Annotated in this window: 102 protein-coding genes, 1 tRNA gene and 1 pseudogene (1 of these 104 running past the window's edge); 32 read left to right on the top strand and 72 right to left on the bottom strand. The window is 35.0% G+C overall.

Annotated elements, in window-relative coordinates; translation table 11 throughout:
• Positions 1-4: the end of a biopolymer transporter Tol gene (locus tag VHP32_07615; protein HEX2787757.1), read on the top strand. 3,101 nt of this gene lie to the left of the window's left edge; only the last 4 of its 3,105 coding nucleotides appear in the window; the start codon falls outside the window, past its left edge; the stop codon is at positions 2-4.
• Between the two features lie 69 nt (positions 5-73).
• Here the strand turns inward: VHP32_07615 and VHP32_07610 are convergent, their stop codons facing one another.
• Both VHP32_07610 and VHP32_07605 read right to left on the bottom strand, forming a co-directional pair.
• Positions 74-601 (bottom strand): HD domain-containing protein, encoded by a 528-nt coding sequence (locus VHP32_07610; GenBank protein ID HEX2787756.1) that lies wholly within the window; start codon positions 599-601, stop codon positions 74-76.
• A gap of 63 nt (positions 602-664) precedes the next feature.
• A complete protein-coding gene (locus VHP32_07605; protein ID HEX2787755.1) occupies positions 665-3,226 on the bottom strand; it encodes a T9SS type A sorting domain-containing protein in 2,562 nt (853 codons plus the stop codon).
• A gap of 171 nt (positions 3,227-3,397) precedes the next feature.
• Here VHP32_07605 and VHP32_07600 point away from each other — a divergent pair, with 171 nt between their 5' ends.
• From VHP32_07600 to VHP32_07585, 4 genes are read left to right on the top strand one after another with little or no spacing between them, the layout of a single operon-like run.
• Positions 3,398-4,099: a carbonic anhydrase family protein gene (locus VHP32_07600; protein HEX2787754.1), complete on the top strand. Its 702-nt coding sequence runs from the start codon at positions 3,398-3,400 to the stop codon at positions 4,097-4,099.
• Positions 4,100-4,126: 27 nt separating this feature from the next.
• Complete coding sequence (locus VHP32_07595) at positions 4,127-4,726, top strand: carbonic anhydrase (protein HEX2787753.1); 600 nt, start codon at positions 4,127-4,129, stop codon at positions 4,724-4,726.
• A 12-nt stretch (positions 4,727-4,738) separates the two neighbouring features.
• Complete coding sequence (locus VHP32_07590; protein HEX2787752.1) at positions 4,739-5,233, top strand: histidine phosphatase family protein; 495 nt, start codon at positions 4,739-4,741, stop codon at positions 5,231-5,233.
• A gap of 9 nt (positions 5,234-5,242) precedes the next feature.
• Positions 5,243-7,120 (top strand): hypothetical protein, encoded by a 1,878-nt coding sequence (locus VHP32_07585; GenBank protein ID HEX2787751.1) that lies wholly within the window; start codon positions 5,243-5,245, stop codon positions 7,118-7,120.
• On the opposite strand, the gene VHP32_07580 is transcribed toward VHP32_07585, so the two are convergent.
• Positions 7,117-8,802, bottom strand: a complete 1,686-nt coding sequence (locus tag VHP32_07580; protein HEX2787750.1) for a class I adenylate-forming enzyme family protein — start codon at positions 8,800-8,802, stop codon at positions 7,117-7,119. The genes VHP32_07585 and VHP32_07580 overlap by 4 nt on opposite strands.
• A gap of 114 nt (positions 8,803-8,916) precedes the next feature.
• On the opposite strand from VHP32_07580, the gene VHP32_07575 reads away from it, so the two are divergent.
• Entirely contained in the window at positions 8,917-10,623 is a 1,707-nt protein-coding gene (locus VHP32_07575; GenBank protein ID HEX2787749.1) for an ABC transporter substrate-binding protein, read from the top strand.
• 276 nt (positions 10,624-10,899) lie between these two features.
• Here VHP32_07575 and VHP32_07570 read toward each other — a convergent pair whose 3' ends face one another.
• The 3 genes from VHP32_07570 to dinB form a co-directional block, all read right to left on the bottom strand.
• Positions 10,900-11,148: a hypothetical protein gene (locus VHP32_07570; GenBank protein HEX2787748.1), complete on the bottom strand. Its 249-nt coding sequence runs from the start codon at positions 11,146-11,148 to the stop codon at positions 10,900-10,902.
• A gap of 51 nt (positions 11,149-11,199) precedes the next feature.
• Positions 11,200-12,081, bottom strand: a complete 882-nt coding sequence (locus VHP32_07565; GenBank protein HEX2787747.1) for a T9SS type A sorting domain-containing protein — start codon at positions 12,079-12,081, stop codon at positions 11,200-11,202.
• 128 nt (positions 12,082-12,209) lie between these two features.
• The gene (gene dinB, locus VHP32_07560) at positions 12,210-13,376 is read right to left on the bottom strand and encodes a DNA polymerase IV (GenBank protein ID HEX2787746.1); all 1,167 of its coding nucleotides are present in this window, start codon (positions 13,374-13,376) and stop codon (positions 12,210-12,212) included.
• Between the two features lie 176 nt (positions 13,377-13,552).
• Between dinB and VHP32_07555 the strand changes: the two genes are divergently transcribed.
• On the top strand, positions 13,553-14,308 hold the full coding sequence (locus VHP32_07555) for a hypothetical protein (GenBank protein ID HEX2787745.1): 756 nt from the start codon (positions 13,553-13,555) through the stop codon (positions 14,306-14,308).
• A 50-nt stretch (positions 14,309-14,358) separates the two neighbouring features.
• Here the strand turns inward: VHP32_07555 and ggt are convergent, their stop codons facing one another.
• From ggt to VHP32_07530, 5 genes are all read right to left on the bottom strand, one after another.
• Positions 14,359-16,062: a gamma-glutamyltransferase gene (ggt, locus tag VHP32_07550; protein ID HEX2787744.1), complete on the bottom strand. Its 1,704-nt coding sequence runs from the start codon at positions 16,060-16,062 to the stop codon at positions 14,359-14,361.
• A 103-nt stretch (positions 16,063-16,165) separates the two neighbouring features.
• On the bottom strand, positions 16,166-16,984 hold the full coding sequence (locus VHP32_07545; GenBank protein ID HEX2787743.1) for an NAD+ synthase: 819 nt from the start codon (positions 16,982-16,984) through the stop codon (positions 16,166-16,168).
• A gap of 4 nt (positions 16,985-16,988) precedes the next feature.
• Positions 16,989-17,231, bottom strand: a complete 243-nt coding sequence (locus VHP32_07540) for a type II toxin-antitoxin system HicA family toxin (GenBank protein HEX2787742.1) — start codon at positions 17,229-17,231, stop codon at positions 16,989-16,991.
• Positions 17,228-17,434 carry a 2-oxoisovalerate dehydrogenase gene (locus tag VHP32_07535; protein HEX2787741.1) on the bottom strand — a complete coding sequence of 69 codons (207 nt, stop codon included), beginning with the start codon at positions 17,432-17,434 and terminating at the stop codon, positions 17,228-17,230. The genes VHP32_07540 and VHP32_07535 overlap by 4 nt, the downstream gene beginning before the upstream one ends.
• Before the next feature lie 104 nt (positions 17,435-17,538).
• The gene (locus VHP32_07530) at positions 17,539-17,793 is read right to left on the bottom strand and encodes a hypothetical protein (protein HEX2787740.1); all 255 of its coding nucleotides are present in this window, start codon (positions 17,791-17,793) and stop codon (positions 17,539-17,541) included.
• Positions 17,794-18,111: 318 nt separating this feature from the next.
• Between VHP32_07530 and dsbD the strand changes: the two genes are divergently transcribed.
• From dsbD to VHP32_07510, 4 genes are read left to right on the top strand one after another with little or no spacing between them, the layout of a single operon-like run.
• The gene (gene dsbD, locus VHP32_07525) at positions 18,112-19,938 is read left to right on the top strand and encodes a protein-disulfide reductase DsbD (GenBank protein ID HEX2787739.1); all 1,827 of its coding nucleotides are present in this window, start codon (positions 18,112-18,114) and stop codon (positions 19,936-19,938) included.
• A gap of 3 nt (positions 19,939-19,941) precedes the next feature.
• Positions 19,942-20,685, top strand: coding sequence for a hypothetical protein (locus tag VHP32_07520; protein HEX2787738.1), 744 nt, complete (start codon positions 19,942-19,944; stop codon positions 20,683-20,685).
• A 2-nt stretch (positions 20,686-20,687) separates the two neighbouring features.
• Positions 20,688-21,425 carry a tRNA pseudouridine(38-40) synthase TruA gene (gene truA / locus VHP32_07515; GenBank protein HEX2787737.1) on the top strand — a complete coding sequence of 246 codons (738 nt, stop codon included), beginning with the start codon at positions 20,688-20,690 and terminating at the stop codon, positions 21,423-21,425.
• Between the two features lie 2 nt (positions 21,426-21,427).
• Positions 21,428-22,453 carry a hypothetical protein gene (locus VHP32_07510; protein HEX2787736.1) on the top strand — a complete coding sequence of 342 codons (1,026 nt, stop codon included), beginning with the start codon at positions 21,428-21,430 and terminating at the stop codon, positions 22,451-22,453.
• Here VHP32_07510 and ispE read toward each other — a convergent pair.
• The 7 genes from ispE to VHP32_07475 all read right to left on the bottom strand — a co-directional run bounded on the left by ispE (position 22,443) and on the right by VHP32_07475 (position 32,245).
• Positions 22,443-23,318, bottom strand: a complete 876-nt coding sequence (gene ispE, locus VHP32_07505; protein HEX2787735.1) for a 4-(cytidine 5'-diphospho)-2-C-methyl-D-erythritol kinase — start codon at positions 23,316-23,318, stop codon at positions 22,443-22,445. The two genes, VHP32_07510 and ispE, sit on opposite strands and share 11 nt — an antisense overlap.
• 256 nt (positions 23,319-23,574) lie before the next feature.
• Complete coding sequence (locus tag VHP32_07500; protein ID HEX2787734.1) at positions 23,575-24,579, bottom strand: beta-ketoacyl-ACP synthase III; 1,005 nt, start codon at positions 24,577-24,579, stop codon at positions 23,575-23,577.
• The gene (locus VHP32_07495; protein ID HEX2787733.1) at positions 24,569-27,097 is read right to left on the bottom strand and encodes an ATP-dependent Clp protease ATP-binding subunit; all 2,529 of its coding nucleotides are present in this window, start codon (positions 27,095-27,097) and stop codon (positions 24,569-24,571) included. Before VHP32_07495 ends, VHP32_07500 begins: the two co-directional genes overlap by 11 nt.
• Before the next feature lie 152 nt (positions 27,098-27,249).
• A complete protein-coding gene (locus VHP32_07490; GenBank protein HEX2787732.1) occupies positions 27,250-27,693 on the bottom strand; it encodes a BrxA/BrxB family bacilliredoxin in 444 nt (147 codons plus the stop codon).
• A gap of 171 nt (positions 27,694-27,864) precedes the next feature.
• Positions 27,865-28,698 (bottom strand): prolyl oligopeptidase family serine peptidase, encoded by an 834-nt coding sequence (locus tag VHP32_07485; GenBank protein ID HEX2787731.1) that lies wholly within the window; start codon positions 28,696-28,698, stop codon positions 27,865-27,867.
• Between the two features lie 12 nt (positions 28,699-28,710).
• A complete protein-coding gene (locus tag VHP32_07480; GenBank protein ID HEX2787730.1) occupies positions 28,711-28,938 on the bottom strand; it encodes a hypothetical protein in 228 nt (75 codons plus the stop codon).
• A 163-nt stretch (positions 28,939-29,101) separates the two neighbouring features.
• Positions 29,102-32,245 (bottom strand): T9SS type A sorting domain-containing protein, encoded by a 3,144-nt coding sequence (locus VHP32_07475; protein ID HEX2787729.1) that lies wholly within the window; start codon positions 32,243-32,245, stop codon positions 29,102-29,104.
• Between the two features lie 167 nt (positions 32,246-32,412).
• Between VHP32_07475 and VHP32_07470 the strand changes: the two genes are divergently transcribed.
• The 4 genes from VHP32_07470 (at position 32,413) to pdxH (ending at position 37,979) form a co-directional block, all read left to right on the top strand.
• Positions 32,413-33,408 (top strand): tRNA-dihydrouridine synthase, encoded by a 996-nt coding sequence (locus tag VHP32_07470; protein HEX2787728.1) that lies wholly within the window; start codon positions 32,413-32,415, stop codon positions 33,406-33,408.
• Between the two features lie 61 nt (positions 33,409-33,469).
• Positions 33,470-35,218 carry a glycoside hydrolase family 3 N-terminal domain-containing protein gene (locus tag VHP32_07465; GenBank protein HEX2787727.1) on the top strand — a complete coding sequence of 583 codons (1,749 nt, stop codon included), beginning with the start codon at positions 33,470-33,472 and terminating at the stop codon, positions 35,216-35,218.
• A 4-nt stretch (positions 35,219-35,222) separates the two neighbouring features.
• Positions 35,223-37,343 (top strand): FG-GAP-like repeat-containing protein, encoded by a 2,121-nt coding sequence (locus VHP32_07460; GenBank protein HEX2787726.1) that lies wholly within the window; start codon positions 35,223-35,225, stop codon positions 37,341-37,343.
• Positions 37,344-37,979: a pyridoxamine 5'-phosphate oxidase gene (gene pdxH, locus VHP32_07455; GenBank protein HEX2787725.1), complete on the top strand. Its 636-nt coding sequence runs from the start codon at positions 37,344-37,346 to the stop codon at positions 37,977-37,979.
• Between the two features lie 387 nt (positions 37,980-38,366).
• On the opposite strand, the gene VHP32_07450 is transcribed toward pdxH, so the two are convergent.
• The 4 genes from VHP32_07450 to queC all read right to left on the bottom strand — a co-directional run bounded on the left by VHP32_07450 (position 38,367) and on the right by queC (position 43,158).
• Positions 38,367-40,112 carry a phosphoenolpyruvate carboxykinase (GTP) gene (locus VHP32_07450; protein ID HEX2787724.1) on the bottom strand — a complete coding sequence of 582 codons (1,746 nt, stop codon included), beginning with the start codon at positions 40,110-40,112 and terminating at the stop codon, positions 38,367-38,369.
• Positions 40,113-40,217: 105 nt separating this feature from the next.
• Positions 40,218-41,321 carry an AI-2E family transporter gene (locus VHP32_07445; protein HEX2787723.1) on the bottom strand — a complete coding sequence of 368 codons (1,104 nt, stop codon included), beginning with the start codon at positions 41,319-41,321 and terminating at the stop codon, positions 40,218-40,220.
• A 31-nt stretch (positions 41,322-41,352) separates the two neighbouring features.
• Entirely contained in the window at positions 41,353-42,453 is a 1,101-nt protein-coding gene (locus VHP32_07440) for an AI-2E family transporter (protein ID HEX2787722.1), read from the bottom strand.
• A gap of 15 nt (positions 42,454-42,468) precedes the next feature.
• Positions 42,469-43,158, bottom strand: coding sequence for a 7-cyano-7-deazaguanine synthase QueC (queC, locus tag VHP32_07435; GenBank protein ID HEX2787721.1), 690 nt, complete (start codon positions 43,156-43,158; stop codon positions 42,469-42,471).
• Between the two features lie 175 nt (positions 43,159-43,333).
• Between queC and VHP32_07430 the strand changes: the two genes are divergently transcribed.
• The gene (locus tag VHP32_07430) at positions 43,334-43,936 is read left to right on the top strand and encodes a redoxin domain-containing protein (protein HEX2787720.1); all 603 of its coding nucleotides are present in this window, start codon (positions 43,334-43,336) and stop codon (positions 43,934-43,936) included.
• 97 nt (positions 43,937-44,033) lie between these two features.
• Here the strand turns inward: VHP32_07430 and VHP32_07425 are convergent, their stop codons facing one another.
• The 9 genes from VHP32_07425 to VHP32_07385 all read right to left on the bottom strand — a co-directional run bounded on the left by VHP32_07425 (position 44,034) and on the right by VHP32_07385 (position 50,534).
• The gene (locus VHP32_07425; protein HEX2787719.1) at positions 44,034-44,567 is read right to left on the bottom strand and encodes a GNAT family N-acetyltransferase; all 534 of its coding nucleotides are present in this window, start codon (positions 44,565-44,567) and stop codon (positions 44,034-44,036) included.
• Positions 44,560-45,501: a hypothetical protein gene (locus tag VHP32_07420; protein HEX2787718.1), complete on the bottom strand. Its 942-nt coding sequence runs from the start codon at positions 45,499-45,501 to the stop codon at positions 44,560-44,562. The genes VHP32_07425 and VHP32_07420 overlap by 8 nt, the downstream gene beginning before the upstream one ends.
• 23 nt (positions 45,502-45,524) lie before the next feature.
• A complete protein-coding gene (locus VHP32_07415; protein HEX2787717.1) occupies positions 45,525-46,199 on the bottom strand; it encodes a flavodoxin family protein in 675 nt (224 codons plus the stop codon).
• A gap of 83 nt (positions 46,200-46,282) precedes the next feature.
• Complete coding sequence (locus VHP32_07410; protein HEX2787716.1) at positions 46,283-46,714, bottom strand: DUF1801 domain-containing protein; 432 nt, start codon at positions 46,712-46,714, stop codon at positions 46,283-46,285.
• A 146-nt stretch (positions 46,715-46,860) separates the two neighbouring features.
• Positions 46,861-47,388: a GNAT family N-acetyltransferase gene (locus VHP32_07405; GenBank protein ID HEX2787715.1), complete on the bottom strand. Its 528-nt coding sequence runs from the start codon at positions 47,386-47,388 to the stop codon at positions 46,861-46,863.
• 127 nt (positions 47,389-47,515) lie between these two features.
• Entirely contained in the window at positions 47,516-48,196 is a 681-nt protein-coding gene (locus VHP32_07400) for a hypothetical protein (protein ID HEX2787714.1), read from the bottom strand.
• Between the two features lie 9 nt (positions 48,197-48,205).
• On the bottom strand, positions 48,206-48,922 hold the full coding sequence (locus tag VHP32_07395; GenBank protein ID HEX2787713.1) for a trypsin-like peptidase domain-containing protein: 717 nt from the start codon (positions 48,920-48,922) through the stop codon (positions 48,206-48,208).
• 211 nt (positions 48,923-49,133) lie between these two features.
• Entirely contained in the window at positions 49,134-49,946 is an 813-nt protein-coding gene (locus VHP32_07390) for a hypothetical protein (protein HEX2787712.1), read from the bottom strand.
• A 183-nt stretch (positions 49,947-50,129) separates the two neighbouring features.
• A complete protein-coding gene (locus tag VHP32_07385; GenBank protein HEX2787711.1) occupies positions 50,130-50,534 on the bottom strand; it encodes a DUF3052 domain-containing protein in 405 nt (134 codons plus the stop codon).
• 93 nt (positions 50,535-50,627) lie between these two features.
• Between VHP32_07385 and VHP32_07380 the strand changes: the two genes are divergently transcribed.
• Positions 50,628-51,131 (top strand): TlpA disulfide reductase family protein, encoded by a 504-nt coding sequence (locus VHP32_07380; protein ID HEX2787710.1) that lies wholly within the window; start codon positions 50,628-50,630, stop codon positions 51,129-51,131.
• Here VHP32_07380 and VHP32_07375 read toward each other — a convergent pair.
• From VHP32_07375 to queF, 4 genes are read right to left on the bottom strand one after another with little or no spacing between them, the layout of a single operon-like run.
• Complete coding sequence (locus VHP32_07375) at positions 51,128-51,919, bottom strand: hypothetical protein (GenBank protein HEX2787709.1); 792 nt, start codon at positions 51,917-51,919, stop codon at positions 51,128-51,130. The genes VHP32_07380 and VHP32_07375 overlap by 4 nt on opposite strands.
• 2 nt (positions 51,920-51,921) lie before the next feature.
• Positions 51,922-53,322, bottom strand: coding sequence for a class II fumarate hydratase (gene fumC, locus VHP32_07370; protein ID HEX2787708.1), 1,401 nt, complete (start codon positions 53,320-53,322; stop codon positions 51,922-51,924).
• Between the two features lie 18 nt (positions 53,323-53,340).
• Positions 53,341-54,300 (bottom strand): hypothetical protein, encoded by a 960-nt coding sequence (locus VHP32_07365; GenBank protein ID HEX2787707.1) that lies wholly within the window; start codon positions 54,298-54,300, stop codon positions 53,341-53,343.
• A gap of 3 nt (positions 54,301-54,303) precedes the next feature.
• Positions 54,304-54,687, bottom strand: coding sequence for a preQ(1) synthase (gene queF / locus VHP32_07360; GenBank protein ID HEX2787706.1), 384 nt, complete (start codon positions 54,685-54,687; stop codon positions 54,304-54,306).
• Between the two features lie 175 nt (positions 54,688-54,862).
• On the opposite strand from queF, the gene def reads away from it, so the two are divergent.
• The 9 genes and pseudogenes from def (at position 54,863) to VHP32_07315 (ending at position 64,058) form a co-directional block, all read left to right on the top strand.
• Complete coding sequence (def, locus tag VHP32_07355; GenBank protein HEX2787705.1) at positions 54,863-55,426, top strand: peptide deformylase; 564 nt, start codon at positions 54,863-54,865, stop codon at positions 55,424-55,426.
• A 7-nt stretch (positions 55,427-55,433) separates the two neighbouring features.
• Positions 55,434-56,360 carry a methionyl-tRNA formyltransferase gene (gene fmt, locus VHP32_07350; protein ID HEX2787704.1) on the top strand — a complete coding sequence of 309 codons (927 nt, stop codon included), beginning with the start codon at positions 55,434-55,436 and terminating at the stop codon, positions 56,358-56,360.
• A gap of 83 nt (positions 56,361-56,443) precedes the next feature.
• Positions 56,444-57,742: pseudogene (locus VHP32_07345) on the top strand (AAA family ATPase).
• On the top strand, positions 57,742-58,578 hold the full coding sequence (locus VHP32_07340) for a ParB N-terminal domain-containing protein (GenBank protein ID HEX2787703.1): 837 nt from the start codon (positions 57,742-57,744) through the stop codon (positions 58,576-58,578). The pseudogene VHP32_07345 and the gene VHP32_07340 overlap by 1 nt, the downstream one beginning before the upstream one ends.
• A gap of 12 nt (positions 58,579-58,590) precedes the next feature.
• Positions 58,591-59,862 (top strand): ABC transporter permease, encoded by a 1,272-nt coding sequence (locus VHP32_07335; protein HEX2787702.1) that lies wholly within the window; start codon positions 58,591-58,593, stop codon positions 59,860-59,862.
• A gap of 36 nt (positions 59,863-59,898) precedes the next feature.
• Positions 59,899-60,564, top strand: a complete 666-nt coding sequence (locus VHP32_07330) for an ABC transporter ATP-binding protein (protein HEX2787701.1) — start codon at positions 59,899-59,901, stop codon at positions 60,562-60,564.
• 78 nt (positions 60,565-60,642) lie between these two features.
• Complete coding sequence (gene pstB / locus VHP32_07325; protein ID HEX2787700.1) at positions 60,643-61,407, top strand: phosphate ABC transporter ATP-binding protein PstB; 765 nt, start codon at positions 60,643-60,645, stop codon at positions 61,405-61,407.
• A 22-nt stretch (positions 61,408-61,429) separates the two neighbouring features.
• A complete protein-coding gene (gene phoU, locus VHP32_07320) occupies positions 61,430-62,119 on the top strand; it encodes a phosphate signaling complex protein PhoU (GenBank protein ID HEX2787699.1) in 690 nt (229 codons plus the stop codon).
• 52 nt (positions 62,120-62,171) lie between these two features.
• Positions 62,172-64,058: a hypothetical protein gene (locus tag VHP32_07315; GenBank protein ID HEX2787698.1), complete on the top strand. Its 1,887-nt coding sequence runs from the start codon at positions 62,172-62,174 to the stop codon at positions 64,056-64,058.
• Here VHP32_07315 and VHP32_07310 read toward each other — a convergent pair.
• From VHP32_07310 to tig, 8 genes are read right to left on the bottom strand one after another with little or no spacing between them, the layout of a single operon-like run.
• A complete protein-coding gene (locus tag VHP32_07310; GenBank protein ID HEX2787697.1) occupies positions 64,033-65,109 on the bottom strand; it encodes a glycosyltransferase family 9 protein in 1,077 nt (358 codons plus the stop codon). The genes VHP32_07315 and VHP32_07310 overlap by 26 nt on opposite strands.
• Positions 65,110-65,111: 2 nt before the next feature.
• A complete protein-coding gene (locus VHP32_07305) occupies positions 65,112-66,044 on the bottom strand; it encodes a UbiA prenyltransferase family protein (protein HEX2787696.1) in 933 nt (310 codons plus the stop codon).
• A 5-nt stretch (positions 66,045-66,049) separates the two neighbouring features.
• A complete protein-coding gene (locus tag VHP32_07300; protein HEX2787695.1) occupies positions 66,050-66,940 on the bottom strand; it encodes a class I SAM-dependent methyltransferase in 891 nt (296 codons plus the stop codon).
• A gap of 7 nt (positions 66,941-66,947) precedes the next feature.
• Complete coding sequence (locus tag VHP32_07295; protein HEX2787694.1) at positions 66,948-67,643, bottom strand: HAD family hydrolase; 696 nt, start codon at positions 67,641-67,643, stop codon at positions 66,948-66,950.
• Positions 67,644-67,654: 11 nt separating this feature from the next.
• A complete protein-coding gene (locus VHP32_07290; protein HEX2787693.1) occupies positions 67,655-70,006 on the bottom strand; it encodes a YfhO family protein in 2,352 nt (783 codons plus the stop codon).
• A 5-nt stretch (positions 70,007-70,011) separates the two neighbouring features.
• Positions 70,012-72,663, bottom strand: coding sequence for a DUF2723 domain-containing protein (locus VHP32_07285; protein HEX2787692.1), 2,652 nt, complete (start codon positions 72,661-72,663; stop codon positions 70,012-70,014).
• A gap of 22 nt (positions 72,664-72,685) precedes the next feature.
• A complete protein-coding gene (locus tag VHP32_07280; protein ID HEX2787691.1) occupies positions 72,686-73,363 on the bottom strand; it encodes an ATP-dependent Clp protease proteolytic subunit in 678 nt (225 codons plus the stop codon).
• A gap of 30 nt (positions 73,364-73,393) precedes the next feature.
• Positions 73,394-74,686: a trigger factor gene (gene tig / locus VHP32_07275; GenBank protein HEX2787690.1), complete on the bottom strand. Its 1,293-nt coding sequence runs from the start codon at positions 74,684-74,686 to the stop codon at positions 73,394-73,396.
• A 189-nt stretch (positions 74,687-74,875) separates the two neighbouring features.
• Between tig and VHP32_07270 the strand changes: the two genes are divergently transcribed.
• Together VHP32_07270 and VHP32_07265 are read left to right on the top strand one after the other, a co-directional pair.
• Positions 74,876-76,096: a YCF48-related protein gene (locus tag VHP32_07270; GenBank protein ID HEX2787689.1), complete on the top strand. Its 1,221-nt coding sequence runs from the start codon at positions 74,876-74,878 to the stop codon at positions 76,094-76,096.
• A 126-nt stretch (positions 76,097-76,222) separates the two neighbouring features.
• A tRNA-Arg gene (locus VHP32_07265) sits at positions 76,223-76,294 on the top strand.
• 10 nt (positions 76,295-76,304) lie between these two features.
• On the opposite strand, the gene VHP32_07260 is transcribed toward VHP32_07265, so the two are convergent.
• From VHP32_07260 to VHP32_07245, 4 genes are all read right to left on the bottom strand, one after another.
• Positions 76,305-77,213, bottom strand: a complete 909-nt coding sequence (locus tag VHP32_07260; protein HEX2787688.1) for a serine protease — start codon at positions 77,211-77,213, stop codon at positions 76,305-76,307.
• Positions 77,214-77,290: 77 nt separating this feature from the next.
• The gene (gene priA, locus VHP32_07255; protein HEX2787687.1) at positions 77,291-79,816 is read right to left on the bottom strand and encodes a primosomal protein N'; all 2,526 of its coding nucleotides are present in this window, start codon (positions 79,814-79,816) and stop codon (positions 77,291-77,293) included.
• On the bottom strand, positions 79,816-81,321 hold the full coding sequence (locus tag VHP32_07250; protein ID HEX2787686.1) for a sodium:solute symporter: 1,506 nt from the start codon (positions 81,319-81,321) through the stop codon (positions 79,816-79,818). The genes priA and VHP32_07250 overlap by 1 nt, the downstream gene beginning before the upstream one ends.
• Complete coding sequence (locus VHP32_07245) at positions 81,302-82,174, bottom strand: MBL fold metallo-hydrolase (protein HEX2787685.1); 873 nt, start codon at positions 82,172-82,174, stop codon at positions 81,302-81,304. The genes VHP32_07250 and VHP32_07245 overlap by 20 nt, the downstream gene beginning before the upstream one ends.
• A 116-nt stretch (positions 82,175-82,290) precedes the next feature.
• Here VHP32_07245 and VHP32_07240 point away from each other — a divergent pair, with 116 nt between their 5' ends.
• Entirely contained in the window at positions 82,291-83,385 is a 1,095-nt protein-coding gene (locus tag VHP32_07240; protein ID HEX2787684.1) for a T9SS type A sorting domain-containing protein, read from the top strand.
• A gap of 94 nt (positions 83,386-83,479) precedes the next feature.
• On the opposite strand, the gene VHP32_07235 is transcribed toward VHP32_07240, so the two are convergent.
• A complete protein-coding gene (locus VHP32_07235; protein HEX2787683.1) occupies positions 83,480-84,238 on the bottom strand; it encodes an outer membrane beta-barrel protein in 759 nt (252 codons plus the stop codon).
• Positions 84,239-84,249: 11 nt separating this feature from the next.
• Positions 84,250-86,193: an ABC-F family ATP-binding cassette domain-containing protein gene (locus tag VHP32_07230; GenBank protein ID HEX2787682.1), complete on the bottom strand. Its 1,944-nt coding sequence runs from the start codon at positions 86,191-86,193 to the stop codon at positions 84,250-84,252.
• Positions 86,194-86,297: 104 nt separating this feature from the next.
• Here VHP32_07230 and VHP32_07225 point away from each other — a divergent pair, with 104 nt between their 5' ends.
• The gene (locus VHP32_07225; protein ID HEX2787681.1) at positions 86,298-87,890 is read left to right on the top strand and encodes an alpha/beta fold hydrolase; all 1,593 of its coding nucleotides are present in this window, start codon (positions 86,298-86,300) and stop codon (positions 87,888-87,890) included.
• Between the two features lie 265 nt (positions 87,891-88,155).
• Here the strand turns inward: VHP32_07225 and VHP32_07220 are convergent, their stop codons facing one another.
• From VHP32_07220 to VHP32_07130, 19 genes are all read right to left on the bottom strand, one after another.
• Entirely contained in the window at positions 88,156-90,243 is a 2,088-nt protein-coding gene (locus tag VHP32_07220) for an alpha/beta fold hydrolase (protein ID HEX2787680.1), read from the bottom strand.
• Positions 90,244-90,402: 159 nt separating this feature from the next.
• Positions 90,403-91,551, bottom strand: a complete 1,149-nt coding sequence (wecB, locus tag VHP32_07215; protein HEX2787679.1) for a UDP-N-acetylglucosamine 2-epimerase (non-hydrolyzing) — start codon at positions 91,549-91,551, stop codon at positions 90,403-90,405.
• Positions 91,552-91,715: 164 nt separating this feature from the next.
• The gene (locus VHP32_07210; protein HEX2787678.1) at positions 91,716-93,608 is read right to left on the bottom strand and encodes a glycosyltransferase family 2 protein; all 1,893 of its coding nucleotides are present in this window, start codon (positions 93,606-93,608) and stop codon (positions 91,716-91,718) included.
• Between the two features lie 16 nt (positions 93,609-93,624).
• Positions 93,625-95,073 (bottom strand): glycosyltransferase, encoded by a 1,449-nt coding sequence (locus VHP32_07205; GenBank protein ID HEX2787677.1) that lies wholly within the window; start codon positions 95,071-95,073, stop codon positions 93,625-93,627.
• 22 nt (positions 95,074-95,095) lie between these two features.
• Entirely contained in the window at positions 95,096-96,736 is a 1,641-nt protein-coding gene (locus tag VHP32_07200; protein HEX2787676.1) for a tetratricopeptide repeat protein, read from the bottom strand.
• A 140-nt stretch (positions 96,737-96,876) separates the two neighbouring features.
• Positions 96,877-97,773, bottom strand: a complete 897-nt coding sequence (locus VHP32_07195; GenBank protein ID HEX2787675.1) for a helical backbone metal receptor — start codon at positions 97,771-97,773, stop codon at positions 96,877-96,879.
• Between the two features lie 490 nt (positions 97,774-98,263).
• Complete coding sequence (locus tag VHP32_07190) at positions 98,264-98,707, bottom strand: VOC family protein (GenBank protein ID HEX2787674.1); 444 nt, start codon at positions 98,705-98,707, stop codon at positions 98,264-98,266.
• 79 nt (positions 98,708-98,786) lie between these two features.
• Positions 98,787-99,569 carry a CHAD domain-containing protein gene (locus VHP32_07185; GenBank protein HEX2787673.1) on the bottom strand — a complete coding sequence of 261 codons (783 nt, stop codon included), beginning with the start codon at positions 99,567-99,569 and terminating at the stop codon, positions 98,787-98,789.
• Between the two features lie 78 nt (positions 99,570-99,647).
• Positions 99,648-100,151: a GNAT family N-acetyltransferase gene (locus VHP32_07180; protein HEX2787672.1), complete on the bottom strand. Its 504-nt coding sequence runs from the start codon at positions 100,149-100,151 to the stop codon at positions 99,648-99,650.
• Between the two features lie 30 nt (positions 100,152-100,181).
• Positions 100,182-100,724, bottom strand: a complete 543-nt coding sequence (locus VHP32_07175; protein ID HEX2787671.1) for a hypothetical protein — start codon at positions 100,722-100,724, stop codon at positions 100,182-100,184.
• Between the two features lie 75 nt (positions 100,725-100,799).
• Positions 100,800-102,008, bottom strand: a complete 1,209-nt coding sequence (locus VHP32_07170; GenBank protein HEX2787670.1) for an amino acid permease — start codon at positions 102,006-102,008, stop codon at positions 100,800-100,802.
• 52 nt (positions 102,009-102,060) lie between these two features.
• On the bottom strand, positions 102,061-102,261 hold the full coding sequence (locus VHP32_07165) for a helix-turn-helix transcriptional regulator (GenBank protein ID HEX2787669.1): 201 nt from the start codon (positions 102,259-102,261) through the stop codon (positions 102,061-102,063).
• 4 nt (positions 102,262-102,265) lie between these two features.
• Complete coding sequence (locus VHP32_07160; GenBank protein HEX2787668.1) at positions 102,266-102,676, bottom strand: hypothetical protein; 411 nt, start codon at positions 102,674-102,676, stop codon at positions 102,266-102,268.
• A gap of 118 nt (positions 102,677-102,794) precedes the next feature.
• Positions 102,795-103,217: a response regulator gene (locus VHP32_07155; protein HEX2787667.1), complete on the bottom strand. Its 423-nt coding sequence runs from the start codon at positions 103,215-103,217 to the stop codon at positions 102,795-102,797.
• Positions 103,214-105,352, bottom strand: coding sequence for a PAS domain S-box protein (locus VHP32_07150; protein HEX2787666.1), 2,139 nt, complete (start codon positions 105,350-105,352; stop codon positions 103,214-103,216). The genes VHP32_07155 and VHP32_07150 overlap by 4 nt, the downstream gene beginning before the upstream one ends.
• An 11-nt stretch (positions 105,353-105,363) precedes the next feature.
• Positions 105,364-105,984 carry a redoxin domain-containing protein gene (locus VHP32_07145; protein ID HEX2787665.1) on the bottom strand — a complete coding sequence of 207 codons (621 nt, stop codon included), beginning with the start codon at positions 105,982-105,984 and terminating at the stop codon, positions 105,364-105,366.
• Positions 105,985-106,163: 179 nt separating this feature from the next.
• Entirely contained in the window at positions 106,164-106,838 is a 675-nt protein-coding gene (locus VHP32_07140; GenBank protein ID HEX2787664.1) for a hypothetical protein, read from the bottom strand.
• A gap of 10 nt (positions 106,839-106,848) precedes the next feature.
• A complete protein-coding gene (locus VHP32_07135) occupies positions 106,849-107,544 on the bottom strand; it encodes a hypothetical protein (GenBank protein HEX2787663.1) in 696 nt (231 codons plus the stop codon).
• A gap of 412 nt (positions 107,545-107,956) precedes the next feature.
• Positions 107,957-109,141 carry an asparagine synthetase B gene (locus VHP32_07130; protein HEX2787662.1) on the bottom strand — a complete coding sequence of 395 codons (1,185 nt, stop codon included), beginning with the start codon at positions 109,139-109,141 and terminating at the stop codon, positions 107,957-107,959.
• Positions 109,142-109,336: 195 nt separating this feature from the next.
• On the opposite strand from VHP32_07130, the gene tsaD reads away from it, so the two are divergent.
• Positions 109,337-110,356, top strand: coding sequence for a tRNA (adenosine(37)-N6)-threonylcarbamoyltransferase complex transferase subunit TsaD (gene tsaD, locus VHP32_07125; GenBank protein HEX2787661.1), 1,020 nt, complete (start codon positions 109,337-109,339; stop codon positions 110,354-110,356).
• Positions 110,357-110,368: 12 nt separating this feature from the next.
• Positions 110,369-111,019 carry a hypothetical protein gene (locus VHP32_07120; GenBank protein HEX2787660.1) on the top strand — a complete coding sequence of 217 codons (651 nt, stop codon included), beginning with the start codon at positions 110,369-110,371 and terminating at the stop codon, positions 111,017-111,019.
• A 269-nt stretch (positions 111,020-111,288) separates the two neighbouring features.
• Here VHP32_07120 and VHP32_07115 read toward each other — a convergent pair whose 3' ends face one another.
• From VHP32_07115 to VHP32_07100, 4 genes are all read right to left on the bottom strand, one after another.
• On the bottom strand, positions 111,289-112,128 hold the full coding sequence (locus tag VHP32_07115) for an NlpC/P60 family protein (GenBank protein HEX2787659.1): 840 nt from the start codon (positions 112,126-112,128) through the stop codon (positions 111,289-111,291).
• 142 nt (positions 112,129-112,270) lie between these two features.
• Positions 112,271-113,533, bottom strand: a complete 1,263-nt coding sequence (locus VHP32_07110) for a T9SS type A sorting domain-containing protein (GenBank protein ID HEX2787658.1) — start codon at positions 113,531-113,533, stop codon at positions 112,271-112,273.
• Positions 113,534-113,794: 261 nt separating this feature from the next.
• A complete protein-coding gene (locus VHP32_07105) occupies positions 113,795-115,111 on the bottom strand; it encodes a T9SS type A sorting domain-containing protein (protein ID HEX2787657.1) in 1,317 nt (438 codons plus the stop codon).
• A partial coding sequence (locus VHP32_07100) for a hypothetical protein (protein HEX2787656.1) occupies positions 115,108-115,343 on the bottom strand: 236 nt, incomplete at its 5' end. The genes VHP32_07105 and VHP32_07100, both read right to left, overlap by 4 nt.

Below are 115,343 nucleotides of genomic sequence, written 5' to 3'. Positions count from 1 at the left end.
TTAATTATTGACGCTGAACAACGCAGATTATTATGATTTGCTTATGATTCTCAATTAAAGCATAACTAAAAAATTAGTTATGCTTTTGTTTTTTATAGACTGAATTAAGCTCTTTATACAATAAAAAATCTTTCAATTCTTCTTTAGATATTTTTAAGAAATATGAAAGTTTGTCCAAAAGCAACTTCTTTGATTTCTTGTTCCTTTCAAATTGATAATAGTTGCTATTATCAAGCAAGTCTGCACATTTGACTGCCAGAGCGGGAAAACCTGCTTTCTTGGTTCTTATAAACATTTCAATATACTGTTCTTCTTTGTCTTTTATATAAGGGTTAAAAGAAACTGCCTCGACTAACCTTGCTATATCTTTATTAAAATTTTTTTGGATTTGTTTGGAAGTTACTTTTGAATCTTCGAGTAAGTCATGAAGAATTGCTGCAATAATTATTTCAGCATCTAAGTTTAGCTCGATTAAGCTATATGCGACTTTAAGACTGTGGAAAATAACCGGCTTCTTGTTGAAGCCGGTTATTGAATATTGCTTGACAAGAAATGAAATTGCTTTTTCGATTAAAGCAATTTCGGATTTGGTATAAGACATTTTTATTTTAACACACCCCGTCGCTTCGCGACACCCCTCTCAAGAGGGGAATTTTAATTATGCTTATTTCACCAACATCATCTTTTTTACTTCGGAGAAATCTCCTGCGGTTATTTTGTAATAATATACTCCGCTTGCAAGATTAAAAGCATTAAACTTAACTTCATAGCTTCCAGAAGTTCTGTTATCATTCAACAATTGCTTAATCAATTTTCCCGTTACATCATAAACAGAAATATTAACAAACGAGCTTTTTGGAATATCAAATTTTATAGTTGTCTCGGGATTGAAAGGATTAGGATAATTCTGATAAAGTGCATATGACTTCACCAGTTCATTTTCATTTCCAACTGAAACAGTTCCGTCGAGCATACTTCTTTCATAATTTCCGTTTCCGTGAGTAACCGCTCTTAATTTTCTGTTAGGACGGACAATGCTTAAATCATAAATGACACTGCTTTCAGTCATACCCGTCATAAAAGGAGACCAGGTAGTCCCGCCATTTGTTGAAGAATAAACCCCTAAATCATTTCCTGCATACAAAATATTAGAATATTGATGGTCAACTATAATTGCAGTGGTTGGAAGGTCGGGTAAGTTATTTGTTATATCAGCCCAGCTGTCTCCCCGATTGGTTGATTTGAAAATATGTCCCGTACCGAATCCCGAAAATACAGCATAAACAATCTGGTCATTTTGAGGGTCAACTGCTAAATCTGTCGGATACCTGTCGGGCAGAGTTCCTGTTACATTAACAAAAGTTGTTCCGCCGTTTGTGGTTCTGAAAATTTTGGCTCTTGAGCTTACCGGAGCTGTTGCGACAAACAAAACGTTCGGGTCAGTGAATGAAATTGCCATTGATAAGGAAGGATTACTTCCATCTGGGGCAACACCACCATTAGTCGCAGTCAAACTTGATGTTCCGCCGTTTGTTGATTTATAAATTATGTTTCTTCCGGCATACATGACATTTGAGTTGCTTGGAGCAAGTATATAAGGCGCAAGAAATCCTGTTGAATTTCCGCTACCGGGAATGCTGACTCCATTGAAAGACTGCCCTTTATTTGTGGAACGAAGCACATTCAGATTTTGTGAAGCCCCATAAACAATATTGTTATTCTGAAAGTTAACTGCGGTCATTGTTCCATCACCGCCAATGCATCTTATCCATGCAAGTTGTCCGTCATAAATTGCGGTTGCATTATCCTGCATTCCGCCCATGCTGAATAAGGAATCCATATTTGCTGAAGAAAAGCCATTATAAAACTGAGTTGTCTGGTAGCTTCCGTTGCATCCTTCAAAAGTTTCTCCTCCATCAGTTGATCTGAACACGCCGCCGTCATTGCCAAAATAAATTATATTCGGATTTGAAGGATGATACTCAATGCAGTGATGATCGGCATGTGAATACTGAGGAGGTCCTTCCGGTCCGCCGATTGGAGTTCTTCCGAAGTCCCATGAAGCCCAATCGGAGCGAATCTGAATCGTGCTTCCGCCATTTGTTGATTTATAAATATCTATTCCCGCGGCAAGAACTAAGTTTTGGTCAGTAGGATGAACTCCTACAAAATGCGAATACCATCCCTGATATGTTGCATAATCACCGGTGTTAACTATTGTCCATGTATCACCACGGTTTGTGGTTTTACAAAGCCAGGTTCCTGCACCTGTTGCTGAGCCATTTCCAATACTAACGTAAATTATTGCAGGGTTAGCTTTAAAAATTGAAAAAATAGCTTTTCCTCCCCATGTTGTCGGCAGACCGCTCGTCATTTTCTGAAACGAGCCTCCTGCATTTGTTGAACGGTATAAACCAACTCCGGGACTGTTCAAATTTCCGCATGCAAGATAAACATAATTTGTATCGCTATGATTTATTACTATGTCAGTTACCATCTTTGTAGTATCTATTAAAGTCCAGTTAGTTCCTCCGTTATAAGTTCTGTATGTACCTTCGCTCGTTCCTGCATAAACTGTATTTGGACGAAGGGGATTGATTCTGACAACCTGCACACCTCTTCGCTGGTTATAACTCCAGTCTAAAGATTTAGTCCAAGTTACACCATTATTTGTAGTTTTCAAAATTCCGATGCCATAGCTTCCCCGCGTTGTCCTTATAGTTAGTCCGCCGATTGAGTTTTGGTATCCATAAACCTCACCTGTTCCTATATACATTGTATTTGTATCTGAAGAATGCATTGCAATTGCGCCGACACCCAAAACAGGATGCCCGGTTGCTATTCTTTTCCATGCAACAACACCAACACCGCCGGTATATGATACCCACAAACCACCGCTTGCAGAACCGGCATAAATTGTGTTTGGACGAAGAGGATTGATTGCAAGTGCAAGCGTTCTTCCACCGATATTATGAGGACCGATTTCTCTCCAGTCATCAAGCCCGGTATTATCTAAGTCGGCGTTCATTATTTTGGAATATTCAAAGGCATCATAATATCCCTGTTCAGGTATTAACTTGTCAGGATATGCCCGCTGCATAGCCCATATATCGAGCGCTTGAAGCGCACCGGACTGCTTAATTTTTATGTTGCTCTTATTTGTTGAAACTGTAATTAATGCTGCAATTAATAAAATGGGGAAAACCAGGAAAATTAATTTCTTCATTTGTTAGGTTATATTGTGCTATAATTTATATCATAAAAAGATTTTTTAATACACCAATTTCAATAGAAAAAAACTTATTTATTGATTCTCAAAGTAATGTTTTTTAACCGTTGAAATTACTACCTTAAAGTTAATCCGACCTTTTTTTTATTAAATTAAACAAACAACAGTATGAAAACTATTATTATCCTAATTTTATTTTTTGGTTTTTTTTCTTTCGCCAATGCACAGGAAGATAAAATTTATCCTAACACAAAAGAATTTCAACAGTCAATAACTCCGGATATGGCTATTGAAATGCTTAAATATGGCAATCAGCTTTTTATAAATAATCTTAGTTCGAACCGCGAATATCACACTGCCGTTCAAGAAACTTCGCAAGGCCAATATCCCTGGGCTGTAGTTCACAGATGTATGGACTCCCGTGTTGCTCCTGAAATACTTTTTGATTTGAATATTGGTGATATTTTTACAACAGGTATTGCAGGAAACATATTGGATGTGGACGTAATCGGGAGTATGGAATATGGATGCGCAGTTGTTGGAACTAAACTGATTGTGGTAATGGGACACACTGAATGCGGAGCGGTAAAAGGAGCAATTGATAATGTCGTATTGGGAAACATAACCAATGTCGTTCAAAAAATTGACCCGGCTGTTAATACCGTTAAAGCGGTGACAAAAACCGGTGATTTAACCTCGAAAAATAAAAAGTTTGTAGATGACGTAGCAGTTCAAAACGTAAAAGACGTGATTCAAAGCATAAAAAACGGTAGCCAGATACTTACCGATTTAGAAGCAAGCGGACAAATAAAAATTGTCGGAGCAATGTATGACGTTCATACAGGTGAGGTAAAATTCTTAGATAATTAATTTATAAACTAACTGAAACTACTGTAAATGTTTTATCCAAAGACAAAAGAATTCCAAAAATCATTAACTCCTGATAAAGTGATTGAGATGCTGAAAGAAGGCAATCAAAGATTCATAACCAAAACAAATTCCGGACGCGAATATCATAATGAGATTATCGCGACTGCTCAAAATCCGGCTCCATGGGCAATAATCCACAGGTGCATGGATTCGCGTGTTTTGCCGGAAGTTATCTTTGATATAGGCGTCGGCGAAGTGTTTGTTACAGGCGTTGCCGGCAATATTATCAATGATGACATAACCGGAAGCATGGAATTTGCCTGCGAGGTTACGGGAGTAAAATTAATTTTAATATTGGGACATACAAAATGCATAGCTGTTGAATCTGCCATGAACAAGGTGGAGATGGGGAAAGTAACCGGGATCCTTGAAAAAATTTCCCCGGCGGTTGATGCTTCGAAAAATAAAAATGATTTAACAAGCATTACAGAGCTTAACATAAAAAACAGCATTGAGCATCTGAGAAACTCCAGCAGAATAATTTCAGATTTAGAAAAAGCCGGTGAAATAAAAATTGCAGGAGCAATGTATAATGTGGAATCCGGTATAGTAACATTCATCGATTAATAACTTACTTCAATTAAAACTTTAGTAATCATAAGACACGCAAAATCAAGCTGGGATAATTCCCAGCTTGATGATTACGAACGTCCTTTAAACAAGCGCGGTTTGAAGTCCGCGCCTGTTATGGCAAAAGTTCTTTCAAAACTTATTTCCAAACCGGACTTAATAATTTCAAGCTATGCTAAAAGAGCTTTAACTACTGCTGAATTTTTTGCTGAAGAATTTAACTACAGCAAGGATGAAATTCAGATTGAAGAACAGCTTTATATGTGCTCACCTCAGACGATTCTTGATTTATTAAAAAGCTTGAATAATAATTTAAACACGGTTCTTTTATTCGGGCATAATCCGGAGCTAACTTCGTTCTGCAATAAAATTAATAACCATTCCATAGATAACATGCCAACTTGCGCAATGTATGGAATTAAATTCGAGACAAACAGTTGGAACGAAATTGATTTTGGAAAAGGAAAATTTGGATTTTTCGAGTACCCTAAAAAACATTTATAATAAATAATTGTGAGTAAGAAACGATACATATCAAAAACCGAAGGCAAGTTTATTTTTTTCACAGAGATTTTGTTTCACATTAAGGACGAGAACACTTCCTTAGAGAAAAAATTGAAGTTTATAAAAATGTTTTCGGAAGAATTTGATGAATTTGTATTTGATAGAACATCAGGCAATAATAAATTAAAAAATTTCAGAAAACTTTATAAAAAATTAACAAAATTAGATGAAGAATTTTTAAGTATTTATAACGATGTTATTGTTCCTAATTTCAAAAAGCAGAATATTTTTGTTGAAGGTTTAAATCCGCTAAGTGAAAATCAACTCAAGCTAAGTAATGAATTTTTTGATAAAAATATTAAATCTGCCTTAATGCCATTTGCTATAAATGAAGACAGCATTCAATCCTTTTTCAAAGACGGTCAGAAATATTTTGTATTAAAAATTGAAAATACTAATGAAAATTCAATTAGTAATTATGAAAATCCGGAATCAGAGATTATAAATGAGGCAATTGAGAAAGATGAAAAAGTAAAGTATGATTATGTTTTGATAGAAATCCCTTCTTCTATTCCAAAATTTATTAATTTGTCTATTGAAGCTACAGAAATTATATCTACCGATGAAATAATTGAATCAAACATTCAAAAAATTCTGCCTGATAGAAAAATAAATGAAATTTATTCATTTACTTTGCGTTTAAATAGTGAAATCAATAACGAATGGATATTATTCTCCGGTAATAATAAACTGCCAAAAGAAATCCGTAAATTGTTCACAATAAAAAAGAGTAATGTATTTCCAGAGTTGTTTTATCCGAAAGTGATCGAGTTAATTTCGTTTTTAGGGAATAGATTTTCTTCACCGGAAGATGAAGTTAAAGCTTTAACTCATAATACATTGCTTGAATCTTCAAATATTTTTAAGACAGTATCCAAACATGATATTCTTTTTTATTTTCCATATCATTCAAATGAGAATATTATAAATCTATTTAAACAAATTTCAAACGACCCGTTTGTTACTGAAATTAAATTGACTCAATCACCGCTTACTCAAAATCCAAATATAATCGTTTCGTTAATAAATGCCGTAAAGAAAGGGAAACGTGTAATTATTTTTGCAGATGATGGTAGTGATGGAGATTTTTTGAATGATTTCAGAGAATCCGGAATAACCATAATTATAAACGCATCGGATTTAAAAATTGATACCGAAGCTGTTCTGATAAAACGACGCGAGAACGAGGGTGAAAAAAATTATATATATTTTTCAACAAAAAATTTCTCAGAAAAAAATAATTACGCAACTGATATGGGGTTACTAACTTCTGATGAAGTTCTTTCAATCGATTTAAATTATTTTTTCAATTTTCTTGAGCTTGGAACAAAAGGATTTGAATTTGATGAGCTGTTAGTTTCAAAGTTAAATATAAAAAAACGTTTATCAAGCTTAATTGAAAACGAAATCATGAATGCCGAGAATGGAAAAGATGCTTTTATCATGTTGAAATTGAACAAGTTAGAGGATAAAAAATTAATCGGTTTGATTTCAGATGCAAGCGCAGCAGGCGTTAAAATAAAATTACTGATTTCCGAAAGCTGTTTATTGGAAAACGAACACTGGTTAAATCAAAATATTCAGATTAAATATTTAATTAATACTGTCCATGAGCATTCAAGGATTTTTGTTTTTTACAATGACGGAGAACCGGTAATTTATATTTCTTCTATTGATTGGACTAAAGAAGATTTATCGGGAAAAAACGGATTGGCTTTTCCTGTGAAGCAAACAAACTTGAGAACGGCTCTTGTTGAAATTATTAATCTTTACAGCAAAAGCACTCAAACGGCAGTTTTTAATTATTTGAAAACTTTAGAAAGCTAACCTTTTTTATTTGAAAATTGCTGAGCTTTAAAATCCGAAAATAAATGTTTTACTTTGTTTCTTTGGTATTTCCCTGTTGATGTTACGGGAATGGATTCTGAAAACACAACTACTTTCGGAGCTTTATAATAAGGAAGTTTTGAATGGCATTCAGACATGATTTTATTTTTTATATCGGTGTCATTCATGTTCTTGAACTCTTCTTTTAACAACACAAGCGCACCGACTTCTTCACCGTACCAGTCATTTTCAAACCCCACTGCAATTCCTGACTGAACGCAATCTATCGATGAAAGCACTTCGTCGATTTCAAGCGGTGAAATATTCACTCCACCTCTTATGATAAGCTCCTTGATTCTACCCGTTATGAAAAAATATTTCTCTCCAAGGTCATCATATTTATAAAATCCCTCATCACCGCTTCTGAACCATTCGAATTCAAAAGTTTTTCTATTAACTTCATCGTTATCGAAATAATATTTCATAACATTATGTCCGCGGATTACGATTTCACCTTTTTCATTTTCTCCAAGCGAATTTCCCTTGTCATCCTGGATATCCATTTCATTGCAATCGATTGCCAGACCAATTGACGGAAAACCAAAATCATTCTGCCACTTCAAATGCTGGTCTTGTTCAAGATTTGCGGGAATAAAACAGGAATAACAAGTCGTCTCAGATAAGCCATATCCGTGAACAATACGCAAACCAAATTTATCTTCAAATTTTTTTGCAAGCTCGCATGTCAATGGACCTGCTCCACAGATAATATGTGAGAAATTTTTTAAATCATATTTTTTTGAGTCTTCATCTGAGTTTAGCATAAAAGCCAGCAATGTCGGAACAACACTGACAACTTTTACTTTTTCATCTGCAATGCGTTTCAAGAATGTGTCGGTCTGAAATTTCTGATTCAAAATCAATCTTGCACCTGCATACATTGAGGTCATTATGGTTACAACAGTTCCATTAACATGATGAATCGGAAGCACACACATCATTGTGTCGTTTTTAGAAATTCCGTGCCATTCGGCAATGTACTTTGCATCAACCATCAAATTGTATTGCGTAAGCACCACGCCTTTGGGGTTACCTGTCGTTCCTGATGTATAAACAATCATTGATTCGGTTTCTTTATCGAATTTATAATCAAGCTCAAGTGTTTTTGAAAATTTAGAATAATCAAAAAGGTTAAAACAAACCGTATCAAACTTTGAATGGTCAAGCAATGAAAGTTTCGGTAAATATTCATCGCGTGTAAATACAATTTTCGTGTTTGAGTTGTCAAAAATATATTGAACACGTTCGGACTCTTCACTTACATTTACAGGAACGATAACTGCGCCTATGCTACAGCACGCAAAATATAAAATAACCGTATCGGAATGATTGTGCGAAAAAGTTGCAATTCTGTCTTCTCTGCCAATTCCATTTTCCAGCAAATAATTTGCAATCTGAAATGCTCTTGAAATAAATTCTCCATAAGTGAATGAAGTTTTGTTTCCTTTGTCATCATAAAAAACAAGATGTTCATCGCTTGCTTGTTCTGTTAAACGCTCTTTTAAAAGCTGGCATATATTTTCATATTGAACCAGATAATCAGTCGCGGCGTATTCGCGCGTTCGATCTCGATTTATAAAATAATGTGCTTTTAAAATATCCAGCTTTGTCTTATCATCCATTGTTGTTCAGAAAATAAACTTAAAGTTTAGATTAAATTAGTTAATTTTGTAAAAATACAAATACATTTTAAAAATAGACAGACAGGAATGTCTGTCTTACTAAAATTAATGTTAATGAATAATTCTACCCGGTTAATTTTATTACTCATCGTATTTATTCTTCCCTCGGCGTTTTTTTCCTGCGGACAAAAAACCGATGACGGGAAAAAGATTTTTAATATGAATCTGCATCTCGGAATCGAAACGCTGGAACCTGTGCAATCGAATTCAAATCAATCAATTTTTGCACTGTCACTGATGATGGAAGGTCTTGTGCAATTTGACAGGAACAACCACATTGCTCCTTGCATCGCAAAAAGCTGGACAATTTCAGAAGACGGACTGACTTATACGTTTATATTAAGAGACGATGTTAATTTTCAGGATAATGAATGCTTCACTGCAAGCGCAGGTGAAGGAAGAAAAGTCATTGCGCAGGATTTTAAATACTGCCTCGAACGAGTTAATAATCCGAAAAATAAATCTCGAGGAATATGGGTATTCAGGGACAAGATAAAAGGCGCGGCTGAATATGTTGACTACCAATCAGGAAAGACCCAATCTCCCGTGCCTGTGAATGAAATTACGGGCATCAAAGCCATTAACGATTCCACACTTTCAATTGAACTTGTATCTCCTTTTGCGCCATTCTTAAGTTTGCTCACAATGTCCTATGCTTATGTTTATCCAAAAGAAGCAGTTGAATTTTATGGCGAAAGATTCGGGCAGCATCCTGTGGGAACAGGCGCATTTACTTTTGTGAGCTGGGAAATCGATAAAGAATTGAACGTCGAAAGAAATACAAATTACTGGGAAACCGACAGAACAGGAAAAATGCTTCCTTATCTTGACGGCGTGAAAATTACTTTCACACAGTCATCCGAAACTGAGTTTCTGGATTTTGTGAACGGTAAATATGATTATCACGAACCTTCAAGTGAAACTTATGACCAGCTTACTGATGACACGGGAAATCTTCTTGACCCGAAAAGCAGAAATTTTATAATGATAAAACAACCGTGGCTTCAGACTGTTTTTCTCGGAATGATGATAGACCCGAATTTGCCCGGAGGGAAAATGGGGCCCTTTGCAAACAATAAAAAACTTCGTCAGGCAATGAACTATGCGGTTGATAAAGAAAAAATCATAAGATTTGTTTTGAAGAACCGCGGGTATCATGCAATTCATGGAGCGATTCCGCGCGGAATGCCTGGATATGATACTTCTCTTGTGGCATATAAATACGACAAGCAAAAAGCATCTCAGCTTTTGAGTGAAGCAGGTTATCCAAATGGCAAAGGGCTTGATTTAACTTTGGTAACAGGCAATGATGAAATTCAAAAATCAATTGCTATTGCGATTCAGGAACAGTTGAAAGATGTCGGTGTGGAGATAAAGCTCGAGCAGATGCTTCAGGCATCGTTACTTTCAGACCAGGAACAGGGCAAGTTTCCTTTCTGGCGTGCAAGCTGGGGCGCGGATTATTACGACCCGGAGAACTTCATGGCGTTGTTTTATACTAAAAATATAACACCTAACGGTCCGAACCGTGTCGGCTACAGCAACCCTGTTACAGATGAGCTATATGAAAGAGCTTTGAAACTGACTGATATGAATGAGCGAATTAAAATTTATAACGAAATGCAGAAAATAATCGTGGAAGATGCCCCATGGCTGTTTTTATATTACAACGAACAGGTTTATCTTTTGCAAAAAGACATTGAGGGTTTTTATGTAAGCGGTTTGAACATTATGAATTTGAAATATACTGTGAAGAAGTGATCTTATTTTAAAGTAAATTTTTCGGAATCTTGACGTGTATCGAATAATGCCAAAATAATTATTTGATTTTTATTAATTCGGTAGAAAATTTTTGTGTAAGGTAAAATAAGCAATGACCTTATATCAGAATTTTTATCTATCGATTTTCCAATTTTAGGAAATACTTTTAATAATTCCAAAGATTTATTTAAACTCTCAATGAACTTTTGGAGTATTTTATCATTCCAGCTTTCTAATATAAAGTCGCAAATATAGGTGAGAGTATATTCGGATCGTTTAGTCCATTTTATTTCCAAAGTATTTCTTTAACCGTTCTTTGACCGTTTCATCTCCAATTAAATTTTCCTCTGAAAAACTTTCTTCATAAGAATTAAGAACATATTTTTTCTGACTTACCGAAAGGGTATCCCATAAATCGACTTCTTTTGAGGTCTTAAAAGCCCAATAAAATTGTTCTAACGATTCCTTATCATTGGAGTCATCAATAATTTCTTTAAATTTTGATTTTAATTCTGTGATGCTCATAAGTTAAATTTAAGAATGCACATATAGTTTTTCAATACTATTTATATAGTATCACTTTACCAACACCATTCTTCTCGTTTCTATAAACTCTCCTGTTGTAAGTGTGTAAAAATATATTCCGCTTGATAAATTTGAGGCGTTGAATGATGTTTGATACTCTCCAGCTTGCAAATTTTCATTTACGAGAGCTGCAATTTCTTTTCCGTTTATATCATAAACTTTCAGATTTACAAATCCAGATTTTGGAATGCTGAATTTAATGTTCGTCGCGGGATTAAATGGATTTGGATAGTTTTGTTTGAGCTCAAATTTATCAGGAATGGCATTTCCTATTTGTTTAATAATCGTCAGTGAAGTATCACCATATAAAATACCATTTACAATGCAGCCCGTTAAATATCCATAATAGCACGGACCTGCCTCACCTGAACAATATTTTGTTATGCCGAAATCTTTTGAGTAAGTTACCTTTTCAAATATAAGTCCGTCATGCTGAAATTCTTTATATTCCTTAGAAAGACCAAAAACTTCATTACTACCATTTGCAATACATTCTTTATGAACAAATACTCCAAAAGGACAATTTACTTTGTCATTAATGGATGAAGCTAAACTATCAATTATCCCCTCGTTTTGATACCCTGAACAATTGGTTCCTTGTCTGAAAACCAAAAAATTACTTGTTAAACTATCGTATCTAATCCAGTCGTAAACATAATTAAGAAAAAAATATTTTTTTCCGTTTATTACAGAATCTCTGGTTATAGTTTTTTTAAATTTATATGAAGGCCACGGAGACATATCAACATAATATGTCCACGTATTTCCAACGGCTAACGGGAAATATCTTGCAGAAGCAGTATCAAGAGAAAAAGATTCGGAAGAAGTAAGTAAAAGAATTAAAATAAAAACGGTTTTGGCGGAGGTTTTCATATATTTAATTTTTATAAAACTTCCTGATTTTATATTGAAAAGTCAATCCCTTGGTATTGGGATTCCCGCCTGGGCGGGAATGACTTCAACACTCCTCGTCGCTTCGCAATACCCCTCCAAAAGGAGAGTTACTCCATACTTTTTCCGAATTTTACGATGTCGAAGCTGTATTTTGAGCGAAGCTGGTCAAGTTTTGAGAAGAGTTTTTTTTCGCGTTCGATATCGATGAATAAATCTTCCTGAACATAATCACGTTCTTCGATTAACTCTGAAAATTTTATTCCAAGCAGACGGATTTTTCTTGCCGATGCCATTGCCATTTCAAGCAGTCTCATTGCATCTTCATAAAAATCATTCTCGAGGTTTGAGTAAACAGGACGGGTATAGCTTTTCTGGTTAACCTTGAAATCAGTATATTTAATCTTAACCGTTACTGTTTTAGCAAGAGTTTTTTCTTTGCGAAGCAGAAAACATGCACGCTCCATCAAGATGTTTAATTCTTTTCGCAAAAAAGTTAAATCATTCGTGTCGAAATCGAATGTAGTCTCTTTTGAAAGTGATTTTCTGTCATCATCATCAACATGCACTTCGCGGTGGTCAACACCGTTAGCAATGTTAATCAAAAAAGCTGCATAATCTCCTATTTCGTTTTCAAAAAACTCCCTGTCGTATTTTAAAACATCACCTATTTTTTTAATGTCATATTTATGAAGCTTAGCAAGCATTGCTTTTCCGACGCCGGGGATTCTTTCGACGGGAAGATTTGCAAGAAATTGTTTTTCCATTCCGGGTTCGATGTAAGTTACTCCGTTCGGTTTATTTACTTTCGATGCAATTTTTGAGAAAACTTTGCCCGAAGAAATTCCGATTGAGCAGGTTATATCGAGAGTATCTTTAATTTCATCTTTAATTTTATCAGCAAGAGCAACGGGGTCGTTGTTGTGCGAGTGCAAAACATTCGTTACATCAAGATATGCTTCATCGATGCTGATTGGCTGAATCATCGGAGTAAATTTATAAAAAATCTCCCGAACTTTTTTTGAATAAGTTGAATACAATCCACGTGTTCCACGGATAAAATTTGCATCAGGCACAAGCTGAATTGCCTTAGTAATCGCCATTGCAGTTTTCACACCACGCTGTCGGGCAAGATAGTTAGGACAAGCAACGATGCTTCTGACATCCTGCTTTGTTCCGCCGACAATAAGTGGCTTATCACGCAAAGACGGATTTATTGCCTCTTCACACGAAGCAAAAAAAGCATCCATATCGATATGAAAAATTACGCGGTTCAATTCTAGTTTGTCATCCTGAACGCAGTGAAGGATCCCCTGACAAAAAGAATGGGACTCTTCGCTTCGCTCAGAGTGACACTTTGGTTTGTGTGTTTATAATTGAATAAAAAATATTGTTTTTTATTCATATTATAAACGCATTCGTTTAGTCATCTTAATCTTAAAAAAAACCGAATTTGAACCAAGAATTCGATTTTTCCAAAATACTTCTGCACTTAGGGCTTAATGCGATTATCATTTTCGCCCATATTAAAATAAGCAAGATTACCTATTTTAAAACGCTTCATAGAAAATTCTGGCTTTCATTCTTTAGCGGTATATCGGTCGCATACGTTTTTGTTCATATTTTTCCGGAACTCGGAAAAGCGCAAGAGTATATTTATAATATGCAGTACAGTTTCATTCATCTGCTTGATTATCACGCTTATTTAATTTCACTTTCGGGATTTTTGCTGTTTTATGGAATGGAATATTACGCGAGAAAATCATACCGTGATAACATCAGAGAAAAAAAATCCGCCACTGTTGAAGATCACATATTCTGGGTGCATTCCCTGATAAATGTTTCTTTCAACTTTATGATAAGCTATCTGATTTTTGATGACGAGTTTCCTTCTTCATTGGGCTTAATTTTATTTTTTATCGCAATGCTTACCCACCTGATGATTATGGATTATGATTCTTATGATTACAACAAAGAATTATACCAAAGATACGGCAGATGGATTTATATATGCGCGAATTTAGCAGGATTATTTACTGCAGTAATTTTCGATGTTAGTGAATCTGTATTTTTAATTTTGTTTGCATTCCTGGGAGGCGGAATGATTCTGAATGTCATTAAAGAGGAATTGCCCGAAGATAAAAAAAGCAACTATGCAGGTTTTTTGATTGGTGCGTTGGTTTATTCCGCGGTTTTGATATTTATATAACACACCCCGTCGCTTCGCGACACCCCTCTCAAGAGGGGGTTTTTTATAATCTAATACCCTATTGCTTTTCCGTAGCCGCGGCGGTCAGAGTGTCCTGACATTTGTCCCTGCTCATTGAAAATTATCGCATCAATGCTTCCGTAATTTCTGAAATCATTTATTTTATATCCGCGTGCTTCAAGTTTTTTTCTTTCTTCATTTGTAAGTACACCGTTTTCAACCTGAATTTCATCGGGATACCACTGATGATGAAAACGCGGCTTATCAATCGCATCTTGCAGCGACATTCCAAAATCAATCACGTTGACGATATTAGTAAGAACCGATGTAATAATCCTTCCGCCGCCGGGCGAACCGGTTATCATAAACGGTTTTCCGTCTTTCAGAATAATCGTCGGTGTCATTGAACTAAGCATACGTTTGTTGGGCTCGATTGCATTAGCGTCGCTTCCAAGCAAGCCGTACATATTAGGAACTCCGGGCTTAGATACAAAGTCATCCATTTCATTATTCAGGAAAAACCCCGCGCCTTCGATGACAAGCTTGCTTCCGAAGTTATCATTTATTGTTGTCGTTACAGACACACAATTTCCCCATTGATCTGCAACCGAGTAGTGAGTCGTATTTTCTTTTTCTATTATTTTAATCTCGCCGTGCGAAACATTTACACTTTGTGAAGCATTCGTATTATCAAAATCTTTAAATCTTTCTTTTGCATAATCTTTTGAAATTAGTATCCTCATAGGCACGGGATAAAAATCCATATCCCCCATGTGTTTGCTTCTGTCTGCATAAACTCTGCGCATGGCTTCGGTCATTAAAGCAATTGATTCCGTATTACCATAACCCATACTTTTTAAATCATAATTTTCAAGAATGTTGAGAAGATATATCAAGCTCATTCCCCCGCTGCTCGGCGGTGCCATAGAAATAATTTCATAACCGCGATATGTTCCGGTGAGGACATTACGCTCGACGGCTTGGTAATTAATCAAATCCTGATGCGTTATGATGCCTTTTTCTTTTTTCATTTCGTTCACGATGCAGTCTGCAACGGAACCTTTATAAAAACCATCATTTCCCTGTTCTGAAATCAATCGTAAAGTATTTGCTAAATCTTTTTGAACCAGCAAATCACCTTCTTTAAACTTTCCGCCAAAAATTTTCATCGTTGATGGAAAAGTCCTGAACTCATTTTGATATTCATTTAATAAATCCGCGAATCTTTTGCTTATATGAAAACCGTTTTCTGCAAGTTCGATTGCATATTTCATAACATTCTGACGACCCATTGTGCCGTATTTTTCAAGAGCCATCAGCATTCCTGCAACAGAGCCGGGTACTCCTCCTGCAAGATGCCCTTTTGTACTGAGACCATTCACGATATTACCATTTGCATCGAGATACATATCGCGAAACGCATTTGCAGGAGCCTTCTCCCTGTAATCAATTGAGGTGTTATTCGCCGCGGCATTAGTTGGAGCCAAATGTATAACCATAAATCCCCCGCCGCCTATATTGCCTGCCTGCGGGTAAACTACTGCAAGAGCAAAACCGACACCGACGGCAGCATCAACTGCATTGCCCCCATTTTTGAGAATGTCTATTCCAACTTGTGAAGCAAGCTCATCAGCAGAACTGACGACGCCGTTTGAATACCAATCCTGCGCGGGAACATTAGTTTTGCAAGAAAGAAAAAAGACAATGATAAAAAAAGAAATTCTCTTGAATATATTTGATTGCCGGAATATCAATTTAAAATCATTTTAGACTGGATTCCAGCTTTCGCTGGAATGACAATTTTTATCTTATTATATAAACTTCATGAACCTTATAACTTTTAACTTTACAAACTAATTATGTATTCCAATCTCTATTGTATCTGAAATCGATGTTCATTGTGCGGTTGGAAACTTTTGCAATAACAGGAGGAACGCGCTTGAACTGATTTCTGATCACCATTTTATTTACTTTCTTAATAAATGCATTATCGAATCCAAGTTTTTTTATTTCCTCTTCGGATTTTCGTTCATCAACTTTCAGAAATAAATATTTATCAACTTTATCATAAGAAAAACCAAACTCACCCTCATCAGTTTGTCCTTCCCATAAGTCTGCTGAAGGTTTTTTATCAATAATCGGCTGAGGGATATGAAGATACTTTGCCAAATCAAACAGTTGTGTTTTATATAAATCACCAAGCGGGTTAATTGCATGTGCAGAATCACCCCAATGAGTCGAATAACCGAGCAAAATTTCTGTTTTATTGCTTGTTCCGATAACAAGTGCGTTTTCTTTTGCGGACATGTCATATAAAACAATCATTCGTGAGCGCGCCATTATGTTGCCTTTGCGTATGTTGGATATATCCGAGTCCTTAATAGTATTCAGATACCCGTCGACCATTCCTGTAATTTCGATTGTACGATGCGGAACATTCAAGTCTTTCACACAAAGCATTGCGTCATCTAAACTAGATTGACTGCTTGTTTTATAAGGCATTAATACTGCAAGAACATTTTCCGCGCCAAGGGCTTTTACGCTGAGATATAAAGATATGGCTGAATCAAGACCACCTGATAAACCGATGACTCCTTTTTTAAATCCCGTGCGGTGAACCTCATCTTTAATGAAATTTACCAATAATTTTTCAAGAATTTCGTTGTTGTATTTCATAAAATTAAAACAACATTTCCATAAGTTTTTCTTTTGAAATTTCAAAAAATATAGAAATATCTTTCAAAATATTATTTAGTGTGCCTAATTTGATTGGATTATGGTTCGGGATTGTTATGTTGTGAATTTTAGAATCTTTTTCATATCTCAGGGTAATGTGGCTCCCCTTTTGGCGTTCAATAGAATACCCGATATGTTCCAGACTTTTTATTAATTCCTTTGCCGAAACGTCGCGGGGAATTTTCATATTGCCAGGAATTCCTCTTTTACATAATGGAGTCTTATAATTTTAGGTGCATCTTGTTTTTCAAAATGACAATTTATAGCGTCTTTAATATTTTTTTTAAGCTCGTCTAAATTATCGCCTTCTGTAAAAATAGAATGACCTAAAGCTTTTGCAGTATATCCTTGTTCAGGATCGTCTTCAATTAAAAAGATTATTTCGTTCATAAATAAATATAGAATTTAAAAAAGTAAAATAATATTAAATTCGTACAAATAAAAAAGCCGACTATGAGCCGGCTTTTTAAATCAAAATGGAAATCAGTATTTACTTATTTTGAAACCTGATATACTATTTTTCTTATAGTATCGAATTGTAAATAAGGGAATAATTCCTGAATTTTATCTATTGCTTCACCTGCGCTCATTTCTCTTCTCATGTCTTTGTACATTTGTCTGATTTTATAATCTCTGATTGCCTTTTCATCAAGTAATTTATATTTCTTTAAAGTATTAAATACATCATCATCTATTAATTCTGACAACGGATTTTCGCTCTTTGATTTTGATTTCGTTGTTGGCTTCAAGTTTTACCTCTCCTTTTAGTTTATTATCCATAATATTCCGTTAATTTGCAGGGTTATTATGGACAGTTTGTTCCTTGTATAGAAAACTCTATATACAAAAATAACTCAAAAACAATACAAAAGTCAAGCGGTTATAATACTTAGGGGCTTAGGTTAAAGTAATTCTATAACTCCTTAACTTCGTTATTTTAAACGAAGTTAAGTAACTTTTAGTTTCCTAAATTTTTTATTTTAATAAAACTATTTATTAAAAATTGATTGGTTTTTATATTGAAATTGCAATATTCTGAATTTATTTTGGTATTCCAATTAATTTTGATGAAATTAACTTCCGTAAAATTATTATTTTATTTCCTTTTCTCCCCCATTTTATTGTTTGCACAAAATTCAGAATACGTTAATACAGAAGCATTCCTGAATAAGGCAGTCTATTCAACCAATGACACCGTTTCAATGGCTCTGAAGATGGTTATAAAGGAAAAATACCATATAAATTCTTATCAAGTCGCCGACCCGACTCTTATTAAAACCGCAATTTCCTCCGGCTCAAATGAATTTAAATTAATCGGGACTTACTTTCCGCCTGATAAAGAATATAAGTTTGAATTCAGTGATAATAAAATTAAGGTTTATGAAGGCACAGTTTATATTGGTTTAAAATTTACAGGTTCGGATTTAAAACCGGGAAGTTACGAGATTCCGATAAAAATAAATTATCAGGCATGTGATGATAAGCAATGTTATGCCCCCAAGACAATTAATTTTAATGTTCCTGTTAAGATTGAAGCAACTTCATCAGCAACTTTATCGAATGCTGATGTTTTCAAAAATGTAGATTTTACAAAGCCAACAGTTGCATCAGGCAATACTAACCAAACTCAACAGACACAGTTAACTGAAAATGAAAGAACGGGCAATGCTCCTGCAGAAGAAGATCAGATTTCCGATTTAATTGAAGAACAGGGAATGTTTGTTGCATTATTTTTTATTTTCGGATTCGGGCTTTTATTAAATCTAACACCTTGTGTTTATCCATTAATACCTGTAACAATCAGTTATTTCGGAGCTCAATCAAGCGGAAGCAAGGCGCAGAGTATTTTAATGGGTTTATTCTATGCTTTGGGAATGTCCATCACATATACCGCACTCGGAGTTTTTGCAGCTCTGACAGGTGGATTGCTTGGAACGGCTTTACAGAGTCCGATTGTGATTATAGGTATCGCAGTAGTATTTATTGCACTTGGAACAAGTATGTTTGGATTATTTGAAATTCGTGTTCCTCAAAAATTAGCCCTTGCAGGAAATAAGAACCGTTCCGGATTATTCGGTTCGTTAATTATGGGTTTATTGGTCGGATTTATAGCTGCTCCGTGTATAGGACCAATAGTATTAAGTCTACTTTTATATGTAGGAAAAACGGGAAGCCCTTTCATAGGATTTTTACTTTTCTTTGTACTATCAATGGGACTCGGATTTCCATATATTTTTCTCGCTGCATTCTCCAGTGCTCTTAATAAATTACCTCGTTCAGGTGAGTGGATGATTGGAGTAAAAATTATCTTTGGTTTAATTTTATTCGGAATGGCAATTAATACAATGTCTCCTATTATACCAAAAGATATTTATGCTTGGTTATATCCGGGTTATATTATCGCAGCAGGAGCTTATTTAATCTTAATCGACAGAAATGGTTTATCATCAAAAGTATATACAAATATTAAATATATCATTGCAATTGTTGCTATAATTTGGGGAACCTGGCAATTGAAACCTGCCGGTGCAACAGAGCATTTAAATTGGCAGGTTCTGAATTCATATTCTGCGATTGAAAGTTCCATCCAAACTGAACAGAAACCTGTTATGATTGATTTTTATGCGGATTGGTGTGCGCAATGTAAAGAACTTGATGAATATACTTATACTGATAAAGAGGTTATTGACTTGTCTAATTCTTTTAATAATATTAAAATTGATTTAACTACAGAGAACCCCGAGATTACCGAAAAGTTTGGGATTAAAGGTTTACCGGTAGTAATTTTTATGAATTCAAAAGGAGAAGAGCTTAGAGACCTCAGAATTACAGGATTTTTAAAACCGGAGGAGTTCATTAAGAAAATGAATTCAGCTCTGGAAAGGAACAAATAATTAATGAAATTTATTTCTTATGTTTTAGCATCGCTCATTCTTCTTTTGAATAGCGCATCCGCTCAAAATTCTGCCGATAAAAAAGCAGAATTAACTTACAAGTTTTTAAATCAGAACCAAACTTCAAACCAAAATTTTCAGGATAACTTAACCGACCTTCAGGCAACTTCAGAAAAATCTTCCGGTCTTGCAATGATAATGTCTCTTGTGCTACCGGGTGCCGGTCATTTTTACATCGACAGAATGGATGTTGGAAAATATTTTGTGGCAGGTGAAGCTGCATCATGGATTGGCTTTGCAGGGTTCAATATTTTTGGGGATGCAATTAGAAGTGATTCCCGCACCTATGCTCATCAAATTGCAGGTGCAAATAAAAATATCACTGACGATGAATATTACACAAACATCGGATTTTATATGAACATTTACGATTATAATAATGATAAGCTTGCAAGAGGAGAATATGACCAGTTATATGATGTAAATAAATTTTATTGGTACTGGAACACTGCTGAAGAACAAGGAAATTTTGAAACTCAGAGAAAGAAAAGCGAACGTATGTATAACAAACGCGTAATTTTCACTACTGCAATGATTGTTAACCGCATAACAAGCGCTATCAGCGCATTGATTCTTGCAAATCAGCAAAATTCACTGCTGAAAAATACACAGTTAAAATCAGAGTTAATAAAAGGCGCAGATAACAGAATAGACGGACTTAGCTTAAACTTTATTAAAAACTTTTAAGCTTGCATAATTATAAGCTTGTTATTGAATATGACGGCACTGACTATTTTGGCTGGCAAAGACAAAAAAACACAAACAAGACAATACAGGAGATTCTCGAAAGTTCTTTAAAAAAGATTTTTAAAAAAGATGTAACTTTAACAGGTTCAGGACGCACAGATACAGGCGTTCATGCCTTAAATCAGGTTGCGAATTTTAAAATCGATGCGAAGCTAAATAATTTAGACAAGATTCTATATTCTCTTAACTCAGTGATTCCTCCTGACATTTCGGTGAAATCGCTTGAAGAAGCAAAGGAAAGTTTTCATTCACGGCATGATGCAAAGAAGAGAGAATATGAGTACAGAATCTCGACAAGAAAAAGAGGATTGCAAAGCAGATATTATCACAGATTGATTTATGACATTGATGTTAATAAAATAAACCAAGTTTTACCTGAGCTATTAGGATATAAAAGTTTTCGTTCTTTGTGCAGAAATGCTTCCGATAAATATGATTTCAAATGTGAGATATTCAAAGTTTCAATGAAAGAATACAAATCCCGTCAGGAAATCATATTTAATATTACAGGAAGCAGGTTTTTACACTCAATGGTGCGTGCAATTGCAGGCATATTAATTGATATAGGACGAAACAAAATCTCAATAAATGAATTTAAAAGAAAATTTAAAAAGGGAGAAAAAATAAGCACAACTTATCTACCGCCTAATGGCTTATTTCTGAAAAAAATATACTACTAAAAATGAAATCAGCAATTTTATTAATATTTATCTTCCTTTTTACAAACAATTCTTTCTCTCAAGAAACGGAAAACACTAATCCGCTTAAACCCATTGAAGTTTCACACAGGGTTATGGATGAAAGATCTTCTTTTCAACCCGGAATTGTTGCAATAGTAGATGATAACCAATTTACATTCAAAGTCGACAAAGCTATTTATGATGAACATAATTTCAAAAAACTACATATCCTGAATTGGAATGATGAAGACTTTGGAAATGAAGAAACAATCAATGAACATAAAGCTGAGTTTCTACATAATTCATTTCATAACAAAATTTTAAATACAGGAAAAGAAAAATCCCCCGTTCTCGGCGCAATCATGTCAGGTATAATTCCGGGTTCAGGTGAAATTTATGCGCAGAGCTATATAAAAGGCGCAATTTTTGCCGTTGCTGAAGTTGGATTATGGCTCTTAAAAATTAATTTTGACAAAAAAGGCGACGACCAGACGATAAAATTTCAAAATTATGCCGATGCCCATTGGGACATATATAAATATGCTGCATGGCTGAAAGCTGAAAATTTTCCCGGCGCTCAAAATATAAATGAAACAGAACCTGATAGAGAAATTTTAAGACAACAAGTAAATGAAGTAGAAAGAGTAAATTTTTCACATACACTTCCGGAGTTCGGCGCTCAGCAATATTATGAGGTAATTGGGAAGTATAACAGTTTTTTTGCAGGATGGAGTTTTATTCCAAGTAATTCAATAACACGGAATAACTGGTTTGACTATGAATCAGTTGACGTAGATAATTATATGAGTGAACGTCAGCAGGCAAATAATTATTATGACAACGCTTCTCTGGCTGTAACGGGTGTTATAATAAATCACTTATTGAGTGCTGCAGATGCTGCGTGGACAGTTTCGATGTTTAATAATGATATAAAAGTTAAGACAGGAATGGAGTTCAAAAGTCTTTACTCTAACAACCACAACAGAAGAATGCTCGTTCCGTTCGGTAATCTGAGCATTACGTTTTAATCACATCATATTTCAATTTTCTAAACTTATCAAACGTTTCATTAATTTTCTCTTCCGGAACGTTTGATAAGTTTTCAAACAATCCATATACCGTTCCGCCGGTTCCGCTTAATGAAGCAAATACCGCTCCTGCCTTTAACAATTCATCTTTTATCTTTTTTATTTCAGGATAGCGTTTGAAGACAATTTTTTCAAAATCATTCTCAAAATACTCATGGTTTTCAGGATAAAACTTTTGAACTTTTGAAAGAAGTGAATCGTGAATTTCTCCCATCTGATAATTAAGTTCCTCAAAAGCCCATTTTGTTGAAACGTGAATGCCGGGATTTATAAGGACTATTTGATATGGCAATTTAAAGTTTTCAAGAAGCTTTATTTTCTCTCCACGACCTTCAGCATAACAAGGCAAAGCAAAAACAAAAAACGGAACATCACTCCCCGCCTGAAGAGCTATTTTTATTATTCTTTCATAATCATTTTCCAAATCAACAGCGAAATATTCAATTAAAAATCTCAGAACAGTTCCTGCATTTGAGCTTCCACCGCCAAGACCACCTCCGACGGGAATATTTTTTTCTATGTTAATGTGAATTTCATAACAATCGCGGATTTTATATTCAATAAAAAATGCCTCGATGATTCGATAACAAAAATTTTTTTTATCGGTTGGGACATACGGCTTGTTTGAGCTTATGAATACGGAATTCCTCGGTGTGTCTGTTTTTTCTATGCTGATTTTTATGTTATCACATAAATCTACCGGGTAGAAAATAGTCTCAAGGTCATGAAAACCGTCTTTTCGTTTGTTGATGATTTTCAAACCGACGTTTATTTTCGCCGGAGATTTAAGTTCTGTGAAGTTCATTTTACACTTCAAATCATTTTAGTTTATAAAAATTTTCACATTAAAAATGATTCTTGCTTGGATTCCCGCCTACGCAGGAATGACATCCTGTGGGATTCCTGCTATCGCAGAATGACAGAGGTACATACAAAAAAGGCAGAATAACTCTGCCTTTCGTTTTAAGAACAATTTATTTTTAAAATTACTCATTATTCATTACTCATTACTCATTATTCACTACTAATTGGTCATTGCAAATTGCTAATTGCACATTGAATTAGATGTCCCATTTAATCAAAATCGAACCCCAAGTGTATCCTGCGCCGAAGCTTGAAAGCACGATGTTGTCGCCTTTTTTTAGTTTGCCGTTTTGGTAATACTCAGCGATGCATGTCGGGATGGTTCCTGAAGTCGTGTTGCCGTATTTATTAATATTCACCATAACTTTGTCCATTCCAACACCCATTCTATCGGCAGTAGCTGTGATTATTCTCATATTTGCCTGATGAGGAACGAGATATGCAACATCTTCACCTTTAAGACCATTACGCTCCATAATTTCATATGAAACTTCAGCCATTCCTACAACTGCAGCTTTGAAAACCGTCTTGCCGTCCTGATACACATAATGCCAGTCGTTATCAACAGTTTCATGGCTTGCAGGATGAAGACTTCCGCCACCAAGCTGATATAAATACTTTCCGCCTGTTCCATCAACGTGCATGATTGAATCGATTATGCCTACAGATTTATCTTCAGTCGGCTCAAGCAGAACAGCGCCTGCAGCATCTCCGAATAAAATACAAGTATTCCTGTCCTTCATGTTCGCTATGGCAGTCATTTTATCTGCACCGACAACAAGAACTTTTTTATGAGTTCCGTTCATAACAAACTGAGCCGCGGTATTTAATGCAAAAATAAAACCCGAGCATGCCGCAAGAACATCGAAGCCCCATGCATTCTTAAAACCCATTTGCTCCTGAATGATACAGGCAGTAGACGGGTACATCATATCCGGGGTTACGGTTGCAACAACAATGAGGTCTATTTCTTCGGGAGAGATATTTTTTCCTTTGAGAGCGTCTTCAATTGCGCGGATAGCCATGTAAGATGTTGGCTGGTCTTTCTCCAGCCAACGTCTTTCTGTAATTCCTGTTCTTTCTCTTATCCATTTATCATTGGTATCGAGAAAAGATTCAAAATATTTATTATCAACTACCTTCGGAGGCACATAATATCCAACAGCAGAAATTCTCGCGTTGAATGGAGCTTTACTTGCCATCTGACTCCTTAGTTCCTGTTTCTTCAGTTATCGGTTCTACCGGTTTAATATCATTTCCATTCGTAATAAATATAAGCTCATCGGTTCCTTGCGGATACTGAACTTTAACATGGCTTCCCTCTTTCACAAGTCCTTTCAGAATTTCCTCGCTAAGCGGGTCTTCAAGATACTTCTGAACCGCTCTTCTCAAAGGTCTGGCACCGAAATTCGGGTCAAATCCTTTTTCTGCCAGGAATTCTTTTGCCTCGTTCGTTAGCTCAACTGTAATAAACTGCTCTTTCAATCTTGAAAGCAATTTATCGGTTTCAACATCAACGATTTTGATAATATCTTGTTTCTCAAGCTGCTTGAACGTAATCAAATCATCTATACGGTTTAAAAACTCAGGAGAGAAAACTCTTCTTACAGCTTCGTCAACCGAACTTTTCATTTTATCATACTTTGCCAAGTCTTTCTGCTCACCAAAACCAAAGACCTTATCAAGCTTAATATCCCTTGTTCCGACATTGGAGGTCATTATCAGAATTGTGTTTTTAAAGTCCACTCTTCTTCCAAGACCATCTGTCAAGATACCATCATCAAGAACCTGTAATAAAATATTGAAGGTATCAGGATGCGCTTTTTCTATTTCATCAAGCAAGACAACCGAATAAGGTTTTCTTCTGACTTTCTCAGTCAATTGACCGCCTTCTTCGTAACCAACATATCCCGGAGGAGCTCCGACAAGACGCGAGACATTGAACTTCTCCATATATTCACTCATATCTATTCTGATTAACGCATCTTCCGATTCAAACAAGAATTTTGCAAGCTGTTTTGCAAGTTCGGTTTTACCGACACCTGTAGGGCCTAAAAATACAAATGAACCGATAGGTCTTTTCGGGTCTTTTATTCCTGCGCGTGCTCTTCTGATTGCTTTTGAAATTTTTTCAATAGGTTCATCCTGTCCGATAATAACTTTCTTTAAGTAATCTTCCATATTAACAAGCTTGGATGATTCACTTTGAGCTATCTTATTTACAGGGACTCCGGTCATCATTGCGACAACGTCGGCTATATGCTGTTCGTTTACTTCGAAAAATTTTGTCTGTGACTGAATTTCAAGGTCAAGCTTCACCTGGTCGAGCTGTGAAAGCAGATTTTTTTCCTTATCACGCAATCTTGCAGCTTCTTCATAGTTCTGATTTTTAACAACCTGATTTTTTTCCTGACGGACTTTTTCAACATCCGCTTCGAGCTTTAAGACATCATCAGGAACTACTATATTTGCAAGATGAACTCTTGCGCCGGCTTCGTCCATTACATCTATAGCTTTATCAGGAAGGAATCTATCTGTTATATACCTATCACTTAACTTAACGGCTTCAACTATCGCTTTATCAGTAAATTTAACATTATGATGCTCTTCGTACTTAGATTTGATGTTCGTAAGAATCTGAATTGTCTCATCTACAGTAGGAGGGTCAACCATAATTTTCTGGAATCTTCTTTCCAAAGCACCATCTTTTTCAATATATTGTCTGTATTCATTCAATGTAGTTGCGCCAATGCACTGCAGGTCACCTCTTGCAAGAGCAGGCTTAAAGATATTTGAAGCATCAAGCGAACCGCTTGCACCTCCTGCACCTACAATTGTATGCAATTCATCTATGAATAAAATTACATCTTTAGCTTTTTCAAGCTCGTTCATCACAGCTTTCATTCTTTCTTCAAACTGTCCGCGGTATTTAGTTCCGGCTACTAAAGCTGCAAGGTCAAGAGTAACGACACGCTTTCCGTGAAGGACTCTCGATACCTGTTTATTCACAATCCTTAGAGCTAACCCTTCAGCGATTGCCGTTTTACCAACACCCGGCTCGCCAATCAACACAGGATTATTCTTTTTTCTGCGGCTGAGAACCTGTGCGACTCTTTCGATTTCTTTTTCTCTGCCGACTATCGGGTCAAGCTTGTTTTCAGTTGCGAGCTTTGTAAGGTCACGTCCGAAATTATCAAGAACAGGAGTTTTTGTTTTTTCCTGTTTACCTCCGCGCTCACCTGTTGTACCTTTGCCACCTGCAGGAGGTGTTGCAGAAGAAGGCTTACCGCTTAAAATATTCATCAATTCGTTTTTCACGACATCATAATTTATATTGAACTGATGTAAAATCTGGGCTGCAAGATTATCATCTTCTCTTAAAATGGAAAGAAGAAGATGTTCTGTTCCGATAACATCCGATTTAAATAATTTAGCTTCTAAATAAGTTATTTTTAAAACTTTTTCAGCTTGTTTAGTTAAAGGTATATTACCGACTGTCAAAGTACCGCCTGATTGTCTGACAGTCTCTTCAACAGCTTTCTTAATTTTACTTGCTTCAATACCAAGATTTTTGAATATTTTAACAGCAATTCCCTCTCCTTCCCGGATAATTCCGAGTAGCAAATGTTCCGTTCCTATATAATCGTGTCCTAACCTGATAGCCTCTTCCCTGCTTAATCTGATAACGTCCTGAACCCTATTTGAGAAATTACTATCCATATTGTTATAATTTGTTTAATTTATCAAAAAACTAACTTTTTAAAAAGTATTTAATTATTAACTACTATTTTACTACATTTTTATCCTAAATAAAAATGCCCCTTGCATATGAGGGGCACCGGACATCAAATTTTCTATTTATTTAACTATCGTTATCCCTCTGCAGGTTCCTTTTTTATATTTTCCTGCAAAATATTCTTAATTTTATCGGCAACAGCATAAGCATCGTTGTTTTCAATCTCCATTCTTTGAATCATTGCCTTTAGCTTTCCATCTTCAATTAATGCCATTTGAGGTGATGACGGCGGATAGCCCTCAAAGAAGTTTCTTGCTTCACTTACAGCATCTTTTTCCATTCCTGCAAATACGGTTACTAACCTGTCAGGCATTATATTGTTTTGTTTTGCCCAGTCCATTGCAAGCGCAAGACCCGGTCTTGCCTTTCCTGCTGCGCACCCGCAAACTGAATTTACAAATACAAATGCAGTGCCTTTTTTGTTTAATTCTTCGCGCACCTCGTTTGCAGAATACAATTCTTTAAAGCCAATGCTAACAGCTTCATCTCTCATCGGCTGCACCATTATAGGGTCGTACATTCCCTTACTCCTTTCGTTATTAGTATTATTAATATTTTGATTTACTATTTTGAACATTCTATTTATTTAACAAAATTTATTTTATTAAAGTTGTTTTAAAGGTGAAAGGTAAGGGGTTAAAGGTGAGAAGTAAAGAACTTTTCAACACTTCTAATCTTTAACCTTTCCCCTCTAACCAAGATACTTCCTAAACCATTCTTTTCTCAGCTTTACAGTTTCTTTTCTAAATTTTTTCAAATAATGGTCGCCGCCGTCCAGTAAGACAATCTCAATGTTTTTTACTTTGCCTTTCAGCTTTTCATACATTTCAGTTGAGTTTCTGACCTCAACGTCATCATCTTCAGTTCCGTGAATCATCAGAATCGCTGCATCAGTATTTATTTCATCAGCAAAGTAAAGCGGTGATTTTTCTTTCTTCCTTTGATTAAAAATTTCTTCACTTTCTGTCCCAAAAATTCTTCTGTATGTATCCTGCATCATTGCATGATCGACCAAATCGGTTAATCCGGAAATAATCACACAAGCTTTTACTCGGTCAGTCATCGTAAGAACTTTAAAGGTCATCATTCCCCCGCGGCTCCAGCCCTCCATTCCTATTTTAGAACTGTCGCATGCTTCCAAATCATCTGCAATATCAAAGAGCTTTATCACATCGGTAACATCTTTGCCGCCGAACTCATCTTTATCCCGATACATTGAAGCAAGCACTACATAACCCCAGCTTGCAATTTCTCCAAACATTCCTCGCGCAAGGAACTCATCTATATATCCTGATTTTCTGCTTCCGCCGCGATTCCAGATTACGAGCGGGTATTTTTTTGATAAATCCTTTGGGTAAGCTAAATAACCATCAATCTTTTCACCATCATTATCATATACAATTTTTTCGACAATTGTGTTATCAATAATTTCATCTCCCCATCCGCTTCGAATCATATTTCGATTTTTCTCGGGTAAGTCAATTACTTTTCGAGAAGATATAATATCAGAATCTACTTTAGACAATCAATAACTTCCTTATTCTTCGATAATCAATAAATTATAATAGCCGAGCTTTATGTCGAATTCCATTCCCTCTTTATAATGATAATGCTTTTCCATTTTAGAAGGAAGCGTGTTTTCGACTTTTACTTTTGCCCAGCAACCGCCGTCATGCTCAACTATACTTGCATCATAAATCTGCTCGCCGTTGTATTCAACTCTGTATTTTTTCCCTTTTTCGGGCTGTCCTGTTAAATATTTCATATGTAAAAATAAGAAATTTTTTAAACTTTAAATACGACTAATTTAGTCTTATTTCAGATAAAAAAAATGCCCGCGAAAAGCAGGCATTTTCTTCACAAATAAATATATACTAACTATTATTTTATCAACATTCCCGCAGAGCGGGACTGACAAAATGATTATATCATTTTATCAGCATCATCTTTTTAATGTCAGAGAATTCGTTAGATTCAAGCTTATAGAAATAAACGCCTGAAGCCATGTTCAGTCCGTTGAAATCAACTTCATAGAATCCCGGAGCCTTCATTTCATTTACCAAATTAGAAACAAGTCTTCCTGTAATATCATAAATCTTCAACGATACAAATCCTTGTTTAGGAATTGCAAAGTTTATCTTCGTTACAGGATTGAATGGATTCGGGAAGTTCTGTTTCAATTCATAAACTGTCGGAATTCCATTCGGGTCTTCGATATTAGTCGGTGTAATTTGGTCAACATAATCCAATGCGCCAAGTATCCATCTCCTTTGAGGTGAACCGCTTGCTCCACCGACTGCATTTTTAAGAGATTCAAAGTCAACTCCGAAAGTTGCGACATTGAAATTATTTGCCATTCTTCCTACACCATTGTAGTTGCCCGCTACTCTTGTAAATGCATATAAATATGATAAGCTTGGAACAGTTGATTTTGCAAGAACGTCAGGCCATGGACCTGAAGTACTGTCTTTTAATCCTGAGTTTACTCTATCACCCATTAATCCTTCAGGACCTGTGCTTCCTGTAGGTCTGTCAGAAACAAATGTCCATCCAAGTGTGTTTGAAACGAAATCAACATCAATATATGTTGAGCCGGTTCTTCCCCAGTGATAACCAACATCTTCAGCAAAAATAATCAACTTTGATTTTGTAGGAATTGAAGTTCCGCCTGAAGCAAGATATGTTTTTAAAGAATCTTTTACTCTGTTCGAAGCAACTGAAGTTCCTTCACCAAGAAGAATCACTTTTTTGTAACCTCTGAAAGAAATTCCGGTTGTAGCAGTGTTTCCGCCTCTGTTAAATAAATCATATGTAACGCCTCTTGAGTTAAGACCTGCTATGATTGAGTCTCTTGAAGTTCTGCAGTTCGCGACTGTTGAATCATAAAGAACCACTACATCGCCTTTTGCCTGTCTCTTAAGAGTTAAATTATATGTCTGGTTTGATGCCACGGAATCACCCGGATTTCTGAAAGCATAAACTCTATATTGTCCAACGATAGAATCACCCGGTGCAATTGATGCGAGAAGTCCGTCTAAAGTTGAATTGACTATCGAATAAGCAGTATCAAATCCGCCATTGTTCGACATAAAGCTCAATATTGGAGGACCTGTAAACGTTGGTGCATCAAAGAGAACTTTATAAGTAACACCTTCACCGGATTTTGACCAGTTAAAATTAATTGTTGAACTATTAAATACCGATGTAACTATAGTAGTATTATTTGCCGGAACTGCAAGATTAACCGGTGTATTATTCGGAACAGCTCTTCTCAATGTAATTGCGCGTGGTCCGTTAGCGGCTTTTAATGAATCATTTGCAGGAGGATTAGGTCTGAATCCCCATACATCCCACTGTCCAACTAATTGGCCACCCTGAGCAACGCCAAGTCCTGCAAGAATAACATCCAGCTGACCTGATGTAAGTGAAAGCGAATTGCTTCCTGATTGCTGTGTAATCAATCTTGGTGATGTGGTTGGTGAACCAAAAATCCATTTGTATGATGTTCCTGTTGCGGAAGTATCCCAGCCAAAATTGAATACGGTTGATGAACCCGGAAGTGACGAGTAAGTAGTTCCTGCCGCAGGACTTTGCAAGTTAAATGGATTTAGAGGATTGTTAGCTATAGTAACAGGAGCACTCCATAATTGGTATAAACCTGTGCTTCTGTCTGCCCATACAGGGAATAATTTTGAATTAGTTGAGGTAATACCGATATAGTCACCTTGATAACCGCCTGCTAATCCTGAAATCGGCATTGGTTTAAATCTATGGTCACTAACTTTGAAATCTGTAAATGTGCTTCCGCCATCTATTGAACGTGAAATATAAACATCGGTAGAATCACTAGGAGTTGCAAAACACTCTCTGTCATCATAATAAACAACGCTTACGCCGCCGAGGTTATCAACACAAACAGCCGGCATATATTGATATTTTCCATTATTCAATGGGTCTTGATTGACTCTAACGCCTGCAGACCAGTTAACTCCGCCGTTTGTTGACCTGTGTAAAACAATGTCAGGGTCTGTTCCTGCAGGTGATAAATTTCTTTCTGCAGCTACAATATATATCCATCCGTTTCTCGGACCACCGGTTCTGTCAACTGCAATTCTTGGAAAACCGCTGACACGGATACCCGATTTTGTAGAGAATGTTCCTCTGATACCATTCATATCATAGATATTCTCATTAACAGACCAGTTAACACCACCGTTTGTTGAAATACCAAACCCGGCAAAATCTTCTGTGAAAGGTGAACCGGAAATTGGAGCAGCCCAGCAAACATAAACTTGTCCGTTCGGACCTATACCAACGTCAGTACCTTGTGAATAGTGACCGGCAGGAGGAGTGTTTACCTGTGTATGAGTTGACCAGCTTACACCCCCATTTGACGTGAATGAAACTGCAACATAAGGATTAGAAACTGCAAACCAGCTCCAAGCACAATATGTTCTTCCATAATATGGTGAAGAAGGTGCATCATCAGAATTAGCAAAATTTTTATCTTGTGAACCTGTTCCGAGTGTAGCAGTGTTAGACCATGTTAAACCATTATTGGTTGAGTAATTTGCATACATACCTGAAGTAGTATAACCCAGATGTGTCATATGCAAAACGCCATTTTTATCGATTGCAGGACCCGGGTCACCACCATGATTTCCAATGGGTGCGCCGGTAAGTGTATCACTTCCAAACCAGGTAGTTCCGCCGTTTGTAGTAACATAAGTTCCTTCACTGATGAACAATGTTCCGGTTGTTGTCATATTGCAAGATGCCCACATAATATTTGGATTAGTAGGATGCTTTACAATTATAACTTCACTCTGATTTGTATTAGTTGTAGGGTGTGGACGAAAGTTTGGACCTACGACATATGGTCCGACAACTCTTGGTGTATTCGTAAAAGATATTATATCTTGAACTGTTGGTAAAACGGAATATTCCCCGTTAGGATAGACTTGCGTCATTCGAGGATCTGCATTCCATTTTTTATCATCGTTGGTTTTTTGCCCTGTAAAAATAATAAAGCCAATACCAGCAATGAGAGTTAGGAAGAAGAGCTTTCTCATTTGTATGTTTTAGTTAGGTTGTGAAAAAAATATTTGAGTAATAATATTAATTTTATATACGATAAACAAGCGTATATTATGTAATATTAACAACTTGTAGTGTTTTTCAAATTACCATACCAAGTTAAATAAATTACTATATTGGTAAAAATTGAGTATTTTTAATTATGAATTCTTTTCAGGAAATATTTAAAAATAAGCTGCTTTTGGCACCTATGGAGGATGTAACAGAACCTCCTTTCAGGTTAATTTGTCATCGCCTTGGAGCTGACATTGTCTACACAGAATTCATATCCTCTGAAGGTTTAATACGTGATGCAAGAAAGTGCCGTGAAAAGCTTTTCATTTATGAAGAAGAGCGACCTGTTGCAATCCAGATATTCGGCGGCAATGATGATGTTATGATTGAAGCGGCAAGAATTTCGGAGTCCGCAAAACCTGATTTCATAGATATTAACTGCGGATGCTGGGTGAAGGATGTTGCGCTGCGGGGCGCCGGCGCGGGATTATTGAAAGACTTGCCTAAGATGAAAAAGATTGCCGAATCAATTGTGAAGAATGTGAAACTTCCGGTTACGCTAAAAACACGATTAGGCTGGGATGAGAATTCAATTGTCATTGTTGATGTTGCAAAAATGCTTGAAGACATAGGAATACAAGCATTGACTGTTCATTGCAGATTGCGCGGACAAGGAAATAAAGGTAATGCTGACTGGAGCTGGGTGAAACGAATCAAAGACAGCGGAGTTGAAATGCCGATTATACTTAATGGCAATATTAAAACTCCTGAAGATGTAAAATTTGTTTTTGAAAATTTCAAACCTGACGCAGTTATGATTGGTCAGGCCGCGATGTTGAATCCGTTTATATTCAGGCAATCAAAATTTTATCTTGAACACGGCTATCACGAAGAAGAACCTCCGCTTGATGAGAAGGTTAATAAGTGCATAGAACATTTAAGATTGTGTGTTAAGCTCAAGGGTGAAAACTTAGGTGTCCGCGAGTTCAGAAAATATTATTCAGGGTATTTAAGAAACTTAAGAAACATAAATGCTTTCAGAATTGAACTTATGGGATATGATACATTTGCTCCGATTAAAGAAAGGTTAACCTGGCTGAAACAGGAATATAAAAATTCTGTTTTAGCTGTAAGTGAAGAATAGTTTAAATTTGAAAAGAATGGGATTCCCGCTTTTGTGGGAATGGCTTCAAAAAATTATATAGATGAAAAAAATATTATTACCGTTAGTTGTAATTGCTGTTGGATTTATATTTGTATTTAGCGCTTTCAAACCTGAAGACACTTATACATCTGCAACGTTAAAAACTTATGTTCCTTCTGTAACCGTTCAGAGAAAATTATCCGAAATGACTTTGCGTGAAAAGATTGCGCAGATGATTGTATCTTATTCTGACGGCTTTGAAATTTCCGAAAACTCAGGAGAATTCAAGAGAGTAAAAAAATTAATTCAGAATGAAAAAATCGGAGGGTTAATTTTTTTCAAAGGAAATTCTTTACAGGAAGCATCGTTAATAAATCAATTCCAGACATTATCGGAAACTCCTCTTCTCATATCGGCAGATTTTGAGCGCGGAACAGCAATGCGCTTGAATGACGGCAGTTTATTCCCGAGCAATATGGGTTTAGGCGCAACCAGAAATTCAGCGCTTGCATATCAAATGGGATTACAGATTGCAAAGGAATGCCGCGCAATAGGAGTACATCAAAATTATGCACCTGTTATGGATGTGAATAACAATCCGAACAATCCGATTATTAACGTTCGTTCATTCGGTGAAAATCCCGAACTTGTTTCACAAATGGGCGATGCAATGATAAAGGGCTTGCAGGCAGGAAATGTAATTGCAACAGCAAAACATTTTCCGGGACATGGTGATACGGATATAGATTCACATAGCGACTTGCCCGTATTGAATTTTGATATGACAAGGTTGAATTCAGTCGAGCTTATTCCATTTAAAAGCGCAATAAATACAGGAGTAAAGTCGGTTATGATTGCTCATTTGTCTTTCCCGGCAGTTGATAATACTCCATACCTTCCCTCTTCATTGTCAGAAAAGCTTGTTAATGAACTTCTAATTAACGAACTTGGTTTCAAAGGACTTGTTGTAACTGATGCATTGAACATGGCTGGTGTAACAAAACATTTTTCAACAAAGAAAGTTGCAACTTTATGTGTTGATGCAGGAATAGATTTGATTCTTATGCCCCAGGGAGAAACAGAAACAATTAACGCTATCGAAGCAGCAGTGAAAAATGGAAGTATTTCAGAACACAGAATAAATACTTCTGTTACAAAAATTCTTGAAGCAAAGGAATGGTTAGGGCTTTTTAACAATAAACTGGTTGACGAATCATTAATTCCTTCGGTTGTCAACTCAACTGAAGCAAAAAGCATTGCGCAAAAAATTGCAGATGAATCAATTACGCTTGTAACCGATAATGATAATTTGCTTCCGTTTAAAAATGTTTCGGATAAAAAAGCATTGGTTATTTCACTAAATAACGGGAACGAAACCGCAAATACACAATATTTTTTCAATAATTTTGTTGCTTATAACAAATTTGCAAGTTATGAAACTTATGACCTGACCGGCGATTTAAATAATAACAGTGAGATTTTAAATACTGCGAATTCTTATGATTACGTTATTGTTCCGATTTATGCAAAAGTAAAAATAAAAACAGGCACAGTGGGAATACCTGCATCACAGCTTAATTTAATTAATTCATTACTTGCAAACGGCAATAAAGTAATTGTGCTTTCAATGGGAAATCCTTATCTGATTCAGGGTTTTGAAAATGTAAACGCTTATGTTTGCGCATATGGAGATTCCGAAGCGTCAATCAATGCAACTTTAAAAACTTTATTCGGTGAAATCCCTTTCAAAGGGAAATTACCCGTATCAATTTCTTCCGTTTTCACTTACGGAACGGGAATACAAAAATAACCTGATGCCAAAGCATATATTAATTCTCATCTTATTTCTTATTTGTACATTTTACGCAGAAAATTCTCCGGCACAGGATTATTTACAAAAATTTTCAGGCATTCCTTTTACTGTTAATGGTCAGACTTCAATGGCTCCGTTTAATGGAGGTGTTGACAACGCACGCACGCAGTTTGTTGATATAAACAATGACGGCAAACCTGATTTATTTACCTATGACGTTGATACAACTTTAAATTTTTATCAGAACAACGGAACTACTTCAGTTCCGAAGTTTGATTTGGTAACGACGCGATATCAGAACCTTTCGATTAAATACTGGTTTGCTTTCGCCGATATGGATAATGACGGTGATTTTGATTTATTTGCCGGTGCTGAACCATCCATAATAAAATACTACCGTAATACAGGTACCAATACAAATCCTGTATATACTTTGATAATTTCCGAGCTTCGCACAAATTCTGACTCTACGATTTTCAGTGAATCAAATTCCGTTCCGACATTCTGCGATATCGATAATGACGGTGACAAAGATTTTTTTACCGGAACGGCTCTTGGAAGGATAACATTTTATGAAAATATCGGCACACCAACAAATTTTAATTTTAAATACATAACGGATTTTTGGCAGGAGCTTGAAATTATTTCACCGGTAGCAAAACCGTTTAAATTAATTAATGAAAATGATGGCGGCACAAGACACGGTGCAAACTCGATTCAATTCACTGATTTGGATGGCGATAATGATAATGATTTATTTTTTGGCGACCTTTATTCTAAGAGCATTTATTTTATAAAAAATTATGGGACACCATCGAATCCTGTGATGGCAGTTGCAGATTCGGCTTATCCAAGACCAAACCCTTATTATTCTTTTGGATTTAACTCAGTAAGATTTTGTGACTATGATGGAGACGGAGATAATGATTTGTTTGTACTCGGCTTATATTCCGCTCAGACATGGAAGAACATGGTGTATTATAAAAATGTCGGGACTCAGTTTAACCCTTCATTTCAATTCGTATCAAATAATTTCTTAAGTAATGTTGACGTCGGCAGCAACAGCAATATTGTTTTTGCAGATATTGATAATGACGGCAAGAAGGACTTATTTTCAGGAAGTGCCGAGCAAAGAATTGTTTATTTCAAAAATGCAGGCACTGCAGTCTCACCTGCTTTTACTTTAATGACGGATTCATTACCGATGAATATTTCTCCCGATAATTATTATATGGCTCCTTCGCTTGCCGATTTGGATAATGATGGCGACATGGATATGATTTTAGGAAGTTACATAACGGATTCAATCTGGTATTATAGAAATACGGGGAGCTCATCGAATTTTATTTTTACAAAAATTGCAGTTGGCAACACAATCGGTATAACCGGTGTAGGACAAAGCAGTGCCCCCACTATTGTTGACATAGATAATGACGGCGACTTTGATTTGTTAACCGGGAATTCTGCAGGCAGAATAAATTATTACGAAAATACGGGAACACCGGTTAGTTTTAATTTTGTATTAAGAAGTAATTTTTATTTTAATATCGATGTTGGAAATGAAAGCGTTCCGAGATTTACCGATGTTGATAGTGACGGCGATAAAGATTTATTGATTGGAACACTTGGCGGAAATGTAGTTTATTACAAAAACACCGGAACATCAACGTCTCCGAATTTTGTTTTAGAAACAAATAATTACGCCAATGTAAAAGTTTATTCAAATGCATGTCCTGAATTTACCGACATAGACACCGACGGTGATATCGATATGTTTATTGCCAATATCAAAGGCGGTATTTATTACTTTGAGAACAGAGATATAATCGGAATAAGTAACATTTCTACGGAAGTTCCCGCTGAGTTTAAGCTTTCGCAAAACTACCCTAACCCTTTTAATGGAGTTTCAAACATAGAATTTGCTATCCCAAGTCTTTCGCATGTAACATTAATTATTTATGATATTAGCGGGAAAGAAATATCTTTACTTCATTCAGGAAAATTAAATGCTGGAGTTTACAAATATCAGTGGGACTCAGGTGATTTGCCGAGCGGAATTTATCTTTATTCATTGAGGACAGAAAATTTTTCTCAGACTAAAAAAATGGTCTTAATAAAATAGATGGATTTAACAAAAATTAGTAATGAGTATTTAACCGGAGCATTTGAAGAAAAAGATGCTGATAAAAATCCGTTTATTCAGTTCGGCAAATGGTTTGAGATTGCTCTTGGTTCAGGAATTAAAGAACCTACGGCAATGGTCCTCGCAACCTCAACAAAAGATTGTAAACCATCTAACAGGGTTGTATTATTGAAATCGTTTAGTGATGAGGGATTTATTTTCTGCACGAACTACGAAAGCAGAAAAGGTAAAGAGCTGAAAGAAAATCCTAATGCTTCAATATTATTTTTCTGGCCGGAGTTGGAAAGACAAATAAGAATTGAAGGAACAGTTTCTAAAACATCTTACGAAGAATCAAAGAAAATTTTTGATGCGCGTCCTAAAGAAAGCCGAATAGGTTCACTTGCTTCAGAGCAAAGCTGCGAAATTCCTGACAGGCTATATCTCGAAAAAAGATATAGTGAGCTCGAAAAAAAATATTTAAATGAAGACCCTGTTTTACCAAAATTCTGGGGAGGATATATATTAATTCCTGATTATTTTGAATTTTGGCAGGGAAGAAAAAGTCGTCTCCACGACAGAATCATATATAAAATTGCTTCAAATGGTTGGAAGATAAACCGTTTAGCACCTTAATATTACATAGCAATTAAACTCTAATTTCAGTATTTTTAATCATAGAATTACCAAATAATTAAAAGTATTATTTGGCAAATGTTGTATGGGTTTTGTTAAAGGATGAAGGTCTTTGAAATAGCGGGGTTAATCCGGTCAGATTATTAAGTTAACTCATTTATGATGACACATATAGATGTCGACAAGGTAAAGAAGCAATATGATTGGGATCCTTCAAAAGGGGATTATATCCATAAAACTGAAAGCCGAAAAACAAATTCAAATAAAATCTTATACCTGTTAATAGCTGTAGTAATTATTTTCGGTGTAATTGCTTATGTAAAATTTTTCTAAATTTTTTACCTTAAATTAAAAGCCCTGCTGATACAGCAGGGCTTTTTTTATTTTTTAGTTTAATCTTTTTTCAAATTCATTTAACTCTTCTGTCATTTCTTTAGGAAGCCGATTGCCGAATTTATCGAAGAATTCTTTTTGCGAAGGAAGTTCTTTTTTCCAATCGTCATTTTTCACTTCAAGAACTTTTTCAACATCTTCTTTTTTGATATTGAGTCCTTTTAAGTCAAGCGAATCAGAAGTCGGCACATAACCGATAGCAGTTTTTTTAGCATCTGCTTTTCCATTTATTCTTTCATAAATCCATTTTAATACCCGGGCATTATTGCCGAATCCGGGCCAGAGGAAATTCCCCTTCTCATCGGTTCTGAACCAGTTAATATTGAAAATCTTAGGAGCTTTATCACCCAGTTTCTTACCCATATCAAGCCAGTGTTCGAAATAATCCCCCATATTGTATCCGCAAAAAGGAAGCATTGCAAAAGGGTCACGTCGAACTACGCCAACAGCTCCTGTTGCAGCGGCAGTAGTTTCCGATGACATTGTGGCACCTACAAAAACTCCATGCTGCCAATCAAATGACTCATATACAAGCGGAACAGTTGTTGCCCTTCTGCCTCCGAAAAGAATTGCTGAGATAGGAACACCTTTACCGTCCTGCCAATGAGGAGAAATACTTGGACATTGGGATGCAGGAGCTGTGAACCTTGAATTCGGATGTGCAGCTTTGCCTTCACCGTTATATGGCTTCCCTTGCCAGTCCCATAACGGACTTGGAACTTCCTTTGTCATTCCTTCCCACCATGGCTCATCATTTCCTGTTCTTGCCGTATTTGTAAAAATAGAATTTTTATGTAACGATGCAATTGCATTTGGATTTGTTTTTTCATTTGTGCCCGGTGCAACTCCGAAAAATCCTGCTTCAGGGTTTATTGCATATAATCTTCCATCATCACCGATATACATCCAGGCAATATCATCCCCTACCGTTGTTACTTTATAACCTTCATTCTCAAGAGCTGAAACCATCATGGCAAGATTTGTTTTTCCACAGGCAGAAGGAAGAGCCGCAGTAATGTATGTTGTATTGCCATCAGGAGTTTCAAGTCCGAGAATGAGCATATGCTCTGCCATCCAGCCCTGTTCTTTTGCGAGCCAGCTTGCAATGCGAAGCGCAAAACATTTTTTACCAAGCAAGGCATTACCGCCATAACCTGAACCCACTGACCAAATTAAATATTCTTCGGGAAAATGCGCAATGTATCTTCTTTCAGGATTGCAATCGGCAACAGAGTGCAGACCTGCAACGAAATCATATTCATCTTTCATTTTATCAAGAGCAGCCTGCCCCATTCTTGTCATGATTCTCATATTTGCAACCACATAAGGCGAATCAGTAATTTCAACTCCGACTTTCGAAGCTTCTGCATCGGTTGGTCCCATAATGTAAGGAATTACATACATAGTTCTTCCTTTCATTGCTTTGTCAAAAATCGGACTCATAATTTTTTTCATTTCTTCCGGTGATTTCCACTGGTTTGTTGGTCCCGCATTATCTTTATCTTTTGTGCAAATGAAAGTAAGGTGCTCAACTCTTGCAACGTCATTAGGGTTAGAATAATGTAAATAACAATTCGGGTAAGTTTCTTTATTTAACTCCATTAAAGTTTTATCGGCAAGCATCTCTTTTATAATCATGTCATACTCTTCCTGCGAGCCGTTGCACCAATAAACCTTATCCGGCTTGCAGAGCTCCTCGCATTCTTTCACCCAATCTTTCAGTTTTTTACTAAAATGCATTTTCTCTCCTGTTTATTTTTTATTATTTTAAATTTTATTGTTGAAAGCTACAGTCTGCAATATAACAGACCGTTTATCAGACTAAATGTCTGTTATTTTTTTAAATCAAGCAGATTCTGTAATTCTTGTGCTTCTCTTTTTTGTTATTTTTCGCACTGAGCCCATGTTATAAGTCATAAGCACTGCAATTGATCGTGTGGCATCAAACTTCATCAGAACAATTTTTATCATGCTCATAATAGGAAGGGCTAATATCATGCCCATAATACCCCAAACATAACCCCAGAATATCAATGTTACCAGAATAAGTACTGGACTTAAATCAAGACTGTCTCCGAATATTTTCGGCTCGAGAAAATTGCCGAATACATTTCCAATCACAATTAAAATTGCAAGAATTATTAAGGGTGTTACAAAATTATCATATATGAATAATGCCGTCAAAAATGGAAGTATAGTGGAAATTATTGCACCAATATTAGGAATATAATCCAAAAGAAAAGTCATAAGTCCCCATATAAGAAAGAAATCAACTCCGAAAGCCCAAAGAATAATTGTTACGCATATTGAATGAGCTAAATTTATTAACGTTAGTCCTATGAGATACTTGCGGACATCACGAAAAACATCACCGATAATTGAAGAAATATTTTTTGCTTTTTCCGGAGTAAAAGCGATCATTATTCTGCGCTTTATACTTCCGATTTCAGATAAAAGAAAAACAACATAAATTAAAATTAAAACAAAATCTCCGAATATTCCAAAAATTCCTGAGAAAAAACCTGTAACAATTCCGGTTACAGTTCCATCCTGTATGTATTTTTCGGGATCTAAAGAAGCTTTTAATCCTTCAACATCAATCCCCCAGCTTCCAATCATAAAAAATATATTATTGAAAAGCTCATTAAATTTTTGTTCATAACTTGGAAGTGCTGCCTGAAAAGGACCAACAGTTGCTATTATAAATACACTTGCAATATTAACTATCAAAATTATTATCAACACAATAATGACGATAGAAGTCCACCCCGGAATTTTTTTGCTTTTAAGCCATGTATAAAACGGCTCAAACATAAATGCAATTATGACTGCGATGATAAAAGGGAGTAAAATATCCTGAAGAGTTTTCAGAATGAACACTGAAAACGTAATGAGAAAAACAGATGCAACTACCGTCAGAAGTTTACTATTATTATATTTTTTTTCCAATATAAGACGAATCAGATGTCCGTTGCTTTTATTAATCGGGTTCAGTAATATTTTTTCCTCTTTTTTTCTTAATCTCTCTCACAGAGCCGAGATTATAACTCATCAGTATTGCAATAGGCCGCGTCGTATCAAACTTCATCAATACTATTTTAATCATACTCATAATCGGTACGGATAATATCATTCCCATGATTCCCCAGACATATCCCCAAAATATCAACGAGAATAAAATAAGTATCGGGCTTAAATCAAGATTATCGCCAAAGATTTTCGGTTCCAAGAAATTTCCGAATGCATTTCCTATTATGATAAGTATAACAAGAATAATTATCGGCATTACAAAATCATCATACTTTAATAATGCAGTTAAGAAAGGCATTACAGTTGCAATAATTGAACCGATATTTGGAATATAATTCATTAAGAAAGTCAGGAAGCCCCACACGAAGTAAAAATCAATTCCAAAACACCATAAGATAAAAGTTATGACACTTGCATGAACAAGGTTTATTAATGTCTTTCCAACTATATATTTTCTGACATCATGAAAAACATCGGTAATTAAAGATGCAATTTTACCCGCTCTTTCAGGTGAAAACGCAACCATAATTCTGCGTTTAATGCTTCCAATTTCCGATAAAAGAAATATTACATAAATCAATATTAAAACAAAATCTCCGAATATCCCAATTATACTGGAGAAAAGACTTGTTACAATTCCTGTTATTGTTCCATCCTGAATGAATTTATTCGGGTCCATGGAGGATTTTAATCCTTCAACATCAATTCCCCACCCTGCAAGCGTATAGAAAAAATTATTAAAAAGTTCATTAAACTTATCTTCATATCTTGGAAGTGCATCCTGAAACGAACCTATGCTTGTAAGAATAAAAACACTCGAAATGTTTGAAACTAAAATAATGATTAGAATTACAATAACAATAGCTCCCCAACCGGGTATTTTTTTGGTTTTAAGCCATGCATAAAGCGGCTCAAACATAAAGGCAATTATAACTGCAATAAAGAATGGAAGTAAAATATCCTGGAGTGTTTTAAGAATAAAAAATGCAAGCGCAATAAGGAAAATTGATGCAACAATGGTAATAAATTTATTATTGGTATATTTTTCCATTATTTATTCTGAAGATTAAACATAATTGATGACTTTTTTGTAAGGAATAGGGTCTTCAATGCCTGCTTGTTGAAAACCTCGCAGTCTTAAAGCGCAACTTTCACATTCGCCGCATGCAATTTTATCATTTTTATAACAAGACCACGTTAGATGTAAAGGACTTTTCAGATTTACAGAACGTTTCACAATTTCTTTCTTAGAAAGATTGATTAAAGGAGTTTCAATCTTAATTTTAGAACCGGGTTTAGTCCCCTTTTCAATCATTTTATTGAAAGCAGAAAAAAAACTTTTTCTGCAATCTGGATATCCGCTTGAATCTTCCTCTACGGCTCCGATAAAAATCTTATGCGCCTTTATAATCTCTGCCCAGCTTACGGCAATGCTCAAAATGTTGGCATTCCTGAAAGGAACATAAGTTTGGGGAATGCTTGTTTGTTTTTTCTTTAAATTCGCTTTTTTTACTAATATCCTTGTATCAGTCAAAGCAGAACCACCGATTTGTTTCAAATAGCTAATGCCAACGATAAGCTTTTTCTTAACACCGTAATATCTTGCAATGTCATTAAATGCTTTAAGCTCTCGCTTTTCAGTCCTTTGCCCATAATTTACGTGCAAAAAAGCCATATTATACTTCAGATTTGTAATAGCTGCAGTTAATGCGCTATCCATTCCACCGCTAACTAAAACGACTGCTAAATCTGACATTCAATGAATTTAAAGATTAATTAGAGAAATGTTAAGTCAAATATATTAAATTTTCGCAGAAATCTATTTTTATGGATTAATTATGAAATTTTTTTAAATATATAAGTGTTATATTTTCTCAGGACAAGAATCTTAAACAAAATTCTAATAACATAAAATCAAAGGAAACTCTAAAATGAAAAAACTCATTTTTCCCGGAATTGCCCTTTTTGCAATGCTTGTATTCTCAATGAATTTTTTAACTGCCGATAATACCTCACGAGGTGATTATAAAGTCGGCGATAAGGTCGAGGACTTTACAATCACAAATTTTGACGGCAACAGTTATACTTTAAGTACATCAGGCGGTAAGGCAACAGTTGTTATGTTCTGGTCAACCGAATGCCCCTTCGTTCAGCCATACACCGAAAGAATCAATGCTCTTGCTTCAACTTATGCACCTCAGGGAATTGTATTTTGGGGAATCAATTCAAACCAGACTGAAGATGCAGGAACAGTTGCATCGCACTGGAAAGAAAAAGCTTACTCTTTTACAATGCTGAAAGATGAAAAGAGTTCAGTAGCAAATACGTTCGGAGCACAAAGAACTCCTGAAGTATTCGTAATCGACAATGCTACAATGACTATTTTATATCATGGAAGTATTGACGATAACAAAGATGCATCAGCAGTCACTGCGCAATATCTGAAAAATGCACTTGATGAATATCTTGCAGGAAAAGACATTTCTAAGAAAGAAACTAAATCTTTTGGATGCGGTATTAAAAGAGGAAGCTAATTCAAATCGTGAAGTTGTGAAATGATGAAGTGGTGAAGTTGTGAAATACTACTTTATAAAATTTAAAATCCCGTTTGAGAAAATCAGGCGGGATTTTTTATTTTAATTTTTTACTCATTAAAACACTTCTGTAGTTTGTAACGCCCCATTTAATATATCCGACATGACGGTAGCCCCTTTTGGAATAAAAATTTATGAGGTGAGTCGCTCCTTCGGCTGTATCAATGGCAAGTTCCTTTGCACCGTCTTGAATTGCACATTTTTCTATTTCATCAATAAGCATTCCGCCGATGCCGTATTTTTGATATTCAGGTTCGACACCAAACTGACCGTAAGTAGCAACATCATTCCTGTCATACCATTCGCAACCTGATGCATTTTCTGGTGAATAATAACAAATCGTTCCTATAATTTTATCTGTTCCGTTTTTGTCAATAACAGCAACGAGACATTTTGCCTTTTCGATTCGTTCTTTTGTTGTTTCTGAATCCTGATGCGTTGCGAGATACCTGAAACCCAAATCTGCAAGCTGTTTATATGCGCGGTTTAAAAGGAGAGTAAGTTCTTTAAGGCCGTCTGTTTCTCTCAAAGGACGGATTACAACTTGGGATAAAATTCCCGCATCACTCATTATTGATGCTATTTTTTAAAATTTGCTGATTACGCAAACTATCCAAATATGTGATTTTAATCTCATCAATCTCCCGGCGCTGCTCAGAGGTTCCAAGAAAATTATATGAATATTTGTACTCGATATAATTTGGCGCTCCGCTCTTGCTTCCAATAGTTGAAGCAATAATAGCAGGAATGGTATCATTTTCAGATTCATCAGCAAAAGTAAGTTTCTTTTTAATTTCAGTTCTATTGCCTGTACTATCAATATAATAGAAATCATTTGTTATTATTCCCGGCTCATCTATAAACTTGGTAAATAAGACTCCTGATGAAGGAATGCGGTATATTCGTTTTCCATTTTCATATTCCTCGGGGTCACCATTCTGCAAATCATGAACAAGATAAATATGTCCGGTATATCCTTTCGGTATTAAATATATTTCGGCTTCAGGCTTATTAAGATACATTAATAAAAAGCTTATACCATAAAGCAATGAAAAAATAAACGTAGGTATTACAGGAAAAAATATAGCTCCCAAGACAAGGCTTCGTTTTTTATTTTTTATTCTGCTGAAATCGGAAAATTTTTGCAAGAACACTAATTGAGCTGCACTGCCTATTATCCAGAGATACAGAATAGGGATACTTATGGCAGCAAATAAATATCCTAAAATAAAATAGACGATGTATGTCCAGACAAATCCAAGGATTAGACCAATGAAAATTGCAATAAAAAATCTTAAACCCGATAATAATTTTTGGGAAAAGGATAAGAATTTATCACCTGTAATGGAAACGGATAACGCTAAAGGAATAGTAGAAAAAGCAAATGACATTATATCGCTAAAGCCAAACGATTGCCTGTAAATTAAAAATGGAATAAGAAAGATTGACCCTGCGGTTACATTAACTAAAATACTTATGAATTTAACGAGTAAAGCTCGTTTCATTTTATTTCCTTATATTTTTTATCTCAGGAGCTTTTTTCCTTATCGCTTTCTTTTGCTGCATCTTCAGCGAGTTTTTTTAAGCTTGTCGGAATTGGATTTTCTTTCAAAAGTTTTGCAAAGTAAATCAAATTATAAACCGTATATCTTAAAGTTTTATTTGTGTATAAATATCTTTCGCCGCCTGCTTCTATGTAGCTTGGTCCCGGTCCTGCAGGACCAACCCAGTATGAATTTACATTAGGCGGAATTGTAAACCCAAACTCATGCATCGCCCACAAGACATGCGCGGCGCATTCATGCGCTCCGTCTTCATTGCCTGTTACAAGACATCCTGCAACTTTGTTATAAGTAAAAAACTGTCCTGTCTTTTTATCCCAAAGCTCTTCCTCGTGAAAAACCGCATCAAGACGCTCGATAACTCTTTGAGCAGTCGAAGCCAATCGTCCGACCCAGACAGGAGTCCCGATTATGAATATATCACACGCTTTAATTTTCTCAAGAATCTTTGGCCACTCGTCTCCATCACCTTCATCTGATGAAGTCCCGGGTTTTACGTCCCACTCGACAAATCGAATGACTTCGGTTTTTACTTTTTCTTTTTCAAAGAGCGCAACTGCTTTGTTAATTAATGCCTGAGTGTTTGAAACCTCAGACATTTTTTTTAGCGTGCAGTTTAGTATAAGAGCTTTCAGTTCCATATCTCCTCCTTTTGATATTACTAACGTAGCCGAACCCTTTAGGGTTCGCGGGTAAATGAGGAGATTATGTTTTATCTAAATTACTAACATTCCCATTTGCCGCTCTTTACAGCGCGTTTGTATGATTCACTTATCATATCCTTCAAAACTTTTCTATCGATATCATCGAGCTTATTAACATAAATACATGCCGCACCGGTTTTGTGCTTGCCGAGTTTTTCAAGCATTGCTCTGTTGCCCCTTGCACCGCCCGGGAGGTAAAGAGAGATTGCCGCTTTTCTTGGCGAGAACCCTATCATGGGCATTATCCCCTTACAGCTTGTTGATTCATATTCAACACTGCCAAATCCTATGATGCTTGGTCCCCACATTTTAGGTTCAAGCTTGGTAGCTTTTTTCATCATGTCAAGAACTTCATAAGCATCTTTGCGCTTCTTTTCATCGGGCACAAAAGATTTTATGAATGCATCGACACTTGCTTTGGTTGGTTTTGTTTTTGATTCGACTTTTGCCATTGCTTGTCAATTAATTATTATAAAATCTTAAATTCCTTATGGATATTCAAGAGATTTGATATTGCAGAAACAGTCAAAGGTCAAAGGTCAAAGGTCAAAAAGGAAAGGTAAATGTGAAGTAATGAAATCGCCATTTCACAAATTCACTACTTTACCACTTCACTACTTGTGAGGAAATACGCCCGATCATAAACTTCAGTCGGTTCGTAATATTCCATGTGAGAAAATTTGAAACCGAGTTTTTCGAGGACATTCTGCGAGGCAAGATTTTCAGGATGATGCGCGGCAAAAATTTTATTTATCGGCAGTGTAAAAGCATACTCAACTGCTCTTCTGCCTGCTTCAGTTGCAAACCCTTTGCCCCAATGCTCCTCGGCAATATGATATCCGAGCTCAAGAATTTTTTTCTCTTCGTCATACATCCTGAATCCACAGCATCCTGCAAAATCATTATCGGATTTTTGATGAAGCTTCCAGTACTGCAATCCCGTTTCTTTATCTCTCGTTACTTGTTTGTTAAGAACGTCCAATATCTGCTCATCGGTATATGGAGCTTTTGTAATATATCTCATGATATTCGGATTTCCCCATAGCCGTCTCGCATCCACTAAATCATCTTCAGTCCATTTAGTGAATATAAGGCGTTCGGTTTCTAAGAAAGTATCTTGTGGCATTCTTTAAAATAGAAAGGGAGTTTTTTAAGAAAAAGGAAGAAACAGATTCTTCGTTTTCTTTCACATCATGCATATAATGTTCTCAGTTTAAGATAAGGACAAGGCAGGAAGGGAAGAATGTTAGGGGCTATTCAGTATCTAAGTTACTAATAAAATTCATAAAATCTTTGAACAGTTTAGTTATTTGATACTGTCCACCAGGATTACCTATATACATACCTGTTATTTCTTTAATTAATCCTGTCCTTTCTAATCTTATTAGTATATAGCTTAAATCTTCTTTCTCAAATTCCGAATAATGTTTTGATATTAAATCTGTGTCATCATAATGGCTTTCTCGTAAATTCTCACTTTTTCGGTTCTCTAAAAGTTCATATAAATATTTTGCTACAGTTAGTTCTTTCAAAGAAAGTTCTTCTACAATTTTTAAATAAAGCTCTGGTTCTTCATTTTCAAATTTTTTCTTAATACTTAATGTCTCCTTAATAATTCTAGCATATAACTTTAACTTTTCTTTTTGACGAGCTCTAGATGCATAATTGAATGTTTTGATTATTAAATCAAACCCTTCTTCAGAATTTAAAAATTCATAATTAATCTTTTTTTCATCAATATTGTAGATTTGCTTCTGTAAATCTTTTAAAAAAAATTCAATGCGTTTTGAGGCATATTTATTTGCTTTAGCTGTGAATAAAATATCTATATAATTTCCTATAAAGGGAATTTCAAGTATCAGAGTACGTAAAAATACTTGTTCTTCATAAACCTTGCTCGCTCGCATTAAATTATTTTGAATTCCATTTTTCATTTTAATACTTTATATAATGTCAAATAAATAATAGCTAGGAGTAACCGCAGCTAATTTTCCACCAGTTGCATCAGGTATTGTTCCATGCATTATACCGTAGACCATAGTTGCATTCCCTGTTATTTCCATTCCCATATTTATATAAATCGCCACATCGATGATAGGTCCTCCACTATATCCACTAACTCCAGGATTCTCTAAGATAAAAAATGTACAAGGAATAGAATTGTCAAATCTATTTAAAGTAATTAATCCACTTGAAGCATAAGTTCGAAATGTAAGTGGAGAGAAATGCCCTGTAGCACCTAATCCTAATGGAAAGCCTATAATTGTTAACTGAGTATTTCTATCGACAACAGATGTATTTTGGGAAATGTTTTCAGATGGAAGAAACCTATTCAATAATTTTGTAACTAAAACCTCACGTTTAGGACTTAATTCTAAAACTGCTATGTCAGCAATAGTATGAAACTTCCAATCTAAAGAGTTCTTTTGTTGGGTTAGATCCTCAAGACTTAACAAAACTGGTAAGTCATTAGTCCCTTTAACAACAAATTCACAATCTATTTTCATTTCCTTTGCTACATGCTCTGCTGTCACTAAATATAATTTACTGTTATGACTAATTAAAAAACCAGTTCCAGTAATTACTTGACCTGCAGTAGATGTTTGTCTTAAATTTACAACTACATTTGTTAACAAATCTAAAGGATAAATTTGTGGCATGGTATTATATTTATATAAAAAGTTGATAAGATTGACGCGTTCAAATTAACTAAAAACAAATTTAATTTTCAATACCTATTACCTTTACCTAAAACGATTTTTCACTGACCCAAAAATCCTAATACTGCATTTTGGAATGCGGGGAGGGATTGGATATGAGGAATGTGACTGGTGCCGGAGAATTATAGTGAGTTTTAAAGCAACGCTCACATCATTTCTTTTTCCATCTCACCCACCACATCAGAACAAACAAGCTGAATACCGCGAGGATGCTCATTATGATTGCTACGGTGTAAGATGATTCAATGCCGCGGGAGTTCATAACGACGATAAGAAATGCGAGGGTGATATCCATCAGAATAAAAAACATAAGTATTGCGGGTGCAAGAAGAAATCCGAGAGGATTTTTCCTTAACAAAAATATTGCAGTCAGTAAAATTGCAGGAAGAAATATTGAAAGGTCGATTACGTGAACGGGATTTGTGAAAAGTCCGCTTTCGCGCAAGTCCGCCGGAACAGTTCCGCCTGATATTGCAGGAATGATTTGTGAGAGCCAGAGAAAATAAAACATCACAAAAATAATTATGAAATAAACTGCAGTGAACTTTACGGGAGCATTCTCGGAAAACCATTCATTCAATTCCTCCTTTCCGATGCAGAGAATAAAATATAAAAATGAATAAAACGATAAACCCAATGCAAAGCAATAAACTATGAACATTGAATTGAAATGCACCGAAAAAGTATAAATCAAAAATGTATAAAGAAGATAGATAACCGTTCCGCCCCAGATGAGCATTGCGGTTTTATGATTGTTATAAGAAAGGAATGCAGCAATGAGCAGGACCGGGGTTACGACAAAGAGGTCGATGATGTCCTGCCCTATTGCCTGAGCATTCCAGTTAGTGGTTTCGAGTTTGTACAGATTGGTAAAAATTCCATAATAGCTTGCGATAACAACACATAACGCAAGCGGAATTGAAAGCGCAAGAATGACTTTCCCTTGCTTCAATTGCTGCAGCATTTCTTTTTATCTATAAACATCCTTATACCGGTGAGTATTAGCGCAATGACAGCAACCGGCAAACCGATTTTGAAAAAAGCTTTTTTACATTTTTTAGTTTTCATAATAAACTTATTTATATATAATTTAAAAAATGTTATTTAATTGCGGAATGATTTAAGTCAGAAAAAAATATGATATTTGTCAGTTTCGGTCTTTCACCGGAATGACAAGTTTGAGACCTGACCAGATGTCATCGACTGCGCAGACTTTGATGTCGACGAGTCCGTTTTTGAGAGCGATGTTTCTTATGATGTCTTCTGTAACATCGGTTGGAACTTTGGAAGATTTTTTAGGCCATGAAATCCAGATTATGCCGTTTGGAACAATTTGTTTTCTGAGCTTTGGAATATTTTTCTCGAGCTCTTTAATTTCTTTTGTAAAGAAGTGAATAAAATCTTTTTTGGATTTTGAATCGGAGATTGTTTCAGGCATATCGGTAAACAACTCAAAATAATGCTCCGGAGCGTTTATAATTTCAATATTAAAACCGGGTTTAATGCCGAACTTTTTTGCAAGAGGAGTTCCTGAATAACCTGATGCTTTCATTTTAATGATAATAGATTTACAAAAATAAAAAAAGTATTTTAAATATTAGATACATAAGGAACTTTGTATTGAAATAAGCTGTATTAAATCCATATGAAAACAATACTTTTAATAGCAGTTGCAATTATAATTGGTTTTTATGGCAATTTAGCTGCGCAGGAATCTGCTTCGCTTTTGAAACCGATTAATGAGCAATCTCTGGATTCGGTTTTGAAAGCCAATGAAGGCAATGTTGTGTTAGTAAACTTATGGGCTTACTGGTGTCAACCGTGTAAGGAAGAATTCCCGGAACTTGTTAAGCTTTATAACAATTACAAAGATAAAAACTTCAAATTAATTTTCATAAGTCTTGACTTCGATGATGCGCTTGCAACAAAAACGGAACCGTACTTGAAATCACAAAATGTCGATTGGGTTACTTATTACAATAAGTTCAAGAAGGATGAGGACATGATAAATTTTTTCAGCAAAGAATGGGATGGCGCAATACCCGCTACGTTTATTTACGATAAATCAGGAAATAAAGTTAAAGAGTTAGTTGGAAAGAAAACTTATGAAGTTTTTGAGCAGGAAGTGTTAAAGCATCTGGATAATTAATTTGTTACGTAGTAATAAAATCTCGGCATAATCAACTCCTCGCTCATAATATTAAACAAATGATTTTTCTTCCTGTAATCAATATCATTGTCCTTAAAATAATACCCGAAAGAATTATCAAGCATCCCGTCTTTTAACAGATATATAATTTCTTTGTCGTTATACGCTGCATAAATTCCCAAGCTTTTCATTTTGTCCAGAATAAAAAAATCTCCCTGTGAAAAACTTTCTGTTATGTTAGTTGATATTGAATCGGAAACGGGAAAAGGAGAATCTTCCGGAATTATATATTTCCAATAGATGCCGTTTTCATAAAACATATTATCGACTCTTTGCAAGTTATCCTGATTTAAAAAAATTTTAGATTGAGATTTCTTCAACAATTCAATTAAGTCAAAATATCCTGCCGCATTATTGATGGCGTCTTTTTCATAAATGCCAAAATTATTGACAGCATTCCGCAGGAATTTATCAGGCATATCGCTTACGTCATCAAGGGAAACGTTAAACCGCTTAGCAAGTGCCCCGAATAATAAATTAGGAAAGGTACCTGAATTCTGAAGATTACCAAATAACCAGATTTTGGGAGAATTTAATGATTGAAGATCCCATTTTGAAAAGGGCTTGGTGTAGTTCAGGCAGTCGTCAAAAGTAGAGCTTGTTCTTTTAACTTCGCTCATTACATAATTCATCGCATCTGCTTCATAGCCTTTATCTTTATAACCGGAATCTTGTGATAAACACATTCCTGAATATAAAAATAAAATTACGGTTAAAAAATATTTCATACTTAATCGAAATTCACGTCACCAACCATTTTTTTAGGGTCAACTACTTCGGTAAATTTTTCGTGAGTAAGTAACCCAAGCTCCAACGCAACTTCACGCAAGGTTTTGTTTTCTTTATGAGCTTTCTTTGCAATCTTTGCAGCGTTTTCATATCCAATATGAGGGTTAAGAGCGGTTACAAGCATTAAAGAATTTTCAAGATGACGGTTAATGATGCTGTAATTCGGCTCGATGCCTTCGACACAGTTTTTATTGAATGATGCAGAAGCATCACCAAGCAAACGAGCCGAGTTAAGAAAATTAAAAATCATCATCGGTTTGAAAACGTTAAGTTCGAAATGTCCTGTCATTCCACCAATGTTAATCGCAACATCATTGCCGAACACCTGTGCACAAACCATTGTCATTGCCTCGCATTGAGTAGGATTTACTTTTCCCGGCATAATAGATGAGCCTGGCTCGTTTTCAGGAAGCAATATCTCCCCTATTCCGCTTCGAGGACCTGAACCAAGCAGGCGAATGTCGTTTGCAATTTTCATTAGTGCTGCTGCAAGAGTTTTCAATGCACCTGATGCTTCTACAATTGCATCGTTAGATGCTAGCGCTTCAAATTTATTTTCTGCTGACCTAAATGGCAAGCCTGTAAACTGCGAAACGTATTTTGCAACAAGCTCTGCATAACCTTTGGGAACATTAATTCCCGTTCCGACTGCAGAACCGCCTATTGCAAGCTCGGATAAATGATGCAATGTATTTTTAATTGCTCGAACACCATGGTCAAGCTGTGAAACATATCCGGAAAATTCCTGTCCAAGCGTCAACGGTGTTGCATCCATCAAATGAGTTCTGCCGATTTTCACAACCTGCATGAACTCAGTTGATTTTTTATGAAATGTTGCTCTTAATGTTTCAACATTAGGAATTAAATGTTCGACAAGAATTTTATAAGCCGCGATATTCATCGCGGTCGGAAAAGTATCGTTTGAAGATTGCGATTTATTCACGTCATCATTCGGATGCAAAACTTTTTTATCATCGGTTAACTTTCCGCCGCTTAATACATGCGCACGGTTTGCAATTACTTCGTTCACGTTCATGTTGCTTTGTGTTCCCGAGCCGGTCTGCCAGACAACCAACGGAAACTGGTCATCAAGCTTGCCTTCCAAAATTTCATCGCAGACTTTTACAATCAATTCCATTTTTTCTTTCGGCAGAACCCCGCAATCAAAGTTTGCCATTGCTGCAGATTTTTTCAGAATTGCAAAAGCATCAATGACTTCAAGAGGCATTTTGTTACCGCCGATTTTAAAATTTTCTATAGAGCGCTGGGTTTGTGCTCCCCAATATTTATCTTCGGGCACCTGAACTTCGCCCATTATATCATGTTCTATCCGGTATTGCATTATGTTTGATTAATTTTTTTATCTTGTTATACTTGGTGAATACGCGTCTCCAATGATTCTTGTAACGTTATCTCCATTCATATCCATAGTATAAATTGAATATCTTATTTCATAATAATCCGAGTCAAGTTCCTGGCTCTTTCTTACGGCAATATCTTTTTTGCCAAAGGCAGAGTAGTAAATATTGTTACCATCGAAAGAAATCACAGGATGAATGCTTGAATAATCCGCAGGTGAAATCATTTTAATAGAATTATTTTTTATATCATAGCTGTAAATTCCATTCACGGGTTCTTCAAGATTTTCGAAAAATGTTTCATTCTCTCCATCGAAAATCAAATGTGTTTTATTTTTATTATATGTAAAAACAGAAGCACTGCTTGGATAAACTTTTGCATCGGTCAGAGCTTTCATCAAAGAATACTTATTTATAATATTTCCCTGCAAATCAAATTCATAAACGTCTTTCATATCATGTGTGAGAATGCTCTTTGAATCCGGAGCCCAGCTTGGCGAATAAAAACCTGCTGTGAATCCTGTAGTCACTCTATACGGTTCGGTTAAATTAACATAGTTTGAATTATCAGAATTGACAATTGCAATATCCCAGTCATTGCCGTTCCAGTAATTGAAAACAAGATACTTTCCATCGGGAGAATATTTCGGTTCATAGCTGTTGCTTCCGGGAACAGAAGTGAATCTGATAAACTCAGGAGTTAATGGTAAGATTCCATTAGGCTGAATTTTATAGATAGCAATATAACGATTTCCCATTGAATCGGTTTCAGTGAATGCAATTGCATTACCCTCAGGTGAAATGGAGTGCTGATAGCCGTCGAAAAGTTTTGCTTCCGATTTAAAGGCAAAATCATATAGATAAATCGTGCCCGTTCTTTCAAATGCCATTTTTTTCTGAGCAAATGCAATATTACAAATCAAAACAAATGCGCAAATGCTTAATATAATTTTTTTAATCATTTTTTACTTTCTTTTTCCGTGAGCTGCAATAATTTTAGATTTAATGCCGCCGCGTAATGAAAAGTTTCCCTGGACTTCCATCCATCTCGGCTTCAAAACGGAAACAAGGTCTTCAAGAATCCTGTTTGTAACATTCTCATAAAAAATTCCTTCGTGACGGAATGATTGCAAATAAAATTTATATGATTTAAGCTCCACGCATTTTTTATCGGGTATATAACTTAATATGATATTGCCAAAATCCGGCTGACCAGTTTTTGGACATACGGAAGTGAACTCGGTTGCTTCGTGAATAATCACATAATCTCTTTTTGGAAATGAATTATCGAATGTTTCAAGAAGCTTAATTTTATCGGGATTTTGTTCGATAGGATTTATTTTCGCCATAAAAACAATTTATTAGTAATGTTTTCAAATTTAAAGTTAATATTTTACGGGTTTGTCATTGTGAACGAAGTGAAAAATCTCACCCATTTAAAGAATGGAATCTTTTGTTTTGTTTATAAATGACACTTTTAAATGGGCTAACAGTTAAAATTTAAAATTGTTAAATTTGTAAGTTATGAATAAACAATTACCTATAGCGACTTATGGTATGGATGTCCTTACAAAGAAAACCGTACCTGTGAAAGAAATTACACTTGAGCTAATAAAAACCATAGAAAATATGTTTTTTACAATGCACGAAGCCGATGGAATCGGGCTTGCTGCGCCTCAAATAGGGATAAATTCGTCTTTTCTTGTTATAGACGTTTCTTTTCTGAAAGAATACAGCGATGTGAAACCATTAACAATGATTAATCCGAAAATTGTGGATTCACATGGAGAGTGGTTCAGTGAAGAGGGATGTCTGAGTATTCCGGGAATCCGCGTTGAAGTACCGAGAGCAGAAAAAATTTTTGTGAAATATACTGATGCCAATATGAAAGAAGTTGAACTCGAGGCGGATAAACTTTTAGGAAGAGTGATTCAGCATGAAGTTGACCACCTCAACGGAAAACTTTTCATAGATTATTTAAATGCAGAACAGAAAAAAGAAATAAAAAAAGAGCTGGATAAAATTAAGAAAGGAAAAGTCGAAGCTCCGTATCCGCTGATAATAAATAAAGATAAATTTATTTATTAATACACAAATGATGGATATCGTGTTTATGGGTACACCCGAGTTTGCAGTTCCGTCTTTGAAAATACTTGATGACAGTGGTTATAATATAAAAGCTGTTGTTACAGTTCCCGATAAACCTAAGGGACGCGGATTGAATGTTCAGGAATCTGATGTAAAAAAATTTGCCAAGGGGAAAAATTACAAGATTTTACAACCTGCGAAGTTAAATGATGATGAGTTCATTAACAAGTTGCGAGAGTTAAATGCGGATTTGTTCGTTGTTGTCGCATTCAGAATTCTACCTGAAAAAGTTTATACTATACCGAGATTAGGAACGTTTAATCTGCATGCATCGCTTCTTCCTAAGTATCGCGGCGCAGCACCGATTAACTGGGCAATAATGAACGGCGATAAAACAACCGGAGTAACAACGTTCTTTCTCGATAAATCGGTTGATACAGGGAAAATAATTGAACAAAGAGAAATTGAGATTTCAAATGATGACACCGCAGGAACTTTACATGATAAGTTAAAAGTTTTAGGAGCTGAAACGGTTTTATCGACGGTTAAAAAGATTGAATCAGGAAACGTTGAGTTAATAGCACAGGATAATAGCAGAGCAAGTAAAGCTCCTAAGATTTTCAAAGATGGCTGCAGAATTGATTGGACAGGATTTGCAATTGATATTCATAATAAAATTAGAGGACTGTCACCTTATCCGACAGCATGGACGCTTTTGAAATATAAGAATCTGAAAATATTTAAATCGAAACTGACAGAAATCACAAGCAATGAGAAACCCGGATATATTGATGTAACGGATAATAAAATTTTAGTAAATACTTCTGATAAAAAATTAGAAATTCTTGAATTGCAATTAGAGGGGAAGAAAAGAATGAGTTCCGAAGAATTTTTAAGAGGTTACAAAAAAGAAAATTTAATAAAGTTTGAATAAGAATGGGATTCCCGCCTTCGCGGGAATGACTTCAAAATTATAACGCTATGGCAAAGGCAAAAGAAGTTAATCCGACAAAAATAAGATTAGACGAAATCGAAAAAGACTTAGCTAATCTTCGTTCGCAAAAAGATGAATTGATTGCGCATTGGAATTTAGAGAAAGATCTTATAAAAACAATTAGAAGCTCAAAAGAGGAAATTGAAAATCTGAAAGCAGAAGCGGACAGGTATGAACGCGAGGGAAATCTGGCAAATGTTGCTGAGCTGCGTTATGGAAAAATTCCTGAGCTTGAAAAAACGATTAACGCAAAAACCGAGGAACTTGCAAAAGTTCAGGAAAATAAAAAAATGCTGAAGGAAGAAGTCGACGCAGAGGATATTGCAGAGATTGTTTCAAGATGGACAGGCATTCCCGTTACCCGAATGATGGAAAGCGAACGCATGAAGCTTCTTAAGATGGAAGAAAACCTTGCTCAGAGATTAATCGGACAGGAAGACGCAGTAATTGCAGTATCAAATGCTATAAGACGTTCACGTGCGGGCTTGCAGGATGAAAATAGACCGATTGGTTCGTTTATATTTCTCGGAACTACCGGTGTCGGAAAAACAGAGCTTGCAAGAGCACTTGCTGAGTTCTTGTTTGATGATGAAAAAGCCATTGTCCGAATTGACATGAGCGAGTATATGGAAAAATTTTCCGTTTCGCGTTTAATCGGTGCGCCTCCGGGATATGTGGGTTATGAAGAAGGCGGTCAGCTTACCGAAGCCGTTCGCAGACGCCCCTATTGCGTGGTACTTCTCGATGAAATCGAAAAAGCGCATCCTGATGTGTTTAATATTCTGCTTCAAGTTTTGGATGAAGGAAGATTGACTGATTCAAAAGGCAAGACCGTTAATTTCAAAAACACAATTATTATAATGACTTCGAATCTTGGTTCTCATTTAATTCAGGAGCAGCTGCAAAAAATAACAGAAAAAAATCGTGATGATATTATGAACAGTCTGCGTGTTAAATTGTTAGATTTACTTAAAGCGACAATTCGTCCCGAGTTCCTGAACAGAATAGACGAGATTATTCTATTCAAACCTCTTACACAATCCGAAATCAGATTAATAGTCGATTTGCAGATGACACAAACCATGAGACGACTTGAGCATAATAATATTAAGCTTATTGTTCCTGATGATGTTAAAGATTGGCTTGGCAAGCTGGGATATGACATTCAATTTGGAGCCCGACCTTTAAAGAGAGTTATTCAAAAGTATATTACAAATAAACTTTCCGAAAAAATACTTTCAGCAGAATTCCTTCCGGGGGATACTATTCGGTGTGAATTGAGCAACGACGGAGCCATTGAATTCGTAAAAGAAAATAAATAATGATAAATTATACCGAGAGTTATTTCGATCTTAAACTTTTAAAAATTTCCGATATTAAGTTACACGAAAACACCGAAAACAAGAGGTTAAGAAATATTTTCCAGAGAATTTCTCACGATAAGTTTTTGATGAACCCTGTCATAGTAGCAAAATATGATAATGATTATATACTTATCGACGGCGCAAACAGGCTAAGCTCTCTTCAAGAAATCGGATGTAAATTAATTCTTGCCCAAATAATCGACTATAAAGATAAAGCAATTAAGCTTTTAAGCTGGAATCATTTTGTATATGATTTTGAACTTTCAAGGTTGATTGAACTTTGCGAAAAAGAAGGATATAAATATGAATATACTGATATAAGAAACGGACAAAAAGATGCCTCAAAAGGAATAAACAAAGTTTTAGCTTCAGATATTGAAAACAATAAACATATTTTGATTACTTTCAAAAATAATTTCGAACAATCTTTAGAAGCGCTTCTGAAAATCACTTCACTTTATGCGCACAAATATATTTTTGACAGAACAGAATCAGATATTAAGATTAAGGAGCTTCAAAAGTTTTCACGCAAGAAAGGCGTATTGATTGATTTCCCTGATTTCAAAAAAGAGGATATCGTAAAAATTGCAAGAAATAATTTAAAAATCCCAACAGGAATCAGCAGGCATATTTTGAAAAACAGGGTTTTGCATGTTAAATATCCGATTAAGAATTTACTCGATGAAAATAATTTAGATAAGAAATCCAAAGAGCTTGAAAAACATTTATACAAAAAGATTGATGATAACAAAGTTAGGCAGTATAAAGAATCTGTAATCATTTTTGACGAATAATAATTTTAGAAAATGAATGAGGTTCCCGCTTTCGCGGGAATGACTTCACAAGGAAATATGTCGGCAGAATTTTTCATAGCAAGAAGATACTTATTTTCAAAAAAGAATGTAAATTTCATTACGATAATTTCTATTATCTCCATTATAGGTGTTGCAACAGGTGTAGCGGCGCTGATAATTGTATTATCGGTATTTAATGGATTTAACACACGAGTTTCGTCGATTTTAATCGGATTCAATCCTCATATAAGAGTAGAATCTGCAGATGGAAAGACTCTGGATGATGTTTCGGAAGTCGAGACGAAGCTTAAAGATGCAGGCGTGAAAAAATTTTCACCCTATACATTGAACAAAGGATTAATTTCTACTGAGAACCTGAACAAAGCAATCGTAGTTAAAGGGGTTGACGAAAATAAAATCGGTGACGTATCAGGATTGAAAGAAGTACTCAAGCTCGGCTCAATGGATTTAAAAAACGATGGTGTAACCGGTGGGATTGTAATTGGCAGAATATTAGCCGGTGAAATGCGCAGTCTTGAAGGCGATACTGTAACCATCATAAGTCCTGCGGGAATGGAAAAATCTCTGACACAGTTTGTTGAACCGAAGACCATGAAATTTGTTGTAACGGGAATCTATGAAGCCGACAACATTGAATTTGATTCAAAGTTTGCTTTTATTTCAATTCCTGCATCACAGGAGCTTTTTGAAATTGAAGATAAATATAATGGTGTCGAGGTTCGCTTTGATGACATTAAAGATTCGGAGAAGGAAAAATCGGTAATTCAAAATTTGCTTGGTGATAAATATAAAGTTAATACATGGTTTGATTTAAACGCGGATTATTATTCAATCATGACAATTGAACGCTGGGTAGCGTTTATTATTCTGAGCTTAATAATCATCGTTGCATGCTTTAATATTCTTGCATCACTTACAATGACAGTAATTGAAAAGAAACGGGACATAGGAATACTTAAAGCAATGGGTGCAACTGATGGAAGCATCAGAAGAATTTTTTTATTTGAAGGATTATCTGTTGGTGTAATAGGTATTGCCGCAGGGTTTATTATGGGTGTCGGAATAACCATACTCCAAAAAACTTACGGCATATATAAGCTCGATACAAAAATGTACAGCGTAGATGCTCTGCCTGTCGAGTTGAGATATTCGGACTTAATGATTATACCGCTTGCAGCGTTACTACTTTGCTATCTGGCTTCGTTATATCCTGCTTCAAAAGCAGCAAAAGAAAATCCTGTGAGCGCAATAAGATGGGAGTAAAACAATTAACAATTTGCAATTAACAATGAACAATTAATGGAATTATTACTAAAAGCATCTGACATAAAAAAGTCGTATAAGATTGACAAGAAAAACCGTCTTCAGGTTTTGAAGGGGATTAATTTAGAAATTTTTAAAGGTGAAATAATTGCAATTGTGGGTAAGTCAGGAGCCGGGAAAAGCACATTGTTGCATATACTTGGAACGCTTGACAAAGCAGATTCGGGAAAGATTGAAATAGAGGACAAAAATATTTCTTCATTTAACGACAAGGAGCTTGCTGATTTCCGTAACACAAGCGTGGGATTTATATTTCAGTTTCATCATCTTCTCCCTGAGTTCACAGCACTTGAAAATGTTTTAATGCCGGCACTTATTGAGGGCAAAGATGCAAAAGAAAGAGCAAAAGAACTCCTGAAAACAACCGGTGTAAACAACAGAGAAGACCATAAACCTTCTGAAATTTCCGGCGGTGAAGCTCAAAGAGTTGCCATTGCACGCGCATTGATTAACTCACCTAAAATTGTATTGGCAGACGAACCAACAGGAAATCTTGATACTGAAAATGCAAATGCAATTATAAATTTAATTTTCGAACTGCGTAAAAAGTTAAACCAGACTTTCGTAATAGTAACTCACAATGAAGAATTTGCAAATAAATGTGACCGGATTATTAAAATGCAGGACGGACTTATTATCTAACATTTACCAAATGGTAACATTTAATTTACATTTAGCACAAGATTAGTTATAATAAATTTATATATTGAATTAAAACTTTTGGCGGATAAAGAAACGAAAATAAAGACCTCAGACCTTAACTTATTTTATGGAAAAGTTCAAGCGCTTTATAACGTAAATACTGAGATTAAGGAAAACTCCATTACTGCTCTAATAGGTCCGTCAGGATGCGGTAAAACGACTTATCTAAGGACGCTCAACAGAATGAACGATTTGATTGACGGAGTGATTATTAAAGGAAAAATTATTATTGACAGCATCGATATTTATGAAGGCAAGGTTGACGTTGTAAATCTCAGAAAAAGAGTCGGAATGGTTTTTCAGAAGTCAAATCCATTTCCTAAATCGATTTATGAAAATGTTGCATATGGTCCCCGCATTAACGGAGTCAGAAAGAAAAAAGAACTCGATGAAATTGTCGAATCAAGCTTAAAGAAAGCGGCAATATGGGAGGAAGTGAAAGACCGTCTCGATGAATCTGCAATGGGACTTTCAGGCGGACAGCAACAAAGAGTTTGCATTGCTCGCGCGTTGGCAGTTGAACCGGAAATTTTATTGATGGATGAACCGGCAAGCGCACTTGACCCGATTTCAACTTCTAAAATTGAAGAGCTCATATTTGAACTTAAAAAAAATCTTTGCATCGTCATTGTAACTCACAACATGCAGCAGGCAGCGAGAGTGAGTGACTTTTGTGCTTTCTTTTTAAATGGCGAATTGATAGAATTCGACTTGACGCGAAAAATGTTTACTGAACCCAAAGATGAACGAACTCAAAATTACATTACCGGTAAATTCGGTTAATATAAAATTTTAATTTTAACTTATGTATAATTATCTAGAAGAAGAACTCGACCAGCTCCGGACAAGAATTATTAAGATGGGAAGTCTTGTAGAAGAGCAGATTGAATTTGCATTCAAAGGACTTTTTGAAGCAAATCTTGATTTGGCAAATCTTGTAAAAGAACGTGATGATAAAGTCGATAAATTCGATGTAAAAATCGATAAGCATTGTCAGAGAATATTCGCGCTTACACAACCCGTTGCTGTTGATTTGCGCCTCATAATGTCAGCTTTGAAAATCAATAATGACCTTGAGAGAATGGGCGACATTGCTGTTAACATTGCCGAAAGAACCGAACCCCTAATGAACGATATAGCTCTTCTTAAACAAGTTAAAATCGACGAGATGGCTGTGCTTGTTCAGAAAATTGTAAGAAGCAGTATCGATTCATTTGTCAATAACGATAGAGAGCTTGCGCTTGAAATCATTAAGCTTGATAACAATGTTGACGAAATGGACATAAAGATTTTTAATGAGCTTATAAGCATAATGGAAAATGATAAGTCACGCATAAGAGCTTGTTCTCATGCTATTACTTTATTGAGGAATGTTGAAAGATTATCAGACCATGCCACAAACATTGCCGAAGATGTTTATTTCCTTACAGATGCAAAAATTATTAAGCACCGCAAAGATATTGATGAGCTTGATAAGCCGAAAACAACCGAATAAGAATTATTATTTATATTGAATACTTGAAAAATGATGAGCATTATATCATGATATGAAATATATTGCGCTGCTAATTGCATTATTAATAACCGCCTTTTTATCACCCACTTCCCTATTAGCGCAGGACTCGCTTCGTTATCAAATTCCCGATTCAATCAGATATGCCGCATTCGATACAAATGTAATCAAAGGAACAAATCGTTTGTCAAATACTTCCGAAGTTTTTAGTTATAATGAATATATATGGAGCGACAAACGCTCGCTTTCAGAAATTTTAGAAATGAGAAATGGGTTTAGAGTATTTAATGAAGGGTTTGGGCAGAGAAATGAATTTATAGACCTTACTTACCCATATCTCAATGTTCCTGTTTACAGGGATGGTTTTAAAATGAATATACTTGATTCACAATTTGATACTGAAAATCTTTCGATTAATGAAATTGACAGTATTGAGTTAATATCTTCGATAAGTTCATATTTATACAGTAATACATTTTCGACATCTTCAATTAATGTAATTTCAAAAAACGTTGTACAACCACAGCCATTTTCGCAATTAAGATATTCTCAGGATAGGTATGATGCATTGTTTGCCGATGTTTATTTTTCTCAATCATTTTCCAGAAAATTTAATTTGCAATTAGGATTGACTAAAGGTTCTAATGCAGGAAGATACACAAATTCGGATTATGACAAATGGCAGACAAGGACAAGATTAAATTTTTTCTTAAATCCTAATTTTAATATACTAACAAATTTTTACTACAATACTATTGACCGCGGATTATTCGGCGGGTTACAAAATGACAGCAGTGCTGCAGTACGGAACGATTCCTCCAGGATAAAGTATAAAAATATTTATTTTAACACCGGAATTTATTTTAAATTATTCAGTGATAAGAGCCACTTAACGAAAGTCACATATAGTTACATAAATTCACTTTACAATCTTGAAAAAGGTTATGCTGATTCCATTTTGTTGCCAAATAATGGCGGACATTCTATCTCAAATGAAGTCAACTTAAATCAAAATTTTAAAATTAATATCTTTAAAAATGTTCCTTCGAATTTAATTTTAAATGCAAATTATGATAATGTTAAATATGATGATGGAATTAATATACAGACGTATTCAGGTTTTCTAAAATATGATATTAATTATAATGATTTAGATGTTTCTTTATTTTTTAAGCACACTAAAGCAACCATGCAAGACAATACCGACAATTCCGAATTGATAGTAAATCTAAACTCACCCGGAATAGAAGCTTATTACAAACTAATTAACAAAGAAAATTTAAAACTTAAACTATATGGTGGTGTAAATTATTCCGGTAGATCAAGTAATTTATCAGCAAAATCAATTAATTTCAACAATAATGAAGCAGGATTCGATTTTACTTTTAAATCATTATTTTTGAAGTTCCGGTACACAAGGTTAATCGTCACCAATGATATAGATTTCATAAGATTAATATTTACACCCGGAAACATAACTGTGGAATCATTTTATAGCGATTATTATTATCAGTCATTTAAAGGAAATATAAAATTTAAAATTTGGGATATAGTTCTTGACTTGGTAAATGATAATTATACTTACACTGACGGTGATAAGAATTTATTTAGAGGAAATATATTTTATGAAAATAAGTTTTTTAATAATAATTTGGACTTAAAAACCGGCTTTATTGTAAAATATTATACCGGATTTAAACTTTATGATTATTCTGTTTCCCCAACAAAATTATATGAACCAGTTATTACCAATGTTGATTTTTATATCGGTGCGCGCATCGGAAGTGCAAATGTGAATTTCACACTTGCAAATTTATTTAACAGGTTTAATTATGATACTTACTTATTTCCTTATGATGACAGGGGCGGATTTGCTAATGTGGTTTCGAGGTTTACTATTGTGTGGGATTTTCTGAATTAGAGCTTTCCAATCTAAGAAAAGCTTCGTAAACTTTTTTCACCGAAATATTATTAATGCACTTAAATTCGTCGCTTCCCTGCCAGATACACTCAACAGGCTTAGGAGAGTTGTAGAAACAAGGACTGCAATTCAAATCCAATCTCACAATTTCATGATGACATTTCCAAGGGTATAATTCCTTCCAGTTGGTATAAGCAAATATTGCTACTGTCGGAATTTTAAAAGCTGCTGCAGAATGCAGAAATGCAGTATCGTTTGAAATAAAATAATTACAATATTTCAATCGAGCCATTGAGTCCATATAATTATCAGTTGAAGCGATAATTCCCTGCCCGTTCAGCATACGGCTTATTTCATTGTTCAAATCAAATTCATTTCCAAATAATAGAATAATAGAGTTGTGTTTATTAATTAAGCTGTTACAGAGCTCAGCATATTTATTTTTATCCCAGCGCTTGTGAATATGGTTTTTCAATGTTGATGAACCTGCATGAATGCCAATTATTTTTTTATTTTGAGGGTTAGCCTGTTTAATCCATTCCCGTGCTCTTTCATCATCCTCATTACTCAAAAAAATCTCCATTGAACCGATTTCATCTTCACTTGCCGAAATTATTTTATTCACCAAATCAAAATTCTGAAGGACATTATGCCGGTCTTTGATTTCAGGAACCCTGATATTATTTAAATATTCAGCTCTGATAAAATTAGAATGGATATATGAATGCGACATTCTTTTCTTTGCTCCAAGCAAATAATTCAAAAAATTATATTCAAATCTGTTAGACGGATAAACATTTATGGAAACATCATATTTGTTTCTTTTTAAATTAGAAACTTGTCTGAGAGAAACCGATTTAGTCTGTTTAAGAAATTCAATGTGATAAACGTTGGCTAGGTAAGGATTATGTTCATACATTTCTTTCACGGACTTGAACATAACAAGCATGTCGATTTGCGAATCAGGAAGATGTTTCTTTATGAGAGGAAGCAGCGGTGAAAACATAAGCGCATCTCCATTGCCGGAAAGAGCATTTATTAAGATTTTCAAAGCTAAAACGTGATTTTAGGTTCAAATATTTCCGATAAAACCGGAATTTTTACGAACAATAAAATTACGAAGCATACAACCAAAAGGATGCAGATGAACATCAGTCCTTTTTGTCTGTAAAGTTTTTCAGGATATTGAACAGGGCTGTTATGAATGAAACTTATTCTTATATACTCGGCAACAAGCAATGAAAGTATGGGGCTTATAAGTATCAACTCGAATTTATATCTTATCAGAAATACTGCCGAGCTAAAAGAAAATAACGATGCATAAAAAATTATGCTCGTGATAAGCTTTGCTTCAGTATATCTGCTCAAAGATTTCCTATAATTTTTCACCGTGTCCTGATTGTCAATAAATCTGATTTCACCTAAGCGCTTGGAAGCCATAAAGAATGCACCAATCATCCAATAAGCGATAATTATTGAAAGCGGCGGAATGAAAGCAGTTGTTACGATAAACCAGCCCAGCAAAAATCTTATCGAATTATTAACAGATTCCGAAAGCACATCGACATAGACCAAATCTTTTGTTCTGAAGGGCTTCACATTATAAAATACACCCATTATCAGAAGAAAAAGATTTACCAAAAGGAAAGGAACATTGACAAAGTATGATATTCCTAACCCTAAAGCTATTAAAATAAAATATTGAAGATAAGCATAACCTGTTTTTATTTTACCTGAAGGAACCGGACGAAATTTTTTGACGGGATGCTCCATGTCATAAGGCGCATCGAGAAGCTCATTGATTGTATAGTTAGCAGATGCGATAAAACAAACAGCCATAACCCCTAATACAAGATTCAGAACGAAATGAGCATCAAAGGTTACTCCTGCAAAAAGAAATGCCACGAGTATTCCCGGTATCATAAAAACATTTTTGAACCAGTGGTCGGGACGCGCAATCTGTATATATGGAATTAATGCTTTCACTTTAATTATTTTTGAATAAACGCAACCATGCTATCGCGTAAGTTTAAACGAACAGGAAAATTATTCAATGAATCAATTTTGCCTATCTGCTTATTTAAAAATCCAATTGGCAGATAATTAGATAAACGTTTATATAGATATCCGAAGGGAAGATACCAAACCTGACGCGTAAATCTTATTAGCTTCAAACCCGATTTCTTTATTGCATACGCCAAAGACTTCTGATTAAAATATCCGATATGAGCTAAACGGAAATGCCACCATTTTTCTTTGAGTTTCTTGGCAAGAACACTATTGCAATCTGGTGTGGCAATTATAAGCAAGCCTGAATCGTTTAAATAATTCTTAAGAGTTTCTAAAAATTCAAGCGGGTTAGACAAATGCTCTATTACATCAACAGCAAAAATTATATCGAATTTTTTATTCTTAAGTTCATCATTCGGAACAATCCCTTCAATAATATTTATACTGAATAAATCTTTTGCTTTTTGAACGAGCCATTTACTTGGTTCGACTCCGGTTGCATCAAGTCCTCTTTTCTGAGCTTCGTTAACCATTAAACCCACACCTGCTCCGACATCCAAAACTGTTTTTGCATCCGGTTTTTGCTTTAATGCTGCTTTCAAAAGATGCTGCATTTCTTTTATTCTTGGCTTCAAACTATCAATATAAGATTCATCTTCGAGATTTTCATACAGCTCAATTATGTTCTCAGGAAGCGGGTATGCAAATACAAAAGAACAGTCATTGCATTTGTATAATGGCAGAGTTTTCCCATATCTGTCATCAGTAATTCTCACATCTGTCGATTTTAAATTCTTATCAATTTCCTGATTCATAAACACGGAAACATTTGAACCATCGCATAACCAGCATTTCAATTTAGTATCAGTCATTGAAAAATTAAGAATTAAGTTTTTCTATTAAGGGAATCAACTCACTTAAAGTATTTATAGTATAGAATTTATCGGATGACTCTTTCTTGTGCAGCAGCACGGGTACAAAATTTGCGTCAATTGCTCCTACCATATCGATATGACTCCTATCACCAACATAAGCTATCTCTTGCGGCTGCAAATTCAAAATTTGGGCTACTCTTGTGAAGCCAAGAGAACTTGGTTTTAAGAAGTCTATGTCTTCATCGGTCGAACATTTAATCAAATCCATGTCATCTTTTATTCCCAATGCTTCAGCTTTTCTCATACACGGGTAATCTGAAAGTAAACCGATTCTAAAATTATTTTTTTTAAGCCAAGCAATGACAGAATCTAAATCTTTATACTTGCTCTTTGAAATAAATGGTAATGGCTTTATATGAATCCATTCATTAATAATCTTATAAACATCATCATAATTCATTCCGAACTTATCCGCGGTAATCTGAACCTGTGCCTTAAACTTATTTTTAGTTTTCGCGTCAAACCTGAGATGCTCATGAAATTTTCGGTATGACAAAACAATCTTTAAATATTTATAAGTCCTTATAGGTGATTTAAGAAAATTTACAAAAATCATCCAAAGGACATATCTTCTCAGTTTAGTTTCATTATAAAGAGTTCCATCGACATCAAAAACAACAGCTTTTATTTTCTGTGACATACAATCAAAAATTATTTCTTCTTAAAAGCAATAAATCCAAACACAACGAGACCAATTAAACTTGCGATAAGCACACTCAAAGAAATTGTTTTACCTTTGTTAAAGTTATCCGAATCGAAAACAAATTCAACGGTATGATTTCCCTGCGGAATCGTAATCGCACGCAAACAATAATCAGCTCTGATGATTTCAGTTTCTTTTCCGTCAACAAAAGCTTTCCATGCTGGATAATATATTTCGCTTAACAATAACACACCGTTTTTATCCGTTTGGACATTCAGTTTTATGCTGTTAAGATTATATTCATTAATAGTAACGCTGTTATTTGTCAAAGAATCTGCCGGCTGAATCTCAACACCCGGATTTTTTTCAAGAACAACCGTTTTATTATAATTAAATTCTGGAGTTTTCATATAATTAATTATTCCATCTTTATCGGAGATGACTTTATAATCATAAAACATTTTTGCTCGCGGCATATATCCTGAGTTTTCAACTAAACCGGCACGATTCCCTGCAACTGAAATCTTATATTTTACGTTAAGTAAATCCAGACTTTGTTTGTTGCTGGTATCTGTTTTTGACGGAGGTATTTTTCTGTCAAGTGTCAGCACATTTACTCCCTCGATTAATTGAATACCATCAATAAGACCTTGTTGACGCTGCATTAACATATTGCCGCCCTCACGCATGTTCACTCTGAATTGGTCATTAGGATTTGACGGCTTAAATTGCGCCATCTGAGAAGCATTTTGTGAATATAAAGACTGCGGACTTTGAGTTCCGTTATTTTGATCAAAACCAAACGAATACAAATCTATTGATAAGACTAAAATTGTTAAAACAAAGAAAGTATTAATATTAATTTTACTGCTTATAAATAAAAAGAAAACTCCTAAATACAAAATTGAGAACATCAAAAAGACGTTAACTTGTTTTGTTATCCATGAACCTATTTCGGCTTTCTCGGATAGCGGAAAGAATGATTTAAAAATTCCTATGTATGAACATAAAACAAACAGCAAAACAAAACCTCCGCAATACAATAAATATTTTTTATCGAAATATTTAAAGAAGTTTTTGCTATCAGAAGTTAATCTGTCAATACCGAACGCTGCGATTAAGCCAAGACAAAATGTAAACAAGAAGGTTACGTGACCGGGATTTCTGAATTTATTAAAAAACGGAATTATATCAAAAAATAGTTTATGTACAAAGAAATTTCCACCGAACGAAAACAATAATGCCATAACACCAAACAAGAGAAAAAACATTAATGGGAAGTTTGAATTACTTTTGTTATTCCAATAATACCGGATTGCGGGTATAAAAATAAATATAACTAAAAGCGAAAGATAAAGGGTCGAAATAGTGAACATCCACGCGCCTTCCTGATGCCCTCCTGCTTTTGCAACACTCCAGTATTGCATATCTCCCGAACTTTCATTCCAGTTAAATGTTCCGAATATTTTAGGAGTAAATAAAGTGAAAATATCAAGAGGATGAACGGAACCCTGCTTTCCAAAATCATAAGAAATACTTTGCCTTTCAGAATTGTCGGAAAATTCACTTGTCGAAATTAACTGTACTGAAGAAATCCCAGCAGCAATAATAACAATTGCAATATATGAAACAATAAGCTTATATATATTACTTATAGCTTTGCTCTTATAATTTTTATAACAGAGATATAAAACAAAACAGCCGAGAAAAATAAAATTAAAGAAAAATGTCTGAGGATAACCACCAAGAACACTAAAAGCCATCGAAAGTCCGGCAAGGATAATATAAAAATATTTTCCGGTATTAATGAATTTCAAAATTAGCAAAAGTGCAAGCGGCATCCATATCAATGATTCCAAAAGATTCATATGAATCATGTGAATAATCATAAAGCTTGAATAAGTAAAAATCATTGCGAACACAAATGATGCCAGACGGTTGAGCTTAAATTCTTTCGCAAGATAAAAACATATAACAGAAGCTATTAAAAAATGCAGGACTATGATATTCTGGACAACAAGCGGACTCAGTGCATCATTCGATACAAAAAACTTCATTATATAATTAAGAGGATAAAGTATTCCAATTTGCGGGTCTGCAAAAAACGGTGTTCCTGAAAACGCAAAAGGATTCCACATTGGGAAAATTCCTTTAGCAAGAGATACCGCCATTAAATATTTGCCGGGATAATAAACATATGGGAAGTCATCGTGAAGCCACCTGCTGCCGGTCAGTAATTCACGAAAAATAACAACCCAGAAGACGGTAAGTATTAAAAGAAAAAACCAATCAGTCTGGAATATATTGCTTAATTGAAAGCTAACGGATTGGTTTTTAGTATTAGTAGATTTTTTTTTCAAACAGCTTAATTACCTGACATTTTTTTCCTTATTTCATCTATCTTGGTCTTTATTGTCTGGTCGTTAGGATTCATTGACTGAAGGCGCTGAAGAATTTCAATTGCCTTTGCATATTCCTTTTTCGTTTCATAAACATCCATCAAGATTCTGTAAGGATTGTAATAGTTCTGAATATTCGTAGGATTCTGTTCAATGTCCTTCAAAGCAGAATTTTCAATGTCAGTGCTTAATGCATCGAACTTAGATCTTTCTCCAAGCTTCAGATAAAGCATTGCAGCATGATATTTTATTCTGTAATCCATCGGAACCACATCAGGAGGAATATATTGCATCATTTTATCCAGCGTTTCAATTGCTAACGGATAAGTAGATGAATCCATTGAATATACTTCTGCCAATCTAAGATATAAAGTTCTATATGTTTGTATATTTCTATTGTGATTTTCATCAAAGAAAATATTTTTGTCATTCAGCCCTCTGTAAATAAATCCATAGTGTTGTGTATTAGTAGGTGTCTGCACGGGTTGCAATAAGCTCTGACTCATAATATTCACATCCATAGCAAGTCCTGAAGCATCCGCAGCTTTATAAGGAACAAGCCTCTGAGCCATACCACCCAGTACAAGATAGTCTCCTAATCCGATAAAATTATCGTCTGTTACTGTCACTGAGAAATAAATAGGTCTCTGCCATTTATTTGCTCGGATAATGTCAAATACTAAAAGGTCATTTGCCTTAACGGCAGTTATCATTCTTCCCTGATATTGTTGTTTAATCGTAGCGGGAATTTTAAAATTAATTTTATTCGGTAAGTCAGGACGGTTCTGCATTGAATCAGGGTATGCAGTTTTAGGAACGTCAAGCGAAAACACTTTATTCTCGTCCCACTCTACAGGAGATAATTTTCTTAACTGTTCATCAGTATATGTCATCGGTACAGGCAATGCTCCGTATGGTCTGCTGTTTTTTAACTGCAGATTATACCAATCGGTCTGCGCAAGAGATAAATTCACAATTCTTACATCCTGTCTTACACCATATACTGCCTGAAGGCACCAGAGAGGGAACGTATCATTATCACCGTTTGTAATAAGGATCGCATCCTTTTCCACACTCTGAAGAAGATTATAAGCATAATCATACGGAAAGTAATTATTGTGTCTGTCGAGATATTTGTAATTTGCATTGAGCATGTTCAGCGGAACAATGAAAAGAGATATGATGAGAACGCCGCTAACAATAGGGACAAGAGGTATAGAATCCTTTATGACTTTGATAAACCATTCAATAATCCCTGCAACTCCCACTGCAATCCACATACAAAATATCATATATGCCCCCACATAGAAATAGTCCCGTTCCCGGGGTTGCGGATCCTGCTGGTTCTGATAAAGTGCAGTTATAATTCCAAAAAGCAGGAAAGCAAAGAAAAAGACAAGCGCAAGCTTCCAGTCTCGCCGGAAGTGGAAAAATACTCCAAACAATCCGATGAAAAATGGAATTCCCCATAATTTTTTAATATCCCAATCGGCTCCCTGGTCATGACTTGCTCTTCCTATAAACTGCCAGAAGAGGTATCTGTTAAACATCTCACCAATCTGATAACTCATCAAAAAATCCATATCACTTGAATAATTCTGCCAAGTTCTTTGATGCTGAGGCTCTTGTGAATATCTTCTCGGTAAAAACAACGGCTGGTCGCCATATTGTTCACGATTCAAATATGATAAAAGACGTTCTATGTTATTAGGTGTGTTCTCATTAATCGGTAAATTATCAACATTAGACCTTAACAAGACTCCTGCATATGTCGAATATCCCAGAATAATAAGAAAAATAGACATGCAGGCAATATTTAGAATCGAATTTTTTGTTTTAACGGAATAATAAATTCCAAAAATAACAAGCCCGACAAGAAGTACCGCAAGTATTCCGCTGGTTTCCATGATTGCCGGAAATTTTTTAACAATACCCGGATAGACAATAAAAAACGCTATACTTGATACAACAAATGCTATAAATAACCCCTTCGGAGTATATTGATATCTTCTGAAATAAAATAAAATTCCTGCTATGGCAATACATTGAACAACAATCAGATGGATACCTATCGATAAGCCAACAACAAAAGCCATCATAAGCAGATACTTATCGCTTCCCGCTTCATCAGCTTTCTCCCACCACAACATCATCAGATAAAGGCATAGTCCAATAAGAAATGTTCCGAAACCGTAAACTTCCGCTTCTAAGGCATTGAACCAGAACGATTCGCTGAATGCATAAGCCAATGCACCTATCAAAGCTGAACCGCAGATTAAAAGAATGTCAGCTGTTGTTTTTGGGTATCCTCTCCAGTTCATTATAATCTTTACCATAACCAAATATACAAGAAACACACATGCTGAGCTTGAGAACACTGAGAGGTAATTCATTCTCAATCCAATGTCGCCGGCAATCGGAAGCAGCGTAAACATTTTACCAACCAGAATAAAAAACGGTGCTCCGGGAGGATGCGGAACTCCGAGAGTATATGCACAGGCAATGAACTCACCGCAATCCCAGAATGAAAGTGTCGGCTGAACAGTCATCACGTAAACTACTGAAGCAACTATAAGAACTATTGCTGCAGTAATACGATTAGCTAATTTAAAATCCATTTATGTTGTTTAGGGTTTGAGTTTATTTTTTTTCCGAACGTTCTCTTTTTGATAAAATATTATCAATCAATCCGTATTTCTTTGCTTCTTCAGGCGTCATGTAATTATCCCTGTCGGCATCTTTTTCAATCTTATCAACCGGCTGGCCTGAATGTTTTGAAATGATTTCAAATAAAGTTCTTCGTGTTTTTTCCATTTCTCTTGCGTGGATTATAATATCACTTGTTTGTCCCTGCAAACCACCTGTCCACGGCTGATGCATAAGAATCTTTGAATGCGGTAGTGCAATTCTTTTTCCTGCAGCGCCGCCTGTGAGCAAAAGTTGTCCCATAGATGCTGCCATTCCCACACAAATTGTGGAAACTGCCGGACTTATATACTGCATTGTATCGTAAATTCCCAATCCTGCAGTAACGCTGCCGCCGGGTGAGTTTATATACATCATTATGTCTTTATCAGGGTCTTCTGACTCAAGGAAAATTAACTGTGCAACAATTAATGCCGCAAGCTCATCATAAATTGCAGAGCCCAGAAAAATTATTCTTTCTTTTAATAACCTTGAATAAATATCATAGCTTCTTTCTCCTCTTGATGTCTGTTCGACTACAATAGGAACAAGCTGGTTATTAATACCTGCAACGGTATTTAAACCACTATTTATATAATCACTGTGTTTTTTTATTAAATCTATATTGTGCATGTGTTAAAATTTTAGTTTGAATTAAATCGTTTATACCTCTTCTACTTCTTCCTGTTCTTCAGGTTTCTTAACTTCTTCTATTTCGGTTATTTTTGCATTATCAATAAGGAATTTCATTGTTTTCTCATTTAGGATGTTATTCATAACATCAGGGTTTTTTCCGTAAAGCTCAGCCAATTTATCAGCAGGCATATTATACTTTGCAGCAATGTCCTCTGCAAACTTTTTTATATCCTCTTCTTCAACTTTTATGTTTTCAAGCTCAGCAATCTTTTCTTTTATTAAAAACCATTTTGCCTGCTTTGTTGCATCCGCTTTATTTGCTTTTTTATATTCTTCGATTTGCTCGGAAGTTAGTTTCGCATTTTTACCCTGGCGCTTCTGATAATCTTCGGCAGCGTTTTTTAAGATGTTTTCAACAAACGCATTTGGAACAGTTACATCGTTCTGCTTAAGCAGTTCATTAATTAACTCATTTTTAAGATTTTGTTCAGAGGCATTGTCATAAATTTTGTGCAGTTCGTCTTTAATCGTATTCCTGAACTCATCAAGAGTCTTAATATCTTCTTTCGCGGTAATTTTCTTGAAAAACTCTTCATTCATTTCAGGGGCAACCAGTTTTTCAACTTTAGTTGCAGTTGCCTGAACTTTTTTCTTGCTGCCGTCAGCATCTTTTGTGCTGATTGTTCTTGTTTCACCTTCTTTGATTCCCTTTAAACCTTTTGCAAATTCTTTTGCAAGAGATTTATTGGCAAGATAAACTTTAACGTCTTTCTGAGTTTGACCGATAATGATGTTTCCGTCCTTATCCAAATCCTGCAAATCAAGTGTGACCACATATTCATTATCAAACGCTTCGCTGTCCATTTCAAGCTGTGAATTTTGAAGCTTATGATAATTAATCTCCTCATCGATAAGCGAATCATCGATTACGTATTTCTTTTTCTTAAGTTCAATGCCTTTATAGTTTTCAAGAATTATTTCAGGCTTGACTTCGAACTCTATTTTGAACTGGAATCTTCTTTGCGGCTCGTAATTAAAATCAGTTATTGCGCCGACATCGAGGATGTCGATGTCATTTTCAGTAATATGATTTCTGAAAACGTCATTTGCAATTTCTTCTAGAGCTGAATACTCAAGACTTTCGCCTACCATCTTCTTCACAATTGCAAGGGGTGCTTTTCCTTTTCTGAAGCCGGGAATTGATGCTTTATTTCTGTATTTTACAAGCGCTTTTTCGAAATGAGGCTTTAATTCGTCATATGATAGAATAAACTCAAGTTCTTTTTTGACGCTGTCAATGTCTTTAAAATTTGTTTCCAATAGTTAAAATATAAATTGCGGGAAAATAGTAATTTAAATATAATTTCGTGAGAAATATAAGCCATTAAGATACTTATTAGAATAAGAATTTACAATGAATATAAAAGAGTATATTTACATTTTTATAGTGTTTTTTATATCATTTTATAATACATTTCCTATAGCATTTAATTCAAAAATTAAACAAATATGAAAAAATTAAACTTTAAAACCGCCATTTTAAATTTAATATTTATTTTGGCTTCAGTTCAATTATCCATTGCAGATAATTGGCAATCATTTGGCACAGGAACCTCATCAGATTTGTGGGGAGTTGATTTTATTGATAATAATACCGGATGGGTTGTTGGCAATAATGGTGTGATAAGAAAAACTACAAACGGAGGAGTTAACTGGTCTGCCCAAACAAGCGGTACGTCGCAAGTATTATATAGCGTGGATTTTATTAATGCTAATTTTGGGATTGCTGTCGGAGAAAACAGAACAATCTTAAGAACAGTTAACGGAGGTGATAACTGGATTGCAGTGAATTTGGGTTCAGGAGATAAAATTCGCAGAGTCCACTTTGTTTCAGAGAATTTAATTTTCGCTGTTGGTGATCCCGGTATTGTATATAAATCTAATGACAGAGGAACTAATTGGACTATGATAACTGCTGAGTTTAACGGCGGTTTAAAAGGTTTGGATTTTTCTAATAGCGAAAACGGTTTTGTTGTAGGTCTTTCAGGAAGTGTTTTTAAAACTTCCAATACAGGCAATAATTGGAACTTGGTAAGCATACCGGTTTTGCATACATTGGAAGAGATTGATTTTATAAATAACGATAATGGACTTGCTGTAGGATATAATGCGGCAGTTTACAAAATATCAAACGGAACATGGAATAATATTTCTACCCCATATAGCAACTGGCTTTTCGATGTTGAATATGCTAATGAAAATATTGCTTATGCTGTAGGTGATTTCGGAGCTTTACTTAAAACTACAAATGGAGGATTTACCTGGAATGATGTCTGGGGTGGGACGGTTACTCTTTATGATATATCTATTCCATCAGTTTCAACAGCTTATATTTCAGGTAAAAACGGGACCATATTAAAGGGAACTGATTTAGTAGGAATCACTCCTCTTAACTCAAATGTTCCCGATAAATTCAGTTTGTCGCAAAATTATCCAAATCCTTTTAATCCAAGTACAAAAATAAAATTTGCTTTAGCAAAAAATGAAAATGTTTTGTTAACTGTTTACGATATTACCGGAAAGGCTGTGAAGAGTTTGGTAAACCAAAATCTGAATACCGGCGAATATGAAGTTGAGTTTGATGCAGGTGATTTATCAAGCGGAATTTATTATTACCGGCTTGTGACTAACAGTTTCGCAGAAACAAAGAAAATGAATTTGATAAAATAATTCAAAATTTAATCTGCGGGATTGTAAGTAGTCCCGCAGATTACTTACCTTTCATCCCCTCTAAGATAATTTTAATTAAAATTTTTAGGAGTGAATTAAAAGCTTATATAAGTTATTTTTGTATATGCTCCTGTGGTGTAATGGATAGCACAATAGATTTCGGCTCTATTTGTCAGGGTTCGAATCCTTGCAGGAGTACTAAGCTGTTTTAATTTCTTTTCAAATCTTTATTTTTTTCTTTAATTACTTCAATAAAATCCAATATTTTTTGGGATTTAATTACAACGTGAAGGTTTGAAGGTATTTTAGATTTTATAGAATCTATATTTTCAATCTTTACCATTCCCAATTCTTCATATAAATAGGTATAATAATTTATTCCCAGGAGATAGGTCCTTCGTCCTATTATATAATTTCCTTTGTTATCAACATGTTCATTGTCATAAATAATAATAGGAGATCCACTATTTCCTTTAAAATTAGGAGCATCTACTAAAAATTCTTCACGTCCTCTGTAATTTAATTTATAGGGAGATGAAGTAACCCCTTTTCTAATGACTGGAATATTATTAACATAATCCCATTGTTGTTTGGGATATCCAACAACGTAAACATTTTCTATAAAAGACAATGAATTTATTATTGAGTCATTAGGAATTGAATTTTCAGCAAAAGAAATAATAACATATTTCTGCGGTCCAAAATTTAGTTCAACAAGATTATTGATCGGATAGATTGCAAGATCAACATCCCCATCGGGATGTTTAATCCAATCTGTTTCATCAAAATCGTATGTGAATTTTTGCATATTTCCATAATCTGGTTTTTTATCTTTTACTTTTGTTAAATAAAAAGATACTTTATTAAAACCCTCTATATTATGTTTGTTAGTTAATATATAATGATAAAATTCATTATTAATATTAAACATAAAAACAATTCCAGTGCAAAATCCTTTTATAATACTTTCTTTACTAACTGTCTCATTTGAAAATTCCAAATATATAGTTGAATTAGCAATCTGCTCTGAGATTGTCATTTCTAATTGCAACTGGCCGAATAATATTTTAAAAGGAAATAATGAAATAAAAAATATTATAATAGTTTTTTTAAGCATTTTAATTATTCTCCAAATGAACGTTTAAAATAATGTTTATATTAAAATAATACAAATGAGCACTAAAATTCTTTTTATTACAATAAATTTACAGGGTCGACGTCAATTAAAATCTGGATACTTCCTTTAATTGTATCGGAATATGCTTTTACTTCTTTTAGCTTTTTATTGAGGTATGCTCCGCTTGAGTCTGTGTTTTTTGGAGATTTGATGAGCAAGTGATAACGGTACTGGTCGCGAAGTTTAGAAAACAACGGCTGGCTTGGAGGAAGCATTTTTAATTTTTTCTCGATATCTATTGAGTTCACAAAATTAAACAGTTCTTTGATTTTGCTTTCTGCAAGTAATTGATTTTCTGATTTTGTTTCGATTAAAACCAATCTGCTGAACGGTGGATAATCACATGATTCTCTCTGCATCAATTCTTTATTGTAAAATGACAGGTAATCATGATTTTTTATGTCCTCAAAAACAAAATATTCAGGATGCTTCGTCTGAATAATCACCTCTCCTTCTTTGTCTTTTCTCCCTGCCCTGCCTGAGACCTGCGTTAAAATCTGGAATGTGTGTTCGGTAGCCCTGAAATCAGGATTGAGCAAACCAATATCGGCATTTACTACACCAACAAGCGTTACATTAGGAAAGTCCAAACCTTTTGAAATCAGCTGTGTGCCGACAAGTATATCAATTTTACCATTATAAAAATCATTCAGCACTGATTCATAATATTTTTTTGATGAAGCTGAATCAGAATCCAACCGCGCAAGATTTGCCTTCGGAAAAATCTTCATAAGTTCTTCTTCGACTTTCTCCGTTCCCGCACCTTTATATACAAGCAAGGTCGAGCCGCATTTATTGCATTTGCTAATCATCGATTTTGAATAGCCGCAATAATGGCACTTAAGAGTTCCGGTTGATTTGTGGTATGTCAAAGCAATGTTGCATCTCGGGCAGAACTCAACATTGAAGCAATTCATGCATTCAATGTATGAATGAAATCCGCGGCGGTTCTGCAAAAGAATTATTTGTTCCTTTTTGTTAAGACGATTGTCTATTTCAAGCAAAAGTTCTTTGCTGATAAATCTCAAACGAACTTTATTTATGAAATCAAAAAAATCCTGCTTAACTTTTTCCGGCTCTCGTTCAAGAGTTTTTCCAAGCTGCTCTTTATCAGTTTTCTGAGTATTTACAATTTTTATTTCGGGTGGCTTTATCTTTGTTGCGCGGTGCCTCAATGTGCAAAGTTTGTACTTTCCCTTTTCCGCATTATAAAAACTTTCAATTGAAGGTGTTGCAGAGCCGAGAATGACAAGAGATTCATTTAATTTTCCTCTCATCAATGCAACATCACGACCATTATATCGCGGTGAATTTTCCTGTTTGTAAGAGCTGTCGTGTTCCTCATCAATGATTATTATTCCGATATTTTGCACCGGAGAAAAAATTGCCGAGCGCGCGCCGATGACTATTCTGATTTCATTATTTAAAATCCTGTCAAATGTATCAAGACGCTCCCCTTCCGAAACTTTGCTGTGTATAACCCCGATTATATCACCGAATCTTTCTTTAAATCTTGCGATAAGCTGAGGTGTAAGTGAAATTTCAGGAACAAGAACGATTGCGTTTTTATTTTGATTTAGAGCATCCTGAATTGCTCTTATATAAATTTCTGTCTTTCCGCTTCCCGTAACCCCAAAGAGCAAAATCGGACTGAACTTATTTTCAGACTGCATCGATTTTATTTCATTCATGCAAATTTCTTGCTCATCGCTAAGAGTAATCTCCGCAGGGTTATTATATAAATTCGATGATGCTTTTCTGAAAACTCTTTTATCAGTGAAGCCAATTAATTCTTTTTGGATTAAAGATTTTAATGAAGCTGAAGAAATTCCCGTCAATAACATCAAATCTTTCTGCGCAATTTCATTATTCTTTGCAAGAGCATTCAAAACCGCTATTTGTTTTTCGGAGCGAATTTTAAAATCTCTTATGGTTTCTTCAATATCTTTTTTATCTATACATATCTTATAATAACGGACAATTTTTTCCTTTGTAATCCGGTTAAATCTAAAATTTTTCTCAAGAACAAATGCATCGATAAGAGTTTTTATGTAAGAGGAAAGCTCGTTAGTGTTTAATCTTTTCTCAAGCTGATTGAGTGTAAGTTCAATATCATCGGATTCTTCAAACGCATTCACGATTTTAATTAAAATCTCATTGCCTTTTTTAATATTATCGAGAGCAAGCTTGTAGTTATCGGAGAGATTATAGGTTACAATTGATTTGAGATTAATATTGCGTGGAATAGATGCGAAAAGAACTTCGCCCAATGGAGCAAGATAATAATGAGCTACCCAGTTTGAAAAATCAAAAAGCTCTTTTGTGATAATCGGTTCATCATCAAGAATATCTTTTATGTAACGTGTATTTACAACGTCAGTAGTATCTTTGAGATTGATTATAATCCCGGTAAGATCTTTCTTGCCAAAGCGGACAAGCGCGCGCTTGCCCGCTTCAGCAGTCCCGATTAAATGCGAAGGAATTTCATAAGTGAACGCGCTGTAAAGCGGAAGATTAAATACGATATCGGCATACCGTGACATTATCCATTAACAGTTAAATTGGTTTTCTTGTGAAACATTCCTGTGATTGTTGCAACAACGAACGTAATTATTACACCAAAGAATGTGAACCATGTTAAATTCAATGCAGGGATTATTTTAAATTGCGGCAATATAAATAATAAGAATAAAGAAACAATTGCGACGGAATAAGAAATTATTGCATCTGACAAGTTTGCTTTCTTGCTTATCATCCCAAGCAAAAACACGCCAAGCAATCCGCCGTAAATCATAGATTGAATCTTAAGGGCATAGTCAACCGCGGGATTTTTTTCATCCTGAAATAAAAGTCCCGTGCAGATAATTACAAATCCCCAGAACAAAGTTGCATAACGTGAGAAACGCAGTTCCTTTCCGGGATTATTCGGGTCATCTTTTACTTTAAATAAATCAAATACGGTTGTTGATGCAAGTGAGTTAAATGCTGAAGACAACGTTGACATTGATGCAGACAGCAATCCTGCAACAACAAGACCTGCAATACCAATCGGAAGATTTTGAATTATGAACCTCGGAAAAATCTCATCGGACTTAGTCAAAGCGTATCCATCTATGACCATTGTTTTGAAATCAGCTCCTTGATAGAGAGCATAAAGCATAATGCCTATCAATAGAAATATCGCAAACTGGAAAAATACGATAACGCCGCTCCAGATGACTGCTTTTTGCGATGAACGTTTGTCTTCGCAGGTAAGCAACCGCTGAACAATAAGCTGGTCTGTTCCGTGTGATGCCATTGAAAGAAATGCGCCGCCTACTAACCCTCCTATTACATTATATGGTCCTGTGAAAAAACTTTGAAGCGAATCAGCAAAATTAAAATTAAAAATCTGAAACTTGTTACCAGGAGTAGCAAAGTTCACAACATCCTGCCATCCGCCGGGAAGCAATTCGAGAATGACCCAAAAAGAGGCGATAGCACCGCCTATATAAATGAACATCTGAATAACATCAGTCCATATTACTGCTTTAATGCCACCGATGTAAGAATAAACAAGAGTAATAGCACCTACAATGATAATACATTCAAGATAACCAAAACCTGTAATGAACTTAATTGGGATAGCTGTAACAAATAATCTCACACCATCAGCAAATATTCTTAAAAAGATAAAAGTGATGGATGAATATTTTCTCATAGGGTCGCCGAAACGATTGCCGAGATATTGATAAGCTGTTTCCATTTCTCCTCTATAATATCTTGGAATGAAAACAATCGCAACAACAATACGTCCAATCATATATCCGACTGCAAGCTGAAGAAACGACATATTTGTTAAATATGCGAGTCCGGGAATGCTGACAAAAGTAAGAGTACTCGTTTCGGTAGCAACAATCGAAAAACACACTGCCCACCATGGAATTTGCTTTGAGCCGAGGAAATAATCTTTAGCGGATTTTTGCTTACCGGAAGATAAAATCCCGAATAATGCAACACCGATTAAATAAACGACTATAATAATGTAATCAACTGAAGAGAAGTTCATTATCTATTTCGTTATGTTTTTCGAATAAATGCCCTTTTTCTGTTTGAGAAATTTTTCCGGTTACATGATGCGGGTCGTGTTCAAAAAAAACCGAACGTTTATTATCAGCTATGTCGGTTAAGAATTTTCTTTTTTCTTCGAGTGTTGTTAAAGGAAACAAATCATAACCCATTATGAATGGAAGCGGAATATGCCCTGCTGTTGGGATTAAGTCTGCAAGATACAGCATAGATTTTTTCTCATCAGCAATTTTTATTAACTGCATTGCCTTTGTGTGCCCATAAACAGGATGAAGAGAAATATAATCATCAAACTTATGCTCGCCTGAAATTTTTCTCAAAACTTTTTTCTCATCGAGTATTACATAATTTTCAGGGAAAAAACTTGCTTTGTCACGCTCAGTAGGATTCAATGCCCATTCATAATGTTCTTTCTGAACATGATATGTCGCATTGGGATAAGAAATTTTTAACTGATGTTCTTCATCATAATAAGTATTTCCGCCTGCATGGTCAAAATGCAGATGAGTTAAGATAACATCAGTTATGTCTTCGCGTTTATAACTAAGTTCTTCGAGAGATTTTTCCAAGGTATATTTTGAAAAATTCACAACATAAATTTTATTTAGTTTATCGGAAAGTTTATAGCCGATTCCGGTATCTATAAGAATTTTTTTCTTATCACTTACAAGCAGCATCGCACGGGTGCACATTTCAATCCTGTTCAAATCATCCGAAGGATTTGTTTTTGTCCATAACGGCTTTGGCACTACGCCGAACATCGCCCCGCCATCAAGCTTAAAAAGCCCCGTCTGGACAGCAAAAACCTTGTAATTTCCAATCTTAGCAATCATCAGCTACCATATTTTTAAGTGAAATTTCAAATTAAAAATTAATAAGTTTAGAAACTATTAAATAAGTTAGGGACTTTCGCTTTTAGCGTTAAAACCTCGCAATAAAAAACCTTGCCATGAAAAAAATTTTATTAGTCGCAATCATCCTGCTGAATGCAGGAATAATTTACTCACAAGCATCGAATTATTTCCCCGCATCGACAGGATATAAATGGTATTACAAAGAAACTCCTCTGGATTCTCTGAACAACCCCATAACTTCTGCATCAACATACAGAATAGATTCATTTGCTGTTAACAATGTGATGTTTCACGGCTACAATGCAGCGAAAGTTGTTTCTAAATCGGGATTGATAACCCAAACACAACCCGCGCCATACAACGACACAGCATATTACAGTTTTCAGTCAAATGATGCTTATAATTATTTAAGAATTTTACCCGGACTTGACAGCATTCCTATTCTTCAACAAATCGGATTGATTGCCTTTCTGAAAGGAATGGAAAATTGGTATAACGTCTACAGGTTTAATAATGCTGTAAATACCAACTATACAATTGTTACGAAGGATACGACATTTACTTATGATACCTTAACTCTTCCCATAAGGATAACAATGACAGGGCGAAGATTAAATGACGAAAATGTTTCAACGGTTGTAGGAACTTTCCTTTCTAAGAAATTTTTATTCACTTATAATTTAAGTTATCTCATATTAATTCCACCGCTTCCGCCCATACCAATAACTCTTGTACAGATTCCTGAAACAACTTATGTTGCAAACAATATATGGATGGTAAAAAACGTGAGAGCCTCTGCAAATGTTAATTTAAGCCAGCTTGGTTTTCCAATTACATTTTCCGTTCCCGGAACTATGACGGAACTTACTACCGAACCATCCGGGATTTCAAACATAGGCAGTACAATTGCAACGTCATTTGTTCTTAAACAAAATTATCCGAACCCGTTTAATCCAATGACTAAAATAAAATTTATTGTTCCGGCAAATGTGAATGGTCAATTGTCAAATGTAAGACTTGTTGTTTATGATGTCTCAGGAAAACTTGTAAGTGAATTAGTAAATGCGCGGTTAAACAGTGGTGAGTATGAAGTTGATTTCAATGCTGTTGGACTTGCAAGCGGAACGTATTTTTATGAATTACAGGCAAATAATTTCAGAATAACTAGGAAAATGGTTTTGCAGAAATAAAAATGTGAAATCGTGAAGTGTGAAGTTGTGAATTAATACTTAAAGAAATTAATATAGTATTCACAATTTCGCACTTCACAACTTCACGAATTAATTATATTCCCCAACCTAAACGTAAGCCGGTAAACACAACATAGTTAAGTGTAGAAATTTTATCTACATATTGAGTGCTGCCAAGATTGTTCAAACCGCCGTAATCCATTCTGGTTCCTAAAATAATACTTGTTACAGGATTAAGCATATAATTAGCAGTCAAGGTTCCGGTTAAACCAAAGTCAAAATTTTTATAACCATAACCTGCCTGGCTTGGGGTATTCAATAATATTCCTACATAAGGACCTCCGTTAAACATTATTCCCACTTTATCAGTTACCATTCCGCCGAAATTTATGTTAAGAGGAATGTTTAAGTAATTATTGCTGAAATCCGTAGACGAACTATCAAAACCGGGGTTTGTCCCTACTAATGATTTAGGATCAACTGTAAATTTCTTTTTTACATAGGCAAGTCCCGTAGAAAATTTTACAGCATTGAACAAACTGAAATAGGTTAAAACTCCCGTGGTAATTCCACCTTGTGATTTTGTTTCCAGGTTTCCATTCAGGTTTGATGTTTTGTCAACAGTTGCGCTCGTTCCTCCGTATCCTAATTGAAAATCTATGTAAAAATCAAAAATTTCACCTCTCATTATATCGTTCATTTTTTTCTCGCTCTTGTAGTCCTTCTCAACTTTCATTCTTTCACTTTTATCCAAAATTTTTAAAGACATCGGGTCGTCTTTCCAGCCGGCTTTTGCAAAACCTGCTGCGAAAAAAACTAAGACCATTGAAACAACAAGTATTTTTTTTCTCATTAGTATGTTTTTTAAGTTAATAATGTTTCTAATTCGGTTAATTTTTCAGTCTCTTTTTCCCACTGAGAATAATTTACAGAAATTCTTTCTTTAAGTGAATTGTATTCTCCGGTAATACTTTTTATATCATCGGTTTTTTTAAAAAAATCCTGCGCTGACATAATTGATTCAATTTCTTTCAAACGTTTTTCAAGAGCGGTCATTTCAAGTTCAAGCTCGGAGATTTTTTTCCTTATAGGAGTAATTTTTTTCTTAATTTCCTTCTTTGCCGAATAGGTATTTTTTACCGGCAATGAATTTTTCAGCGAAGATTTTTCTTCGATTTCTTTTTTAGCCGGAGAAGATTCTCTATCTTTTGCTTTTAAATAATCCGAAGAATTGCCATAATATATTTTAATCTTTTTATCTTTAACCTCGATTACCTTATTAATAATTCCATCCAAAAAATATCTGTCGTGCGAAACAACAAGCACTGTTCCCTCATATGCATTGAGCGCTTCCATAAGAACATCTTTTGAACGCATATCCAAATGATTTGTCGGCTCATCAAGAATCAAAAAATTTGAAGGCTCAATAAGCATTTTTGCAAGCGCAAGTCGTGATTTTTCTCCGCCTGACAAGACTTTCACAAGCTTAAATACATCATCCCCTCTAAACAAAAAACTCCCGAGAATGTTCCGGAGATTTTTGGCAATTTCACCGTTTGCGCATTCTTCCATTACTTCAAGGACTGTTTTGTCGGGGTCAAGTTCATCTGACTGATGCTGTGAGTAATATTTAATATCAACAAGATGTCCGAGTTTTATTTTACCTTTTGATATGCTCTCAAATCCTGCAATCATTCTTGCAAGAGTTGACTTCCCTGCTCCGTTCACACCAACAAGCGCAATTTTTTCACCGCGTTCAAGTATTAGGTTTATATCTTCGAGAATATATTTTTTATCGTCGTATGTTTTATATAAGTTTTCTATTTCAAGAGAAATTTTTCCTGAATGTGTCGCCGGAGGAAATTTTATCTTGATGCTGTTTTCTTCATCCTCAAGCTCGATTATGTCAAGCTTTTCAACAAGTTTAATCCGGCTTTGCACTGCTTTCGCCTTTGTCGCCTTATATCTGAATCTCTCGATAAATTTTTCCTGCTGTTTTAAATATTTATCCTGATTTTTCTTCTGATTTTCAAGAAGAGTCTTTCTCTCTTCTTTTTCTTTTACATAAAAAGAATAATTACCTGAATATAACGTAACTTTACCCATGCTTATCTCAATTGTCTTATCTGTAATGTTGTCAAGAAAATTTTTATCATGCGAAATAAGCAAAATAGCGCCGTTATAATTCTTTAAATAATTTTCAAACCAGATTAGTGACTCGATATCAAGATGGTTTGTTGGTTCGTCAAGTAAAATCACAGAAGGATTTTTAAGAAGAAGCTTTGCAATCGCAATTCTCATTTGCCATCCGCCGCTGAACTCGTCGGTTAATCTGTTAAAATCATCATTTTTAAATCCAAGCCCTATGAGGATTTTTTCAATCTTTGATTTTAGTTTAAATCCGTCGAGGTCATTAAACTTTTGCTGAAGTTCAGTATAGTTCTCGATTAAATCCAGAAATTGTTCGGATGAATGGTCGGTGAACGTTTCCATTTCACTTTCAATGTCTGCAATTTCATTCTGAATATTATTTATATCATCAACCGAAGAATAAACTTCATCATATAAAGTTTTTCCTTCATAAGTCAGACCTTCCTGGGGCAAATATCCGAATGTTGTATGCTTGGAAAAACTTACAACACCTTCCTCCGGCTGGAATTCATTAATAAGAATTTTCAGCAAAGTCGATTTGCCTGCACCATTTGAACCGACAAGTCCGATTCTGTCTCTTCCGCTTATCTGAAATGAAACATTTTTGAAAAGATTTCTTGCACCGAAATTTACCGTTATGTTATTTGCTGAAATCAAAATTTATTTGCTCTCAAACTCAATTTTTAACAAAAAGATGCATTAATAAGTTTATTTATATGTATAATATAAATATTTTATATCTCTATTTAACTGATATAATTATGAAATTGTGCCTGGTTTTTTTGATTGCAATGTCTTTCATAATTTCTACTTCTAATGCATATGGATTTGGAGATTTATATGAAGTCAAAGAAACCGAATTTTTTTATGAATTAAGTGACGGAGTTAAGCTTGACTGCTCAATATATAAACCTGTTGCTGATGTTCCTGCAAACGGCTGGCCTGTAATAATTTACTGTCACGGTTTCGGAAAATCTAAACGAGATGTTGCAGAACTTGCAAGATCGCAGGCAGCATTCGGGTATTTAACTTTTATTTATTCAATGCGTGGTCAGGGTCGTTCAAAAGGCGAATCACATCTGATAAGCCGTGTCGAGATGGAGGACCTTCAGGAACTTGTCGCCGCAATAAAAAAGCGAAAGGACGCAAGCGATGATAATGTTGCAATAACCGGTTCGTCTCAGGGAGGAATAATCCCGTTTATGGCGAGTTGTTATGGAATGAAAGTTAGATGCATTATCTCAGATTTAGGTTCTCCGACTTTTGCATCAAGCTGGATTCAGAACGGAAGCATTAGAATGAGCTTACTATGGTCATTAAGCTACAGTGATAATGTTGTGCGTTATGATGATGACGTTCAGGAGTTCAGAAAAATTATTTTAGATAATGACCCTGATGATGTTCGGGATTTTCTCGAAGAATTTCTCGAAAACAGGGATTTTTCGAAGGAAGTTATTAATAACCAGAACCCGATAATGTTTTCAAATTCATGGAAAGATGTATATTTTAATTCCAATGGTATAATAAAAACTTTAAGCAGCAGCAACAAATACAATAAATTTTATTTCGGCGCAATAAAAGGTCACAGTTCGGATACAAATTTATCAGAGACCGAGTATCATAATGAAATGATAAGCAAATGGATCCGTTACTGGTTATTCAGTGAAAACAATGGAGTCGCCGATACTCCAAAATATACTTATTCATTCGGTGGGTATCCGATTTTTGAAAACAGCTGGACATACTACCGCTTCAGCAGTAATTATTCACCTTTTACAAATAATAAAAAAATAAAATTTTTTTTATGGAATACCAAATTAGAGCAGTATGAAAACTATGATAAAGATTCAGTTCTTCTGTTAAATGACGCAGATGAGAATTTGACAATGCGTGAAGCTATTAACAGTGAATTTACCGGAAATTACTTTAATTCCAAGTTCAGGAAGCAAGTTATAATTATGGATTCTTCCCCGTTAACTTATAATTACAATGTAATTGGAATACCGGAAATAACTTTAAACCTTAAATATACATCTCAAGTTTATCAGATAAACATCCAGATTTGGGAAGTTAATGAATTCAACGATGTTCATTTTGTTTCAAGTATAAACTATACTAACTGGAATAACAAATCCGATAAAGAAATCCGCAAAGAAATTGAAGGCAATGCCGTAGCGCATACATTTCACAAAGGCAGCAGGATACGACTTGTGATAACAAATTTAGATACAAGGAATGATGATTCCGAACTTCGCACTAACCCTTACGTTCTGCCGGTCTTAAACCGCAATGCCGGCATTATTTATACCGGAGGCAAAAACGGAAGCTTTATAGAGTTACCTATTCTAGAGTAAAATTTTTTAGTAACACAAAAACACAAAATTCATTTTCTGCCGTTGTTGGTGTTTTCACCAACAACCAACCAAACTATAAATCTTTTTTAAAAAGGGGTAAAAGAAACGCAAGATTTTGCGTCTTTACGAGTAATTCTTGGTTTACGGAAATAAAAAAAGGGGCGGTTATTGCTAACCCTCCCCCTTGGATTGGAATAACCACCCTGAAAAGTTATTCCACATTTTTGGTTTACCGTTAATCTTTAACAGGGTGAACCATACTCATTTATTTAATCAACATCATTTTCTTTACACCTACAAAGTTATCAGTCGAAAGTCTGAAGAAGTACATTCCTGATGCAAACGTTGTTGCATTCCAGTTATATTCATGCAAACCCCCTGCCAAACTTTGGTTGACAAGTGTTGCTACTTCTCTACCGACGATGTCATAAATTTTCAATGTAACCATTCCGTTATAATCTGCAGGCAACGAGAATTTAATCTTTGTTGAAGGATTGAATGGGTTCGGCGAATTGTCAAATAATGTTGTTTCTTCTGATTCTCTTGATTGAATATTAGTTGTCATGTTGTCTGTTCCAATTGCATTCTTCATTGGAATGTCTATATATGACTCGTTGAAGAAAATTTTGTTTGTTCCTTTTTTAAGAATAGGAAGAACGTGCGGGTTTGTTCCTAAGAATGACTCACCAGGTCTTGTATCAAGATTCGTAACCTTTACTAAAATTTTGCTTCCTGACTGGAACTGATGCGCATGCCCAATACCTTTTATGGTTATAGATTTCTTTGCATTAGCAGTATAATTTCTGTCTGTATAATTTACTCTGTTAATAAATTGTATCTCACCATTCGATCTTTGCTCATATATCTGGAAGTTAAACTGACAAATATCAGCAGAAGATGAATATGTTAATTTAATTTCAGGAGCTCCGACCCATCTTTTTGCACTTGTTAACACCGGTGAATAGAAGCTTACTTCCTGTTTCGCGAATTTTGAAGCAAACTCTGTTCCTGTAAATTCTTCATTTACACAATATGTCATTGCTAAATTATTAACCTTTGCACCGGTAGAAAAAGATTTGCTCGCAGTATTGCTTGTATTTTTTGTTGTAGTCAACTTGTCTCTTGAGTTGAAATAATATCTTGTGTTTGTATATCCAACCGGAGGCCATACTGCAGAACTATCGTGAATATAACTCCACATATTGTCTTGACGCGGGAATGTTGTCAATGCATAGTGGAAATCAGGACGAGTGTCTAATCCCTGATTATATCCCCATAAGTAATGGAAGAAGAATTCATTAAAGAAACTCATATGCCAATTTGTTTCAGGCGGATATGTATCGCCGCCATGTCCCATTACCGCGCCTAAGTAAACATACTTTGGAGCAGTTATATTCGGAAAAGATTCAATTCCCTGACGCGCATTAAAGAAATAATCCTGCCATGAATTTTCAACCATTATCGGAGTTGTATTCTTATAAACTATATCGGAAAAATCTCTGTCTTTCGGAACGTTAATATTAAGAGAATCCCACAATTTAGTTTTATAACCTGATGCATAGACCCAGTCTGACATTCTGTCAACCAATGGAGTATATCTTGCCTCAGTTGGCTCATACTCAATTGTCCATAAGAAAGTCATTTTAATGCTTCCATTGTCAATCCAGCTTGAAGCAAATTGGGGTGAAGTCACAGATGAAATAATTGCTTTAACTTTCATTCCCATGCATGAAGCCATATAAGGAAGCGTTCCTCCTTGTGAACCGCCCATTATCAATACACTATTTGAATCACCACCAACGTTATCGAGTTTTACATAATTTACAAGTTCCATCAAATCCAACGCTTCAACTTTACTTATTAAATTTGATAGTCCTTCAGAATTACCCTGTCCACGCACGCTGTAGGTATAAACTACATAATTATATTCAGCTTGTGCACGCGCCATTTGCTCATGCACTTCTTTTCTGTCCGCATAGCCGTGGACCATTATGACAACGGGATAACCGTTAGGAAGATAAATATTCGGTTCGCTTGGATAGAATTTTGAGCAATCCATCTTTACACCATCTCTTAAAGTAATAAGAAAATCTTGTTTTAAAACTGTGTAATCTCTGTTCGGATCTTTTGGAACAACACTCGGAACGAGATTGTATTGATAAGAATCCAAATCGTGAGGAATTTTCATCTTAATTTTCTCACCGTGATATGGAATAACCGGAAGTTCACGTTCGATTTGTTCTTTGCCGGGAAGATCTGCATCTCTCAAATCTTCTTGTGAAAAAGAAGATTGGACGCTAAGAAGCATCATACCGAGAAGGATGGTTAGAGATTTGATAATTAGTTCTTTCATGTTTCCTATGGTTAATTAATAAAATAACTTTTCTTTTTAACATCGTTTCTCCTTATCGCCTACCTTTTCATTCCTGTCTCCTCAGGAATTTACTTCTTTATTCAAAATTCAAAGCCGGTATCCTTTCTCAAGGGATAGCCGGCTTTTTGCTATGAAAATCTATGAATAAAAATTTTTCATTGCTTCGTAAATCAATTCACTTGTATTGCCGTAGCCATAAGTGTAATTAAATTTGCCAAAGTTTTTATTTCTATAATCTTCAGACTCATCAAGGAATGCAGTCACTTTATTATCCTCAAAAGGCAGAAGCTTTGCATTCTTGCCGAGAACTTCCGGTCTTTCGGTTACTTTTCTCAACACACCGCATGGAACGTTGAAAAAGAGTGATTCCTCCTGCAAGCCGCCGGAATCTGTTAAGATTGTATGGCTTTTTCTTACCAGACCAAGCATTTCGAAATAGTCATGTATAGGCTCTCGAACAATTAGATTCTCCGGATACTTTCCGCCAAATACACTGTTAAAATTATTTTTTACCAAAGGATTAGGATGTATTAAGTGTAATACATATTTTTCCTTTTCGTTATCGTGAACAACTTTATTTAAAATTTTCGCATAATCAGAAACATTACCCCAGTTTTCTCTTCTGTGCAATGTGCTCAAAATGAAGTTTCCTTCATAAGCGCTGTCTTTAATTAAACCTTCATTCATCAATGTTATAATTGCATCATTAACTGTGTTGCCGACAACATAGCATTTGTTGCTCTTGATTCCCTCTCTTATAAGGTTATCGTAGCTGATGTTAGTCGGGCAGAAATTCATTGTTGCAGCCCTTCCGATTGATTCTCTCACGAACTCTTCAGGGAATGGATTTAAATGGTCAAAAGTTCTCAAACCGGCTTCAACATGAAATACCGGAATCTGGTTATAAAATCCCCAGATTGCGCCGCAATATGCAGAAGTAGTATCACCTTGAACGATGACACCGGCAACTTCGTTTTTCTTTATTACTGACTTATCTGTGAAAGCTAAGTTAAGTTCATTTAATGTATGTGAAATAAATTGGTTAAGGTCGGTTGACCTGTTTTTAATTTCATTTAAAACAACTTCAGGAGTAATTCCCAGATGTTTTAATATATCGCCCGAAATTTGCTGTTGTGATGTATTCACGAGAACAGGAAAAAATTCATCTGACTTTTGTAGTATTCTATATAATACAAAAAGTTTTATTATTTCAGGACGTGTTCCAAAAACAATAAGAACTATCTTTTTGTTTTTGAAGGATTCAGGGTTTAAGTTATTTTCTTTCATTTACTAATTTGATTAACAGTTATTATACTAATTACAATTTATATGCCAAAGTTTTTATAGATATTTAGGGGATAGCTGATATGAAAAAAGAAAATCCCGCTCTGACTTTTATCAGAGCAGGATTTATTTTTAAGCAAGTATGAAGGATAAAAAATTTATTAATTTTAGTAATGCTCAGTTGAATCCCAGACTACTTTATCTTTTGTTTGTCTGTAAACTTTCACAGCTCTCATCATTGCGAATAAGTTGACTATGTTATCGATTATCATTCTGAATATGCTGAAGAATGCATATCTGAATCCATACCAGTTATATGTGAAAGCGAATCTGTGGAATATCCTTACTACCATAAAGAAAGTCGCTGCAAGCATCAGATACCATAGTGGTGATGTTGTTCCGACTATCGGCTTCAGCATAGGGCTAGAGTATCCCAGCGCAAGTGTTACAGCGTAAACTATGAAGTATATCAGACATAAGTAAGATAACGCAGTTCCGACGAAGCTGAGAATCGATTTTCTGTCTCTCAGTAAGAAATATTTCGTTTTCATTGAACCGCCCCATCCGTGAATTTTCCAATTCTGGAAAACTATTCCGGCTAACCATCTTGAACGCTGTTTTACTGAACCCCAGAATGTATTAGGGAAGTATTCACCTGTTGCAATTCTTGTGTTTCCGTGCTCTCTGTCTGTCTTTAAGTTTACAAATGATGTTTTAAAGCCAAGCTTATAGAATCTTAAACCAAGCTCATAATCTTCCGTTAAGTTAGCATCGTTAAATATCGGATATTTCTTCTTTTCCTTAAGGTTAATTTCACGTTTTTTAGGACGCATGACAACCGGAACTGTTTGTCCTGTAGATTCAACGGTTCTCTGCTCTTCAATGAAGTCCGGAGAAATCATTGGCTTCTCTTCGACTTTCTCCTCTTTCTTTTCTATAGTTTCAGTTATCTTGGTTTCAGTAACTTTTTCTTTTTCCAGTCCTGGTACTACTAATTCAGTCGTATCGGATATTAATTTATTTTCTTTTAACTGATTATAAAATGACTCAAATAATTTTTTGTATAAGTCATCCTGGCTTTGTTTAACCTGTTGGGTTGTCTCTTCAACTTTTGTTTCAGTTTTGGCAAATTGTTCAATTTGTTCTGAAAGCTGCTGCTGAATTTCAGAAATATCCGAAGTTGTATCTTCAGCAGTTGAGTTTAAAGATTTTATTTTATCATCTATGGAAGAAAGTTTATCATAAATATTTTTTGATTTTTGTTGTGCTTCTTTTTTAGTTTGTTCTACTCGTCCTGCAACAGTCGGTTTCTTTTCTTCTTGTTTTACCGGTTCTTTTAGTTTTACTTCGACTTTTTGTTTCTTTTCAGCGGAAGGTGCTTTTACAATTTCTTCCTGTTGTTTTTCAAAAACAAGTCCGGTTTTTTCAAAAATTTTCTTTTCTTCTGGAGATTTTTTTTCGTATATGTTTTTAACTCTATCCTCAATTTCCTTAATCATATCTTCAACAGAAAGATTTGACTTAGGTTCGTTAATTTCTTCAGAAAGAAGCGGAATATCAAAGTCATTTTCTTTGACGTTTTCTTTAACCGTTTCTGTTTCTACTGTTGTCTCATCGACGAATAAATCGTTTTCAGGAATTATGTCGGCATCTATCAATTGCTTAAAGAACCTGTCGAACATATTATCATACTTCCCTGCCATCTTTAAATAATCATGATACTCATCAAGCAATTCGTTTGACGGTACAACGTCACCATACTCAAGATTCAAAAACTTCTGAAAGCTTTTTCTGTCGGCAACTTCATTCTCAAAAGGAAACTCGCCCAATCCATAAAGTTCTTTTAATACAAGAGACTTTACCAAAAGCTTAAGGTCAAAAGACTTATCCAGTTCCGCGGCATCTTTCACAGTATCTTCGATGGGAGCAATAAGACCGTTCCAGTTTATTGCCTGGTCAATCTTTGCGAGGACATGACCATTGTGCTGCCTTACGTGCTTCCTGAGCAAGTCAACGCTGCTCTGTGCAATTTCTATGTCCGTAATTTGATAGCTGCTCATTTTATTGTTTTTAAATTCACTTTATAGTTTTTCGCAATTTCTGTGCCATTGTCTTAGCTTCATCAATGGTTTTAAAGTCACCGATAATAATTCTATATGAATTATTTCCTTGTGAAATCAGTACCTTATTACTTTTTGCGTAATTTTTTATTACGCCAAGTCTTGCGTTCGCCTGCTCAATACTTCCAAAAGCAGATTCTTGAATTCTAATCGTTCCGTCTTTATATTCGTCAATAACAATGTTTAAGTTAACATCAGGATTTCTTTTAGCAATATTATTAATATCGAAATTCATAATATCACCCGATGAAGCCGTAACATTGGAATTACTGACAAGATGATTATTAATAACCTTTCCGGTTTGTTTTGAACCCTGCTGACCTTTTAATACCGCTGCAGTACCCGGAATTATATTTTTGTCATTTGAAGGACTTGTAGTTGCATTATTTACAAACAGCACAAACATACTACCTAAGAATATCATTGCAAGGATAAGGACACTCATCATTCTGACAGGTGATGAGCTTTTATCGTTTTTGCTTTTTTCAGGATCGTCATATCCCGGAATCGGAATATCTTCATATTGCGGATACGGGTCTTCTTCCTGAAACTCTTTACTTTCATTTAGCTTGCTGATTTCTTCCTGTTCATCATCAGAATAATATTTCATAATGTTTGAACCGGTAACAGGTCCTTTGATGCCCATAGCTTTTCTGCGTGCTTCAATTTTCTTTTCTGTTTCAAGAGACTGTGACTCAAGATAATGGAATGCTTTTCTGTTAAAAGCCATACCCGTTCCTGCAAACGGTATATAAGAACCAATTGTCTGGCGAACAATCATATCTTTTGTGTGCAGTTCCGCAAACGCGTCACACATGGTTCTGTGAAACATCTTTCCTAAACGCGATTTAATCGGGATAACAGGCACCTGAACGGCATAATTACCTTTATACATAATAAGATAATTAAAAAGCTTTAGTGATAGCGGATGTATAAAATCTTCCGCATCATGGATTAAGATAATATCAAACTCGCCGAATTGCTTTTCATATTCCTTCACGCAAGTAAAAGCGTTGTTAAGATTATCGGCTTTTGTTGTAGGACCGTCCTGCGGATTCAAACAAAGAACAACCCGCTGGTCTTTTCTTGCCATTTCTCTAACAACTTTTACTGTTTTAAGGTCATTCGGATATACCGCAAGAAAGAACTTATAATTCTGATAACGCATCTTCTTGAGAGCAATAGTCAGAGTTCGTCCGATTACCTTATCTTCGTGCCATGCACCAATCATAATGGCGATTGATTTTTCCGGCTTTGAAATCATTTCGGAAAAGCTCGGTATGTTTCTCTTGTATTTTCTTCTGTAGAACCAGAACATTATGTCCATAAAAAGGTCGTCTATACCGCTGACGACCAGAAGGACTACCGTTACCCAGAGAATTACGTGAAATATTTCTGTAACCATGATAGTTTAGTATTAAACTTTTTTAAAACTGGGAGAAATATCCCAGTAAAAATCCCACTCTAAATTGGAACGTATTTTGTGATTCCTGTGAGAAATAAATTTTATTTGTTGCCTCAGCGAACAAAGTAGGAAAATATTTTATGTTAGGCTGGAAACCAACTCCGCCTGCAAATTCTATATAATTATTATAAGGTAAATTCTGTGAATCTACATTACCTTGTTGTCTTAAATAAAATTCAAAATTTGAATATCCACCCATCATAAACCTTAATCCTTCTTTTAAATATCCCTGACCAAACATATTTCTGAACTTGTAATCATACAAGATTGCACCATAAAACTGCAGGTATAAATATTCTTTCTTCGTTATACCGGGGTTTAAGAATGTTGGAGCACTTCCGAAAGTATTTCCAAAAGATAAAATCGGTTTAAAGTTAAAGCTGTTCTTTTCACGGTCAATTTGTCTTACATATCCTGCGCGGACCTCGAAAGACATATAAGAAGTTATCGAATATCTCACATAACCGCCTGCCTCAACATATCTGTCATTCAGAATATTCTGCGCAGTTGAACGGCTGTCCAAAAACGCATCTACATAAATACCCATATTAAGATTTTTAGCTACACCGAATCCGTATTTACCAAGAAAGTTTGATATATAATTCTTCTGATATGTATCGTAAATATTATAAAAATATATATCAACGGTCTGCGGAATGCCTGAACCGCTTCTCATATTGTTTATTGTTGTTATAGAACTGTTTGCCTGGTTTTTTTCTTCCATACTTGCAGAATTGTTAGCAACATACTGGAATCTCTCTTTAGCTCGTGTATACTGCTGAACGTCATAATATAAATATGCTAACTGCATCTGAACTTTCGTATCGTTTGGATTAGAAATTAAATATTGTTCAAAGTAAGGAATTGCCGCATCTTTAAAGCCCTGGTTTAATAATGTATATGCTTTGTTGAGATTATCATTTCCGATGCTTGAAGAATAAACCGGTGTCGTTCCCGTAATAGTAGTCTGTGTCTTTGGATTTAAAATTGTATTTATGTCAGCTATTTCGGTTGTTGCAATTTTCAATTCATCTGATTTTAATGATGCACCGTATACTTTGTTAAAATACTCAAGAGCTTTAGTATAATCACCTTTGCTTTTGTAAATATAGCCCAGCTGAAGCATAGTCTTTGTATCGCTTGGATTATTTCTTACCTGCTCTTCGAATATAACAGCCGCTTCATTTACCTTGCCTGCATTGAAAAGATTATATGCTTCGTCAAGTCGGCTGATTGTTGGATTGGAACCGGTTGAATTCATCATATCGAGTTCCGTTCTGGCTGCTGCAATGTCATCAGTATTAGGTGAGTTGTTCACAACATACTCGAAATATTTTTTCGCAACACCATTGTTTCCGAGATTCTTGTGTATGTAAGCAAGCTGGAGAATGATTTTAATTTCTCCGGGATTTCTTGTCACATATTCTTCAAAAACTATTGCTGCTTCCGAATTGTTACCTTCATTCAGCAATTGATAACCTCTTTCAAGGTCAGGGTCGCTTTGTGAAAGTGCAATGTTTGCGAAAGCTACCGTAAAAAGCAATATTAAGATGCTTGTTTTGATTTTAAAGCTTTTAGTTATGTTTTTTTCCAGGGTTTTCATAATTTTTTAAACTTTCGGGTTATTTAATGCATAAACCGTGCCAAAAATATGTTTAATCCCTGTTATGTAATATATTGATTTTTAACGAACTTAGATAGGTAGCAATTCTTAACAAATTTACTAATAGTTTGGATACTATATTATTGTTTTAGCTTATATTTAATGTATTGCACAGCATCTAAAATGCGTGGTCCGGGACGAAAGAATAAATTTTCGTCGATAATTATAATTCTATCGTTTTTTATTGCATTTGTTATGCCCAATTTTGATTTGAGTTCAGTAATATATTTTTCATTTGCTGATACATTAGAAGTATCACCGGGCAAGATAATGTAATCGGGATTTTTTGATATTACATCCTCATAATTAATCTGAGGGTACTGAACAATTCCCTCCTCATAAATATTTTTTAATCCCGCAAGACCGGTAATCTCATTCAGAAAAGTATTTTTATTTGCGGTCATCAAAGGATTTACACCAACAACAATAAAAACATTTTTATCCTGCAGCGGATTTTTATTGTTGTCATTAATAATTTGGGATTTCAGATTTATAAGCGAATCGGTAAGATGTTTTGTTGACTCATCTTTTCCCGTTGCCTGACCATGAGCGTCTATCATTCTGATTATGTCATCAAAAGTCCTTGGATTATGCACCATAAGTTTAAAACCCAAATCTGATAAAGCTTTATAAAGCGGGCGTGAGGTTTCTTCAACTGTCAACAAAATTAAATCCGGCTTCAATGCTGTAATCATTTCATAATTCGGATTTGTGTATCCGCCCAATTTTGTTTTTGATGAAACTTGCGGAGGATAATCACAAAAGTCCGTGACACCAACAAGCAGACTGTCTGCATCAATAAAATAAATTGACTCGGTAATATTTGGCGCAAGTGAAATAATTTTTTTAGGCAGAGTATCAAATGAAATTTCTTCTCCTAAATCATCCTTTACTTTAATGCGCGGTGTTTCAGAAACTTGCGTAGATTTGTTACACGATATGAAAAAAAATAAAAAAAATATCAGTATTTTTTTCACAAGGTTAATATTTATGGGGATTTTTAAAATATAACTTAATAATAAGCTTTTTTAATTCCAATTATGAAATTAAGTTAAAAACTTTAATAAAAAAACGGGTGTTTAAATCTTTAAACACCCGTTTATGATTAGAAAATTAAAATCCGGTAAGTACAGGATTTATTCTATAAAAAAAATCCGAAGACAAATAAAAGAAGAAATCTCGGAACGTTTGATTCATTAGAAGCCGCAAAGAAGCACGAACGCGAGATTCAATATTTCAAAAGACACTAATTATTTTTTGGAAATTTTCGCAGTTTTAAATAGCTGTGCAGTCCCAATAGTCAGGAAGGTTAACCATACCAAATATAAAGGCATAAAAGAATTAAAAGTTTCTTCAACATTTAATAACAAAGCAAGAAACATTTGAAGTATTGCCGTGATTATAATTCCTGTTGTCCCAATGATGTAAAATGAATTTAATTTTTTCATATACATTTATACGAAAATTTTAGTTTCCCTGTTTCATCATTTCATCTGAACGGCGTTTCAATTCTTCGGGAGAAACATCTTCGATATGTGTTGATATATACCATTGAATCCCTGCTTTGTCTTTAACTCCTCCACTGCGGTCTCCATAGAACTGGTCTTTTGGTTCCTGCATTGACTCTGCGCCTGCCTCCAAAGCTTTTTTATAAACAGCATCTACATCCTTAACGTATACATACAACATTGCCGGCAAAGGCTGATATGGTCCGCCTGCTTCACCAAGCATAATTATCGAATCACCTATCTTTATTTCTCCATGAGCAACCGTGCCATCGGGCATAGCCATTCTCATAATTTCTTCTGCATTAAAAACTTTTTTTGCAAATTCCATTACTCCTGCGGCATCTTTTACCACGAGAAAAGGAGTAACTGTGTGAAACATATCCGGTTGATATTTTACTGCCATAAGATTTAGTTTTTGATTTTAATTTAATAAATATATTAAGAGGGACTTATAAACTCAACTCAAATTATTTTAAAAAAATCTATAAAACAGCTTTCTTAAGAAAATTAACAGTGTTTGAATCTATTTTTTTAATATAATCCTTACTCTGTTTCTTTAAATCATTCATCACAGCTGAATCTGAAAACCCGGTTGAAGTTAATAAATCAATAGTGATTTCAGTATCGTGCCATTTACCAATAATCTCCTGCAGATTATCAAAATATTTGGCATTCAGTTTAATTTTTTTTATAAACGGTTTATTTAAAATCGAATAAACATAAAGCAATTGTTTTATGTTTTTCCTTGATTTATGTAACTCTGCCGGTTTCTTATAGCTTTTGAAAATTTTATTTATTTTTTTCAACTGTTTTTTATATAAATCCAAAATCTTTTTGCTTTCAGCATCATATAGTAATTTCATCAATGATTTATGATTTTTGCTAATTTTATCTGCATAAAAAATCATATCATTGCAAAATTTACTCGATTGTTCTTGTAAAATTGTCTTTTGTTTATCTTTGAAATCAGAATTTTCGGTCTTAAATTTATCGAGCAACTGAAGATTTATATGTGCATTTCTTATCCTTCCTGCATTTTTAAAAATCTTTTTTACAGACATAAATTTTTTTCTGAATCTTTTATCATCATAATTATTCCAGCTGCATTCTTTTAAAAGCATAAATAGAGCTTCCAATTTTTTTATTTCAACTCTGAGTTTATGAAGTTCCTCAGGATTTTCAGCAACACAAAAATTATATAAATGAGTAAACATCGCCTCCCAATGTCTATTAAAATATTTTTCTTGCTTTTTCTTTTTCAGCATTTATTTATATATCAGAGAAAAATATGACAATTATTTTGCTAATTTAAGGCGATTAAATGAGTTAATTAAAATTTAACATTAACTTAGATGCAGATGATAACGCTGCTCTATTACAAATTTACCGAAAGCGTCTGATTTTTTTTCTTCGGAGAGCTCAAATCCATATTTTTTGTAGAGATGTGAAGCAGTTACAAGTTCTTTGGTTGTCCAGAGATATGCGGATTTATAATTTTTATTTTTAATGTGCTGTAAAAATAACTCCATCAGTTTATTCCCCAAGCCAATACCTCTATATTCGGGAAGTATTATGAAATATCTGAACTGCGCCGCATCACCCCGATGCTCTGATAGAAGAAATCCGATTATTTTGTTCTGATGTTCACAAATCCATACTTTATCATACTCTTTGTTATATTTGCGATAAAATTCAACCAGACCTTCGGCAACATATACCTCAAATTCAATTCCGTAATTATATTCTTTCTTATACATGTCGCCATGAAGATGAATTATATAACCAATGTCGCCCGGTTTCACTTCGGTTCGGATTAAAATGTCTTCAAGATTTAATATTCGCGGCATCAGATAATAATACGACTATTCTTTTTCTTTTCATTTAAATTTATCTGCAATCCAGAAGTATGACTTTATCAATTCTTCAAACTTTGGATAATATTTTTCATATTCGTCTTTATCACGTGAAGTAATTATGATCAAAACGGTTCCAGTTGCGCCCGGAATGTAAGCAACAGCTTCCGTATTATCATCTTTATCATTTGAGAAACTAAGAACTTTTGCAATTTTACCATCTTTAAGAGCAATATCTTTTTGTAAGACAATTTTCAAATCGGGTGATTGTTCTCTGAACTTGGAAGTATCATAACTTATTAACTCATCAACATTATTTTGCCCTTTTACATAAGTTGCAAAATTTGCGTACATAACAGTCGTTCCATTTGCCCAGCTTGAACCAACTGGATAAAACACCGCATGGATTCCTTGATCCACTCCCGATTCATTATCAAGAACCCATCCTTTGGGTGCTGTTAATGAATATGCGTGGTTTTCTCCATAAATAATTCCTGAGTTATTATCCTGTGCAAAAGAGATATTTGCAATAAACAGCAAAAGTAGTGCAAGAAATTTTAATTTCATATTTGGATTTTAATTTGCGGGATGAATTAAGTTAAAGAAATTAATTTTTGAATGCAACAACTCAGATGATTCAGATTACAGCAAATTTGAAATGTTGTAGAAAAATAAAACAAGAATTAATACAATTCCAAAAACACTGATTACGGGTATGTTTTTAACACTGAACGGGATTTTATTCGGACGTTCGATTCGCGGGTGATTAATTCTTAATACTATCACCGAAACATTAACGATTAAAAACGTTGCATAAATAAAAATATTCGCAATGCGGGCAATTGTCTCGATATTTCCTATCAATGCAAACCCGCACATTACAATCAGAACCAAAATAAGAGCGCTGACAGGAGTATTCCTGGTTTTTGAGATATAAGCGAAACGTTTTAAAGCTTTAGTTTCCTGTGACATATTAAGCAAAACCCTCGAACTCCCGAGCATATTAGATAAGATTGTATTTGAAGTAGAAAATAATGCTACAATTGAGATGATTATGACACCTGTTTGTCCGTATGATGTGAAGATTACATCAGCAAGAGGACTTTCCGATGCACCAAGTTCTTCTGAAGGAAGAACACTCACAACAGAAATTGCAACTAAAGTATAAATTGCAAAAACAATTGCCCCTGCAAGAAATAATGCCTTTGGAATATTTTTGGTGGGATTTTTAGTTTCTTCCGATAGCTTTACTATTTCTTCAAATCCTAAGTAAGCAAAAAAAGCGAGAGCCGAGCCTGCAAAAAGCCCGTTTAGACCATTGGATGAAAATCCGAAATAATTCACACTCCCTATAGAAGGAATTGCGGAGTAGATAACAAAAACCAGTCCGCTAAATTCAATCACTGTAAATATAATATTTAGGAACGAAGATTCCCTTATGCCTGAAGCATTAACTAAAAAAATTATAATTATTATAGAGAGAGACCCCATAAGCAAATCAATTCCAATGAGTGCAAGCAAGTATCCGGCAAAACCCACTGAAACTGTTGCACCGCTTATTATTCCGTTTGTTGAAATCAGGAAACCAAGAATTAATCCCGTCTTTTTCCCGAAAGCTTTTCTTGCATAAACATATTCACCACCTGCTTTAGGAAGCATCGAACTTAACTCGGCATATGAGAATGCAGTAAATAATGCAGTGACTGAAGCGATTCCAAAGGCAAGCCAGGTTAAATTTCCTGACCAGCCGGCAACTTTTCCTATTAAAGTATATATGCCCGCACCTAAAATCGATCCGACTCCAAAAAATATGCATTCACCAAGCCCTAATGTTCGCTTTAATTTAGCCATTAATTAACATAAATTTATTTTTAAAACATAACAGTTACATTTATAGTTTATTTCAATCGCTTTCTTCAAGAATAAAAATTTCTTCAACCGGTGTTTCGAAAACCTTTGCCATTTTTAATGCAAGCAATGTTGATGGAATAAACTTCCCTGTTTCAATTGAATTTACTGCCTGACGTGAGACTTTTATTTTTTCCGCAAGCTCTGCCTGAGTCCAATTTTTTTTTGCGCGTTCAACTTTTATTGTGTTTTTCATTTAGTCAGGAATATTTTTTTCTTGTTATCGCAAGACCTATAAAATAAAACACAAACATAAATGGAATGAGGTGCCGGTAGTCCCAATCCTCTTTATTAAGCGTGATAACAAGACTTATCATTCCCAAAGTCATAATTAAAAGTAATCCGAGCGCAAAAGCAATTGCAGATGCCTCAAGATAAATCCGGCGTTGAAGTTCATCCATAAGACTTACATTTTTAATAAAACTAATAATTACCCATACAAAAGCAGCTGATGGCAGCAAGGCAATTATGAGACCGGTTGGATTACCTGCCGCAAATTCTTTTAAAACAGTTCGGCATATAATGTAAATTACAACCCATGTAATTACCGGTATCAGCATTCGTTTTTTAATGGCTGTTCTATTTAGTGTTTCAAAGTTGATGTTGTTCATACTTTTGATTTTTTATTTAAAAGTAAATAGAACATAGCTAAATGTCAAGTATATTTGACTTATAGTCGTATATAATTGCACTAAATTTTATTTAAAATGAAATTTTATTTCAGGATAGTTAATCCAATGAATTAACGTTTTCGCGAATAGCGTCAGTGGTAAGTGGTTTTATAATATAATCTGTTATGTTTTGATTAGTTTTTGCTTTATCTTTATCGTGAGGATTTACCGAAGATGAAAGTATATAAACCTTAACAAGATTTCTAACTTCAGGATTAAATTTTTCAAATTCTTCCATAAACTCCCACCCGTTCATTTCCGGCATGTTAATATCCAAGTAAAGTATAGTATTATTTTTTTCAGCAACGGAAAAAACTTCTTCCAGATACTTTAAGCCTTCTTCCGGGTTTGTAAACGTGCGTATGTATGCCTCAGGAATAGTTTTCTTTATGCTGAGATGACAAAGCTTATTGTTTATCGGGTCATCATCTATTATTATGAAATCTGTTCTTTGCGGCATAAACCTATATTGTGAATTCATATACTATTAACTGGTTCGTTAATCAAAACTGTTTTTTCTTGTTTTTGAGAGTCCTTATTAAAATCAATAATAAATTCCGTTCCAACGTTAACTTCGCTTTTAACAAAAATTGTTCCCTTAAGAGATTCAACCTGAGTTTTTACCATAAATAATCCTATGCCTTTTCCTTCAACATGATTATGGAATCTTTTATATAATCCAAAAACCATTGAGCTCTTTTTATCTAAGTCCATTCCCAAACCGTTGTCCTTAAATATAAGACGAATTTTTTCATCTTTTTTATAGCTTTTTATTTCTATCAGGCAAGGCACGTGCGGTTTCTTATATTTAATACTGTTTGAAATAAGATTGTAAAATATGCTGTACATGTAACTCTTCAAAGTCATCATTTCATCTATTTCTCTGAAATCTGATTTTATCTCAACACTATCCGGGTTTATTAAGTTACCTATGCTCATTGTTACGTCTTTGATTATGCTTGAGAATTTCACAAGCTCGTTTTCCTGTGCAGATTCTTTTTTAATCAATAATATGTTATTCAAATCAAGTATGACTTCATCAAGTTTTTTAACTGAAGTCGAAAGGTCATCGATAATCATCTGGCGTTCTTCTTCATCAAGGTTTAAATCAGTTAGCACATCTGCCGTTCCTTTTATGTTCGCAACAGGAGCGCGAAGATTATGCGAAACAATGTATCCGAACTGCTCAAGGTCTTTGTTATGCTGAATCAAATCTTCAGTAATCTTTGCTCGTTCTAATTCATCTTGTTTACGTTTTGTTATGTCTGTAAGTTTTAAAACTATTCCAAAAATCTTTTCTTTTGTAATGATCGGAAAATATTGCGCATTATACCAAATCTCGATGTTGCCTTTATGATAGCTTAAATCATAATCAACCGTATTTCCATTCAATACATTCTCAAGAGTTGCCACTAACGTTGCTTGCTGGCTCTTGTTAAAATACTCAATGAAATAATCGCTTTCTGTAAGCGCGCGGTGAAGCTGTTTATAAGCAAATTTCTGTGCAGGTTCATTGAACGAAACAAGCCTGAACTCAGGGTCAAGTAATATATATGCGGTATCGGTATTGTTAAAAATAGTATTAAGGTTCGCTTCAGATTTTTTCAGTGATTCTTCATGCATTTTTCGTTCGGTGATATCCTGAATAATTCCAATCACTTTAGGAATCTCATTATCAAAAACCGGTTTGCCCTGAATATTTATAATCTTTGACGCAGCTCTGTTTGTATGAATTCTGCATTCGTGAGTAAACGGCTCGCTCTTCATTATGCATTTAAGAATCAATTGCATAACTTCTTCTTTATCATCGGGATGAATCATGTTGTAAAATATCTCATACCTTGTTGTATTCATATCTGTTCTGCGTCCGAATATCCTCGACATTTCATCCGACCATAAAAACTTATCGGTGTTCATGCAATATTCCCAATTTCCGATTGTTGCAATACGATGAGCTTCCTTTAATCTCTCATTGCTGGCTTTTAAATCTTCACTCATTTCAAGCAAAGCTTCTTTTTGTTTTTCAGCTTCCTGAAGCTTGCCGATTTCAAAGCTTTGTCTTATATGTTCAAGACTTGTGTTTTTAAGATAATAAGCCCAGTACCCGCACAACACAAATACTGCTGTAGCAAGTATTCCGTGAATTACAAACGTCTGCAAAGTCATATATTCAAGCTGTGTAAAATAAATCTGTTCATAACCGGTATATTGCAGATAGCCGAAAACTGCGTGGTGAATGACAACCACAAGCGCAAGCGGAATCTGGAGCTTCCAGTTTTGGTATAAAATAAGAATCGCACTTCCGATAAAAGCAAAGAAATGCATTTCAAACAATCCGTGCATCTGATAAATAAACTGCGCCATGTAAAATCCCAGTATCGTGCTAAGTACATACTGATACAAAGTGGAGTTCGGCAATGCAATTTTAGTTATATAATACGCAACAAGCGACAAGCCTCCGACCCCTATTGCTATGAGCCACGTATCATAATAAAACGCAAGTATTAAACCGATAACGAAATAACTGATTAAAAAATAATTCACCAGCATATCGGCTTTTTTCTTTATCTGGAGTAAAAACTCCTGCGTGTACTTTGCTTGTATGGTATTTTCCATTTAGTGTATGTTTAATTATCCGATGTTGGAATTTCACAGCCGTAGCTCTTTAATGCTGCTTCACTGAATACAGGGTTTGGTGTATTGTTTAAGACAGAGTCAATTGCCATTAAAGCAAAGTTCGTGTTTTTGTCTGTGCAATAACGGCTTCTGTTATAATTTCCTCTGTAATACAATTTATGATTTTTATCTATAATGACTGCCTGTGGAGTTGAATAAACGCCGCACATTTCCGCAAGTTGTTCATCAAAGAAAACAGGGATGTTCAGATTAAGGTCATCCTGAATATCTTCAACAGTATAGTTTTCATCTGTGAGAGCAACTGCTACGAATTTTATTTTATCCTTATATTGTTTGGCAAGAGTTCTGAATTCAGGAATGTTAAACTTTGAACAGGGACAATCGGGATTGAAAAAATGAACGAAGACAGGTTTATCTTCCTTTGAAAGTTCTTCTAAATTATATGAGACATTTTTGACCTGGGAGAGAGATATGAATTCACCGGGTTTGACTTCATGATATCCTTCAGGCACGGGTGTAGGCAGGGTATATTTCAATTCATTTTGCCAGAATAAATATGAAATTGTACCTAATATGAGTGTTAAGCTAAATATGACTAACCCCAGTCTCATTTCACATTCGCTTTGCTTTGATATTTACTTAAAAAAGCAAATTTACTTTAATTTACAAGCAAATCCACACTAATTTACTTGAAATAATTATATGAAGCAATAGGTATTTCATTGTAATCAAAGTAGTATGACTATGATTAAATTTTGACAAATCTATGAATTCCTGATAATTAACAGCTTTATTTTTTTAAAAGCTGCCTTAAGCAAACTAAATGTGATAGCAGAACTACCGGAACGATGAACGCAGGGAGCCAGATGAATGGAAAATATAGAACGCCAATGTTCGGCTGGTTGAATGCGAACATCTGAAAATCAGTTGGAGTCGAAAGCGCGGAGTTGATGATGATGTTGAATAGCAACACGAGACAGATTGCATTCCAGAAAATCAAAAAGCTTTTTCCGAGCTTTTGTTTTGTGTAACCGAAATATGCAACAAGCGGTGCGGTTACACCTGCGAGAATGTCGAAGTTACGACCTTCGAATGTCATGATTTGCGGGACAAGTCCGTTGAGAAACAACAGCAGTAAAATTATTTCAACAGGAATTCTGACTGTATGCAGATACGTCAGCCATTTTCCATCGAACGAATCGAGCAATACCCTGCCTTTGGGAAGCGCGAACAATAAAATAATTGCAAGCATCGGCGGAGCAACCGCGAATATGATTCTCGGAGGAGTTGTAAATAAAATCAGGAAAAATCCGTTGAACGATAAAAACCCAAGGAAGAAAACCCATACTAAACAAACCGCCAGCACCATATTATTTAAATTTGTTCCTTTAAAGAACAACAGCAACGTTGCTAATACCGTGAGGAAGAATAAAATGTTTATGTAAAATGGTAGATTTTCAAGCATGGAAATGGTTTTAATTAAATTTCACTTCAGGTAATCCCATTTCGACTACATATTTCAAAAAATCCCTTCCACGAGTTGTTATGGAAATTTTCTTATTAAGTACATTAACTAATTCTACATTTGATAAAAATTCAATATAATTTTCATAGGGATAAGATTTCAAATTAGGATTTTTAGAAACGGCTTCATCATAGAATGTCTTTACTGAATCTATTGTTTCATTAGTAGCTGAGTTTAAATGACGCAAAAGTTTTATTTGACTTCCAAAGATTGCCTGATAAATATTTCCAAAAAGATATTTTATATAAACAACTTCACTATATTTAAATAACGTATCAATTTTTTCCTTATCATCAGAAATACTATTTAATTCAGTTTCATTTTGAATTGAAGTTTGAAAGAAACTTCTCGTTTCGTCACTAAATAAATTTAAAACTTTTTCTAATTCTTCACTTTTAGAAATTTTACTTAGGCCATCTTTATCAACACTTAGACTAATATCTGTCATTTTATTAGGTAATTCACTTTTTTCCTGAAGTTTTATTTTTTCTTCAACGGAGTCTATAGTTTCTATACCATAATTTCCACCTTTGATTGTTTTAACTCTAGTTATTAAACTTTTAATAGGTTTATAAAAAAGAAAAATAAAAATAATAAATAATATTAAAACCAATAATGGCCAGATAATAATTTGAAGAATTTCCATAAAAAAATTAGTTTGGGCTATTAAGATGTTTAAACTTAATTTATTTATTTTAAAATTACAATGTGAAGTTTGAAATATAACGTTTTCAGCTTTTCTTTTTTGCTGCGGGGAAGAGGACGTTATTGAGGATTAGGCGGTAGCCGGGAGAGTTGCACCTGTCATGTCATCCCAGCGGAAGCTGGGATCCAGGCAAGAATTAGTTAGAATTATTATATTGTATATTCAAAAATATTGCGATAGGAAGTTTTTATGATTCTGACATTATTCCTTTTGAATTATTTATCCCTAGATTCCTGCTTTCGCAGGAAAGACAACTGAAAGTAAATCCTCGCCTGCGCGGGAATGACAAAACTCAAACTTTTTGAATATTTATCCCTAGATTCCTGCTTTCGTAGGAAAGACAAATGGCAAGTTAAGTCTTCAGCTTTTTCTTCTTCGCTGCGGGAAAGAGGACGTTATTGAGTATAAGGCGGTAGCCGGGAGAGTTGCGGAATTGCTCGAGTTCGGTTTTGGGGTCGCCGACGGCGTGCTGGTAGTCTTCAGGGTCGTGTCCGGCAAAGAACGTGAACGTTCCCCTGCCGTAGTTTCCATGAACGTAACGGACAATGTCGGTGCCTTCGTTCATTGCAAGAACGGTTACATTTTTTTTGAGCATGCTTTTTCTGAAGCCGGAAGTCTGACCGAGAAATCCGCTCACAAGCGAAGTGTGGTCTTGTGTAAGCATCGAAGGAACGGGGTCGATCTTCGCGGAGAAATCAACAAGCTTCATGTAATCGCTGTACTGCCCCATCATCAGAATTTCATTCGTGGGGTCGATATCGGAGTATTCATACACATATGGGTTAAGCTCGATTTTGTAATTCTCGAACGCAATGCCCTGAGAAAAATCAAGCTTGTCATTTGCCGCAGGATCGAACGGATCACCGTCATACATCGCATCGGCAATGTCGGTGCCCTCGGTTGCAAGAGAAATATCAAACGTATCGGTTGCAGAACACATCGTGAACAAAAATCCGCCATTGGCAATAAACTCTTTAAGCTTTTTCACGACTGCGCGCTTTAAAGTAGAAACTTTCTGAAAGCCAAGTTTTCGCGCCATCGTTTCGTTAATCTGCTTTTGCTCGAGATACCACGGCGATGAACCGAACGTTCCGAAAAATTTTCCATACTGCCCGGTAAAATCTTCATGATGCAGATGAAGCCAGTCGTAATTTTTAAGCTTGTCCTGTAAAACTTCCTCATCCCATAGCTTCTCATAAGGAATTTCGGCATAGTCAAGCGCAAGCTGAACGGCATCATCCCACGGAAGCGCATTCGGCGGAACATAAACGGCAATCTTCGCAACTTTTTCGAGACGCACGACGTCCATATTTTTGGTTTCATCTTTCACGTCGGCATAAAGCTGCGCGGTTGCGGTGCCATCAAGCGGCTCGAAGTAAACGCCCTTTTGACTGCATTCATCTGCAAGCGCAGAAGAATAATCAAAAAGAAACGACCCTCCGCGATAGTTCAGAAGCCAGTCAAGCTCACGGTTATTCAGCAAATGCCGATAAGCGATGCCGTATGCTTTGAGGTGATTTGTCTGCTCCATCTCCATGGGAATGAGCAATTTGTTCTGCGCGAACAGATTTGAAGACGCGGATAGGAATATAATTTGGATGAGAAAAAATATATTTTTACTACTGAGTTTCAAAGTCTGTAAAGTTCTTAAAGTTTATAAAGTTAAAAACGTAAAACGGCAAACGTAAAATAAAAACGTCTAAATTGTTTTACGTTTTACATTTTACGTTTTATGAGAATATTAGCCATAGAGACATCTTGCGATGAAACATCTGTTTCAATATTAGAAAATAAAAAGATACTTTCAAATGTAATATCTTCACAGTTATTTCACTCCGAGTGGGGCGGAGTTGTTCCCGAAATTGCCAGCCGAGAGCATTTAAAAAACATTGTTTTAGTTACAAATAAAGCGTTGAATAAAGCTCAGGTTTCTATGAATGACATAGAGATTGTTGCTGCTGCTTCAGAGCCGGGATTAATTGGAGCATTGCTTGTGGGATTAAATTATGCAAAAGCAATTGCTGTGAGCAAAAATATTCCTTTTGTGCCGGTGAATCATATTCAGGCGCATTTGTATTCACCGTTTATCGAACATAATATTGAATTTCCTTATCTGTGCCTGATTGTTTCAGGAGGGCATACATTACTTGTGAAAGTCGATGATTTTTTTCAACATACGATTTTAGGCACTACGCTTGATGATGCGGCGGGCGAGGCATTCGACAAAGGCGCAAAGATGCTCGGTCTTGGATATCCCGGCGGACCGATGATTGACAAGCTTGCAAAAACAGGTGATAAGAATTTTCATAAATTCCCTATTTCGGTTACGAAAGATAATGAGTTTGATTTTTCCTTCTCGGGAATTAAAACTGCTCTTATGTATTATCTTAAAAAGCTCCGCGATGAAGATAAAGATGAGACTTTTTTAAACGACATCTGCGCTTCATATCAGGAAGCAATCGTTAAAATGTTGTTCAATAAAACTTTATCTGCAGCCAAGGAATATAAAATCAAAAATATAGCGATTGCCGGAGGCGTATCGGCGAACTCAAGATTAAAAGAAAAATTTGATGAATTGAACAAATCGGGTTATAATGTGCAAATACCCTCCATTCAGTTCACGATGGACAATGCCGCGATGATTGGAATAACCGCATATTTTAGGTATGAAAATTCGAAAAATAAGAGTTATTTTTACAGAGAGAGTTTAAATCACAGTGCAAAAGCAAGATTGGATTATGTTAATTTTTAACTTAAAAAATAAATGAAAGTTAAAAAACTGAATTTATTCACCAATAATCTCACATCCCAAAAACATTTCTATTGCGATACACTCAGCATTCCATTGAACTTTGAATCTGAAACAGAAATTTCACTTAAAATCGGAGACTCCGAACTGATTTTCACACACACCGATAACAAACATAGGAATTATCATTTTGCAATTAACATTCCTTTCAATCAAGTGAGTGAAGCTTACGACTGGCTTAAATCAAAAACAAAAATACTTCCTTTTCACGATAAAGAAATTGTAGATTTCAAAAATTGGAATGCAGAGTCAATTTATTTTTACGACATGAACAATAACATCGTTGAACTGATTGCAAGAAAAAATCTGGGAATTGTCAGCAATAATAAATTTGACGGGAAAAATTTTTTAAGCATCAGCGAAGTCGGCTTGCCGGTATTTCATCTAAAAGCAACCATTGAATATCTTAAACTTAATTTTGATTTACCCGTTTTCGATTGCGACTATGAGCGGTTTTGCGCTGTCGGCGATGAAGAAGGAATGTTTATCGTAATAGATTCAAAAGAGAAAAAATGGATTCCAAACGATGACGATGCTTATCCGCATGAATTCATTGTTGAGTTTGAAAATAATGGGATGGATTATAATCTCAACTTCGAGCAATAAACACTAATGTTACTTTCTTTTCAAAGATGAAAAGAAAGTAACCAAAGAAAAATCTTTCGCTTTTGAAAAATCTCCTAAATTTTTTAAATATTTGCTGCAAAATTCAAACTCGTCGCAAGCTCCTCAAACAGCGAATTTTGCTTAACACAAATATTTAAAAATTCTTAACGGTGATTTTTCAAAGGCGGTTTTGCAAATAAATACCTTTAAACCAAAAAGCCGATTTTAAATATCGGCTTTTGTGTTATAACTATAAAGAATAGAAAAATTTATTGTATTATTCTCATTCCGTGGCTCATTCTTTCAAAATACCATGAACCGTTTTTGAACGGCCTGATATGAACACCGCAAGGAATATGCTTGCCGTTGGCATCCACAACTTCACTCCCGTGACTGTCAATAATCAAAGGAACATTATCGGGTGAATTTCCTATTGAGCCAACCCAGATTACAACATGCGAAACTCCTCCTTTCCATGTTCTTATGAAAAGCAAATCACCAGGCTGGAAAGTACTTACAAAGTCCTCGTATGTTGCTGGACGGCTTATTCTCTGTGCGGAATGAATAATTCCCCTGCTCTCCGCGCTTAAATTAAAGTCCTTCGATTGCTTCACCGTGTTGCTTACAAGCTTCACACCAAGTCCGATGTTATAAACAAATGCAGTGAAATTACTGCAGTCAAAACCTTTTCCGTTTTTATGCATGCAAGTTTTACTCCATTTAAAATCGGCAGGAGGGTCCCAGTAAGGAACGTGATGGTGCTGGTAACCGTATCCGATATATGTTTCCGCTACAGCAATAATACGCTGGCGAATCCAATCAATTGATTTGCCGTTTATTATCTCAGGATAAGAATAATGAGTCGCTTGCGGACCCCACGTGCTGTTTTTCCATCCTGAAGAATACCATTTTGAATAAGGAATACTTGCTGATTTTTCGGGATTGCCTCGTTCGGTATGTAATATATCATAAAGAAGCGAATCTGTTGAGTATGAAAAGTTAATCGAATAAGGCGAGATGTAACCGCTTTGGGCTAAAGTTAAATTGGCATTGAATATGCCAATGAAAGCAGCAACAAAAATGAAACCAAATTTAGAAAAATATTTCATCCGTAATAGTAAATGAGTTTATATGATGAGATAATTTAAGAAAAGGTTTGCTTCTTTTATATAAACAATTAATTACCTTTACAAAAAAAAATGCCGTTCCCTCTTTCGAAGGAACGGCATTCGGTTGTAATAACCACCAAATTTATTTGATTAACGACATCTTTTTGGTTTCGGTATAATTTCCGGCAGTTAATCTGTAGAAATAAACACCGCTGTTTAAATTCTTTCCATCGAAAGTATATTCGTAAGTACCTGCATTTAAGTTTCCATTAACCAGAAGTGCAATTTCTTTTCCTGTCATATCATAAACTGCAAGTTTCACATTTTGTGACTGAGGAATTGCAAAATTTATCTTTGTTGAAGGATTGAACGGATTAGGATAATTCTGTGATAAATTGAATTTTTCAGGAACTTCTGAATTATGATTTGTAATTCCGACACTTGCCATATTCGACATGAAAGCTGCAGCAGTTGCAGACGTTCCGATTTCACCTACTATAAATCCGTTTGTAATTATCGGAGTTGATACTCCATATAAATGACGGGTTGTGAAAGGCATTGTAGTTTGTAATGCCCAGGTTAATCCACCATCGTGAGATGTAAGGATAGTTCCGTTATCACCTACAGCAACAACAGTGAAATCAATGCCATTAAATGCTGCATCAACTTTTCTTAAATGTTCTGCAGTTGCGAAATGGTTAATTCGAGTCCAGCTATGCCCGGCATTTGTTGAACGAAGAACTGTTCCGTTATTTCCAACAATAATTGCAGTTGTGGGAGTAAGGAATTTCACAGAATTCAGGTAATCAAATATTCCCTGATTTTGTAAATTTCTCTGTGTCCAGTTAGTTCCAAAGTTTGTTGTTCTGTATAATCTTCCGTCAACACAAGTAATAATAGCAGTTCCATCAACGAAATAATCAGGAGATGGATCCAAGCTGTTCATTGTATAAGGAATCTGTGTTACAGGAGGATTCCATACCCCGGGTGAAGGGGAAATGTAAAACGCTCCATTGTATCCGACAGCCCATATAGAACCGCCTACAAGTTTAACACAGTTCAAATGAATATCATTTGCCAAACTCATATCAGTCCAGGTAGTTCCGTTATCAATTGTAAGATAAGCTGCTCCATAAGAACCAACTGCAAAAGCACTTCCAAAACCATATTGGTCAATTGATTTGAACCATTTGCCCGGAACGGTGTGAACAACTTCCCAATTTGCAGCTGCATCACCTGTCTTTAAGATAGAGCCCTGCTCACCGCAAGCAAATCCATTGAAGTTTCCAAAAAAGCTTACATCATATAAAGTGTAAGGAAAGTTTGTATTAAATTCTGTCCATTGAGATTGAGCAGAACTAACTCCCAGCAAGAATATGAATACAATAAGTAGAATTTTTTTCATAGCAGTATGTTTATGTTACTTCAGGGTGAGTTTTTTAAATTTTAGTAGCTCAATCTAAAAATAATTTATTAAAATATCAATTCTTTAAAGTAATATTTCCATTAAAAAAACTTTTATTTGCAGTTGATAATTTAATATCAATTGTTTTTATAACTAAAATATAGTCTAATTACTAATGTTTTCTTAATTTTATTGTATTTTAACTATAAAAAAGCCCGTTTAACGGGCTTTCTTATTAACTATCTTATAAAAAAAAAGAGGTTACTTTATAAGCATCATTTTTTTTACTTCACTAAAGTTGTCTGAGATTAGTTTATAATAATAAATCCCGCTTGCCAGATTATTGGCATTAAATTTAAATTTGTATTTCCCTTCGGGAAGAGTTTCATTAACTAATTCAGAAACTATTTTTCCGTTTATATCATAAACAAATAATTTCACATCTGACCTTTGACCTTTGACAGTGAATTCAATGGTTGTAGATGGATTAAACGGATTTGGATAATTTTGCTTTAAATCAAAATTCTTCACTTGTTGCGGTTCATAAGTGATAGATGTCGTTCCTGCTGTTTTAAAAGTAATTCTTCTCGGAGCAATACCGGTTGCAAATGTCTGCTCAAGTCCACCTGCAATACCGTATATATTCACTGCTCCGTTAATTGTGAAATTCTTCGCATCCATTACGTAATGCTTGCCGTTTGTATAATCAAAATTGTATCCGTAAAAATAAACCGCTGCCGGATTTGGATTATTGATGATATGCGTAACGGTGCGCGACGATAAATTTAACCTTGTTATTCCATTTATGTAATTAATGTAATAAATGTTATCCGAATTTCTATCTACAGCTATGTCTTTATCAAAACCATTTTCAGCTGCAAATGAGTCAAGTTTCTGATGAGTAACAGGGTCAACTTTATAAATTTTCCCCTGACCGCCCGGACACCCTATCAAAAGTTTGTTATCATTTGTAAGAGCAAGGGATGAAGGGTCTTTAGTGACATTAATAGTCGCTATAACGGAATCCGTTAATGTATTTATAACCGAAACCGTTGAATCGCTTGCTCCGCCAAACTCGCTTGTGTTGCACACAAAAACTTTATTATTATACGCAATGATTTCCTGAGGATATGCACCAACGGTTATTGTTTTTACAGTATTGAAATTATTTATATCAAGGACAATTACCTGATGAGCAGAGCCATTAGTTGTATAAATTTTGCCATTTGAAATTGCAAGCGAATATGGATTAGTTCCGAATGTACGCGAATTAATAACCGTTCCGTTTGTATCAAGCTTATAGATTTTTCCCTGACCGCCAAAGCTCCCCTGCTCAAGCACATATAAAAAGTTTTCATGATAGACTAATCCATCGGAATACAATCCAAGATTACCGGGTGAAAAAACACTCGCAGTAAAATTATTATCCGGAATTGAATACATAGACAACCTTGAGGAACCTGCCGAGAAACCGCCCTCAGAAAGAATGTATGCTTTTCTTATTTGAGCGAAAGAATGATCGGTAAACAAAAATGCAAATATTAAAAAACCCAGAACTAATGGAAAATATTTTTTCATAATGAATATTTAAGATTAAAAGTTAATAGATAATTTCTGAGTGGAAGAGGATAACCTGATATAAGCTGGTAATCCGTATTTGTAAGATTATTAAATTCAAATTTTATTTGTCCATGAACATTTTCAAGGATTAAATCATAAAATATGTTTCCGTCGATAACCGATGCAGGTTTTAATGCATTAAGGTTTTCAGAATCCGAAAATCTTCTGCCGAAGTATGAATAAAAGAAAT

Source organism: Ignavibacteria bacterium (assembly GCA_036262055.1).
In the GTDB taxonomy this organism is placed as follows: Bacteria; Bacteroidota; Ignavibacteria; order Tepidaquicellales; family Tepidaquicellaceae; genus DATAJP01.
The sequence above is the reverse complement of the archived record's forward strand: the minus strand, read 5'-3'. Positions and strand labels throughout refer to the sequence as shown.

Coding starts and splice junctions, on each gene's coding strand:
- VHP32_07610 (HEX2787756.1), bottom strand. CDS start 601: ATGTCTTATACCAAATCCGAAATTGCTTTAATCGAAAAAGCAATTTCA.
- VHP32_07605 (HEX2787755.1), bottom strand. CDS start 3,226: ATGAAGAAATTAATTTTCCTGGTTTTCCCCATTTTATTAATTGCAGCA.
- VHP32_07600 (HEX2787754.1), top strand. CDS start 3,398: ATGAAAACTATTATTATCCTAATTTTATTTTTTGGTTTTTTTTCTTTC.
- VHP32_07595 (HEX2787753.1), top strand. CDS start 4,127: ATGTTTTATCCAAAGACAAAAGAATTCCAAAAATCATTAACTCCTGAT.
- VHP32_07580 (HEX2787750.1), bottom strand. CDS start 8,802: ATGGATGATAAGACAAAGCTGGATATTTTAAAAGCACATTATTTTATA.
- VHP32_07575 (HEX2787749.1), top strand. CDS start 8,917: ATGAATAATTCTACCCGGTTAATTTTATTACTCATCGTATTTATTCTT.
- VHP32_07570 (HEX2787748.1), bottom strand. CDS start 11,148: ATGAGCATCACAGAATTAAAATCAAAATTTAAAGAAATTATTGATGAC.
- VHP32_07565 (HEX2787747.1), bottom strand. CDS start 12,081: ATGAAAACCTCCGCCAAAACCGTTTTTATTTTAATTCTTTTACTTACT.
- VHP32_07545 (HEX2787743.1), bottom strand. CDS start 16,984: ATGAAATACAACAACGAAATTCTTGAAAAATTATTGGTAAATTTCATT.
- VHP32_07540 (HEX2787742.1), bottom strand. CDS start 17,231: ATGAAAATTCCCCGCGACGTTTCGGCAAAGGAATTAATAAAAAGTCTG.
- VHP32_07535 (HEX2787741.1), bottom strand. CDS start 17,434: ATGAACGAAATAATCTTTTTAATTGAAGACGATCCTGAACAAGGATAT.
- dsbD (HEX2787739.1), top strand. CDS start 18,112: ATGAAATTAACTTCCGTAAAATTATTATTTTATTTCCTTTTCTCCCCC.
- VHP32_07520 (HEX2787738.1), top strand. CDS start 19,942: ATGAAATTTATTTCTTATGTTTTAGCATCGCTCATTCTTCTTTTGAAT.
- VHP32_07510 (HEX2787736.1), top strand. CDS start 21,428: ATGAAATCAGCAATTTTATTAATATTTATCTTCCTTTTTACAAACAAT.
- ispE (HEX2787735.1), bottom strand. CDS start 23,318: ATGAACTTCACAGAACTTAAATCTCCGGCGAAAATAAACGTCGGTTTG.
- VHP32_07500 (HEX2787734.1), bottom strand. CDS start 24,579: ATGGCAAGTAAAGCTCCATTCAACGCGAGAATTTCTGCTGTTGGATAT.
- VHP32_07495 (HEX2787733.1), bottom strand. CDS start 27,097: ATGGATAGTAATTTCTCAAATAGGGTTCAGGACGTTATCAGATTAAGC.
- VHP32_07490 (HEX2787732.1), bottom strand. CDS start 27,693: ATGTACGACCCTATAATGGTGCAGCCGATGAGAGATGAAGCTGTTAGC.
- VHP32_07480 (HEX2787730.1), bottom strand. CDS start 28,938: ATGAAATATTTAACAGGACAGCCCGAAAAAGGGAAAAAATACAGAGTT.
- VHP32_07475 (HEX2787729.1), bottom strand. CDS start 32,245: ATGAGAAAGCTCTTCTTCCTAACTCTCATTGCTGGTATTGGCTTTATT.
- VHP32_07470 (HEX2787728.1), top strand. CDS start 32,413: ATGAATTCTTTTCAGGAAATATTTAAAAATAAGCTGCTTTTGGCACCT.
- VHP32_07465 (HEX2787727.1), top strand. CDS start 33,470: ATGAAAAAAATATTATTACCGTTAGTTGTAATTGCTGTTGGATTTATA.
- VHP32_07460 (HEX2787726.1), top strand. CDS start 35,223: ATGCCAAAGCATATATTAATTCTCATCTTATTTCTTATTTGTACATTT.
- pdxH (HEX2787725.1), top strand. CDS start 37,344: ATGGATTTAACAAAAATTAGTAATGAGTATTTAACCGGAGCATTTGAA.
- VHP32_07450 (HEX2787724.1), bottom strand. CDS start 40,112: ATGCATTTTAGTAAAAAACTGAAAGATTGGGTGAAAGAATGCGAGGAG.
- VHP32_07440 (HEX2787722.1), bottom strand. CDS start 42,453: ATGGAAAAATATACCAATAATAAATTTATTACCATTGTTGCATCAATT.
- queC (HEX2787721.1), bottom strand. CDS start 43,158: ATGTCAGATTTAGCAGTCGTTTTAGTTAGCGGTGGAATGGATAGCGCA.
- VHP32_07430 (HEX2787720.1), top strand. CDS start 43,334: ATGAAAAAACTCATTTTTCCCGGAATTGCCCTTTTTGCAATGCTTGTA.
- VHP32_07425 (HEX2787719.1), bottom strand. CDS start 44,567: ATGAGTGATGCGGGAATTTTATCCCAAGTTGTAATCCGTCCTTTGAGA.
- VHP32_07420 (HEX2787718.1), bottom strand. CDS start 45,501: ATGAAACGAGCTTTACTCGTTAAATTCATAAGTATTTTAGTTAATGTA.
- VHP32_07415 (HEX2787717.1), bottom strand. CDS start 46,199: ATGGAACTGAAAGCTCTTATACTAAACTGCACGCTAAAAAAAATGTCT.
- VHP32_07410 (HEX2787716.1), bottom strand. CDS start 46,714: ATGGCAAAAGTCGAATCAAAAACAAAACCAACCAAAGCAAGTGTCGAT.
- VHP32_07405 (HEX2787715.1), bottom strand. CDS start 47,388: ATGCCACAAGATACTTTCTTAGAAACCGAACGCCTTATATTCACTAAA.
- VHP32_07400 (HEX2787714.1), bottom strand. CDS start 48,196: ATGAAAAATGGAATTCAAAATAATTTAATGCGAGCGAGCAAGGTTTAT.
- VHP32_07395 (HEX2787713.1), bottom strand. CDS start 48,922: ATGCCACAAATTTATCCTTTAGATTTGTTAACAAATGTAGTTGTAAAT.
- VHP32_07390 (HEX2787712.1), bottom strand. CDS start 49,946: ATGCTGCAGCAATTGAAGCAAGGGAAAGTCATTCTTGCGCTTTCAATT.
- VHP32_07385 (HEX2787711.1), bottom strand. CDS start 50,534: ATGAAAGCATCAGGTTATTCAGGAACTCCTCTTGCAAAAAAGTTCGGC.
- VHP32_07380 (HEX2787710.1), top strand. CDS start 50,628: ATGAAAACAATACTTTTAATAGCAGTTGCAATTATAATTGGTTTTTAT.
- VHP32_07375 (HEX2787709.1), bottom strand. CDS start 51,919: ATGAAATATTTTTTAACCGTAATTTTATTTTTATATTCAGGAATGTGT.
- fumC (HEX2787708.1), bottom strand. CDS start 53,322: ATGCAATACCGGATAGAACATGATATAATGGGCGAAGTTCAGGTGCCC.
- VHP32_07365 (HEX2787707.1), bottom strand. CDS start 54,300: ATGATTAAAAAAATTATATTAAGCATTTGCGCATTTGTTTTGATTTGT.
- queF (HEX2787706.1), bottom strand. CDS start 54,687: ATGGCGAAAATAAATCCTATCGAACAAAATCCCGATAAAATTAAGCTT.
- def (HEX2787705.1), top strand. CDS start 54,863: ATGAATAAACAATTACCTATAGCGACTTATGGTATGGATGTCCTTACA.
- fmt (HEX2787704.1), top strand. CDS start 55,434: ATGATGGATATCGTGTTTATGGGTACACCCGAGTTTGCAGTTCCGTCT.
- VHP32_07340 (HEX2787703.1), top strand. CDS start 57,742: ATGATAAATTATACCGAGAGTTATTTCGATCTTAAACTTTTAAAAATT.
- VHP32_07335 (HEX2787702.1), top strand. CDS start 58,591: ATGAATGAGGTTCCCGCTTTCGCGGGAATGACTTCACAAGGAAATATG.
- VHP32_07330 (HEX2787701.1), top strand. CDS start 59,899: ATGGAATTATTACTAAAAGCATCTGACATAAAAAAGTCGTATAAGATT.
- phoU (HEX2787699.1), top strand. CDS start 61,430: ATGTATAATTATCTAGAAGAAGAACTCGACCAGCTCCGGACAAGAATT.
- VHP32_07315 (HEX2787698.1), top strand. CDS start 62,172: ATGAAATATATTGCGCTGCTAATTGCATTATTAATAACCGCCTTTTTA.
- VHP32_07300 (HEX2787695.1), bottom strand. CDS start 66,940: ATGACTGATACTAAATTGAAATGCTGGTTATGCGATGGTTCAAATGTT.
- VHP32_07295 (HEX2787694.1), bottom strand. CDS start 67,643: ATGTCACAGAAAATAAAAGCTGTTGTTTTTGATGTCGATGGAACTCTT.
- VHP32_07285 (HEX2787692.1), bottom strand. CDS start 72,663: ATGGATTTTAAATTAGCTAATCGTATTACTGCAGCAATAGTTCTTATA.
- VHP32_07280 (HEX2787691.1), bottom strand. CDS start 73,363: ATGCACAATATAGATTTAATAAAAAAACACAGTGATTATATAAATAGT.
- VHP32_07270 (HEX2787689.1), top strand. CDS start 74,876: ATGAAAAAATTAAACTTTAAAACCGCCATTTTAAATTTAATATTTATT.
- VHP32_07260 (HEX2787688.1), bottom strand. CDS start 77,213: ATGCTTAAAAAAACTATTATAATATTTTTTATTTCATTATTTCCTTTT.
- priA (HEX2787687.1), bottom strand. CDS start 79,816: ATGTCACGGTATGCCGATATCGTATTTAATCTTCCGCTTTACAGCGCG.
- VHP32_07250 (HEX2787686.1), bottom strand. CDS start 81,321: ATGAACTTCTCTTCAGTTGATTACATTATTATAGTCGTTTATTTAATC.
- VHP32_07245 (HEX2787685.1), bottom strand. CDS start 82,174: ATGATTGCTAAGATTGGAAATTACAAGGTTTTTGCTGTCCAGACGGGG.
- VHP32_07240 (HEX2787684.1), top strand. CDS start 82,291: ATGAAAAAAATTTTATTAGTCGCAATCATCCTGCTGAATGCAGGAATA.
- VHP32_07235 (HEX2787683.1), bottom strand. CDS start 84,238: ATGAGAAAAAAAATACTTGTTGTTTCAATGGTCTTAGTTTTTTTCGCA.
- VHP32_07225 (HEX2787681.1), top strand. CDS start 86,298: ATGAAATTGTGCCTGGTTTTTTTGATTGCAATGTCTTTCATAATTTCT.
- VHP32_07220 (HEX2787680.1), bottom strand. CDS start 90,243: ATGAAAGAACTAATTATCAAATCTCTAACCATCCTTCTCGGTATGATG.
- wecB (HEX2787679.1), bottom strand. CDS start 91,551: ATGAAAGAAAATAACTTAAACCCTGAATCCTTCAAAAACAAAAAGATA.
- VHP32_07210 (HEX2787678.1), bottom strand. CDS start 93,608: ATGAGCAGCTATCAAATTACGGACATAGAAATTGCACAGAGCAGCGTT.
- VHP32_07205 (HEX2787677.1), bottom strand. CDS start 95,073: ATGGTTACAGAAATATTTCACGTAATTCTCTGGGTAACGGTAGTCCTT.
- VHP32_07200 (HEX2787676.1), bottom strand. CDS start 96,736: ATGAAAACCCTGGAAAAAAACATAACTAAAAGCTTTAAAATCAAAACA.
- VHP32_07190 (HEX2787674.1), bottom strand. CDS start 98,707: ATGGCAGTAAAATATCAACCGGATATGTTTCACACAGTTACTCCTTTT.
- VHP32_07185 (HEX2787673.1), bottom strand. CDS start 99,569: ATGCTGAAAAAGAAAAAGCAAGAAAAATATTTTAATAGACATTGGGAG.
- VHP32_07180 (HEX2787672.1), bottom strand. CDS start 100,151: ATGCCGCGAATATTAAATCTTGAAGACATTTTAATCCGAACCGAAGTG.
- VHP32_07175 (HEX2787671.1), bottom strand. CDS start 100,724: ATGAAATTAAAATTTCTTGCACTACTTTTGCTGTTTATTGCAAATATC.
- VHP32_07170 (HEX2787670.1), bottom strand. CDS start 102,008: ATGGCTAAATTAAAGCGAACATTAGGGCTTGGTGAATGCATATTTTTT.
- VHP32_07165 (HEX2787669.1), bottom strand. CDS start 102,261: ATGAAAAACACAATAAAAGTTGAACGCGCAAAAAAAAATTGGACTCAG.
- VHP32_07160 (HEX2787668.1), bottom strand. CDS start 102,676: ATGAACAACATCAACTTTGAAACACTAAATAGAACAGCCATTAAAAAA.
- VHP32_07155 (HEX2787667.1), bottom strand. CDS start 103,217: ATGAATTCACAATATAGGTTTATGCCGCAAAGAACAGATTTCATAATA.
- VHP32_07150 (HEX2787666.1), bottom strand. CDS start 105,352: ATGGAAAATACCATACAAGCAAAGTACACGCAGGAGTTTTTACTCCAG.
- VHP32_07145 (HEX2787665.1), bottom strand. CDS start 105,984: ATGAGACTGGGGTTAGTCATATTTAGCTTAACACTCATATTAGGTACA.
- VHP32_07140 (HEX2787664.1), bottom strand. CDS start 106,838: ATGCTTGAAAATCTACCATTTTACATAAACATTTTATTCTTCCTCACG.
- VHP32_07135 (HEX2787663.1), bottom strand. CDS start 107,544: ATGGAAATTCTTCAAATTATTATCTGGCCATTATTGGTTTTAATATTA.
- VHP32_07130 (HEX2787662.1), bottom strand. CDS start 109,141: ATGGAGATGGAGCAGACAAATCACCTCAAAGCATACGGCATCGCTTAT.
- tsaD (HEX2787661.1), top strand. CDS start 109,337: ATGAGAATATTAGCCATAGAGACATCTTGCGATGAAACATCTGTTTCA.
- VHP32_07120 (HEX2787660.1), top strand. CDS start 110,369: ATGAAAGTTAAAAAACTGAATTTATTCACCAATAATCTCACATCCCAA.
- VHP32_07115 (HEX2787659.1), bottom strand. CDS start 112,128: ATGAAATATTTTTCTAAATTTGGTTTCATTTTTGTTGCTGCTTTCATT.
- VHP32_07110 (HEX2787658.1), bottom strand. CDS start 113,533: ATGAAAAAAATTCTACTTATTGTATTCATATTCTTGCTGGGAGTTAGT.
- VHP32_07105 (HEX2787657.1), bottom strand. CDS start 115,111: ATGAAAAAATATTTTCCATTAGTTCTGGGTTTTTTAATATTTGCATTT.